The organism is Variovorax sp. 05T418, assembly GCF_056396385.1.
Map to the genome: position 1 here is coordinate 110,127 of NZ_JBFTLJ010000008.1, position 110,641 is coordinate 220,767.

At 69.0% G+C, this 110,641-nt stretch carries 105 protein-coding genes (2 of these 105 only partly in view); 61 read left to right on the top strand and 44 right to left on the bottom strand.

The annotated features are described in order from the left end of the window. Window positions 1–134: the 5' end (the start) of a TerC family protein gene (locus AC1DMS_RS17645; protein ID WP_018903516.1), read on the bottom strand. It extends 616 nt beyond the left edge of the window; the window shows 134 of its 750 coding nt (coding positions 1–134); it begins with the start codon at window positions 132–134; its stop codon lies beyond the left edge, outside the window. Between the two features lie 484 nt (window positions 135–618). Between AC1DMS_RS17645 and AC1DMS_RS17650 the strand changes: the two genes are divergently transcribed. Together AC1DMS_RS17650 and AC1DMS_RS17655 are read left to right on the top strand one after the other, a co-directional pair. Next, the gene (locus tag AC1DMS_RS17650) at window positions 619–1,083 is read left to right on the top strand and encodes a DUF3717 domain-containing protein (protein WP_062363969.1); all 465 of its coding nucleotides are present in this window, start codon (window positions 619–621) and stop codon (window positions 1,081–1,083) included. 13 nt (window positions 1,084–1,096) lie between these two features. Continuing rightward, complete coding sequence (locus AC1DMS_RS17655; RefSeq protein WP_015867910.1) at window positions 1,097–1,402, top strand: putative signal transducing protein; 306 nt, start codon at window positions 1,097–1,099, stop codon at window positions 1,400–1,402. 2 nt (window positions 1,403–1,404) lie between these two features. Here AC1DMS_RS17655 and AC1DMS_RS17660 read toward each other — a convergent pair whose 3' ends face one another. The 4 genes from AC1DMS_RS17660 to purB form a co-directional block, all read right to left on the bottom strand. Beyond that, entirely contained in the window at window positions 1,405–1,965 is a 561-nt protein-coding gene (locus AC1DMS_RS17660; RefSeq protein ID WP_028254001.1) for a YaeQ family protein, read from the bottom strand. Window positions 1,966–1,999: 34 nt separating this feature from the next. Then, window positions 2,000–4,153: a TonB-dependent receptor family protein gene (locus tag AC1DMS_RS17665; protein WP_478181534.1), complete on the bottom strand. Its 2,154-nt coding sequence runs from the start codon at window positions 4,151–4,153 to the stop codon at window positions 2,000–2,002. A 66-nt stretch (window positions 4,154–4,219) separates the two neighbouring features. Continuing rightward, complete coding sequence (locus tag AC1DMS_RS17670; protein ID WP_478181535.1) at window positions 4,220–5,362, bottom strand: PepSY-associated TM helix domain-containing protein; 1,143 nt, start codon at window positions 5,360–5,362, stop codon at window positions 4,220–4,222. A gap of 135 nt (window positions 5,363–5,497) precedes the next feature. Continuing rightward, complete coding sequence (gene purB, locus AC1DMS_RS17675; RefSeq protein ID WP_307593315.1) at window positions 5,498–6,877, bottom strand: adenylosuccinate lyase; 1,380 nt, start codon at window positions 6,875–6,877, stop codon at window positions 5,498–5,500. Between the two features lie 121 nt (window positions 6,878–6,998). Here purB and AC1DMS_RS17680 point away from each other — a divergent pair, with 121 nt between their 5' ends. Beyond that, the gene (locus AC1DMS_RS17680) at window positions 6,999–7,610 is read left to right on the top strand and encodes a glutathione S-transferase N-terminal domain-containing protein (protein ID WP_015867905.1); all 612 of its coding nucleotides are present in this window, start codon (window positions 6,999–7,001) and stop codon (window positions 7,608–7,610) included. A 289-nt stretch (window positions 7,611–7,899) separates the two neighbouring features. On the opposite strand, the gene AC1DMS_RS17685 is transcribed toward AC1DMS_RS17680, so the two are convergent. Continuing rightward, complete coding sequence (locus AC1DMS_RS17685) at window positions 7,900–8,517, bottom strand: glutathione peroxidase (protein ID WP_155736565.1); 618 nt, start codon at window positions 8,515–8,517, stop codon at window positions 7,900–7,902. A 130-nt stretch (window positions 8,518–8,647) separates the two neighbouring features. Between AC1DMS_RS17685 and AC1DMS_RS17690 the strand changes: the two genes are divergently transcribed. The 3 genes from AC1DMS_RS17690 (at window position 8,648) to AC1DMS_RS17700 (ending at window position 10,983) form a co-directional block, all read left to right on the top strand. After that, on the top strand, window positions 8,648–9,505 hold the full coding sequence (locus AC1DMS_RS17690) for a ferritin family protein (protein ID WP_015867903.1): 858 nt from the start codon (window positions 8,648–8,650) through the stop codon (window positions 9,503–9,505). Window positions 9,506–9,545: 40 nt separating this feature from the next. Then, a complete protein-coding gene (locus tag AC1DMS_RS17695) occupies window positions 9,546–10,427 on the top strand; it encodes an RNA polymerase sigma-70 factor (RefSeq protein ID WP_018903522.1) in 882 nt (293 codons plus the stop codon). Window positions 10,428–10,518: 91 nt separating this feature from the next. Next, window positions 10,519–10,983 carry a carboxymuconolactone decarboxylase family protein gene (locus AC1DMS_RS17700; protein ID WP_307593317.1) on the top strand — a complete coding sequence of 155 codons (465 nt, stop codon included), beginning with the start codon at window positions 10,519–10,521 and terminating at the stop codon, window positions 10,981–10,983. A gap of 9 nt (window positions 10,984–10,992) precedes the next feature. On the opposite strand, the gene AC1DMS_RS17705 is transcribed toward AC1DMS_RS17700, so the two are convergent. Both AC1DMS_RS17705 and glnE read right to left on the bottom strand, forming a co-directional pair. Beyond that, the gene (locus AC1DMS_RS17705) at window positions 10,993–12,162 is read right to left on the bottom strand and encodes a septal ring lytic transglycosylase RlpA family protein (RefSeq protein ID WP_478181536.1); all 1,170 of its coding nucleotides are present in this window, start codon (window positions 12,160–12,162) and stop codon (window positions 10,993–10,995) included. Then, window positions 12,155–14,950, bottom strand: coding sequence for a bifunctional [glutamate--ammonia ligase]-adenylyl-L-tyrosine phosphorylase/[glutamate--ammonia-ligase] adenylyltransferase (glnE, locus tag AC1DMS_RS17710; protein WP_478181537.1), 2,796 nt, complete (start codon window positions 14,948–14,950; stop codon window positions 12,155–12,157). The genes AC1DMS_RS17705 and glnE overlap by 8 nt, the downstream gene beginning before the upstream one ends. Before the next feature lie 25 nt (window positions 14,951–14,975). Between glnE and AC1DMS_RS17715 the strand changes: the two genes are divergently transcribed. Genes AC1DMS_RS17715 through AC1DMS_RS17730 form a run of 4 tightly spaced genes read left to right on the top strand, consistent with a single transcriptional unit; the run spans window position 14,976 to window position 22,714 of the window. After that, window positions 14,976–19,160, top strand: coding sequence for a YhdP family protein (locus tag AC1DMS_RS17715; protein WP_478181538.1), 4,185 nt, complete (start codon window positions 14,976–14,978; stop codon window positions 19,158–19,160). Between the two features lie 16 nt (window positions 19,161–19,176). Continuing rightward, window positions 19,177–19,992: a carbon-nitrogen hydrolase family protein gene (locus tag AC1DMS_RS17720; protein WP_015867897.1), complete on the top strand. Its 816-nt coding sequence runs from the start codon at window positions 19,177–19,179 to the stop codon at window positions 19,990–19,992. After that, window positions 19,993–22,044 (top strand): two-component system sensor histidine kinase NtrB, encoded by a 2,052-nt coding sequence (locus AC1DMS_RS17725; RefSeq protein ID WP_478181539.1) that lies wholly within the window; start codon window positions 19,993–19,995, stop codon window positions 22,042–22,044. Window positions 22,045–22,087: 43 nt separating this feature from the next. Then, window positions 22,088–22,714, top strand: a complete 627-nt coding sequence (locus tag AC1DMS_RS17730; protein WP_015867895.1) for a response regulator transcription factor — start codon at window positions 22,088–22,090, stop codon at window positions 22,712–22,714. A 4-nt stretch (window positions 22,715–22,718) separates the two neighbouring features. On the opposite strand, the gene AC1DMS_RS17735 is transcribed toward AC1DMS_RS17730, so the two are convergent. From AC1DMS_RS17735 to AC1DMS_RS17745, 3 genes are all read right to left on the bottom strand, one after another. Further along, on the bottom strand, window positions 22,719–23,282 hold the full coding sequence (locus tag AC1DMS_RS17735) for an OmpA family protein (RefSeq protein WP_018903529.1): 564 nt from the start codon (window positions 23,280–23,282) through the stop codon (window positions 22,719–22,721). Window positions 23,283–23,380: 98 nt separating this feature from the next. Beyond that, the gene (locus AC1DMS_RS17740) at window positions 23,381–24,040 is read right to left on the bottom strand and encodes a YiaD family glycine zipper/OmpA-like lipoprotein (RefSeq protein ID WP_015867893.1); all 660 of its coding nucleotides are present in this window, start codon (window positions 24,038–24,040) and stop codon (window positions 23,381–23,383) included. Window positions 24,041–24,237: 197 nt separating this feature from the next. Then, window positions 24,238–24,402 (bottom strand): hypothetical protein, encoded by a 165-nt coding sequence (locus tag AC1DMS_RS17745; RefSeq protein WP_278879239.1) that lies wholly within the window; start codon window positions 24,400–24,402, stop codon window positions 24,238–24,240. On the opposite strand from AC1DMS_RS17745, the gene mltA reads away from it, so the two are divergent. Further along, window positions 24,401–25,549 carry a murein transglycosylase A gene (gene mltA, locus AC1DMS_RS17750; protein ID WP_015867891.1) on the top strand — a complete coding sequence of 383 codons (1,149 nt, stop codon included), beginning with the start codon at window positions 24,401–24,403 and terminating at the stop codon, window positions 25,547–25,549. The genes AC1DMS_RS17745 and mltA overlap by 2 nt on opposite strands. Window positions 25,550–25,658: 109 nt before the next feature. Next, entirely contained in the window at window positions 25,659–27,920 is a 2,262-nt protein-coding gene (locus AC1DMS_RS17755; protein WP_478181540.1) for a PhoX family protein, read from the top strand. Between the two features lie 24 nt (window positions 27,921–27,944). On the opposite strand, the gene AC1DMS_RS17760 is transcribed toward AC1DMS_RS17755, so the two are convergent. Beyond that, window positions 27,945–28,409 carry an Lrp/AsnC family transcriptional regulator gene (locus tag AC1DMS_RS17760; RefSeq protein ID WP_015867889.1) on the bottom strand — a complete coding sequence of 155 codons (465 nt, stop codon included), beginning with the start codon at window positions 28,407–28,409 and terminating at the stop codon, window positions 27,945–27,947. Window positions 28,410–28,514: 105 nt separating this feature from the next. Here AC1DMS_RS17760 and mdeB point away from each other — a divergent pair, with 105 nt between their 5' ends. From mdeB to AC1DMS_RS17810, 10 genes are all read left to right on the top strand, one after another. Beyond that, a complete protein-coding gene (gene mdeB / locus AC1DMS_RS17765) occupies window positions 28,515–31,181 on the top strand; it encodes an alpha-ketoglutarate dehydrogenase (protein WP_478181541.1) in 2,667 nt (888 codons plus the stop codon). 67 nt (window positions 31,182–31,248) lie between these two features. Further along, window positions 31,249–32,025 (top strand): FadR/GntR family transcriptional regulator, encoded by a 777-nt coding sequence (locus AC1DMS_RS17770; RefSeq protein WP_436301040.1) that lies wholly within the window; start codon window positions 31,249–31,251, stop codon window positions 32,023–32,025. 175 nt (window positions 32,026–32,200) lie between these two features. Further along, on the top strand, window positions 32,201–33,523 hold the full coding sequence (locus tag AC1DMS_RS17775; RefSeq protein ID WP_307593331.1) for an MFS transporter: 1,323 nt from the start codon (window positions 32,201–32,203) through the stop codon (window positions 33,521–33,523). A 16-nt stretch (window positions 33,524–33,539) separates the two neighbouring features. Further along, window positions 33,540–34,463 (top strand): L-threonate dehydrogenase, encoded by a 924-nt coding sequence (gene ltnD / locus AC1DMS_RS17780; protein ID WP_436301826.1) that lies wholly within the window; start codon window positions 33,540–33,542, stop codon window positions 34,461–34,463. A 21-nt stretch (window positions 34,464–34,484) separates the two neighbouring features. Beyond that, on the top strand, window positions 34,485–35,507 hold the full coding sequence (denD, locus tag AC1DMS_RS17785) for a D-erythronate dehydrogenase (protein ID WP_478181542.1): 1,023 nt from the start codon (window positions 34,485–34,487) through the stop codon (window positions 35,505–35,507). A gap of 3 nt (window positions 35,508–35,510) precedes the next feature. Next, window positions 35,511–36,779: a 3-oxo-tetronate kinase gene (gene otnK / locus AC1DMS_RS17790; RefSeq protein ID WP_478181543.1), complete on the top strand. Its 1,269-nt coding sequence runs from the start codon at window positions 35,511–35,513 to the stop codon at window positions 36,777–36,779. 336 nt (window positions 36,780–37,115) lie between these two features. Next, entirely contained in the window at window positions 37,116–37,784 is a 669-nt protein-coding gene (locus AC1DMS_RS17795; RefSeq protein WP_015867882.1) for a class II aldolase/adducin family protein, read from the top strand. Between the two features lie 25 nt (window positions 37,785–37,809). Continuing rightward, window positions 37,810–38,628, top strand: a complete 819-nt coding sequence (gene otnI / locus AC1DMS_RS17800) for a 2-oxo-tetronate isomerase (protein ID WP_478084440.1) — start codon at window positions 37,810–37,812, stop codon at window positions 38,626–38,628. After that, on the top strand, window positions 38,625–39,824 hold the full coding sequence (locus tag AC1DMS_RS17805; RefSeq protein ID WP_478080905.1) for an amidohydrolase family protein: 1,200 nt from the start codon (window positions 38,625–38,627) through the stop codon (window positions 39,822–39,824). The genes otnI and AC1DMS_RS17805 overlap by 4 nt, the downstream gene beginning before the upstream one ends. Then, complete coding sequence (locus AC1DMS_RS17810; RefSeq protein WP_015867879.1) at window positions 39,821–40,288, top strand: RidA family protein; 468 nt, start codon at window positions 39,821–39,823, stop codon at window positions 40,286–40,288. The genes AC1DMS_RS17805 and AC1DMS_RS17810 overlap by 4 nt, the downstream gene beginning before the upstream one ends. Here the strand turns inward: AC1DMS_RS17810 and AC1DMS_RS17815 are convergent. The 8 genes from AC1DMS_RS17815 to AC1DMS_RS17850 all read right to left on the bottom strand — a co-directional run bounded on the left by AC1DMS_RS17815 (window position 40,281) and on the right by AC1DMS_RS17850 (window position 47,775). Further along, a complete protein-coding gene (locus tag AC1DMS_RS17815; RefSeq protein WP_018905243.1) occupies window positions 40,281–40,943 on the bottom strand; it encodes a TetR family transcriptional regulator C-terminal domain-containing protein in 663 nt (220 codons plus the stop codon). The two genes, AC1DMS_RS17810 and AC1DMS_RS17815, sit on opposite strands and share 8 nt — an antisense overlap. Next, on the bottom strand, window positions 40,940–41,917 hold the full coding sequence (locus AC1DMS_RS17820) for a PDR/VanB family oxidoreductase (RefSeq protein WP_478080907.1): 978 nt from the start codon (window positions 41,915–41,917) through the stop codon (window positions 40,940–40,942). The genes AC1DMS_RS17815 and AC1DMS_RS17820 overlap by 4 nt, the downstream gene beginning before the upstream one ends. Before the next feature lie 25 nt (window positions 41,918–41,942). After that, window positions 41,943–42,533 carry an NAD(P)H-dependent oxidoreductase gene (locus tag AC1DMS_RS17825; RefSeq protein ID WP_015867876.1) on the bottom strand — a complete coding sequence of 197 codons (591 nt, stop codon included), beginning with the start codon at window positions 42,531–42,533 and terminating at the stop codon, window positions 41,943–41,945. Window positions 42,534–42,678: 145 nt separating this feature from the next. Beyond that, window positions 42,679–43,707 carry an ABC transporter substrate-binding protein gene (locus AC1DMS_RS17830; protein ID WP_015867875.1) on the bottom strand — a complete coding sequence of 343 codons (1,029 nt, stop codon included), beginning with the start codon at window positions 43,705–43,707 and terminating at the stop codon, window positions 42,679–42,681. Window positions 43,708–43,908: 201 nt separating this feature from the next. Then, complete coding sequence (locus tag AC1DMS_RS17835; protein WP_478080908.1) at window positions 43,909–45,273, bottom strand: FAD-binding oxidoreductase; 1,365 nt, start codon at window positions 45,271–45,273, stop codon at window positions 43,909–43,911. 4 nt (window positions 45,274–45,277) lie between these two features. Next, window positions 45,278–46,162, bottom strand: coding sequence for an ABC transporter permease (locus AC1DMS_RS17840; RefSeq protein ID WP_015867873.1), 885 nt, complete (start codon window positions 46,160–46,162; stop codon window positions 45,278–45,280). Then, window positions 46,140–46,940, bottom strand: a complete 801-nt coding sequence (locus AC1DMS_RS17845; protein WP_478080909.1) for an ABC transporter ATP-binding protein — start codon at window positions 46,938–46,940, stop codon at window positions 46,140–46,142. Before AC1DMS_RS17845 ends, AC1DMS_RS17840 begins: the two co-directional genes overlap by 23 nt. Before the next feature lie 13 nt (window positions 46,941–46,953). Beyond that, on the bottom strand, window positions 46,954–47,775 hold the full coding sequence (locus AC1DMS_RS17850; RefSeq protein WP_018905237.1) for a creatininase family protein: 822 nt from the start codon (window positions 47,773–47,775) through the stop codon (window positions 46,954–46,956). Between the two features lie 196 nt (window positions 47,776–47,971). On the opposite strand from AC1DMS_RS17850, the gene AC1DMS_RS17855 reads away from it, so the two are divergent. Genes AC1DMS_RS17855 through AC1DMS_RS17880 form a run of 6 tightly spaced genes read left to right on the top strand, consistent with a single transcriptional unit; the run spans window position 47,972 to window position 53,137 of the window. Continuing rightward, on the top strand, window positions 47,972–48,487 hold the full coding sequence (locus tag AC1DMS_RS17855) for a DUF1269 domain-containing protein (protein ID WP_478080910.1): 516 nt from the start codon (window positions 47,972–47,974) through the stop codon (window positions 48,485–48,487). 46 nt (window positions 48,488–48,533) lie between these two features. Further along, window positions 48,534–49,694: a cytochrome c oxidase subunit II gene (locus AC1DMS_RS17860; protein ID WP_478181544.1), complete on the top strand. Its 1,161-nt coding sequence runs from the start codon at window positions 48,534–48,536 to the stop codon at window positions 49,692–49,694. Then, window positions 49,691–51,463: a cytochrome c oxidase subunit I gene (gene ctaD, locus AC1DMS_RS17865; protein ID WP_478181545.1), complete on the top strand. Its 1,773-nt coding sequence runs from the start codon at window positions 49,691–49,693 to the stop codon at window positions 51,461–51,463. The genes AC1DMS_RS17860 and ctaD overlap by 4 nt, the downstream gene beginning before the upstream one ends. Next, window positions 51,460–52,089, top strand: a complete 630-nt coding sequence (locus tag AC1DMS_RS17870) for a cytochrome c oxidase subunit 3 family protein (protein WP_478181546.1) — start codon at window positions 51,460–51,462, stop codon at window positions 52,087–52,089. Before ctaD ends, AC1DMS_RS17870 begins: the two co-directional genes overlap by 4 nt. Window positions 52,090–52,100: 11 nt before the next feature. After that, window positions 52,101–52,805 carry a heme-copper oxidase subunit III family protein gene (locus AC1DMS_RS17875; RefSeq protein WP_015867866.1) on the top strand — a complete coding sequence of 235 codons (705 nt, stop codon included), beginning with the start codon at window positions 52,101–52,103 and terminating at the stop codon, window positions 52,803–52,805. Between the two features lie 17 nt (window positions 52,806–52,822). Further along, window positions 52,823–53,137, top strand: coding sequence for a cytochrome C oxidase subunit IV family protein (locus tag AC1DMS_RS17880; RefSeq protein WP_478181547.1), 315 nt, complete (start codon window positions 52,823–52,825; stop codon window positions 53,135–53,137). A 16-nt stretch (window positions 53,138–53,153) separates the two neighbouring features. On the opposite strand, the gene AC1DMS_RS17885 is transcribed toward AC1DMS_RS17880, so the two are convergent. The 4 genes from AC1DMS_RS17885 to AC1DMS_RS17900 all read right to left on the bottom strand — a co-directional run bounded on the left by AC1DMS_RS17885 (window position 53,154) and on the right by AC1DMS_RS17900 (window position 56,900). Beyond that, on the bottom strand, window positions 53,154–54,782 hold the full coding sequence (locus AC1DMS_RS17885) for an MFS transporter (protein ID WP_369663780.1): 1,629 nt from the start codon (window positions 54,780–54,782) through the stop codon (window positions 53,154–53,156). Between the two features lie 15 nt (window positions 54,783–54,797). Then, window positions 54,798–55,568 (bottom strand): amino acid ABC transporter permease, encoded by a 771-nt coding sequence (locus AC1DMS_RS17890; RefSeq protein ID WP_015867863.1) that lies wholly within the window; start codon window positions 55,566–55,568, stop codon window positions 54,798–54,800. A gap of 32 nt (window positions 55,569–55,600) precedes the next feature. Then, window positions 55,601–56,359, bottom strand: a complete 759-nt coding sequence (locus AC1DMS_RS17895; RefSeq protein ID WP_015867862.1) for a basic amino acid ABC transporter substrate-binding protein — start codon at window positions 56,357–56,359, stop codon at window positions 55,601–55,603. A gap of 64 nt (window positions 56,360–56,423) precedes the next feature. After that, entirely contained in the window at window positions 56,424–56,900 is a 477-nt protein-coding gene (locus AC1DMS_RS17900) for an Lrp/AsnC family transcriptional regulator (protein ID WP_278878677.1), read from the bottom strand. A 179-nt stretch (window positions 56,901–57,079) separates the two neighbouring features. Between AC1DMS_RS17900 and AC1DMS_RS17905 the strand changes: the two genes are divergently transcribed. From AC1DMS_RS17905 to AC1DMS_RS17925, 5 genes are all read left to right on the top strand, one after another. After that, window positions 57,080–60,688: an indolepyruvate ferredoxin oxidoreductase family protein gene (locus AC1DMS_RS17905; RefSeq protein WP_478181548.1), complete on the top strand. Its 3,609-nt coding sequence runs from the start codon at window positions 57,080–57,082 to the stop codon at window positions 60,686–60,688. A 272-nt stretch (window positions 60,689–60,960) separates the two neighbouring features. Next, window positions 60,961–61,296 carry a preprotein translocase subunit YajC gene (yajC, locus tag AC1DMS_RS17910; RefSeq protein WP_018905224.1) on the top strand — a complete coding sequence of 112 codons (336 nt, stop codon included), beginning with the start codon at window positions 60,961–60,963 and terminating at the stop codon, window positions 61,294–61,296. A gap of 101 nt (window positions 61,297–61,397) precedes the next feature. Then, window positions 61,398–63,281 carry a protein translocase subunit SecD gene (gene secD, locus AC1DMS_RS17915; protein WP_015867858.1) on the top strand — a complete coding sequence of 628 codons (1,884 nt, stop codon included), beginning with the start codon at window positions 61,398–61,400 and terminating at the stop codon, window positions 63,279–63,281. 18 nt (window positions 63,282–63,299) lie between these two features. Further along, window positions 63,300–64,259 carry a protein translocase subunit SecF gene (gene secF, locus AC1DMS_RS17920; RefSeq protein WP_015867857.1) on the top strand — a complete coding sequence of 320 codons (960 nt, stop codon included), beginning with the start codon at window positions 63,300–63,302 and terminating at the stop codon, window positions 64,257–64,259. Between the two features lie 140 nt (window positions 64,260–64,399). After that, window positions 64,400–66,817 carry a DUF1631 family protein gene (locus AC1DMS_RS17925; protein ID WP_478181549.1) on the top strand — a complete coding sequence of 806 codons (2,418 nt, stop codon included), beginning with the start codon at window positions 64,400–64,402 and terminating at the stop codon, window positions 66,815–66,817. Between the two features lie 4 nt (window positions 66,818–66,821). Here the strand turns inward: AC1DMS_RS17925 and AC1DMS_RS17930 are convergent, their stop codons facing one another. From AC1DMS_RS17930 to AC1DMS_RS17940, 3 genes are all read right to left on the bottom strand, one after another. After that, window positions 66,822–67,340: a Smg family protein gene (locus tag AC1DMS_RS17930; RefSeq protein ID WP_018905222.1), complete on the bottom strand. Its 519-nt coding sequence runs from the start codon at window positions 67,338–67,340 to the stop codon at window positions 66,822–66,824. Window positions 67,341–67,441: 101 nt separating this feature from the next. After that, window positions 67,442–68,596: a DNA-processing protein DprA gene (dprA, locus tag AC1DMS_RS17935; protein WP_062364040.1), complete on the bottom strand. Its 1,155-nt coding sequence runs from the start codon at window positions 68,594–68,596 to the stop codon at window positions 67,442–67,444. A 33-nt stretch (window positions 68,597–68,629) separates the two neighbouring features. Further along, on the bottom strand, window positions 68,630–69,847 hold the full coding sequence (locus AC1DMS_RS17940) for a LysM peptidoglycan-binding domain-containing protein (protein WP_478181550.1): 1,218 nt from the start codon (window positions 69,845–69,847) through the stop codon (window positions 68,630–68,632). Window positions 69,848–70,007: 160 nt separating this feature from the next. On the opposite strand from AC1DMS_RS17940, the gene def reads away from it, so the two are divergent. From def to AC1DMS_RS17965, 5 genes are read left to right on the top strand one after another with little or no spacing between them, the layout of a single operon-like run. Further along, window positions 70,008–70,529, top strand: coding sequence for a peptide deformylase (gene def, locus AC1DMS_RS17945; RefSeq protein WP_015867852.1), 522 nt, complete (start codon window positions 70,008–70,010; stop codon window positions 70,527–70,529). After that, window positions 70,526–71,026 (top strand): hypothetical protein, encoded by a 501-nt coding sequence (locus tag AC1DMS_RS17950; RefSeq protein ID WP_478181551.1) that lies wholly within the window; start codon window positions 70,526–70,528, stop codon window positions 71,024–71,026. The genes def and AC1DMS_RS17950 overlap by 4 nt, the downstream gene beginning before the upstream one ends. Continuing rightward, on the top strand, window positions 71,023–71,979 hold the full coding sequence (gene fmt, locus AC1DMS_RS17955) for a methionyl-tRNA formyltransferase (protein ID WP_436289823.1): 957 nt from the start codon (window positions 71,023–71,025) through the stop codon (window positions 71,977–71,979). The genes AC1DMS_RS17950 and fmt overlap by 4 nt, the downstream gene beginning before the upstream one ends. Then, window positions 71,979–72,719 carry an AzlC family ABC transporter permease gene (locus AC1DMS_RS17960; RefSeq protein WP_018905217.1) on the top strand — a complete coding sequence of 247 codons (741 nt, stop codon included), beginning with the start codon at window positions 71,979–71,981 and terminating at the stop codon, window positions 72,717–72,719. Before fmt ends, AC1DMS_RS17960 begins: the two co-directional genes overlap by 1 nt. Further along, complete coding sequence (locus AC1DMS_RS17965) at window positions 72,716–73,051, top strand: AzlD domain-containing protein (protein ID WP_015867848.1); 336 nt, start codon at window positions 72,716–72,718, stop codon at window positions 73,049–73,051. The genes AC1DMS_RS17960 and AC1DMS_RS17965 overlap by 4 nt, the downstream gene beginning before the upstream one ends. A gap of 13 nt (window positions 73,052–73,064) precedes the next feature. On the opposite strand, the gene AC1DMS_RS17970 is transcribed toward AC1DMS_RS17965, so the two are convergent. From AC1DMS_RS17970 to AC1DMS_RS17995, 6 genes are read right to left on the bottom strand one after another with little or no spacing between them, the layout of a single operon-like run. Next, on the bottom strand, window positions 73,065–74,039 hold the full coding sequence (locus AC1DMS_RS17970) for a Bug family tripartite tricarboxylate transporter substrate binding protein (protein ID WP_478181552.1): 975 nt from the start codon (window positions 74,037–74,039) through the stop codon (window positions 73,065–73,067). A gap of 40 nt (window positions 74,040–74,079) precedes the next feature. Then, entirely contained in the window at window positions 74,080–75,063 is a 984-nt protein-coding gene (locus AC1DMS_RS17975; RefSeq protein WP_478181553.1) for an MBL fold metallo-hydrolase, read from the bottom strand. Beyond that, window positions 75,060–75,266, bottom strand: coding sequence for a DUF2783 domain-containing protein (locus AC1DMS_RS17980; protein ID WP_307593460.1), 207 nt, complete (start codon window positions 75,264–75,266; stop codon window positions 75,060–75,062). Before AC1DMS_RS17980 ends, AC1DMS_RS17975 begins: the two co-directional genes overlap by 4 nt. Next, window positions 75,263–76,915 (bottom strand): FAD-dependent oxidoreductase, encoded by a 1,653-nt coding sequence (locus tag AC1DMS_RS17985; protein WP_478181554.1) that lies wholly within the window; start codon window positions 76,913–76,915, stop codon window positions 75,263–75,265. Before AC1DMS_RS17985 ends, AC1DMS_RS17980 begins: the two co-directional genes overlap by 4 nt. 7 nt (window positions 76,916–76,922) lie before the next feature. Beyond that, window positions 76,923–78,044 (bottom strand): alpha/beta hydrolase family protein, encoded by a 1,122-nt coding sequence (locus tag AC1DMS_RS17990; protein WP_478181555.1) that lies wholly within the window; start codon window positions 78,042–78,044, stop codon window positions 76,923–76,925. Then, window positions 78,037–78,585 (bottom strand): VOC family protein, encoded by a 549-nt coding sequence (locus AC1DMS_RS17995; RefSeq protein WP_478181556.1) that lies wholly within the window; start codon window positions 78,583–78,585, stop codon window positions 78,037–78,039. Before AC1DMS_RS17995 ends, AC1DMS_RS17990 begins: the two co-directional genes overlap by 8 nt. An 89-nt stretch (window positions 78,586–78,674) precedes the next feature. On the opposite strand from AC1DMS_RS17995, the gene AC1DMS_RS18000 reads away from it, so the two are divergent. The 3 genes from AC1DMS_RS18000 to pyk all read left to right on the top strand — a co-directional run bounded on the left by AC1DMS_RS18000 (window position 78,675) and on the right by pyk (window position 82,404). Then, on the top strand, window positions 78,675–79,583 hold the full coding sequence (locus AC1DMS_RS18000) for a LysR family transcriptional regulator (protein WP_015867841.1): 909 nt from the start codon (window positions 78,675–78,677) through the stop codon (window positions 79,581–79,583). Window positions 79,584–79,677: 94 nt separating this feature from the next. Continuing rightward, a complete protein-coding gene (locus AC1DMS_RS18005; RefSeq protein WP_436301802.1) occupies window positions 79,678–80,871 on the top strand; it encodes a phosphoglycerate kinase in 1,194 nt (397 codons plus the stop codon). A gap of 84 nt (window positions 80,872–80,955) precedes the next feature. After that, a complete protein-coding gene (gene pyk, locus AC1DMS_RS18010; RefSeq protein ID WP_062364063.1) occupies window positions 80,956–82,404 on the top strand; it encodes a pyruvate kinase in 1,449 nt (482 codons plus the stop codon). 6 nt (window positions 82,405–82,410) lie between these two features. Here the strand turns inward: pyk and AC1DMS_RS18015 are convergent, their stop codons facing one another. Then, entirely contained in the window at window positions 82,411–83,427 is a 1,017-nt protein-coding gene (locus AC1DMS_RS18015) for a 1-aminocyclopropane-1-carboxylate deaminase (protein WP_418146245.1), read from the bottom strand. A gap of 136 nt (window positions 83,428–83,563) precedes the next feature. Here AC1DMS_RS18015 and AC1DMS_RS18020 point away from each other — a divergent pair, with 136 nt between their 5' ends. The 3 genes from AC1DMS_RS18020 to AC1DMS_RS18030 all read left to right on the top strand — a co-directional run bounded on the left by AC1DMS_RS18020 (window position 83,564) and on the right by AC1DMS_RS18030 (window position 86,262). Next, window positions 83,564–84,073, top strand: a complete 510-nt coding sequence (locus AC1DMS_RS18020; protein ID WP_436037435.1) for an Lrp/AsnC family transcriptional regulator — start codon at window positions 83,564–83,566, stop codon at window positions 84,071–84,073. Window positions 84,074–84,185: 112 nt separating this feature from the next. Further along, window positions 84,186–85,250: a class II fructose-bisphosphate aldolase gene (gene fba / locus AC1DMS_RS18025; RefSeq protein WP_015867836.1), complete on the top strand. Its 1,065-nt coding sequence runs from the start codon at window positions 84,186–84,188 to the stop codon at window positions 85,248–85,250. 106 nt (window positions 85,251–85,356) lie between these two features. Beyond that, entirely contained in the window at window positions 85,357–86,262 is a 906-nt protein-coding gene (locus tag AC1DMS_RS18030; protein WP_015867835.1) for a phosphoribosylaminoimidazolesuccinocarboxamide synthase, read from the top strand. A gap of 25 nt (window positions 86,263–86,287) precedes the next feature. On the opposite strand, the gene AC1DMS_RS18035 is transcribed toward AC1DMS_RS18030, so the two are convergent. Beyond that, entirely contained in the window at window positions 86,288–86,740 is a 453-nt protein-coding gene (locus tag AC1DMS_RS18035) for an META domain-containing protein (protein ID WP_015867834.1), read from the bottom strand. 115 nt (window positions 86,741–86,855) lie between these two features. Beyond that, the gene (locus tag AC1DMS_RS18040) at window positions 86,856–87,776 is read right to left on the bottom strand and encodes a tetratricopeptide repeat protein (RefSeq protein ID WP_478181557.1); all 921 of its coding nucleotides are present in this window, start codon (window positions 87,774–87,776) and stop codon (window positions 86,856–86,858) included. A gap of 36 nt (window positions 87,777–87,812) precedes the next feature. On the opposite strand from AC1DMS_RS18040, the gene purE reads away from it, so the two are divergent. The 3 genes from purE to AC1DMS_RS18055 are packed head-to-tail and all read left to right on the top strand — an operon-like array spanning window position 87,813 to window position 90,552. Continuing rightward, window positions 87,813–88,361, top strand: a complete 549-nt coding sequence (gene purE / locus AC1DMS_RS18045) for a 5-(carboxyamino)imidazole ribonucleotide mutase (RefSeq protein ID WP_478080585.1) — start codon at window positions 87,813–87,815, stop codon at window positions 88,359–88,361. Next, window positions 88,358–89,554, top strand: coding sequence for a 5-(carboxyamino)imidazole ribonucleotide synthase (locus tag AC1DMS_RS18050; RefSeq protein WP_015867831.1), 1,197 nt, complete (start codon window positions 88,358–88,360; stop codon window positions 89,552–89,554). The genes purE and AC1DMS_RS18050 overlap by 4 nt, the downstream gene beginning before the upstream one ends. Next, window positions 89,551–90,552 (top strand): L-threonylcarbamoyladenylate synthase, encoded by a 1,002-nt coding sequence (locus tag AC1DMS_RS18055; RefSeq protein ID WP_018905203.1) that lies wholly within the window; start codon window positions 89,551–89,553, stop codon window positions 90,550–90,552. The genes AC1DMS_RS18050 and AC1DMS_RS18055 overlap by 4 nt, the downstream gene beginning before the upstream one ends. 16 nt (window positions 90,553–90,568) lie before the next feature. Here AC1DMS_RS18055 and AC1DMS_RS18060 read toward each other — a convergent pair whose 3' ends face one another. The 3 genes from AC1DMS_RS18060 to AC1DMS_RS18070 all read right to left on the bottom strand — a co-directional run bounded on the left by AC1DMS_RS18060 (window position 90,569) and on the right by AC1DMS_RS18070 (window position 94,316). After that, a complete protein-coding gene (locus AC1DMS_RS18060) occupies window positions 90,569–92,155 on the bottom strand; it encodes an alpha/beta hydrolase family protein (protein WP_478129179.1) in 1,587 nt (528 codons plus the stop codon). A 128-nt stretch (window positions 92,156–92,283) separates the two neighbouring features. Next, window positions 92,284–93,717 (bottom strand): D-alanyl-D-alanine carboxypeptidase/D-alanyl-D-alanine endopeptidase, encoded by a 1,434-nt coding sequence (gene dacB, locus AC1DMS_RS18065; RefSeq protein WP_478181558.1) that lies wholly within the window; start codon window positions 93,715–93,717, stop codon window positions 92,284–92,286. Between the two features lie 8 nt (window positions 93,718–93,725). Then, window positions 93,726–94,316 carry an NUDIX hydrolase gene (locus AC1DMS_RS18070; protein WP_412512029.1) on the bottom strand — a complete coding sequence of 197 codons (591 nt, stop codon included), beginning with the start codon at window positions 94,314–94,316 and terminating at the stop codon, window positions 93,726–93,728. Between the two features lie 79 nt (window positions 94,317–94,395). On the opposite strand from AC1DMS_RS18070, the gene AC1DMS_RS18075 reads away from it, so the two are divergent. The 6 genes from AC1DMS_RS18075 to pyrF all read left to right on the top strand — a co-directional run bounded on the left by AC1DMS_RS18075 (window position 94,396) and on the right by pyrF (window position 99,221). After that, window positions 94,396–95,160 carry a DeoR/GlpR family DNA-binding transcription regulator gene (locus AC1DMS_RS18075; RefSeq protein ID WP_018905199.1) on the top strand — a complete coding sequence of 255 codons (765 nt, stop codon included), beginning with the start codon at window positions 94,396–94,398 and terminating at the stop codon, window positions 95,158–95,160. 76 nt (window positions 95,161–95,236) lie between these two features. Next, window positions 95,237–96,253 (top strand): DMT family transporter, encoded by a 1,017-nt coding sequence (locus AC1DMS_RS18080; protein WP_436301010.1) that lies wholly within the window; start codon window positions 95,237–95,239, stop codon window positions 96,251–96,253. Then, on the top strand, window positions 96,246–96,965 hold the full coding sequence (tsaB, locus tag AC1DMS_RS18085; protein WP_478181559.1) for a tRNA (adenosine(37)-N6)-threonylcarbamoyltransferase complex dimerization subunit type 1 TsaB: 720 nt from the start codon (window positions 96,246–96,248) through the stop codon (window positions 96,963–96,965). Before AC1DMS_RS18080 ends, tsaB begins: the two co-directional genes overlap by 8 nt. Before the next feature lie 61 nt (window positions 96,966–97,026). Then, window positions 97,027–97,569 carry a ribosomal protein S18-alanine N-acetyltransferase gene (gene rimI / locus AC1DMS_RS18090; RefSeq protein ID WP_015867823.1) on the top strand — a complete coding sequence of 181 codons (543 nt, stop codon included), beginning with the start codon at window positions 97,027–97,029 and terminating at the stop codon, window positions 97,567–97,569. Beyond that, window positions 97,566–98,363: a uracil-DNA glycosylase family protein gene (locus AC1DMS_RS18095; protein WP_478181560.1), complete on the top strand. Its 798-nt coding sequence runs from the start codon at window positions 97,566–97,568 to the stop codon at window positions 98,361–98,363. Before rimI ends, AC1DMS_RS18095 begins: the two co-directional genes overlap by 4 nt. Before the next feature lie 33 nt (window positions 98,364–98,396). After that, window positions 98,397–99,221 carry an orotidine-5'-phosphate decarboxylase gene (pyrF, locus tag AC1DMS_RS18100; RefSeq protein ID WP_018905195.1) on the top strand — a complete coding sequence of 275 codons (825 nt, stop codon included), beginning with the start codon at window positions 98,397–98,399 and terminating at the stop codon, window positions 99,219–99,221. Between the two features lie 3 nt (window positions 99,222–99,224). On the opposite strand, the gene AC1DMS_RS18105 is transcribed toward pyrF, so the two are convergent. Further along, the gene (locus tag AC1DMS_RS18105; protein ID WP_015867820.1) at window positions 99,225–99,959 is read right to left on the bottom strand and encodes a helix-turn-helix domain-containing protein; all 735 of its coding nucleotides are present in this window, start codon (window positions 99,957–99,959) and stop codon (window positions 99,225–99,227) included. A 138-nt stretch (window positions 99,960–100,097) separates the two neighbouring features. Here AC1DMS_RS18105 and AC1DMS_RS18110 point away from each other — a divergent pair, with 138 nt between their 5' ends. The 7 genes from AC1DMS_RS18110 to AC1DMS_RS18140 all read left to right on the top strand — a co-directional run bounded on the left by AC1DMS_RS18110 (window position 100,098) and on the right by AC1DMS_RS18140 (window position 106,470). Continuing rightward, complete coding sequence (locus AC1DMS_RS18110; protein WP_436301006.1) at window positions 100,098–100,958, top strand: hypothetical protein; 861 nt, start codon at window positions 100,098–100,100, stop codon at window positions 100,956–100,958. 14 nt (window positions 100,959–100,972) lie between these two features. Then, window positions 100,973–102,931 (top strand): MFS transporter, encoded by a 1,959-nt coding sequence (locus AC1DMS_RS18115; RefSeq protein WP_478181561.1) that lies wholly within the window; start codon window positions 100,973–100,975, stop codon window positions 102,929–102,931. A gap of 126 nt (window positions 102,932–103,057) precedes the next feature. Then, on the top strand, window positions 103,058–103,564 hold the full coding sequence (locus AC1DMS_RS18120; RefSeq protein WP_478181562.1) for a YiaA/YiaB family inner membrane protein: 507 nt from the start codon (window positions 103,058–103,060) through the stop codon (window positions 103,562–103,564). 41 nt (window positions 103,565–103,605) lie between these two features. Next, on the top strand, window positions 103,606–104,064 hold the full coding sequence (locus tag AC1DMS_RS18125) for a hypothetical protein (RefSeq protein ID WP_155736567.1): 459 nt from the start codon (window positions 103,606–103,608) through the stop codon (window positions 104,062–104,064). Then, window positions 104,061–104,858, top strand: a complete 798-nt coding sequence (locus AC1DMS_RS18130) for a DUF2145 domain-containing protein (protein WP_478181563.1) — start codon at window positions 104,061–104,063, stop codon at window positions 104,856–104,858. Before AC1DMS_RS18125 ends, AC1DMS_RS18130 begins: the two co-directional genes overlap by 4 nt. Before the next feature lie 30 nt (window positions 104,859–104,888). Continuing rightward, window positions 104,889–106,001, top strand: a complete 1,113-nt coding sequence (locus AC1DMS_RS18135; RefSeq protein WP_478181564.1) for a serine endopeptidase — start codon at window positions 104,889–104,891, stop codon at window positions 105,999–106,001. 91 nt (window positions 106,002–106,092) lie between these two features. Then, the gene (locus AC1DMS_RS18140; RefSeq protein WP_015867813.1) at window positions 106,093–106,470 is read left to right on the top strand and encodes a DUF3597 domain-containing protein; all 378 of its coding nucleotides are present in this window, start codon (window positions 106,093–106,095) and stop codon (window positions 106,468–106,470) included. 133 nt (window positions 106,471–106,603) lie between these two features. On the opposite strand, the gene AC1DMS_RS18145 is transcribed toward AC1DMS_RS18140, so the two are convergent. Beyond that, window positions 106,604–107,389, bottom strand: a complete 786-nt coding sequence (locus tag AC1DMS_RS18145; protein ID WP_278877104.1) for an SDR family NAD(P)-dependent oxidoreductase — start codon at window positions 107,387–107,389, stop codon at window positions 106,604–106,606. Between the two features lie 137 nt (window positions 107,390–107,526). Between AC1DMS_RS18145 and AC1DMS_RS18150 the strand changes: the two genes are divergently transcribed. Continuing rightward, window positions 107,527–107,895 (top strand): hypothetical protein, encoded by a 369-nt coding sequence (locus AC1DMS_RS18150; RefSeq protein ID WP_478181565.1) that lies wholly within the window; start codon window positions 107,527–107,529, stop codon window positions 107,893–107,895. A gap of 9 nt (window positions 107,896–107,904) precedes the next feature. Here AC1DMS_RS18150 and tgt read toward each other — a convergent pair whose 3' ends face one another. The 3 genes in view from tgt to queA are tightly spaced (each overlapping or abutting the next) and all read right to left on the bottom strand, a layout consistent with a single transcriptional unit that may run on beyond the window. Then, the gene (gene tgt, locus AC1DMS_RS18155; RefSeq protein WP_478181566.1) at window positions 107,905–109,104 is read right to left on the bottom strand and encodes a tRNA guanosine(34) transglycosylase Tgt; all 1,200 of its coding nucleotides are present in this window, start codon (window positions 109,102–109,104) and stop codon (window positions 107,905–107,907) included. Then, window positions 109,101–110,351: a PQQ-dependent sugar dehydrogenase gene (locus tag AC1DMS_RS18160; protein WP_478181567.1), complete on the bottom strand. Its 1,251-nt coding sequence runs from the start codon at window positions 110,349–110,351 to the stop codon at window positions 109,101–109,103. The genes tgt and AC1DMS_RS18160 overlap by 4 nt, the downstream gene beginning before the upstream one ends. Then, window positions 110,348–110,641 carry the 3' portion of a tRNA preQ1(34) S-adenosylmethionine ribosyltransferase-isomerase QueA gene (queA, locus tag AC1DMS_RS18165; protein WP_478181568.1) on the bottom strand. It continues 753 nt past the right edge of the window, so 294 of the gene's 1,047 nt are visible here — the last part of the coding sequence; its start codon lies beyond the right edge, outside the window; its stop codon occupies window positions 110,348–110,350. The genes AC1DMS_RS18160 and queA overlap by 4 nt, the downstream gene beginning before the upstream one ends.

The window sequence follows — 110,641 nt, forward strand, 5'->3', positions numbered from 1 at the left end:
TTGGTGCGTTGCGCGGGCGGCAGCTTGCGGCAGGCCAGGGCAATGACGACGGCGTTGTCGCCGCCGAGCAGGATGTCGATCATGATGATCTGACCGACCGCGACCCAGAATTCCGGGGTCATGAACTGTTCCATAGGTTCCTCTTGTCTTCGCGCGGCCCGTCCATCCTGGGCTGGATGGCGGCGGTCCGGCGCATGCGTTGCATTTCGATCCATCCCGTGCGGGTAGGCCGAAGCGATGGCGAAGACCGGGCGATGACCGGGGATTCAGGAACGCTTCGACCAAACCTGCGCAGGTTCAAATCGAAGGTCTTGCTCGACAGCGCGCGCCCTGAGGCACGTGTTGTCCAACAGGCCGGAAGTGTTGTGCTTCGTATTGACGACCTGTCGATGCCGCCGTGGTGCACGGCGGCTGGGAGCTACTCCCCTTCGTGGGGAGAATTAGAGCATTGCAAACCCCGTTCTGGCAACCTCGAAATTACCGAGCTTCAAAAGGAATGCTCTCGAAAGCCTTGTGGCTAATGGCTTTGTCGCTATGTGTTTGGTAGCACATATAACCTTCGACTGACGCGGGACATTGCCGGACTATGATCGCCGGCTCGCTGTTTTTTCTCTCTTCATGGCCGCCATTCACATCACCGACATCGAGGCCGCCATCAACCATTGGCGGGAGAAGAGCCCCTCGCCCGACGGCATCACGCTGGCGCCCGAGTTGCGCGCGCTGGCCGAGGTCTACGCGCTCATGGTGTTCCACCACGAGGACGAGGTCGACGAGGTCGGCTTCCCTGAAAAAGCCTGGGCCGCCTGGCTCGACTGGTACCACAGCACGCCCGACACCCCCTGCATTGCCATCTGCTCCACCAGCCAGGGCGACGACCAGTGCAAGGGCTGCGGGCGCAGCTTCGACGAGGTGCAGCACTGGCCCGCCATGACGCCGGCCGAAAAGCGCGTGACCTGGCGCCGCATCACCATGGAAGACTCGGCCTGGCGCTTCAACAAGTACGCCGAGCGGGCACGCGAGGCCGAGCCGCCGCAGTGGCCGGGCGATCCCGCCGAGCCCCTCGGCCCCGACGACACGCCCTGAAAGAGGCCGCCCCATGCGCCGCCTTGCCCAGGCTCCGAACCTCGCGATTGCCGCGCTGTGGGTGCATGCGCTGCGGGAGGAGGGCGTGGAGGCGACGGTGCAGCGCGAATACCTGGGCGCCGTCATGGGCCAGCTGCCGCCCGACCAGTGCCTGCCCGAGATCTGGATCGACGACGAAACCCAGTTCGAGCGCGCGCAGCAGGTGCTGCATGCGGCCCAGCACCGGCCGCAGCGCAACTGGCAGTGCGCCTGCGGCGAGCGCATCGAAGGCGGCTTCGAGCAGTGCTGGCACTGCGGCGCGATGATGCCGGTGGCCTGAGGCTACTTCCAGCGCAGCAGTTCGACGTCGATGCTGTGGGTGCCGTCGCCCAGCGTCAGCGTGTTCTCCTGGATCGTCGCCTGCAGCTGCATGCTGCGCTGCGCGAGCGCGGCCAGCGCTTGCGAGGCCTCGGTCGGCACCCGGTAGACCTGCAGGTTCTGCGGGCGCGTGAGCTTGTTCTCGATGCCGCGCCACCAGATCTCGGCGGCGTGGTTGAAGCAGTAGACGATCACCTCGTCCGCCTTGCCGCAGGCCTTGATGACGGGCTTGTCCTCGGGCTGGCCGACCTCGATCCACAGCTTGGTCTCGCCCGTGAAGTCGCGCAGCCAGACATCGGGCTCGTCCACGTTCGACAGGCCCGCGCCGAAGGCCAGCGTGCCGTCGCCGTTGCACACGTCCTGCAGCTTGTGCGCGTTGAGCGCGAGCGCGACGAGCCGGATCATCATCCGCTCGTCGGTCTCGCTCGGGTGGCGCGCCAGGGTCAGCGCATGGTCGGCGTAGTAGCCGTGGTCGATGTCGGCCACCGCGAGGGCGGCCTTGAAGATGGTGGATTTGAGGGCCATGGGTGCGCGAGTGTATGCGCCCCCACGGGCCGCGTCAGAACGCCACCGAGGCCTGCAGGTACACCGTGCGCGGCTGGCCCACGTACTTGCCGCCGTTGTTGTCGACCGAGCGGTTGTAGTAGCGGCGGTCGAACAGGTTCTTGATGCCGACGGCGAGCTTCAGGTTGCTCATCGAGGGGCCGAAGTCGTACGCCGCGCGCAGGTTCATGGTGGCGTAGCCCGGAATGTTGCCGAGCCGGCCGTTCGGGTCTTCCAGCGTGATGTACTGCGCGCCGTCGTCTGGCGAGCCCGGCGAGCGCTGCTTCGACTGCGCGTACACGTCGGCATTGAAGGTCCAGGGCCCGCGCTCGTAGCGCGCGCCGAGCGTGGCCACCTGGCGCGAGTAGAAGGGCAGGTCGCGGCCGGCAAAGGCCCCGGCCTTGGCAATCGCCTGCGTGTAGGTGTAGGTGGCCGACACCGACAGGCCCTTGAGCGAATCGCTCAGGCTGCCGAGCTGGTAGCGCAGCGCCGACTCCAGGCCGCGGTGCCGCGTGGCGCCCAGGTCGGTCCACTGGCCGACGTCGCCGGTGATGGAGCGGGCCAGCAGCAGTTCCTTGTCGAAGTTGATGTTGAACAGCGTGAGCTCGCCGCTCCAGGCCTCGCCCTTGTAGTGCGTGCCGATCTCGTACGTCTTGGCCTTCTCGGGGTGCAGGCCGCTGGTGGACTGTGCGAGCTGCGCATACTGCTGCGGCCCGAACGACACGCCGGCGTTCGCGAACACCGACCAGCGCTCGTTCATGCGGTAGAGCACCGACAGCGTCGGCAGCACTTCGTTGGAGTCGATCTTCGGATAGTTCGCGCCGGTGACCCGGCCGTTGGCCAGCGTGAAGACGTCGTTGTGCGAGCGGATCGATTCGTAGCGCACGCCGGGCGTGACCGTCCAGTTGCCGAAATCGATGCGGTCGTCGATGTAGACCGCATGGGCGGTGGTGCCGCCCTTGCTCGACTGGTAGGCCGGCTGGGCGAGCGCGTAGGCGTCGAAGCCCGGGCGCGGCTGGTAGTAGCCGCTGCGCGTCGCCACCTCGGAGGCCTCTTCCTTGAGGTAGCGCGCGCCGACGCTGATCTCCTGCACCACGCTGCCCGAGTCGATCAGGCGCGAGTAGCGGGGCTCGAAGGCGTAGGTCTTGTAGTTGCGCGGCGCGGAGGTCAGGCGCCGCCGGCCCGTGTTGGCGCCGGTGCCTTCCTGCTCGAGGTAGCTGCTGCGGTAGGAGTCCGTGTAGTAGCTCAGCATCTCGAACTTGTTCACGCCGTCGTCGTGCGTGTACTTGACCGAGCCGTCGGTACGGCGTCCCGTGAATTCGTCGAACGGGCGGTCCGACTGGAACGGGTCGGCCGCGAACTGCGCGGTGGTCAGCCCGCCCGGCATGCGGCCCTTGCCCTCGAAGTGATGCAGCGTCACCGCGATGTCGTCGGTCTTCGACAGGCGGTAGGCGCCCTTGAGCATCAGGTCGTCGATGCTGGTGTGGTCGTTGCTCCGGCGAAAGCCGTCGCCGTGCGTGCCCGAATACAGCAGCGCCAGGCCCAGGCCGTTCTCGTTGGTGCCGCCGATGAACAGGCTGGGCGAAGTCTTGGTGCCGCCGCCATGGCCCGCGCCTTCCACGCCCACGCTCACTTCGCCCGCGAACTGCTTGGGAATCGAGCGCGTCACGAAGTTGATGATGCCGCCCACGTTCTGCGGGCCGTAGCGCACCGAGCCCGCGCCGCGCACCACGTCGACCGCTTCCAGGCTGCCGAGCGACAACGGTGCCAGCGACAGCTGCGGCTGGCCGTAGGGCGCATAGGCCAGCGGCACGCCGTCCAGCAGGATGGTCGAGCGCGGCGACAGCCGCGAGGTGAGGCCGCGCACGCCCACGTTGAGCGAGATGTCGCTGCCGCCCGTGCCGTTGCTCTCCTGCACCTGCACGCCGGGAACCTGGCGCAGCGCCTCGCGCACGCTGGTGGCGCCGCTTTCCTGGATCTGCGTGCGCTCGATGATGCTGCGCGCGCCCGGGTGCTCGAGCACCTTGGTCTCGCTGGGCGTGCCGAGCCAGTCGCCGGTGACGGTCACCGCCTCCAGCGATTTCGCGCCGGATGCGGCACCGGCTGGCTCGGCTTCGGCCGCCAGGCTCTGGAAGTGATGGGGAACAGCGCCATGACCAGTGCGGCGCACTTCTTTTGCTTGAACAAGGCTTCTCCTCGGATACCAATAGAAATCGAAAGCTGCGGGGCGTCCGGCTCAGGACGTGGTGCGGTTGCCGGCCGAAAGCGCGATGCCGCGGGCCGCGGCCGCCGCGCGCCGGCGCCGCCACCAGAGCCAGATCCCGCTCAGGCCCAGCCCGCCAAGCGCCAGCCCGAGCAGCATGGTGACCGCCTGGTGCACCGGCCCGCCCAGCACGCCGGTGTGCAGCGGATAGATCACCACCACCGCGCCGTTGCCGGCGTCCAGGTCCTGCCAGCGGCGCACCGCCAGCACCTCGCCGGTCAGCGGATGCAGCCAGACGGAGCTGATGCCGTTCGGATGCGGATCGTCGGCCAGCCGGAAGCGCACGCGCATCGGGCGGTTCGGCCTGGCCGGCACCTGCACATAGCCGATCGGCTGGCCTGGGAACACGCTCTGCGCGCGGGCCACCAGTTCGTCGAGCGGGAGCCGCGGACCTGTTGCGGGCCCCTTGGGAACCACGGGCGGCTTGACCACCTCCTGGCCCATGGCGGCGGAAATGAAGCCGCCGAGCGGCCGCCAGGCCATGTAGGCGCCCGTGGAGACAGACACCGCGATCAGCAGCCCGAGCACCGCGCCGCCGGTGCGGTGCAGGTCGAACAGCCCGCGCAGCAGGCCGCGGTTCAGCGAGATGCGCAGCGACGGCGGCCAGCGCGCGGGCCACCAGAGCACCAGGCCGGTGACCAGCAGGAAAAGATAGGCCAGCGCCACGAAGGCCAGGATGCCCTTGCCCGTGTCTTCCAGCAGCAGGCTGCTGTGCAGCTCGAAGAGCAGGTTGTAGGCGCCTTCGTGCGAGCCGCGTCGGCCTTGCTCCGCGCCGGTCGCGGGGTCGAGGTAGAGCGTGCCGTCCCAGGGCCCGCGCACGTACACCCAGAGCGTTTCGCCGGGGCTGCGCGGCGGGCGCAGCGTGAAGGTGGTGTCGGGGCCGAACTCGGCCACGAGGCGCTGGCGCAGCGGTTCGAGCGGCAGCGCGGGCGTCCCCGTTCCCGCATCGGCCGCGCTGCGCGCGACGAAGAGCGCGGGATGCGCTTCGCGGTCGATCGGCAAGGCCACCACCAGCACGGCGCCAAGCAGGGCCGTGAGGGCCAGGACCGGACCGAGCGAAAGGCCGATCCAGCGGTGAATCTTGAGCCAGAGGCGTCTCAGGGATGCGCGCAGCATGGACAACAGGGGCGTCGAAAAAGCCCCGCCTGGTTGTTGGCTGGCGCGCCGCCGAGGGCGCGTTGGCTGAAAAGGGGGCGTGGCACGAAGAAAACAGCCGCCCTCGGGCGGCTGCTGCATCGGCGTGCGGGGAGGCTAGATTCTACTGGCGAGCTCCGCCGCCTTGCCCACGTAGCTCGCGGGCGTCATGGCCAGCAGGCGTTCCTTTTCCGCTTCGGGAATGTCGAGCGAGCGGATCAGGCCGTGCAGCGCCTCGGCCGTCACGGTTTTGCCGCGCGTCACTTCCTTGAGCTGCTCGTAGGCGCCCTGCACGCCGAAGCGGCGCATCACGGTCTGGATCGGCTCGGCCAGCACTTCCCACGAGGCGTCGAGGTCTTCGGCCAGCGCTTCCTGGTTGAGCTCCAGCTTGCCCAGGCCCGTGGCCAGGCTCGCGTAGGCCAGCGTGGCATAGCCGAAGGCCACGCCGATGTTGCGCAGCACCGTGCTGTCGGTCAGGTCGCGCTGCCAGCGGCTGATCGGCAGCTTCTCGCTCAGGTGGCGCAGCACCGCGTTGGCCAGGCCCAGGTTGCCTTCGGCATTCTCGAAGTCGATCGGGTTGACCTTGTGCGGCATGGTCGAGGAGCCGATCTCGCCCTTCTTGAGCCGCTGCTTGAAGTAGCCCAGGCTCACGTAGCCCCAGATGTCGCGCGAGAAGTCGATCAGGATGGTGTTGGCGCGCGCCACCGCGTCGAACAGCTCGGCCATGTAGTCGTGCGGCTCGATCTGGATGCTGTAGGGCTGGAAGCTCAGGCCCAGGCCGAGCGGCGCCGGCGTTTCGATGACCTTGCGGCTGAACGCCTCCCAGTCGAAATCGGGCCAGGCCGCCAGGTGGGCGTTGTAGTTGCCCACGGCGCCGTTCATCTTGCCGAGCAGCTGCACGGAAGCGATCTGCGCGCGCGCCTTCGAGAGCCGTACCGCCACGTTGGCGATTTCCTTGCCCACGGTGGTGGGGCTCGCGGTCTGGCCGTGCGTGCGCGACAGCATCGAGACGCCGGCGAACTGGTGCGCCATTTCGCGCAGCTTGGCAATCAGCCCGTCGATGGCCGGCAGCATGACCTTTTCGCGCGCGGCCTGGATCTGCAGCGCATGGCTGGTGTTGTTGATGTCTTCGCTGGTGCAGGCAAAGTGCACGAATTCGGCGGCGGCCAGCAACTCGGGGCGGGCTTCGAACTTGGACTTGATCCAGTATTCGACCGCCTTCACGTCGTGGTTGGTGGTCTTCTCGATGTCCTTGATGGCCAGCGCGTCGGCCTCGGAGAAGTGCGAAACCAGACCCAGCAGGTACTTGCGGGCGCCGCCCGTGAGCGGCTTGAATTCGGCAAAGCCGCAGTCCGACAGCGCGATGAACCACGCCACTTCGACCTGCACGCGCCGGTGCATGTAGCCCTGTTCGCTCATCAGCGGGCGCAAGGCCGCGAGTTTGGCCGCATAGCGGCCATCAAGTGGGGAGAGGGCGGAAACGGTGGAGAAGCTCATTCCCCGAATTTTAGGTGGCTTGGCGCCGATGCACGTTTGCCACGGATCGGGGCCCGCTCTTTGGCCCTTCCCCTAAAATGACCATGAACAAACGTCATCAATGCAAGGGGAGAGAGCTTTCATGAAACTGATCGGATCGGCCGCCAGCCCTTATGTGCGCAAGGTGCGCGTGGTGCTGGCTGAAAAGCGTCTCGACTACCAGTTCGTGATCGAGGACGTCTGGGCGGCCGACACCACCATCGCGCACTCCAACCCCCTCGGGAAGGTGCCTTGCCTCATCATGGAAGGCGGCGACGCGATGTTCGATTCGCGCGTGATCGTCGAATACCTCGACACCCTGTCCCCCGTGGGCAAGCTGATCCCCCAGCAAGGCCGCGAGCGCGCCGAGGTCAAGACCTGGGAAGCGCTGGCCGACGGCGTCATGGACGCCGGCGTGCTCTGGCGCCTGGAAGCCACCTGGTCCGGCCGCAGCGACGGCGAGCGCAGCGCCGCCTGGATCGAGCGCCAGCGCGCCAAGGTCGAAGGCGGGATCGCCGCCATGGCCAAGGGGCTGGCCGACAAGCCCTTTTGCAGCGGCATCCACCTGAGCCTGTCGGACATCGCCGTCGGCTGCGCGCTGGGCTGGCTGGGGCTGCGCTTTCCCGAGATCGACTGGCGCAGCCAGCACACCAATCTGGCCAAGCTGTACGACAAGCTGATGCTGCGGCCCAGCTTCATCGACACCCAACCATGAAAAAAGGCGCCTCTGGCGCCTTTTTCGTTTCAGGGCGCCGGCATCCGCCGCGCCCCGCCCGTTGCGGGAAATACAAAAATGCTGCGAGGCGCCCCGACGCGAAGGAGGGAGGGAGGGAGGAGGAGAAGAATCGCCTCGGGATTTCGACCAGACTGGACGCCTGGAAGACCTCGCAACATGAAAACTGGAAGGCATGTGCTGCCCTCGTTCGTTATGAGCACAGTGTGCCAGCCCGGTTCCCCCTCCAGTGGTAAACGTTTGTGACCGTTAGTTCACGGTGGCAAGGCCCTCAGCCGCCCGCCGCGAGTTGGCTCTCGATGACCTTGACGAAGGCGCTCTCGTCAGGCGCCGTCATGCTGGACCAGGCCTGCACCACCTTGCCGTCGCGCCCGATCAGGTATTTGTAGAAATTCCACTTCGGCGTGGTGCCCGAGGCCAGCGCCAGCTGCTTGAACAGCGGGTTGGCATTGGCGCCGCGCACCGACGACTTCGCGAACATCGGAAATTTCACGCCGAAGGTGCTTTCGCAGAAATCGGCAATTTCCTTGTTCGAGCCCGATTCCTGTGCGAAATCGTTGGACGGGAAGCCCAGCACCACCAGCCCGCGCGCGCGGTATTTGCTGTCCAGTGCCTCCAGCCCCTTGTATTGCGGGGTAAAGCCGCAGAAGCTCGCGGTGTTCACCACCAGCACCACCTTGCCCGCGTACTGGCACAGCGATTGGGGTTTTTCGTCCTGCAGCCGCGGGAAGGTGTGCTGCAGGGTGGACGGGCAGGCCGCAGCGGCGGTGCCGTCGGCCGGGGCGGATGGGGCGGCTGTGGGGCTGGGAGACGAGCTGGGAGAGGGGGCCTGTGCGACCGCTGTGCCAGCGGCAAGAAGGCATGCGGCCAGGGCGGCAGGGATTCGCATAAGGGGGCTCCTGAAGACAAAAAAGTGTGCATTTCGCGCCATAAGACCGCGCTTATGCACACATCATCGCGCGTCTGTCATGGGTGCGCCAAACGAGCCGACTAAAATCGACGGCCTTAGAAAGACTTTGATGCTTTATCCGGAACTCTTCAGACAACTCGAATCTGTCCGCTGGGACATGGACAAGGACATTCCCTGGCAGTCGTTCGATGCTTCGCTGCTGTCCGAAGAGCAGGCGCAGACCATCAAGATGAACGCCATCACCGAGTGGGCGGCACTGCCGGCCACCGAGATGTTCCTGCGCGACAACCGCCACGATAGCGATTTTTCGGCTTTCATGTCGATCTGGTTCTTCGAGGAGCAGAAGCACTCGCTGGTGCTCATGGAGTACCTCAAGCGCTTCAGCCCCCAGCATGCGCCCACCGAGCAGGAGCTGCACGAAGTGCGCTTCGACTTCGACCCGGCCCCGCCGCTCGAAACCCTGATGCTGCATTTCTGCGGCGAAATCCGCCTCAACCACTGGTACCGCCGTGCCGCCCAGTGGCACACCGAGCCGGTCATCAAGCACATCTACACCACGCTGAGCCAGGACGAGGCCCGCCACGGCGGCGCCTACCTGCGCTACATGAAGCGCGCCATGGAAAAGTTCGGCGACGAGGCGCGCGCCGCCTTCACCAAGGTCGGCGTGCTGATGGCCAGCGCGCGGCGCACCGCCCAGGCGCTGCACCCGACCAACCTGCACGTCAACAAGGCGCTGTTCCCCAACGACACCATCCAGAGCCGCATGCCCGATCCCGACTGGCTCGAGCATTGGCTGGACAAGCAGATCAAGTTCGACGCGGTCTGGGAAAGCAAGGTCGGCGAGCGCATCCTGCACAACCTGAGCCTCCTGATGAACCGCAGCTTCAAGACGGTGCAGGAGCTCAACCGCTACCGCAAGGAACTGGCCGCCACACTCGGCCCCAGGCCCGAGTACCAGGGCGCATAAGCGCCTGTCACAAACCCGGTGGGTCGCCCGTCTTGTGAGCATGGACGATCCCACCCTCGCCTTCAACAGCCACCGCAGCCGCCTGCAGGGCATCGCCTACCGCATGCTCGGCTCCGTCGCGGAAGCCGAAGAGGTGGTGCAGGACGCCTGGCTGCGCTGGCACGAGGCCGACAAGGCCGCCCTCGGTAGCGCCGAAGCCTGGCTGGTCACCGTCGTCACCCGTCTTTCGATCGACCGGCTGCGCGCGGCCAAGGTGCAGCGCGAGCACTACATCGGCGCCTGGATGCCCGAGCCCACGCTGACCGGCGGGCCGGACACCCCGGAGCAGCTGCTCGAACGCGCCGACAACATCTCCGTCGCCTTCCTGGCCGTGCTCGAGCGCCTGGCGCCCGAGGCGCGCGCCGCCTTCCTGCTGCGCGAAGTGTTCGATGCCGACTACGACGAGGTGGCCCGCACCCTCGGCAAGAGCGAAGCCGCCTGCCGGCAGCTGGTGCACCGCGCCAAGGCGCAGGTGCAGGAGGCGCGCCCGCGCTTCCAGGTGCCGCGCGAAACCCACCAGCGCCTGCTGCGCGCCTTTGCCGATGCGGCCGCACGCGGCAGCCTGCAGGAGCTGAAGGCGCTGATGGCGGAAGACGTGGAGCTCATCGGCGACGGCGGCGGCAAGGTGCAGAGCTTCAGCAAGGTCCTGCGCGGCAGCCAGCGGCTCGCGCAGCTGTACTTCGCGCTCTGGCGCCGCATGGGCGCCGCGGTGCGCATGGAACTGGTGGAGCTCAACGGCGAGCCGGGGCTGTTGCGCTTTCTGGATGGTGAGCTCGAATCGGCCCAGACCTTCGAGATCGAGGACGAGCGCATCGTGCGCGTGCGCGTGCAGCGCAATCCCGACAAGCTCGCGCGCATCGCGCAGCTCTATTCGCTGAAATAGTTTTCCGGCGGCGTGTCACAGGGCCGATGGCTGGCCCGTCTTCAACAGGTAGCAAGCAGATTTTTCATCTCAACCACCTGGAGTACGCGCCATGAGCACCACCACCCCTCGCCTCGCCTGGTTCAAGATCGCCCCCAAGGCCTTCCAGGCCATGATCGCCGTCAACGGCGCCATCGAATCGTCCAGCCTCGGCAAGGTGCTGATCGACCTCGTCTTTGCCCGCGTCTCGCAGATCAACGGCTGCGCCTACTGCCTCGACATGCACGTGCGCGACCTGCGCCAGCAGGGCGAGGACTGGCAGCGCATCAACAGCCTGGCCACCTGGCGCGAAGTGAGCTTCTTCAGCGAGCGCGAACGCGCGGCGCTGGACTGGGCCGAAACGCTGACGCGCCTGCCGGGCCACCACGAAGCCCGCGACGCCGAGTTCGAAGCGCTCCAGGCGCATTTCAGCGAACTCGAGATCGTCGAACTCTCGATCGCGATTGCGCAGATCAACGCGTGGAACCGCATGGGTGTGGGCATGCGCCTGCCGGTGGCGGCCAAGGCGATGCCCTGAGGCCTTGAATCAGCGGCGCTCGACCACCATCGGCGCGATGCGCAGGCTCTCGCGCAGCTGCGTGACGGCCTCGCCGGCTTCGCTGCGCGAGGCGAAGGGCCCGGCCTGCAGGCGGTGCGTGCCGGCTTCGCTGAACACGCGCAGCTGCGGCGCCAGCGTGGGCAGTCCGCGCGCGGCCTGGCTGCGCAGGCTCTCGGCGCCATCGCGCTCGCGGAAGGCGCCGAGTTGCACCCAGAAGCCCGCGGCCGCGGCCGCGGGCGAGGAGGAGGGCGCAGAGTCCTGCGATGCGGCGGCCCGCGGCGCCGGCGGTGGCGCGGTGAGCGGCGCCATCGGCGGCAGGTCGCTGACCATGATCGGCTGGCGCGGCGATGCGGCCTCCGGCTCGGGCGCCGGTGCGGCCTGCGCGACCCGGTCGTCGGGCGCCGTGGATGCCATGGGCGTTTGCGGCGCGACCGGCGTCGCCGAGGCCGGTGCTGCAGCGTTCATCGCCACCGGCGCCACCCAGGCCGAGGGCACGGCCACCGGCGCGGCCGCCACGCGCTGGGGCTGCGGCGGCGCCTGCGAGGCCGAGGCATAGGCCGTCCCCGCATCGCGCCGCCATGCGCCCGTGCGGATGTCCTCGTTCGTGATGCGCTCGATCTCCACCGGCGCCACGCCGCGCAGCAGGTCGAGCTTGAGCGCCGCCGTGTAGCTCAGGTCGATGATGCGGCCGTCGACAAAAGGCCCGCGGTCGTTCACCCGCACGATCACCTCGCGCCCGTTGGCCGGGTTGCGCACCCGCACGTAGCTGGGCAGCGGCAGCGTCTTGTGCGCGGCCGTCATGGCGTACATGTCGTAGGGCTCGCCGCTGGCGGTCGAGGCGCTGTGGAACTTGCGGCCGTACCACGAGGCAATGCCCGATTCGCGGAACGGCCGGTCGTCGGTGATCGGCTGGTAGGCCCGGCCCAGCACCGTGTAGGGCTTGCTGGTGCCGCCGCTGCCGCGGATGGCTTCGATGCGGGGCTCGGCGTCGGGCACGCGGTCCAGGTCGGACGGGATGTTGCTGCCCGGGCCGTCGCGGCCGCTCAGTGCGCCGCCGCCGCTGCGCGTGCCGCTCGCGCAGCCCGCAAGGAGGACGGCGACGGCCACCGCGCAGGCCGCCAGCGCGGGGGTGGAAAAGGAGAGTGCGCGCTCAGCCAAATACCGCCTTCCATAGCGCCAGCATGGCGTCGCGCTCGGCGGCCAGTGCGGGCGGGGTGACCTGGGTCGGTTCTTCGTTGAGGCGCGCGCGGTGCTGCACGCGGCGCAGTTCGCGGTACGCCGCGGCGGCGTTGCGGCCAACGCCGGCGGGCAGCAGGCCGGCCTCTTCAGCGCGCAGCAGCAGCGCGATGTTGCCGACGTTGGGAACCAGCTCCGGATGCTCGCCCGAGGCCGACAGCACCAGGAACTGCACCGCGAACTCGGCATCGACCATGCCGCCGGGGCTGTGCTTGACGTCGAAGCGATCGGCCTTCACCGGCCGCGCGCCGCGCAGCTTGTTGCGCATGGCGATGATCTCGGCCTTGAGCGCCTCGCGGTCGCGCGGCGCCACCAGCACGGCCTCGCGCACCTGGTCGAAGCGCGTGCCGAGCTCGGTGCTGCCGAGCACGAAGCGCGCACGGGTCATGGCCTGGTGCTCCCAGGTCCATGCCGTATTGCTGCCGCGTCCGAGCTGGTAGCGCTCGTAGGCTTCGAAACTCGTGGTCAGCAGGCCCGAATTGCCGTTCGGCCGCAGGGCGGTGTCGATCTCGAACAGGTCGCCTTCGCGCGTCTTCACAGTGAGCCAGTTGATCAGCTTGCGCACGTAGGCTGCATAGACCTCTCCCGCGCGCTCGTCGTCGTCCTCGTAGACGAACACGATGTCGAGGTCGCTGCCGTAGCCCAGTTCCTTTCCTCCGAGCTTGCCGTAGCCGATGATGGCGAACTGCGGCAGCTCGCGGTGCCTGTTGCGCACGTGCGGCCAGCACCAATGGGCGGTCACGCGCAGCGTGATGTCGGCCAGCGCGCTCAGGTCGTCGGCCACCTGTTCCACCGTGAGCCGCCCGTCCACGTCGCGCGCCAGCGTGCGGAACACCTCGGCGTGGTGGGCGTGGCGCAGCAGGTTCAGCAGGCGCTCCTCGTCGGCTTCGCCGGTGCGGCTGAGCGAGGCGTGGCGCGCCTCGAGCTCGCGCTCGAACTCGGCCGCCATGAAACGGCCCGAGAGCATTTCGTCGCTCGCGAGCTCGTCGATCACGCCCGGATGCTGCATCAGGTAGCGCGCCGGCCACTTCGCGGCGCCCAGCAGCCGCAGCAGCCGTTCCTGCACCGCGGGCCGCTCGACCAGCAGCGCCAGGTAGCTCTCGCGCCGCAGGAGCGGCTCGATCCAGTCGGCCCAGCGCAGCGCGGCATCGACATGGCGCGGCGTCTGGCCGGGGCCGTCGCCGTCGGGCTCCTTCAGCCACTGCCCGGTGCGCTGCACCAGCTGGCGCAGCCGTGCGCGCGTTTCCTCGCGCAGCGCCAGCACGCGGGGCTGCTCGCACCAGTTGCGGATGCGGTCGGCAAAGGCCGGCGGCAGGTCGCCGAGCAGGTCGGCCAGGTCGGCGGGGGCGGCAGCCTTCTTGCCGTTGCACTTGCCGTTGCAGGGCTTCTCGCCGCCGAGCAGCTTGTCGAACTCCTGCGCCACGAATTCGCGGTGCGTGTCGAGCTGCTCGAGGAAGGGGCAGCAGCCGGCGTAGCCCATGGTCTGCGCGATCCAGCGCAGGTCGTCGTCGGCCACCGGCAGCACGTGGGTCTGCTGGTCGTCCAGGTACTGGATGCGGTGCTCCACGCGGCGCAGGAATTCGTAGGCCGCAGCCAGCGTGTCGGCGGTTTCCTGCGGCATCAGGCCGGCGCGCGCGAGCCGCTGCAGGGCGTCGAGCGTGGGGCGGGTGCGCAGCTCAGGGAACTGGCCGCCGCGCACCACCTGCAGCAGCTGCACGGTGAATTCGATCTCGCGGATGCCGCCGCGCGAGAGCTTGACGTCGTTGGCGCGCTCGGGCCGCCCCGCGCTGCGCCGGGCCGACTGCTCGCGGATCTGCCGGTGCAGCGTGCGCAGCGAATCGAACACGCTGTAGTCCAGGTAGCGGCGGAACACGAAGGGCAGCACGGTGGCGCGCAGGCCCTGCGCAAGGCCGTCCGCAACGATGTCGCGCGGCGCGACCACCCGGCTCTTCATCCAGGCAAAGCGCTCCCACTCGCGGCCCTGCACCTGGAAATATTCCTCGAGCGCATCGAGCGACACCACGCTGGGCCCGGAGTTGCCGTTCGGCCGCAGCGCAAGGTCGACGCGGAACACGAAGCCGTGCTCGGTGACGTCGCCCACCAGCGCATAGATGCGCTTCACGGCGCGCGAGAAATACTCCTGGTTGGAGAGGCGGCCGCGGCCGTCGGCATCGCCGCGGGTTTCGCCGTCCAGGTCGTACAGGTAGATCAGGTCGATGTCGCTCGACACATTGAGCTCGCGCGCGCCGAGCTTGCCCATGCCCACCACCCAGAGCTGCGCGCGCTGGCCTTCGGGGCCGAGCGGCGCGCCGTGCACCGCGTCGAGTTCCTGGCAGGCGTCGCGGCAGGCGACGTCGAGCGCGAATTCCGCGAGCTCGGTCACGGCGGTGGTCACCACGGCCAGCGGCGCGTTGGCGTCGCAATCGAGGGTGACCAGGCGTTCCATCACGAGCTGCCGCACAATGCGCAGCGCATCGCCGACGCCGTCCCCGCGTTCGCGCAGTGCCTCGTAGGCCTTCGACATCGACTCGCGCCGCGGCGCGCCAGGGGAAAGCAATGCAAGCTCGGCCGCATACCTGCGGCGCAGGCGCTGGACGAAGCGCGAATAGGAAGAGAACGCGACCTCGGTCGCTTCTGTCGATGGCGTGGCTGGCAACTGGTTCACACTGGTGTTGGTTTCCGTGGAACCCCTCTGAATGCTGGCGGTCATAATTCCGGACACAGCGCGATCCTCAATGAACGACACGGCGTCTTCCCCTTCACGTCTGCTCAAGATCACCGCTGCGACGGCGCGCTGGCTGCTGGGTTTACTGATCGCTGCATGGCTTCTGCTGGCACTGTCAGTGGTTGTCCTACACGCGTGGATTGTGCCGCGAATCGGCGATTACCGTGGCGCGCTCGAGGCACAAGCCAGCAAGGCCATCGGGGTACCCGTGCGCATCGGGTCGATCACGGCGCGTTCCGATAGTCTCTTTCCCGCCTTCGAATTGCGCGACGTGGTCCTGCACGACGCCCAGAAGCGGGAAGCCCTGCGCCTCGTGCGGGTGGTGGCCAGCGTGTCGCCGCGCTCGCTGTGGCGCCTCAATTTCGAGCAGCTCTACATCGAGGGGCCACAGCTCGACGTGCGCCGCGACGTGCTCGGCAAGCTGCACGTGGCGGGCCTGCACATGGACACCGACACCACCGGAGAGACCCGCGCCGCCGACTGGTTTTTCGCCCAGCGCGAGCTGGTGGTCGAAGGCGGCACCGTGCGCTGGACCGACGAGCAGCGCCAGGCCGAGCCCCTGCTGTTGACCGACGTGCGCTTCGTGGCGCGCAACACGGCCCGGCGCCACGGCCTCAGGCTCGACGCCACGCCGCCGGTCGGCTGGGGCGAGCGCTTCACGCTGCGCGGGCAGTTCCGCCAGCCGCTGCTGTCGGTGCGCTCGGGCCGCTGGCAGACCTGGGACGGCCAGGTCTATGCCGACCTGCCCTACATGGATGTCACGCGCCTGGGCCGCTATGTCTCCCTCGACGCCCGCATCCGCGAAGGCAGCGGCGCGCTGCGCCTGTGGGCCGACGTGAAGCGGGGGCAGATCGTGGGCGGCGCGGCCGACCTCGGGCTCGACCGCATCGACGCCTCGCTGGGCCGGGGCCTGCAGCCGCTGGTGCTGCGTGCAGTGACCGGGCGGCTGGCCGGCCAGCTGGACGAGGAAAAGCTCGAGTTCTCGACCGCCGCCCTGCAGTTCGACACCGCCGACGGCATGCGCTGGCCCGGCGGCAACCTGTGGCTGCAGCACTCGCCCGCGCGCGGCCGCACGCCGGAGCAGGGTGCCTTGCGCGCCGACCGGCTCGACCTGGCCGCGCTGGCCCTCATTGCCGACCGGCTGCCGCTCGGCGATGCGACGCACCGCGTGCTCGATGCCTATGCGCCGCGCGGGCTGGTCGAGCGCATCGACCTGAACTGGCAAGGCTCGCTGGGCGCCCCTGAGCGCTACCAGGCCAAGGGGCGGGTCAGCGGCCTGCGCGTCGCCTSGCAGGCCACAGCCGCGCCTGAAGCCACCCCCGTCCCGCCGCCCACGGCGGCCCGGCCCGGCGGCGCCGCGCCGGCCGCCCCGCGGCCGCATGCCGGCTCGCCGGGCCTGAGCGGCGCCACCGTCGAGTTCGATGCCAGCCAGGCCGGCGGCAGCGCCGCACTGTCGATGGCGCAGGGCACGCTCGAATTCCCGGGCGTGTTCGAGGAGCCGGTCATTCCCATCGACCGGCTTGCGGCCCAGCTGCAGTGGAAGCTCGACAAGGGCCATGCGCAATTGCAGGTTTCCAAGCTGCGCTTCGCCAATGCCGATGCCGACGGCGAAGCCGAAGCCAGCTGGCGCACCAGCGATCCCGCCGTGTCCCGCGGGCAGTCGCTCTACCCCGGCGTGCTCGACCTGCAGGGCAAGCTGACCCGCGCCGACGGCACGCGCGTGTTCCGCTACCTGCCGCTCGAGATCCCCCAGCACACGCGCGACTACGTGCGCGATGCGGTCACCAAGGGCACCGCCAGCAGCGTCGACTTCCGCGTGCGCGGCGACCTGCACGACATGCCGTTCATGGACCCGAAGCAGGGCGAGTTCCGCATCGCGGCCAAGGTGGCCGACGTCAACTACGCCTATGTGCCGCCGGCCTCGGCGATTGCCGCGTCGACGGCATCCAAGGCGCCGGCCTCCGCGGCCCGCAGCGGCGCGCCGGCGCCCGTGTGGCCCGCGCTCACCGGGCTCTCGGGCGAGCTGGTGTTCGAGCGCGCGGGCATGCTGGTGCGCAATGCGCGCGGCCGGCTGGCCGGTGCCACCGGCATCGAGGTGAGCAAGGCCGAGGCGCAGATTGCCGACATGTCGCACCATGCCGCGCTGCTGCGCGTCGATGCGCAGGCCAAGGGGCCGCTCGCCGAACTGCTGCGCGTGGGCGCGCCGCTGGCCGGGGAAACTGGCGAGGTGCTGTCCCGCGTGCGCGCCACCGGCACGGCCGACTACCGCCTGCACCTCGAACTGCCGCTGGCCGCACTCGAGGCGGCCAAGGTCCAGGCCAGCATCGCGCTCACCGACAACGAGCTGCAGCTGGTGCCCGAGGCGCCGTCCTTCGCCCATGCGAAGGGCGTCGTCGGCTTCACCGAAACGGGGTTTTCGCTGGCCGGCGTCAGCGCCAGGCTGCTCGGCGGCGAGGTCCGGGTCGAAGGCCGCGGCCGCTTTGCCGGGCCCGGCCGCGAGGTGGCATTGAAGGCGCAGGGCACCGCCACGGCCGAGGGCCTGCGCGCGGCGCGCGAGGCCGAGTGGCTCGCGCGCATCGCGGCCAAGGCGAGCGGCAGCACGCCCTATGCGGCCACCTTCTCGATGCGCGACGGCGCGCCGGAGTTCTTGCTCACCAGCACGCTGCAGGGCCTGGCGCTGCAGCTGCCCGCACCGCTCGTGAAGGCGGCGGACGAACAGATGCCGCTGCGCATCGAGAAGAAGGTGCTGCAGCGCGAGACCCGCGCGGGCGCCGCCGTTGCCATGCAGGACCAGCTCTCGATGGAGCTCGGCCGCATCGGCGCCGCCCAGTATGTGCGCGACATCTCCGGCGCCGAGGCGCGCGTGCTGCGCGGCAGCATCGGCATCGGCCTTGCGGCGGGCGAGGCCGCTCCGGTGCCCGACAAGGGCGTGCTGGCCAACGTCAACGTCGCGAAGCTCGACATGCCCGCATGGCAGGCGCTGGTCGGCGACACCGCAAGCAGCGCGCCCGAAGCGGCGGGCGGTGCCGAGCGGCCCGAAGACGCGGCCACGGGCTACCTGCCCACGCGCATCGCGGTGCGGGCGCAGGAGCTCGGCATCGCGGGGCGCACGCTGCACAACGTGGTGCTCGGCGGCACGCGCGACGGCGCGCTCTGGCGCGCCAACATCGACGCCACCGAACTCAGCGGCTACGCCGAATACCGCCACACCCAGGCCGGGCGGCTCTATGCGCGGCTCGCGCGGCTCAAGATCGCGCCCACCGAAGCCAGGCAGGTCGAAACCCTGCTCGACGAGCAGCCGGGCACGCTGCCCGCGCTCGACATCGTCATCGACGACTTCGAGCTGCTGGGCAAGCGCCTGGGCCGCGCCGAGATCGACGCCGTCAACCGCGGCGGCGCGGGCCGCGAATGGCTGCTCAACAAGTTGAGCTTCACCATGCCCGAGGCCAGTTTCTCGGCCAAGGGCACCTGGGCCGCCGCGCCGGGCGGCACCCCCGGGCGCGCAGAGCAGCGCCGCACGGCCATGACCTTCAAGCTGGACATCGCCGATGCCGGCGACCTGCTCACGCGCTTCGGCATGTCCGGTGTGCTGCGGCGCGGCAGCGGGCGGCTCGAAGGCGACGTCAACTGGCGCGGCTCGCCGTTCTCGCTCGACTATCCGAGCCTGGGCGGGCAGCTCCAGGTCAATGTCGAATCGGGCCAGTTCCTCAAGGCCGACCCGGGGCTGGCCAAGCTGCTCGGCGTGCTGAGCCTGCAGGCGCTGCCGCGCCGGCTCACGCTGGATTTCCGCGATGTCTTCAGCCAGGGCTTCGCCTTCGACTTCATCCGCGGCGACGCAAAAATACACAACGGCATCGCGAGCACCAACAACCTGCAGATGAAGGGCGTCAACGCGGGCGCGCTGATGGACGGCTCGGCCGACATCGTGCGCGAAACGCAGGACCTGCGCGTGGTGGTGGTGCCCGAGATCAACGCCGGCACCGCCGCGCTGGTGGCCACCGCGATCAACCCCGCGATCGGCCTGGGCACCTTCCTCGCGCAGTGGGTGCTGAGCAAGCCGCTCGCGGCCGCGGCCACGCAGGAGTTCCATATCCAAGGCACCTGGGCCGACCCCAAAATAGCCAAGGTGCCACGATCCATCCTGCCGAACGTGCCCGGCGCTGCCGCGGTGCCGCCCGGCGGTCAGGGCAAGTGAAAACGGAGACCACGCCATGAAAGTCGCAGCCATCCAGATGGTGTCGGCCATCGCCCGCGAAGCCAACCTCGCGCGCGCCCACGGCCTGCTCGCGCAAGCCGCCGCGGCCGGCGCCGAGCTGGCGGTGCTGCCCGAGTATTTCTGCATGATGGGCGCGCGCGATACCGACAAGCTCGGCCTGCGCGAGACCGCCGGCGCGGGCACCGTGCAGGGCTTTCTGGCCGATGCGGCGCGCGAGTTCGGGCTCTGGATCGTGGGCGGCACGCTGCCCATCGAAAGCGGCGACGCCGAGCACGTGTTCAACAGCTCGCTGTGCTATTCGCCCGACGGCCAGTGCGTGGCGCGCTACGACAAGATCCATCTCTTTTTCTTCGACAACGGCAGCGAGCACTACGACGAGCGCCGCGTCATCGCGCCGGGCGCCGAGCCCGTGATGTTCGAGCTGCCCTCGCGCGACGGCCACCGCTGGCGCGTGGGCATGAGCGTGTGCTACGACCTGCGCTTTCCCGAGCTGTACCGCGCGCTCGCCAAGCGCGGTGCCGAGCTGCTGCTGGTGCCCAGCGCCTTCACCCGCACCACGGGCGCCGCGCACTGGGAGGTGCTGCTGCGCGCGCGGGCCATCGAGAACCTGGCCTGGGTGGTGGCGCCCGCGCAGGGCGGCACGCACGAGAACGGCCGCCACACCTGGGGCCAGTCGATGGTGGTCGATCCCTGGGGCACGGTGGTGGCGCAGCAGGCGAGCGAAGAAGGCGTGGTGCTGTTCGACCTGGACGCCGGGCAGATCGAGCGCGTGCGCGCGCAGCTGCCCGTGCTCTCGCACTGCGTGCTCTAGATGCAGGAGGCCGCCCTGACTGTCGCACCGCCGCGATGGGCACTGTCGGCGTTCGCGCGGCTGCGCTCGCTGTGGCAGCGCTGGTTCCTCTGGCTGATCCTGGCCGTGCTGGTGTCGGCGCTGCTGGTCACCGTGGTGTGGCTCGCGGGCCGGCACGAGGTCGAGCAGGTGCAGGCCACGCTCGACCGCGACACCGCCGATGCGGTTTCGGACCTGCGCATCGGCCTGCAGCGCAACGCCCAGAGCCTGCGCGCCACCCAGGCCCCGGGCCTGGACCGCACGCATTGGCCCGAAGCCGCGGCCTCGCTGCTGCGCGAGCACCGCGAATGGCTCCGGCTCGAATGGCGCGACGCCGCGCTGCGGCCGCTCGAAGCGGTGAACACGCCCTACCGCATGCGGCTGATCGCCGAGGACAGCCGCGGCGCCGACCAGTCGGACGTGGGGCTCGCCTGCGCGGCCGCGCGCAAGCTGGGCGCGCCGGCCTATTCGCCGAGCCACTACGTGCCGATCCTCGGCGGGGGCGGCGTCGAGGTGATGGAACTGTGCGTGCCGATCGATGCGGGCGGCTTCCTGGTGGCGAGCTACTCGCTGCGCGACACGCTGATCGAACTGGTCGGCCCCACGCTCACGCGCGGCCAGGAAGTGGCCTTCACCGAGGCCGACGGCACGCGCCTGGTGGCGCTCGGCACCTCGCGCCGCACCGGGACGCGCGTCTTCACCTCGCAGCAGCTGATCGACCTGCCCGGCGCCGCGCTGATGCTGCGCGTGGACGGTTGGCGCGCCGCGCCCGATCTTTTTCCGAACGTGCTGACGGCGCTGGTCACGGCGATTTCGATCGCGCTGGTGTCGGTGCTGGTGCTGCTTGCGCGCGACACGCGCCGCCGGCTGCGCGCCGAGCGCGACCTGGCCGATGCGCTGGCCTTCCGCAAGGCGATGGAAGACTCGGTCATCACCGGCCTGCGCGCGCGCGACCTGCATGGGCGCATCACCTACGTGAACCCCGCGTTCTGCGAAATGGTCGGCTTCAGCCCCGAAGAGCTGATGGCCGGCAGTGGCGAAGACATCGAGGCGCCCTACTGGCCCACCGAGCTGGCGCACGAATACCAGCAGCGGCAGGCCCGCCGGCTGGCCGGCGGCATGCCGCCGCGCGAGGGCTTCGAGTCGGTCTTCATGCGCAAGGACGGCACGCGCTTTCCGGTGCTCATCTTCGAGGCCCCGCTGATCAACGCGCACCGCGTGCAGACCGGCTGGATGAGCGCCTTCATCGACATCAGCGAGCAGCGCCGCATCGAGGAGCTCTCGCGCGCCAGCCAGGAACGGCTGCAGGCCAGCGCGCGGCTTGCCACGGTGGGCGAGATGGCCTCGCTGCTGAGCCACGAGCTCACGCAGCCGCTGGCCGCCATTGCCAGCTATGCGACCGGCTCGCTCAACATGCTCGGGCCGCACGCCAAGGGCGAGCAGGCCGAGGTGGCCATGGCGGTGCGGCGCATTGCCGAGCAGGCCGACCGCGCCGGCCAGGTGATCCGCAGCGTGCACGACTTCGTGCGCCGCCGCGACCGCACGCGCGAGGCGGTGGCGCCGCAGGCGCTGATCGATGCGGTGCTGCCGCTGGTGCGGCTGCAGGCGCGCAAGCTCGGCGTGAGCATCGAGGTGGTGCTCGAAGACCGCCTGCCCGCGGCCGTGTGCGACCGCACGCTGGTCGAGCAGGTGCTGCTGAACCTCGCGCGCAATGCCATGCAGGCCATGGACACGCCGGAACACCGGGGCGAGCGCGTGCTGCGGCTGCGCGTCTCGCGCGTCGTCGCGGTCGGCGGCCCGGGCGCGGAGGACGCCCGCCGCTGGCTGGAGTTTGCCGTGGCCGACCTGGGCTGCGGCATCAGCGAAGAGGTGGCGGGCCGCCTCTTCACGCCTTTCTTCACCACGCGGGCCGACGGCATGGGCCTGGGACTGAGCCTGTGCCGCACCGTGGTGGAGCAGCATGGCGGGGTGCTGGTGTTCGAGCCCAACCGGCCCCGGGGCACCGTGTTCCGGTTTACCCTGCCGAGTACATGATCAACCCCCGCGCTTTTGTGCCCGTTTCTGGAATCGACATGACATGCAACCGCTGATCGACGGCCTGATCTTCATCGTGGACGACGACGCCAGCGTGCGCGAGGCGCTGGCCTGGCTGCTGCGCTCGCGCCGCCTCGAAAGCGAGCACTTCGCGAGCGCCGAGGCCTTCGAGCTGCGCCTGGCCGAAGGCCCGCTGCCCGACCAGCCGCTGTGCCTGCTGCTGGACGTGCGCATGCCCGGCACCAGCGGCCTGGTGCTGTTCGACCGGCTCGCCGAGCGCGGCCTGCTGGACGCCATGCCGGTGATCTTCCTGACCGGCCATGCCGACGTGCCCACGGCCGTGGATGCGGTGAAGCGCGGCGCCTTCGACTTCTGCGAGAAGCCGTTCTCCGACAACGCCCTGGTCGACCGCATCGAGCAGGCGCTGGGCGCTTCGCTGCGGGCGCTGGAGGTGCGGCGCGTGCGGCGCAGCCTGGCCGGCCGCGTCGCCGAACTGACCGAGCGCGAGCGCGACGTGATGCGGCTCGTGGTCGAGGGCCTGCCGAACAAGCTGATCGCCGATCAGCTGGCCATCAGCGTGCGCACGGTGGAGGTCCACCGCGCACGCGTGTTCGACAAGATGGAAGTGAAATCGGCGGTCGAGCTGGCCAACCGCCTGCGGGATCTCTAGAAGATCAGACCTTTTCCGCGACGAAGATCTCGACGCGGCGGTTCTGGGCCCGGCCGGCCGGCGTGCCGTTGTCGGCGATCGGCTCGCGCGAGCCGCGGCCGTCGGTGGTGATGGCCGTGGTCGAGACGCCGCGGCTCACCAGGTGGTTGCGCACGCTGTCGGCGCGGCTCACCGAGAGGCGCTCGTTGCCTTCCTCGCTGCCGGTGTTGTCGGTATGGCCCACCACGCGCACGCTGGCCGCGGCCGCGCTGCGCAGGCCTTCGGCCACCTTGTCGAGCACCTGGGCCAGGTTGCGCTTGACGTTGGCGCGGCCCACGTCGAACGACAGTTCATTGGGAACCACGAGATGCAGCTGGTTGTCCGCGGTCTGCTCGATCACCACGCCCGTGCCCTTGGTGGAACTTTCCAGCTCGGTCTTGAGCGCCGCCAGGCGCGCGGTCCAGCTGTTGGCCGGTGCAGCCGCCTGGGCGGCCGGCGCGGCGGCCGATCCCGGCGCGGGCGATTGCGAGGCGCACCCCGCAACGAACAATGCGGCCGCAGCCGCACCCGAAACAACAAGCTTCCTCATGAGTTTTTCCCTCTTTGTGAACATGAAACGATGACGATGGGCGCCGGCCGCTCCCGCACGGCCGGCTTTGTTTTTATTTACTGCATCAGCCGATCCGGTCAGCCCCGCGGCGCGCGCTCGCCCACGTAGATCTCGACGCGGCGGTTCTGCGCCCGGCCGGCATCGCTGTTGTTGTTGGCGATCGGTTCGTGCGAGCCGCGGCCTTCGATGCGGAAGGCGGCGGCGCTCACGCCGCGCGCCACCAGGTAGTCGCGCGTGCTGGCGGCGCGGTCGACCGACAGCGGGTTGTTGATGGCGTCCGAACCGGTGTTGTCGGTGTGGCCGATGATGCGCACCTCGGCGTTCGGGTTGTTGCGCAGGCCGCTCGCGAACTGGTCGAGCACCGGAGCGAAGTTGGACTTGATGTTGGAGCGGCCCACGTCGAAGGAGACGTCGCTCGGGATCTGCAGCTTGAGCTCGTTGTTCGGGGTTTGGGTCACGGCCACGCCGGTGCCCTGGGTGGCGGCTTCCATCTGGCGCTTCTGGTTTTCCATGCGCTGCGACCACAGGTAGCCGCCGAGCGCGCCGGCTGCGGCGCCGACCACGGCACCCGTGCCGATGGCGCCGCGGTTGCCGCCGGTGGCGGAGCCGATGGCGGCGCCGCCGAGCGCGCCGATGCCGGCGCCGATGCCGGTGTTGCGCTGGGTGTCGGTCATGCCGCCGGCGCAGCCGGACAGGACGAGGGCGGCAGCGGTGGTGGCGAGTACAAACTTTTTCATGGCAATCCCTTTCAAGGTTGAATCAGGCGGGCCACAGCTTAGCCTCGGCGAGCATGCGATGGTACGGCCTTCCCAACTTGCAGGAAAGAGGAAAACTTTCTGCAAAGGCCCGTGTTTGCTGCGATGATTGCTACTAAAGTAATAGCTATTGGGCTGTTCTCCGACATTCCGCTGCGGTCCCGGGCTACGCAAGGAATTCACGCTTCGGGCGGGAGATTCTTCTTTTCGTTGGCTCCCTTGCCATCGGCGGCGTCGTCGTCGTCGTGCAGCTCGCCTTTTTTTCGACCGGAAAACATGGTCCACCAGACGATCAAGATGAACACGAGCCCGGCCCCGAGAGCTTCAAGCAAAATCAAACCCATGAGAAATGGACTCCAGTGGCTGGTTGGGCTCGCGATCGTAGCAACGCTGGCCGGCTGCTCGGTCGCCCCGCGTGCGCCCGACACCCCGGCCCGGCCGGCCGCCACGCCGCCGCGCGAGCTCGGACCGCTGACCGGTTCGCTCGCGCATCCCAAGAGCCGGTGGGTGCCAGTCGGCTGGTCGGAGCTGCCGGGTTTCGGCGACGACCCGCTGCACGAAGCCTGGATTGCGCTCCTGGCCAACTGCGCGCGGCCCAACGCCGCCTTTGCGCCGCTGTGCCGCGAGGTGCGCCAGCTGGCCATCGCCACGCCCGAGGAGCAGCGCCAGTGGATGACCGAGCGGCTGCAGCCCTACCGCGTCGAGTCGCTCGCGGGCTCGAGCGAAGGCAAGCTCACGAGCTACTACGAGCCGGTGTACGAGGCCTCGCGCGTGCCCACCGCCGCCTTCAACATTCCGATCTACCAGGCGCCCGACGGCCTGGTGCCGCGGCGGCCCTGGTACACCCGCCAGGAAATCGAAACCCTGCCCGAAGCCCAGGCCGCGCTGCGCGGCCGCGAGATCGCCTGGATGGCCGACCCGATCGACGCGCTGATGCTGCACATCCAGGGCTCGGGGCGCCTTCGCATCACCGAGGCCAACGGCGTGCAGCGCACCGTGCGCGTGGCGTACTCGGCCACCAACGAGCAGCCGTACAAGAGCGTGCAGCAATGGCTGATCGGCCAGGGGGTGACCAAGATCGGCAAGTGGCCCGACGACACCAAGGCCTGGGCCGCGCAGAACCCGCAGCGCGTGACGCAGCTCCTGTGGAGCAATCCGCGCTACGTGTTCTTCCGCGAGGAGACCATGAGCGAGCTCGATGCGGCCTTCGGCCCGCGCGGGGCCCAGGGCGTGCCGCTGACGGCCGGGCGCTCCATCGCGGTCGACCGCGACAGCATCCCGTACGGCACGCCGGTCTGGCTCGCGTCGAGCGGGCCGGCGGCGCAGCTGCAGAAGCTGGTGGTGGCGCAGGACACCGGCAGCGCCATCGTCGGCGCGGTGCGCGCGGACTACTTTGCCGGCACCGGCGCCGACGCCGGGCGCCTGGCCGCCAGCATGAACCAGCCGCTGCGCCTGTGGGCGCTGTGGCCGCGGCAGACGCCGGCGCCCTGAGCGCCAAGCAGATGCGCCTGACCGCGGGCTGAGCGTTTCACGCGGGTGTCATGCGAATTGCCTAACTTCGCGGGTTGATTTCCTTTTCAACCCACGAAAGCGATTGCGCATGACCGCAAACACCCGTACCGACGCCAACGGCATCGATCTTGACGACGTTGGCACCAATCCCACTGCGAACCCCTCCTTCACCGACCTGATCGCCTCGCGCCTCCGCCGTCGCCATCTGTTCGGCCTGGGCGTCGGCACCGCCGGCACCGCGCTGCTGCAGGCGTGCGGCGGCGGTGGCGGCGGCGGCACGGCTTTCCCGATCATTCCGCCCGCACCGGCACCCGCTCCCGCGCCGGCGCCTGCACCGACCCCCGCGCCGGCGCCCACGCCGATGAAGCTCGGCTTCAATGCCGTGGCCAAGGGCCTGGCCGACGTGGTCACCGTGCCCGCCGGCTACACCGCCAGCGTGCTCTATCGCCTGGGCGACCCCATCGCCGCGGGCGTGGCCGCCTACAAGAACGACGGCACCGACGATCCGGCCACCTATGACCGGCGCGCCGGCGACCACCACGACGGCATGACCTTCTTCGGCATGAACGCGTCGAACAAGTGGGACGCCGCCAGCGCCGCGCGCGGCCTGCTCGTGATGAACCACGAAGCCATCACGCCGCTGTTCCTGCACCCCGCCGGCCAGACCATCAGCGGCACCGGCAATGCGGCGGTGCGCACCTCCGCCGACGAAGTGCTGCGCGAGTTCTACCTGCACGGCGTGAGCGTGATCGAGATCAACAGGAGCGGCAGCGCCTGGAGCTACAAGCAGGACTCGAGCTTCAACCGCCGCGTCCACACGCTGACCGAAATGGCGTTCTCGGGCCCGGCCGCCAAGACCGACTACCTGAAGACCAAGTACTCGACCGACGGCAGCAAGACCCGCGGCACGCTCAACAACTGCGCCAACGGCACCACGCCCTGGGGCACCTACCTGACCTGCGAAGAAAACTGGGCCGGCTATTTCCGCCGCATCAAGGCCACCGACGACCCCAGCCGCACGGCGAAGGAAATCGCCGCGTTCACCCGCTACGGCGTGGCCAGCACCGGCCGCGAACTCTGGGCCACCGTCACGCCCGACACGGCCGACAACCTCTATGGCCGCTGGAACGCCCAGGTGGTCGGCGCCACCGCCACCGACGACTTCCGCAACGGCGCCAACACCTACGGCTGGGTGGTCGAGATCGATCCCTTCAACCCCTCCAGCACCCCCAAGAAGCGCACCGCGCTCGGCCGCTTCGGCCATGAAGGCGCCTGCCTCGGCCCGGTCGTGGTCGGCAAGCCGCTGGTCTGGTACATGGGCGACGACTCGCGCAACGAGTACATCTACAAGTTCGTCTCGACGAAGAACTGGGATGCGGCCGACGTGGGCGGCGGCACCGCGGCCGGCGACAAGTACATGGACGACGGCCGCCTCTACGTGGCCAAGTTCAACGCCGACGGCACCGGCGCGTGGCTCGAGCTGAAGCTCGGCGTGAACAACATCACCGCGAGCAATCCGGCCTACGCCTTTGCCGATGCCGCCGACGTGGTGGTCAATGTGCGCCTCGCGGCCGACGCCGCCGGCGCCACAAGGATGGACCGCCCCGAGTGGACGGCCGTCAACCCGAAGACCGGCGAGGTCTACGTCACGCTCACCAACACCAACGCCGCATCGCGCCCCATCACCGCCACCGACGGCGCCAACCCGCGCTTCTACAACGACCCCAAGGGCCCCACCGCCACCGCGCAGACCGGCAACCCCAACGGCCACATCGTGCGCTTTGCGGACGAGGGCGGCGACCCCGCCGCGCTGGCCTTCAAGTGGGACGTGTACCTGTTCGGCGCGCGCGCCACCGCCTCGGCCGACATCAACGTGTCGCAACTGAGCGCCGACAACGACTTCTCCAGCCCCGACGGCATGTGGTTCAGCCACGCCACCGCCGGCCTGCTCTGGCTGGAGACCGACGACGGCGCCTACACCGACGTCACCAACTGCATGCTGCTGGCCGCGCTGCCGGGCAAGGTTGGCGACGGCGGCGCCAGGACCATCACCAACGTCGACGGCGCCACCACGCGCACGCAGGACACCTTCGTGGGCAAGGCGCCCGGCGCCGACGGCCTGCGCCGCTTCCTGGTCGGCCCGAAGGATTGCGAGATCACCGGCATTGCCGAGTCGGGCGACGGCCGCGCGCTGTTCGTGAACATCCAGCATCCGGGCGAAACCACCCCCGCGGCGAGCATCGGCGACCCGACCAAGTTCGGCAGCCATTGGCCCGAAGGCGGCAGCGCCCGCCCGCGCTCGGCCACGGTGGTCATCACCAGGGACGACGGCGGCCTGATCGGCCTCTGATCGGCCGCGCGCTGCCGCTGCTTCCTACCGGGGCAGCGGCAGCGCCGTCTTGTAGCGCACCTGCTTGAGCGCAAAGCTCGAGCGGATCTTCTCGATGCCTGGAATCGGCGTGAGCTGTTCCAGGATGAATTTCTCCAGCGCCGCCATGTCGGCCACGGCGATGCGGATCAGGTAGTCGCTGTCGCCCGTCATCAGGTAGCACTCCATCACCTCGTCGTGCTCGGCAATGCGCTGTTCGAAGTCGGCGAGCGACTGCTTGCTCTGCGTCGTCAGGCTGATCGAGATGAACACGTTGAGCCCCAGGCCCAGCGCCTTGGCGCTCGCGAGCGCCACGTAGCGGTCGATCACGCCATTCGCCTCGAGCATCTTCACGCGCGCGAGGCACGGCGAGGGCGACAGGTGCACGCGGCGCGCGAGTTCCACGTTCGACAGCGCGCCGTCGCGCTGCAGTTCGTCGAGGATGCGCAGGTCGATCGTGTCCAGTTGCATGAAATGCCGCCAAATGAAGAATTGCCGGAATTTTATGCTGCGAGGCGCGCATGGGATTGGCTGCACCGGTAGCTAATTTGCCGCATGGCGGCCTAAAGTGCCGACATGAACGCCCCCATTTCCGCCGACCAGATGCGCGCGCTGCTGCCCGACGCGCCGCTCTCGCACGACCCCGACCCCGCCGAGACCGCCGAATGGCGCGAGGCCTTCCTGGCACTGGCCCAGGCGCACGGGCCCCAGCGCGCGCGGCAGATGCTGGCGGAGCTCGCCCGCCTCGCGCGGCAGCAGCGCATCGGCTGGCAGCCCGAGCTGGCGACGCCGTACGTCAACACCATCGCGGTGGAAGACCAGCCGCCGTTCCCGGGCGACCTGGCCGTCGAGGAGCGGCTGGCTTCGCTGATGCGCTGGAACGCGCTCGCGATGGTGGCGCGCGCCAACCAGGCCTATGGCGAGCTCGGCGGCCACATCGCGAGCTATGCGAGCGCGGCCGATCTGTTCGAGACGGGGTTCAACCATTTCTTCCATGCGCGCAAGGATTCGGGCGAAGGCGCGCACCGCGGCGACCTGGTGTTCTTCCAGCCGCACAGCGCACCCGGCGTCTATGCGCGCGCCTACCTCGAAGGCCGCCTGACCGAAGAAGACCTCAAGCACTACCGCCAGGAACTCACCGCCCCCGCCTTCACCGAAGGCCGCGGCGCGCGCGGCCTCAGCAGCTACCCGCATCCCTACCTGATGCCGGACTTCTGGCAGTTCCCGACCGGCTCGATGGGCATCGGCCCGATCAGCTCGATCTACCACGCGCGCTTCATGCGCTACCTCACGCACCGCAACCTCTTGAACTGCGAAGGCCGCAAGGTCTGGGGCGTGTTCGGCGACGGCGAGATGGACGAGCCCGAATCGATGAGCGCCCTCACGCTGGCCGCGCGCGAAAAACTCGACAACCTCGTGTGGGTCGTCAACTGCAACCTGCAGCGCCTGGACGGCCCGGTGCGCGGCAACGGCCGCATCATCGACGAGCTCGAGAAGCTCTTTGCCGGGGCAGGATGGAACGTCATCAAGCTGGTCTGGGGCAGCGACTGGGACGGGCTCTTCGCGCAGGACGTGAGCGGTGCGCTGGCGCGCGTGTTCGCCGAAACCGTCGACGGCCAGATGCAGACCTTCGCGGCCAAGGACGGCCGCTTCAACCGCGACAACTTCTTCGGCCAGAACCCCGAGCTCGCGCGCCTGGCCGAAGGCATGACCGACGAGCAGATCGACCGCCTCAAGCGCGGCGGCCACGACCTCGTGAAGATCCATGCCGCCTATGCCGCCGCGGCCGCGCACAAGGGCCGGCCCACCGTGATCCTCGCCCACACCAAGAAGGGCTACGGCATGGGCAGCGCCGCGCAGGGCAAGATGACCACGCACTCGCACAAGAAGATGGGCGACGTCGACCTCATCGAATTCCGCGACCGCTTCAGCCTGCCGCTGACCGATGCGCAAGCCATTGCGATGGACTTCTACCGCCCGCCCGAAGACAGCGCCGAGATGAAGTACCTGCGCAGCCACCGCGAAGCGCTCGGCGGCGCCATGCCGCGCCGCGAGACGGCCTGCGAGGTGGTGCCCAAGCCTGAGATCGCGAGCTACGCCCAGTTTGCGACGGCGGCCGCCGGCAAGGAAATGAGCACCACCATGGCCTTCGTGCGCATGCTGGGCAACCTGCTCAAGGACAAGGCGCTGGGCCCGCGCATCGTGCCCATCGTGGCCGACGAGGCGCGCACCTTCGGCATGGCCAACCTGTTCAAGCAGGTCGGCATCTATTCGAGCGTGGGCCAGCGCTATGCACCCGAGGACATCGGCTCGGTGCTGAGCTACCGCGAAGCCACCGACGGCCAGATCCTCGAGGAAGGCATCAGCGAAGCCGGCGCCATCGCAAGCTGGACCGCAGCCGCCACCAGCTACAGCGTGCACGGCCTCGCGATGCTGCCCTTCTACATCTACTACTCGATGTTCGGCTTCCAGCGCGTGGGCGATGCGATCTGGGCCGCGGCCGACCAGCGCGCGCGCGGCTTCCTGCTGGGCGCCACCTCGGGCCGCACCACGCTCGGCGGCGAAGGCCTGCAGCACCAGGACGGCACGAGCCACCTCGTGGCCGCGACCATTCCCAACTGCAAGGCCTACGACCCGGCCTTTGCGGGCGAGATGGCGGTGATCGTCGACGCGGGCATCCGCGAGATGATGGTCAAGCAGAAGGACGTGTTCTATTACGTCACGCTCATGAACGAGAACTACGCGCAGCCCGATGTGCCGCAAGGCGCGGAGGCCGGCATCCTGCGCGGCTGCTATCGCTTCGGCGTGTATGCGCCAACCTCGGGCAAGGCGAAGAAGAAGGTCACGCTGATGGGCTCGGGCGCGATCCTCACCGAGGTGGTCAAGGCCGCGCAGCGGCTGGCCGATGAAGGCATCGAGGCCGAGGTGTTCAGCGTCACGAGCTGGAGCGAGCTCGCGCGCGACGGCGTGGCTTGCGAGCAGCGCGCGATTGCGGGTGAGAAGGAAGCGGGCGTGCCGTTCGTCGCGCAGCAGCTCGGCGCCGGCAAGGCGCCGATCATCGCCGCCACCGACTACGTGCGCGCCGTGCCCGAGAGCGTGCGCGCCTTCCTGCCCGAAGGCCGCCGCTACCTCACGCTCGGCACCGACGGGTTCGGCCGCAGCGACACGCGCGCGGCGCTGCGCAGCTTCTTCGGGGTGGACGCGGCGAGCATCGCGAACGCGGCACGCCACGCGCTCGGCTGAGTCCCGCGGGCGGCGCCTCGTCGTTCGGGCCTGCGTTAGAGTCGCAGGCCCCCTCCCTTTCGCGCCCATGACCGCCCGCTTCCAATCCATCGCTCCCGGTGCCCGCCTCGCCGACCAGGTGGCCGACGCCTTGGCCGCCGAAGTGCGCAGCGGTCGCCTGTCCGAGGGCGACCGCCTGCCGACCGAGAGCGCGCTGGCCGAGCAGTTCGGCGTGAGCCGCACGGTGGTGCGCGAGGCGGTGTCGCGGCTCAAGTCGCTGGGGCTGCTCGATTCGCGCCAGGGCAGCGGCGTGTACGTGCGCGCCGCGGGCGTGGAGCCGCTGCGCTTCGAGATGCCGCACGTGGCCTCGCGCGAAGCGGTGATCCAGATGGTCGAGCTGCGCCGCGCGCTCGAGGCCGAGGTGGCCGCGCTCGCGGCCGAGCGCCGCACGCCCGACGACGTGCAGCGCATCCGCGACGCCATCGACGCGCTGCATGCGGCCGTGGCCGCGGGCGGCAACGGCGCCGAGGAAGACGTGCGCTTTCACCGCGCCATTGCCGAGGCCGCGCGCAATCCGTTCCTGGTCGGCACGCTGCAGTACCTGCGGCAGTTCCTGCACGGCGCCACGCGCGTCACACGCGCCAACGAGGCGCGCCGCGCCGACTTCGCGCGCGAGGTGGCGCAGGAGCATGCGCGCATCGTCGAGGCCATCGAGGCCGGCGATGCGCTGCGGGCGCGCGAGGCGGCCAAGTCCCACATGGACAACGCGATCCGCCGCATCGAGCAGGCCGACCCCGCCTTCTGGCAGCAGGAGGGCGCGCAGCTCGCGCGGCCGCTGGTCGAAGGCTGGCCGCTCGGCAGCTGAGCGGCCGCGACACACAAGCTCACCAAAAAGGCGCTGCGGACGAGGGCGCCTGCGGGTTTACCCGAGGCAAAGCTCCGAGGTCAAATTTGTATGATGACCTGACAAATAAGGCGACGGCCGCGCGAGCCAGCGGCGGCAAGGCCTCTTTCTCATCCAAAGCGGGACAAACCTTCTCATGACTTCCTCCACCCTACCGGTCGGCGCACTGCCCGTGCCCGCCGACGCCGCGCTCGAGAAGCGCACCTATGCCAAGGTGTTCTGGCGCCTGGTTCCCTTTTTGATGCTGTGCTACGTGGTCGCCTACCTCGACCGCGTGAACGTGGGCTTTGCCAAGCTGCAGATGGGGCAGGACCTGGGCTTCAGCGAAACGGTGTTCGGCCTGGGCGCGGGCATCTTCTTCCTCGGCTACTTCCTGTTCGAGGTGCCGAGCAACCTGCTGCTCAACCGGGTGGGCGCGCGCATCTGGATCGCGCGGATCATGATCACCTGGGGCGTGCTGTCGGCCTGCTTCGTGTTCGTGGAAACGCCGAGCAGCTTCTACATCCTGCGCTTTCTGCTCGGCGTGGCGGAGGCGGGCTTCTATCCCGGCGTGATCCTCTACCTCACGCACTGGTATCCGGCGCACCGGCGCGCGCGCGTCATCGCGGTGTTCATGTCGGCCATTCCGGTCGCGGGCATCTTCGGCAATCCGCTGTCGGGCTGGATCATGGACGCCTTCCACGGCGTGTCGTCGATGCACGGCTGGCAGTGGATGTTCATCATCGAGGCCGTTCCGGCCGTGCTCGTCGGCGTGATGGTGCTGCTCTACCTGGACAACGGCATCCAGCATGCACGCTGGCTCTCGCCCGAGGAAAAGAGCCTGCTGCAGCGCGAGGTCGAGCGCGACCAGGCGCATGGCGCCAAGGGCCCGCACTCGGTGGCCGCCATGTTCCGCGACATGCGCGTGTGGTGGATGGCGCTCATCTACTTCGCCTTCGTGATGGGCCAGTACGCGCTGACCTTCTGGCTGCCCACGCTGGTCAAGGCCACGGGCGTGAAGGGCAACCTGCACATCGGCCTCTTGAGTGCCATTCCGTTCATCTGCGCGATCGTCGCGATGAACCTCTTCGGCCGCAGCGCCGACCGCCGGCAGGAGCGCCGCTGGCACCTGATCGTGCCGGCGCTGATGGGCGCGGTGGGCTTCACGGTGGCGGCGTCGTACACGCAGAACACGGTCGTGTCGCTGGCCTTCCTCTCGCTCGCGGCGGCCGGCGTGCTGACCTGCGCGCCGCTCTTCTGGTCGCTGCCCACCGCCTTCCTCTCGGGCACGGCGGCGGCGGCCGGTATTGCGGCCATCAATTCGGTGGGTAATCTTGCGGGGTTCGCGAGCCCCTACCTCATCGGCTACCTGAAGGACCTGACGGGCAGCACGCAGATCGGCATGTACGTGCTGGCCGGTGCGCTGGTGCTCGGGGCCATCGGCGTGTGGCTCACGCCCAAGCAACTCGTCAACAGATGATCGAAAGAACCCTCACATGACTTCCAACATCCCAACACCCGCCGTCGGCGTCGTGGGCCTCGGCGCCATGGGCAGCGGCATGGCGCAGTCGCTGCGCCGCGCGGGCTACGAGCCGCACGTGTTCGACGTGCGGCTGGACGTGGCCCACGCCTTTGCGCGCGACGGCGGCGTGGCCTGCGACACGCTGGCCGCGCTCGGCGCGCAGTGCGACATCGTGGTTTCCGTGGTGGTCAATGCGGCGCAGACCGAATCGGTGTTGTTCGGCGATGGCACCACGCCCGGCTGCGCGGCGTCGATGAAGCCTGGCAGCCTGTTCGTGATGTGCTCCACCGTCGACCCGAACTGGTCGGTCGCGCTCGAGGCGCGCCTGGCCGCAAAGGGCATCCTGTACCTCGACGCGCCGATCTCCGGCGGCGCCGCCAAGGCCGCGAGCGGCCAGATGACGATGATGACCGCGGGCACGCCCGCGGCTTACGAAAAGGCCGGCGCCGTGCTCGACGCGATGGCGGCCAAGGTTTATCGTCTGGGCGACCGCGCAGGGGCGGGCAGCAAGGTCAAGGTCATCAACCAGCTGCTGGCCGGGGTGCACATTGCCGCGGCGGCCGAGGCCATGGCGCTGGGCCTGCGCGAAGGCGTGGACCCGGCCGCGCTGTACGAGGTCATCACGCACAGCGCGGGCAACAGCTGGATGTTCGAGAACCGCATGGCGCACGTGCTGGCGGGCGACTACACGCCGCTGTCGGCCGTCGACATCTTCGTGAAGGACCTGGGCCTGGTGCTCGACGTGGCGCGTGCCAGCAAGTTTCCGCTGCCGCTCTCGTCCACCGCGCACCAGATGTTCATGCAGGCCTCCACCGCGGGCTTCGCGCGCGAGGACGACAGCGCGGTCATCAAGATTTTCCCCGGCATCGAACTGCCGGCTGCCGACAAGAAAGCCTGAAGTCAAAGGAAGACAAGCACCATGAACATTCTCATCACCGGAGGCTGCGGTTTCGTCGGCGCGCGGCTCGCGCGCACGCTGCTCGCGGGCGGCCCGCTGGCACTGGCGGGCGGCGCGGCCCGGCCCGTCTCGCGCATCACGCTGGCCGACCGCGTGGCGCCGCCCGCCGACCTCGCGGCCGACGCGCGCGTGCAGTTCGTGCAGGGCGACCTGTACGAGCAGGCCACCAGCGGCGCGCTGCCGCTGGCCGACACGCACGCCGTGTTCCACCTGGCCGCGGCCGTGAGCGGCGAATGCGAGGCCGACTTCGACCTGGGCATGCGCAGCAACCTGGACACCACGCGCGCGCTGCTCGACGCCTGCCGCCGCGCGGGCCATGCGCCGGTGTTCGTGTTCTCCAGCTCGGTCGCGGTGTTCGGCGATTCGCCCGAGCAGCGGCTGCCCGCGGTGATCGAGGACACCACCTTGCCGACGCCGCAGAACAGCTACGGCATCCAGAAGTTCATCGGCGAGCAACTGGTGGCCGACTTCACGCGCAAGGGTTTCGTGCAGGGCCGCAACGTGCGGCTCATGACGGTCTCGGTGCGGCCGGGCCGGCCCAACGGCGCGGCCTCCAGCTTCCTGAGCGGCATGCTGCGCGAGCCGCTGGCGGGCGAACGCGCGCGCTGCCCCGTGGCACCTGAGACAGCGGTCGCGCTCGCGTCGCCCGGCAACACCGTCGCGGGCATCGTGCGCGCAGCCACGGCCAGCGCCGCCGAATGGGGCGCACGCACCGCCGTCAACCTGCCCGCGCTGACCACCACCGTGCGCGAGATGGCCGATGCGCTCGAACGCATCGCCGGCAAGGAAGCCACCGGGCTGATCGACTGGGAGCCCGACGCGGCCATCGCGAAGATCGTGACCAGCTGGCCCAGCCGCATCCACGCCGCGCGCGCCGAGGCGCTGGGCCTCGCGGCCGACGCGAGCTTCGACGCCATCCTGCGCGACTACGTGCGCGAGAACCCGCAGGCGGTGAAGCTGCCTGTCGTCGCCACCAAGGATTGAGCCATGGCCAAGTTGCTGCTCGGCTGCATCGCCGACGACTTCACCGGCGCGACCGACCTCGCCAACAACCTCGTGCGCGCCGGCATGCGCGTGGTGCAGGCGATCGGCGTGCCGGCCACGCCGCTCGATGCGGAAGTCGATGCGGTGGTGGTCGCGCTCAAGTCGCGCACCATCGCATCGGCCGAGGCCATCGCGCAATCGCTCGATGCGCTGCGCTGGCTGCAGGCGCAGGGCGCACAGCAGATCTACTTCAAGTACTGCTCCACCTTCGACAGCACGCCGCAAGGCAACATCGGCCCGGTGACCGAGGCGCTGATGGAAGCGCTGAAGTGCGACTTCACCATCGCCACGCCCGCCTTCCCCGACAACAAGCGCACCGTGTTCAAGGGCTACCTGTTCGCCGGCGAGGTGCTGCTCAATGAGAGCGGCATGCAGAACCATCCGCTCACGCCCATGACCGACCCGAACCTGGTTCGCGTTCTGCAGGCGCAGTGCACGCGCAAGGTCGGGCTGATCGACCACACGGTGGTGGCGCGGGGCGCGGCGGCCGTCACGGAGCGCATCGAGCAACTCCGAGGCGAGGGCGTGTCGATCGCCATCGTCGATGCGGTGTCGAACGACGACCTGCTGCGCCTGGGCCCGGCGCTCGCGAAGAAGCCGCTGGTCACGGCGGGTTCGGGCGTGGCCATCGGGCTGCCGGCCAACTTCGGCCTTGCGCCGTCGTCGCAGGCCAGTGCGCTGCCGGCGGCCGGCGGACTGCGCGCCGTGGTGTCGGGCAGCTGCTCGCTGGCCACCAACCGGCAGGTGCTCGACTTCATCCAGCGCGGCGGCGCGGCGCTGGCCGTGGATCCGCTGCGCATTGCCGCGGACGTGGATGTCGCGGCCGAGGCATTGGCCTGGGCCGCGCCGCTGGTCGAGAAGCAGCCGGTGCTGGTCTATTCCACGGCCGAGGCCGGCGCCGTGAAATCGGTGCAGGGCAAGCTCGGTGTCGAGGAGGCCGGCGCAATGGTCGAGCGCACCATTGCCGCGATTGCGCGCGGCCTGGTCGAGCGGGGTGTGCGCCAGCTGGTGGTGGCGGGCGGCGAAACCTCCGGTGCCTGCGTTCAGGCACTGGGCATCGCGCAGATGCAGATCGGCCCGCAGATCGATCCGGGGGTGCCGTGGTGCCATGCGCGCACGGATGTCGAAGGCTTGCCGGTGCACATTGCGCTGAAGTCCGGGAACTTCGGGGGGGACGATTTTTTCACCAAGGCCTTTACAGTGCTTGGATGATGTTCATGCTCGGTGTCTTTTCAGGGCGCGCTCCCGCCGACGGGGTACCTTGCTCCGCGAATGTCCCCCGCCCTTCGGGCTCCTCCTTTATTTCGCTGCGCAAGGCACCCCATCAGCGGGAGCGTTGCAAAGAGCGGTGGTTGATCAGCGGTACACCATGAGCGTGCCCAGGTGCACAGAGCATCGGGTGCTCCCCGCAGCGAAATCAAGGAGGAGGCCGCAGGCCGGGGGACATTCGCGGAGGGGAGTACCCGGTGATCTGTGCACACGCCCCGGACAACAGCACCCTGAACAAGACCGCCCGAACACAGCCAAACTCGCGCAGTTAAAAAAGACATGAAAGAAACCCAAGCCCGAGAAGAAATCTGCCGAGTCGGCCGCAGCCTGTTCGAACGCGGCTACGTGCATGCCACCGCGGGCAACATCAGCGTGCGGCTGGACGATGGTTTTCTGATCACGCCGACCGATGCCTGCCTGGGTTTTCTCGACCCCGCGCGTCTTGCCAAACTCGACGCGCAAGGCCAGCAGACCGGCGGCGACCGCGCCAGTAAGACCATCGCGCTGCACACGCGCATCTACGCCGCCGCCCGCAAGTTCGATGCAGGCACGGCCTGCGTGATCCACACGCACAGCACGCACTGCGTTGCGCTCACGCTGGCGAACACGCCGGGCGACGAGCTGCTGCCCGCGCTCACGCCGTACTTCGTCATGAAGGTCGGCCACGTGCCGCTCATTCCGTACCACCGCCCCGGCGCGCCCGAGGCGGCCGAACTCGTGGCGCAGGCCATCGAGCGCCATGGCGCGGCCGGCACGCCGATTCGCGCCGTGATGCTCGAACGCCTCGGCCCCAACGTGTGGCACGAGAGCCCGGCCGCTGCCATGGCCGTGCTCGAGGAACTCGAGGAAACCGCCAAGCTCCAGCTGCTTGCCGGCCCCGCCAGGCCCGAGCCGCTCGGCAATGAACAGATCGATGAACTGCGCCGCATCTTCGGTGCGCGCTGGTAGCCGCCAGTAGTAGTAAAAACACGCCATGCCCCAATTCGCCGCCAACCTCTCGATGCTCTATCCGGAGCTCAACTTCCTCGACCGCTTCGAAGCCGCCGCGAAAGACGGCTTCAAGGCCGTCGAATATCTTTTTCCCTATGCCTTCGCAAAGGAAGAGCTCGCCGCGCGGCTCCAGCACAACGGCCTGCAGCAGGTGCTCTTCAACGCCCCTCCGGGCGACTGGGACCGCGGCGAGCGCGGCCTGGCCTGCCTGCCGGGCCGCGACGCCGAATTCCGCGAAGGCATGGCCAGCGCCATCGACTACGCCGTGGCGCTCGGCTGCCCGCGCATCCACGTCATGGCGGGCCTGGTGCCCGAAGGCCTGGAGCGCGAGGCCGTGCAGCCCGTGTACGTCGACAACCTGCGCTGGGCCGCGGCCGAGGCGGCCAAGGCCGGGCGCGACGTGCTGATCGAGCCCATCAACACGCGCGACATCCCGCGCTTCTTCCTCAACCGGCAGGACCATGCGCACGAGATCGTCGACATGGTGGGCGCGACCAACCTCAAGGTGCAGATGGACCTGTACCACTGCCAGATCGTCGAGGGTGACGTGGCCATGAAGATCCGCAAGTACCTGCCCACCGGGCGCGTGGGCCACATCCAGATTGCCGGCGTGCCCGAGCGCCACGAGCCCGACATCGGCGAGCAGAACTACCCCTACCTGTTCGACCTGATCGACGAGGTGTCGGCGCAGTCCGGCTGGCAGGGCTGGGTCGGCTGCGAGTACCGGCCCCGGCGCGGCTCGGAACCCGGCGGCACCTCGGCGGGGCTCGGCTGGCTGCGAGCGCTGCAACAGCGCGCATGAAACTCGAGTCGCTGCGCATTCCGTCGCGGCTGCGCGGCTTTGCCGCGGGCGATGCCCAGGTCTTCGACGTCACGCTGGCCGGCGACAGGGTGCAGGCCGTCGCGCCGAGCGCATCGCAGTCGCAGGCGCGCGGCACCTTGCTGAGCGCGCTCGTCGAGGCGCATGCGCACATCGACAAGAACTACACCGTGCAGGAAGTCGGCGCGGCCGAGGGCAACCTGTTCGCGGCCATCGACCGCATGGCGAAGCACCGCGCGGGCTGGAGCGGCCAAACGCTGCGCCCGCGCATGGAGCGCGCGCTGCACGAGGCCTGGCAGTCGGGCACGCGCGCGCTGCGCACCCACATCGACTGGGTGGAGGGCGAGCCGCCCGCCGCGCTGGCGGTGTTCGAGGCGCTGCGCGAAGAGTGGCGCGGCCGCATCGAGCTGCAGTTCGTCTCTCTCACGCCGCTCGACCTGTTCGCGGACCTCGCGGCCGGCGAGCGCATTGCGCGCGAGGTGAAGCGCGCGGGCGGCGTGCTGGGCGCCTTCGTGTATCGCAACGAAGGCCTGGTGCACAAGCTGGGCCGCGTGTTCGACCTCGCGCAGGACCACGGCCTGGGCCTCGACTTCCATGTCGACGAGGGTCTCGACGCCGACGCGAGCGGCCTGCGCAGCATTGCGCAGCTGATGCGCGCGCGCGACTTCCGGCGCGGTGTGGTCTGCGGCCACTGCTGCTCGCTGGCGATGCAGGACGATGCCGTTGCCAACGAGACGCTGGCGCTGTGCGCGGGCGCCGGCATCCACATCGTCGCGCTGCCGACCACCAACCTCTACCTTCAGGGCGCCTGGGACCGCACGCCCGTGCCGCGCGGCATCACGCGCATCCGCGAGGCGGCGGCACGGGGCTTGCGTGCGAGCCTGGCTACGGACAACGTGCAGGACGCCTTCTATCCCTATGGCAGCTACGACCTTCTCGAAACCTTCGGCCTCGGTGTGCAGATGGCGCACCTCGCGCCCGCGGACGAATGGCTCGACGCGATCACCGTCAGCCCCGCGAAGGCGCTCGGCCTGGCATGGGACGGCCGCATTGCGCCGGGCTGCCCCGCGGACCTGGTGCTGCTCGCGGCCACCGGCGAGCATGAGCTGGTCGGCCCGCGCGGGCGCCGGCGCACCGTGATCCGTGGCGGTCAAGAAATTCTGGAGCAGACACGATGAGCATGGGCAAGCCAATGGCCAACTACGCCGCCGCCAAGCGCGTGGGCGATTTCGTCTTCATGAGCGGCGTGGTTGCGGTCGACCCGGCCACGCGCCGCGCCGTGGCCGGCTACGAGGCCCTGCCCGAGGAAGGCCGCACGGCCCTGCAGGGCCTGGGCTATGCCACGGGCCAGATGTCGGTCGACATCTTCGAGGCGCCCATCGTGGCGCAGAGCTGGTTCGTGCTCGAGCGCATCCGCCAGATCGCGGCCGAGCATGGCGGCACCATGGAAGACGTGGTGAAGCTGGTGCAGTACTTCCGCCAGCTGCCGCACTACGCCTTCTACAACCGCGTGCGCGGCCTGTTCTATCCGGGCGAGCCGCCGGTCAGCACGGTGGTCGAGGTGTCGCGCTTCCTGCCGGGCGACGAGGTGCTGGTGGAAGTGGAAGCCACCATGTACCTGCCGCAGCACCGCCCTACCTGACGCCCGCGCCTTTCAGCAGGAATTCGGTCACCTGCTCGATCAGGTAGCGCCGGTCCTTGTCGTCGCCTTGCTGCGCCACATTGCGGAAGTAGGCCGCCTGCGTGGCGTGGTCGGCATAGAACTGCGTCACCGCCCAGATGTGGAACAGCACCAGCATCGGGTCGGCCTTGTCCATCAGGCCCTGGTTCATCCAGTTCTGGATCACGGCGGCGGCCTGGTCGGTGCGCTGCTTGCTCGTGTCCATCATGGCGTTGAGCACCGGCGCGCCGCGCATCATCTCGGCCGTGAAGATGCGCGAGCGCAGCGGGTGCTCGAACGAGAACACCATCTTGCGGCGGATCAGGTCGCCCAGCACCTTGCGCGGGCCGAAGGCCTCGTCGGCAAAGCCGAACACCACGATCCAGTCGTTGAGGATGTCCTGCAGGATCTGCCGGTAGAGCGCTTCCTTGCTTTCGATGTAGTAGTGCAGCTGCGCCTTCGAAAGCCCGGCCTTGTCGGCAATGGCCTGGGTCGATGCGCCGGCCAGGCCCTCGCTTGCGAACACCTCGATGGCGGCCCGGTTGATGAGGCCGAGCACCTGCGTGTACTTGCGCGAGCGGCCGCGCGTGGCGGGCGCCTCGCTGTCGCTTTCTCTTTCCTCTTCTCCGATGCTCACAGCTGCAGCACCAGTTCCCGGCCCTTGGCGCGCGAGCAGCACAGGGCCACCTTGTGGCGCCGCTCGCTGCCCGTGAGACAGAAGTCGCGGTGCTCCGCGCCTTCGCCATCGCCCTCGACCACGCAGGTGCCGCACAGGCCCTGCTGGCACGACACCGGAATGTCGATGCCCACTTCGTGCAGCGCATCGACGGCGGTCTGGTCGGCCGCCACCGGCACGCTGATGCCGCGCTGCGCGAGCTTCAGCGTGAAGGGCAGGCCGGTGCTCGCGTTCGCATCGGTGGGGGCGGCGAAGTATTCGGCGTGCAGCGTGTCCTCGGGCCAGTGCGCCGCGGCCTCGCGCACCGCCTTCATGAAGCCGCCGGGGCCGCAGACATACAGGTGCGTGTTGGGTGCGCGCTCGGCCAGCAGTGCGCGCAGGTCGATGCGCTGGCTGGCGCCGCCCTGGTCGAGGTGCAGGCGCAGGTGCGGCGCCAGCGCGGACGAATGCAGCGCATCGGCAAAGGCCAGGTGCTCCTCGCTGCGCGCGAACACGCAGAGCGTGAACGAGGCACCGCGCGCCGCGAGCGCCTGCGCCATGGCCAGCAGCGGCGTCATGCCGATGCCGCCGGCCATCAGCAGATGGTGCCCGGCCTCTTCGCGCAGCGCAAAGGTGTTGCGCGGCACGCTGATCGCGAGCAGGTCGCCTTCGCGCACGCGCTCGTGCATCGAGGCCGAGCCGCCGCGGCTTTGGGCCTCGCGCTTGACGCCGATCACGTAGGACGCCGCGGCGTGCGACGGCGCGTTCGAAAGAGACCACCGCGCCAGCGAGTACTGGCGCGAGAAGCCGCCGGGCATGTGCACGTCGATGTGCGCGCCGGCCTCGTAGCCCGGCAGCGTGCGGCCCCACGGATGGGCCAGCTCGAAGGCCAGGATTTCCGGCGTCTCGCGCGAGATGCGTTCGACGCGGACGGTGAGCGTGCGTTCGAGGCTCATGGTGGGGTCTGTCTCCTCTGTCCTGCTAGATGCTCTGCAGCTTGCGCGCAACGCGTTCGATGAAATGGCTGCGGTCGCGCGCGGTGACGGCGTTCATGTCGTGCAGCTGCAGCCACGTGACCTTGCAGCGCCATGCGAACAGCGCCCGCAGCGCGCGCGTGAAGAGCCGCCGGCCCGGGTCGCCGATGAGCATCACGAACCAGCGCGGCGAGCCGCCCGTGGTCACCACCGTCAGCCGCCGGATGTGCCGCATGCCCGACCTCGCGAGCTGTCCCTTGCGCTCTGCCGGCAGGAAGGCCACGCCCGGCAGCCACACGCGCTCGAGCCAGCCCTTGAGCATCGACGGCGGCCCATGGAACCAGGTGGGATAGACGAACACCAGGTGCTCTGCCCACAGCAGCGCTTCGACGTGCGGTTTGACGCGTTCGCGGATCAGTTCGGGGTTGTCGAGGTAGGCGATGCGCTCTTCGCGCGTCAGCGTGGGCTCGAAGCCTTCGGCGTAGAGGTCGATGGCCTTGACGGGGTGCCGCGGCTCGAGGGCCTCGAGCGCGGTGCGGTAGAGCGCGTGGTTGAAGCTGTCAGGGTTCGGATGGCAGTGGACGACGAGCGTTTTCATGAGGAGGGCCGGTTCGCCGGTTCGGCGAGACGGGGTCAGAGCCCAGGGAATGAAGAGCCGCGCAGTGCCTTATGGCAACCCAGGCGCCGGCATCTGACCCCGGCGCAAGCCCCGCGCGGCCCACGGGAGAAAAAAATCGGCGCGCCTACTTTCCAGCGAGCTTCTTGCGGATGTCGAGACCGACGCCCTTGTTGACGAACTGCGTGGTCACGACCTTCGAGAGGTCGACTTCGCCCGGCTTGTAGAGGCCGGCCTTCACCATCTTGTCGTAGAAGTCCTTCACGCGGGCCTCGTCCATTGCGCCGATGCCCTTGGCGAGCGATTCGCCGCTGTCGACGATGCCCATCTTCTTCATGAGCTCGATGGAGCCTTGGGACGCGGCGACGGGCGAGTCGGGGTTGATCTTGGCGATCATCTCGTTGGCGGCCTTGTTGTCGCCGTAGAGGTAGTTGTTCCAGCCGATGATCGAGGCCTCGACGAACTTGCGCACGGTCTCGGGCTTGGTCTTGACGAGGTCGGCCCGCGTTTCGATGGTGGTCGAGTAGGTCGAGAAGCCGTTGTCGGCCAGCAGCTGCACCACCGGGTCGAAGCCGGCCTGGGCCTTGATGGAAAGCGGCTCGGAGATGGCGTAGCCCTGCTGGATGGATTTCTTGTCCGCGAGGAACGGGCCCACGTTGAATGTGTAGGGCTTGAGCTGCGAATCCTTGAAGCCGTGTTCCGACTTCATCCACTGCCAGAAGCTGAACTGGCCGTCCTTGCCGATGAAGGCCACGGGCGCCTTGGCCATGTCCTTGAAGGTGTCGAAGCCCTGTCCCGGATGCGCGAACATGGCCTGCGGGTCTTTCTGGAAGAAGGCCGCGACCACGACGGTGGGCACGCCGTTCTTCACGTTGTCGAAGGACTGCAGCAGGTTGCCGGTCATGAGGAAGTCGATCTTGCCGGCCGGCAGCATGGGCCGGTTGTTGACCATGGGTCCGCCCTGCTGGATGTCGACGTCGAGGCCGTACTTCTTGTAGGTGCCGTCCACCAGCGCCTGGTAGAAGCCGCCGTGGCCGGCCTGCGCCTTCCAGTTGGTGGCGAACACCACTTTTTCCTGCGCCTGTGCGGCGAAGGCAGCAGCCGCGAGGGCGAGGGCTAGGGCAAGCGGACGGATGGTCAGAGCGGGAACGTGCATGGCAGTGGACTCCTGGTGTGAATTCGACGGGATATTTTCATGTCAGCTTGCCATTGTTCGATGGCAAGCGCTGTTGTTCGGGGCGCGTGCACAGGCCACCGGGTACTCCCCTCCGCGAATGTCCCCCGTCGGCGGGAGCGCGCCCTGAACAGCAAGCAGCCCTCGAAGCCAACCAAACGGATAACAAGACAACGCTTCATTTCAACGCTCGACAGCCATCTCGGAAGTCCAGCCGCGCGTCTTGCCGGGGTTCATGAGCCCCATCGGATCGCTGCGCTTCTTGAACTCGATCTGCTGCGTGTCGATGGTCTTCATGCCGCCGTCCTCGATGGTCACGACATGCGGATTGAAGATCTTGCAGCCGCCCTGCGACTCGATCTCGCGGATCACCTCGTACTGGTGGGCTTCGCCCTTCCAGCGCACCAGCAGGATGCCGAAGGTGCCGCATTCGCCGCCGGCGCGCGCGAAGTCCTGGTGCTGCAGCACCTCGTCGCCGAAGATTTGCAGATGGCGCTCGACCACCGCCGGGTCGAAGGGCTGGGCGTAGGCCACCTGCAGGTAGGTCCAGCCGCGGTCGGCCTTGAGCGCCTGCAGCGTCGTGTGGTTGAACGCGCATTCATAGGCGGGCGGAAGGCCCTCGGCGAGCAGCTCGGGCTCGGTGCCGGCAACCGAGAGGGTGCCGCCATGCGCGGCGGCCAGTACGCGGAATTCTTCCATCGACTCCGGCGAGACCATGGTGAAGGCCGCATGCCGGTCAGAAGGAAAGCGGTCGCGCATCGCCGTGTAGTAGGGCGAGAAGCGCGCTTCGACCGTGGAGAGCAAAAAGATGTCGAGCGTCGGCGCCTGCGCCGCAATGCCGAAATCGAGCGCGCCGCGGTACGTCTCGAACAGCACCGTGCAGTGCACCCACTCGACCGCCGGACTCAGCGCCACTTCCACGTCGAGGATCACGCCATTGGTGCCGTAGGCGTGGTGCACCTGCTGGATCTCGTCGCCGTGCAGCTCGATGATGCGCGGCTCGCGCTCCACCGTCATCACGCGCGCGCGCAGCAGGTTGCCGGGGTCGCGCAGGATGCCGTGGCGGAACGAGCCGATGCCGCCGAAGCCGCCCGCGATGAAGCCGCCGATGGTGGCCACGTGCCAGGTCGAGGGCCACATGCGCAGCGCCTGGCCGGTTTCGCGCGCCGCAAGGTCGATGTCGTGCATGCGCGCGCCGGCCTCCACGCGGATGCGGCCCTCCTGGATGTCGAGCACGCGGCACATCTGCGTCACGTCGAGCACGATGCCGCCTTCGAGCGGCACGCACTGGCCGTAGTTGCCGGTGCCGCCGGCGCGCACGGTGAGCGGCAGCTTCCACTTGGCGGCTACGGCGGCCGCCTGGCGCACGTCGTCCTCGGTGCTGACCTTGACGACGAGATCGGCCACGCAGCCCGCGAGCTGCGCGCTGAGGATGGGGCTGTACCAGTAGAAGTCCTTGGACAGCTGCTTGCGCTGGGCCGGCGCGGTGATCAGGTTGAGCCCGCGCAGATCGGCGCGCACGGCCTCCCAGTCGGTGGCGGCGTGCATGGCCCTAGCGTTCACGGCGCATCTCGCTTTCATGCCAGTGGCCGAGCACGAGACGCGACAGTGCCGCGAACACGATGAAGATCACGATGCCGAGCAGGGACACCAGCAGCAGCGCCGCGAACATCATCGGGATCTCGGTGCGGAAGCTCGATTCGAGGATGCGCGAAGCCAGCCCCGTCTCCTTGCCCGCGGTGCCGGCCGTGAACTCCGCCACCACCGCACCGATCAGGCTCAGGCCGCCCGCGATCTTCAGGCCCGCCATGAAGTAGGGCAGCGCGCTCGGCGCGAGCAGGTAGCGGAAGGTCTGCCACGGCGAGGCCTTGTAGAGCTGGAACAGGTCGCGCAGGTTGCTGTCGGCGCTTTTCAGGCCGATGACGGTGTTCGACAGGATCGGGAAGAAGGCCACGATCCACGCGCACAGCAGGAGCGCCGCGGTGGTGCTCGACACGTAGATCAGTATCAGCGGCGCGATCGCGATGATCGGCGTCACCTGCAGGATCACGGCGATCGGGAACAGGCCGATCTCCACCCACTTGAAGAGCGCGAAGGCAATGGCCAGCAGCACGCCGCCCACGATGGCCGCGCCGAGCGCGAGCAGCGTGAGCTTCACCGTGAACCACAGCGCGCTGGAGAGCGAGCCCCAGTTGTCGAACAGCGTGCGAAGAATGAGCGAAGGCGCGGGCAGGATGTAGTGCGGGATGTTGTTGGCGCGCACCATCCATTCCCAGGCCAGCAGCAGCGCAATGACGATGCCCGCGGGCACCGCGATGCGCAGCATCGACTCGCGCCGGCGCAAGCCGTCTTCGTGTGCGCGCAGCGCGGCCTCGGAGGGCGCCGTGTCCGCGTCCGCGAGCGCGGCGGGCTCATCAGTGATCGATGTCGACGCCATGCAGGGCTCCATGCAGGGATTGCGACACGGCGGTGCAGTGCGCGTTGTAGCGGCTCGAGGTGCGGAATTCCTCGCCGCGCGGATAGGGCTCGTCGATGCGGATCTCGTCGATCACGCGGCCCGGGCGCGCGGCCATCACCACGATGCGGTTCGAGAGGTACACCGACTCATACACGCTGTGGGTGACGAACACCACCGAGAAACGGTGCTCGCGCCAGATCGCGAGCAGGTCGTTGTTGAGCTTGATGCGCGTCATCTCGTCGAGCGCGGCAAAGGGCTCGTCCATCAGCAAGAGGCGCGGATGCGTGACCAGCGCGCGCGCGATCGACACGCGCATCTTCATGCCGCCCGAAAGCTCGCGCGGGTACACGCCCGCAAAGCGCGAGAGGCCGACCATCTCGAGCGCCTGCTGCACCACCGGCGCGGCCGCATCGCGGCTCTGGCCCGCGAGCTTGAGCGGCAGCCAGACGTTGTCGAACACCTTGGCCCAGGGCATGAGCGTGGGCTCCTGGAACACGAAGCCCAGGTCGCGGTCGCTCTGCGTCTTGCCGGTGTTGGCGCCGGACCACTGCATCTCGCCCGAGCTGAGCCGGGTCAGGCCGGCGATCAGCCTGAGCGCGGTGCTCTTGCCGCAGCCCGAGGGGCCGAGAAAGCTGATGAAGTCGTGCTCGCCGATGTCCAGCGTCATGCCCTGCAGCGCGAGCGTGCCGTTGGCAAAGCGCTTGCTGACATGACGCAGGCTGACCAGCGGCGAAGAAGAGGTCGCGAGGCTTTCCATGGTGGGTGCGAGCCTAGCGCCAGGCAGGTTCGTTGGCGAGGCGCGACAGCGGGAAGCGGTCCACCTCCTGCAGCAGCTCCACGAAGCGCCGCCCCACGTGGTCGAGCACCGCGGCGCCCTTCTCGGCGGTGGCGCGCGTGGCGTCGCCGGCCGCGCCCGCGGGGTTGATGTCGTGCATCTGCCAGCCGAGCTTGCCGCTGGGCGTGATCGAGAGGAATTGGTTCTCGGCGGCGAGGTCTTCGGTCATCGAGCGGAAGTTGCGGAACTGGTCGGGACGCACGTCGTTCGGCGCGAGGTGCAGCATGACCGAGCTTTCCAGGTCGCCGGCATGGATGCCGTGCTTGCCCTCGTGCGCGGTGAAGAGCCCCTCGGGCAGGCCCAGCGTGTACCAGTTGGCGGCCACGACCATCATGCCGTGTTCCTCGCGCAGGTCGCGCGCCACGATGTCCATCACGCTCATCTGCCCGCCGTGGCTGTTGTAGAGCACCAGCTTGCGCACGCCGGCCTTCGCCACGCAGGCGCCGATGTCCTTCCACAGCGCGATCAGCGTGGTGGCCGAGACGGTGAGCGTGCCCGGGTAGCGCGAATGCTCGTTGCTCTTGCCGTAGGCCACGGTGGGCAGGAAGAGCACCGGCAGGTCGCCCGGCAGGTGCGGGAGCGTGGCGCGGACCATGCCGTCGATGGTGGCGGTGTCGGTCGACATCGGCAGGTGGGGGCCGTGCTGCTCGGTCGCGCCCACCGGCAGCACGGCGATCAGCCGTTCGCGGTCCAGGCGGGAGAACTCTTCGCTGGTCAGGTCGGACCAGAAGCGGCTGCGCAGGGGGTGCGGGTTCATCGTGGCGTACCTCGTGATGGCGGGCAACAGGGGCGGGATGATGAGTTAAATTATCCAATCGGTCAAAAAAAGATGGCTCGGCAATAACCCCCATGCCGCTGCCGCGTGAAATGCGGCGGCCACTTGATGGCGGCCTTCCATGGGCATATAAGTCATCCATGGTTCCTTGACTCGTCGCAAGACGAAAGGGGGCGCTATGAAGAGGCGCATCTACTGGCTGATGCCGGACCTGGCGAGCGCCAGGCGGGCAATGGACGATCTGGTGTGGGCACGCGTCGACGCCGCGCACATTCATTTCGCCGGACCGGAAGGCATGGACATGGCCGGGCTCCATGCGGCCAACGTGTGGCAGACCTCGGACCTCGTCCACGCAGCCAAGACCGGGTGGGTGGTCGGCAGTGCCTGCGGCATCGTCGTCGGCCTCGTGGCCGCGCTGCTGTTCCCGATTTTCGGCGACGGCCCCGAATGGGAAGTGGCGGTGCTGGTGGCCCTGCTGGGCGGCGTGGTCGGCGCCTGGTCGGCCAGCATGATCGGCATTTCGATCCCGAGCCCCAGGCTGCAACGTTTCGAGGGCGCCATCGCGCAGGGGCAGATCCTGCTGATGGTGGACCTGCCGCGTTCGCGCGTGCGGGACATCGAGGCGCTGCTGCGCTCCGCGCATCCCGAAGCCCGGTTCGAGGGCGAAGAGCCGCAAGTCCCGGCCTTTCCCTGAAGCGCGCGCATGAGCCCGGAAACCATGCCGAGCCGCAGGAGCGCACATGACCATGGCCGTCGCCCTGCTGCTCATCGTGCTCGGCTCGGTGCTGTTCCACGTCTTCAATCCGTGGTGGACGACGCCCCTTGCGTCGAACTGGCAGCCGATGGACGACACCCTGTCCATCACGCTGCTGATCACGGGGATCTTCTTCATTGCCATCAACGTGTTCGTCGCCTACATGCTGGTGCGCTTTCGCCACCGCGAGGGACGCCGCGCGGCGCATGAGCCCGAGAACAGGAAGCTCGAGCGCTGGCTGATCGGCGGCACCACCGTTGGCATCATGGCGCTGCTGGCGCCCGGCCTCGTGGTGTACGCGAACTATGTCAGGGAGCCCCGCGACGCCCTCGTGCTCGAGGTGCTGGGCCAGCAATGGCAATGGCGCTTCCGCTTCCCGGGCGAGGACGGCAAGCTGGGCGCGACCGATGCGCGCTTTGTCAGCGCCACCAATCCGTTCGGCATCGACCCCGCCGACCGCGCCGGCCAGGACGACCTCCTGATCGCCGGCAACGAGGTGCACCTGCCGCTCGGCAAGCCGGTGCTGGTGCTGATGCGTTCGAACGACGTGCTGCACGACTTCTTCGTGCCGAACTTCCGCGCGCGGATGAACATGGTGCCGGGACAGGTCAGCCGCTTCTGGTTCACGCCGGCCGTCGCGGGCCGCTACGAAGCGCTGTGCGCGCAGCTGTGCGGCGTGGGCCATCCCAACATGCGCGGCTACGTGGTGGTGGAAGACCCGGCGGCCTACCAGGCCTGGCACGCGGCGCTGCCGACCTTCGCCAAGTCGCAGGCCAAGGCGCCCGAGCCCCCGGCCGGCGCCGCGGCGGCCGGCGGCGATGCACGCGTCCAGCAGGGGCGCGCGCTGGCGGACAGCAAGGGCTGCGTGGCCTGCCACACGGTCGACGGCAGCGCGCGCGTGGGGCCGACCTGGAAGGGCCTGCACGGCAAGACCGAAACCATGGCGGACGGCAGCACCGCGCTGGTCGACGAAGCCTATCTGCGCAGCTTCATCCGCGATCCGCAGGCCCGCCAGGTGAAGGGCTTCCCGCCGGTCATGCCGAAGATCGAGTTGAGCGATGAAGAACTGGCCGCGCTGGTGGCCTATATCCAGAGTCTGGGCAGCCCGCCGGCGCAGGCTGCCGCCGAACAGAAGGCTGCGCGATGAACTCGTCCCACGCCGACGGCGGCGACCACCCCGCGCCGCAGAGCTTCCTGGCCCGCTACGTCTGGAGCCAGGACCACAAGGTGATCGCCGTGCAGTACGCCTGCACCGCCATCGCAGTGGGCGTGGTGGGCGTGGTGCTGTCCAACCTGATGCGGCTGCAGCTCGGCTTTCCGGGCCAGTTCGAGTTCATCAACGCCGAGCGCTACTACCAGTTCGTGACCATGCACGGGATGATCATGGTGATCTACCTGCTCACGGCGCTGTTCCTCGGCGGCTTCGGCAACTACCTGATCCCGCTGATGGTGGGCGCGCGGGACATGGTGTTTCCCTACCTCAACATGCTGAGCTTCTGGGTCTACCTGCTGTCGGTGGCGGTGCTGATGGCGAGCTTCTTCGTCGCGGGCGGACCCACCGGCGCGGGCTGGACGCTGTATCCGCCGCAGTCGATCCTGCCCGGCACGCCGGGCCATGCGGGCGGCATCGTGCTGATGCTGGTGTCGCTGCTCATCTTCATCGTGGCAACGACGATGGGCGGCCTCAACTACGTGACCACCGTGCTGCAGGCGCGCTGCGAAGGCATGACGCTGCTGCGCATGCCGCTCACGGTGTGGGGCATCTTCGTGGCCACCATCCTCGCGCTGCTCGGTTTTCCGGCGCTGTTCGTGAGCGGCGTGATGCTGCTGCTCGACCGGACGCTGGGCACCAGCTTCTTCATGCCGGCGCTGGTGTCGATGGGCCAGGTGACCGGCTACAAGGGCGGCAGCCCGCTGCTGTTCCAGCACCTGTTCTGGTTCTTCGGCCATCCCGAGGTCTACATCGTCGCGCTGCCGGCCTTCGGCATCGTCTCGGACCTGATCAGCGTGCACGCGCGCAAGTGCATCTTCGGCTACCGCATGATGGTGTGGGCCATCGTGGCCATCGGCGCGCTCAGCGTGGTGGTGTGGGCGCACCACATGTTCGTGAGCGGCATGAACCCGTACTTCGGCTTCTTCTTCGCGACCACCACGCTGATCATCGCGGTGCCCACCGCGATCAAGGTCTACAACTGGATCCTGACGCTGTGGCGCGGCGACATCCACCTGACGGTGCCGATGCTGTTCGCGCTGGCCTTCCTGTGCACTTTCCTCATCGGCGGGCTCACGGGCCTGTTCCTCGGCAACGTGAGCGTGGACATTCCGCTGTCGGGCACGTACTTCGTGGTGGCGCACTTCCACATGGTGATGGGCGTGGCGCCGCTCCTGGTGGTGTTCGGCGGCATCTACCACTGGTTCCCCAAGGTCACCGGCCGCATGCTCGACGACCGGCTCGGCCGGCTGCATTTCTGGATCACCTTCCTCGGCACCTACCTGATCTATTTTCCGATGCACTACCTGGGCGTGCTGGGCATGCCGCGGCGCTACTACAACTTCGACGGCTATGCGTTCATTCCGCCCTCGGCGTTCAGCCTGAACACCTTCATCACCGTGGTTGCGCTGATCGTCGGCGTGGCGCAGTTGCTGTTCATTGCCAATCTTGCCTGGAGCGCGTGGCGCGGCCGGCCGGCCGACGCCAATCCATGGCGCGCCGCCTCGCTCGAATGGCAGACGCCCGCCACGCCGCCGGGCCACGGCAACTGGGGACCGCGGCTGCCGGTGGTCTACCGGTGGGCCTATGCCTATGGGGAGCCGGATGCGGCGGAGGATTTCATCGCGCAGAACGCGCCGCCGGAAGCCGGGCCCGGGGAGCCCGAGCCGGAGGGCCAGAGCGAGGTCCGGGGAGCACCGGCATGATTTCAGGAGCCGCTTTGGGCATCCGCGGTGCCGGCCGCGGCCCTGGCCGCGCCCGCGATCCGCATGCGAGCGCGGCCGGCATCGGCCTGTGGGTCTTCATGGGCGTGGCCACCGCGCTGTTCTCCCTCTTCATCGTGGCCTATGTGATGCGCATGAGCGGCGGCGATGCGATGACCATCGCGCTGCCGTGGCAGCTCTGGCTCAGCACGGCGCTGCTGGTGGCGGGCAGCGTGGCGCTGCAACGCGCCAGCGGCGCACCACGCGGTCCCGGCCCGATGCGGGCGCGTCGCCTGCTGCTGGCGGGGGGTCTCTTCGCATTCGGCTTCCTGGCCGTGCAGCTGTGGGCCTGGCAGGCGCTGCTGAGCGCGCAGGTGATGCCGGCCGGCAATCCGGCGGGCAGCTTCTTCTACCTGCTGACGGCCATGCACGGGCTCCACCTGATGGGTGGGCTGGTCGGCTGGGCCTGGACGGCGCACGCTGCCTGGCCCGATCCGGCCCGCTCCGCCTGGCGCATCGCGCTGTGCGCGCGCTACTGGCACTTCATGCTGGCGGTGTGGCTGGTGCTGTTCGCGCTGCTGGGCTGGGTGACGCCGGAGGTGGCGCGCTTCATCTGCGGCACATCCTGAGGAGGCGTCCCATGAACCACACCGCAACCGCCGCTGCTGCGCCGCTGAACCCGCAGGCCATCGCCGCCACCGGCTGGCGCGGGCTGGTCGCCGACTGGTCCTCCGATCGCCAGGCGTTCCACGTCTCGTGGGGCAAGGCGATGATGTGGATCTTCCTGCTCAGCGACACCTTCGTCTTCAGCTGCTTCCTGACCGGCTACATGACGGTGCGCGCCTCGACCACCGTGCCGTGGCCCAACCCGAGCGAGGTATTCGCGCTCCATGTGGGGGGCGCCGACATCCCGCTGCTGCTGATCGCGATCATGACCTTCGTGCTCATCAGCAGCAGCGGCACGATGGCGATGGCCGTCAATTTCGCCTACCGCCGCGACCGCGTGAACGCCGCCACGCTGATGCTCGTGACCGCGACCTGCGGCGAAATCTTCGTCGGCATGCAGGCCTTCGAGTGGTCCAAGCTGATCCTCGAGGAGGGCGTGCGGCCCTGGGGCAACCCGATGGGCGCGGCGCAGTTCGGCTCGGCCTTCTTCATGATCACGGGCTTCCATGGACTGCACGTGTCGGCCGGCGTGGTCTTCCTGTTCACCGTGGCCTTCAAGCTGATGCGCGGCGACTACGACAAGTCCGGCAACTACCAGATCGTCGAGATTGCCGGCCTGTACTGGCACTTCGTGGACCTGGTGTGGGTGTTCATCTTTGCGCTGTTCTATCTCTGGTGAGAAGGAGGAAGAAGACCATGAACCCCGTCACCGGCCAGCAGCATCCGATCAGCCTCTATCTCAAGATCTGGGGGCTGCTGTTCGTGCTCAGCACGATGTCCTACCTGGTCGACTATTTCCATTTCCAGGGCTACCTGCGCTGGACGCTGATCATCACCTTCATGCTGCTGAAGGCGGGGCTGATCGTCGCGGTCTTCATGCACATGGCCTGGGAGCGGCTGTCGCTGGTCTATGCCATCCTGGTGCCGCCGCTGTGCCTGCTGGTGCTGGTCGGCCTGATGGCGGCGGAGGCCGACCACACCTTCCTGACGCGGCTGTTGTTCTTCCACTGAAGGCGCTGCAGGCCGCTCAGCGCTTCACCACGTAGCGCGTCACCACCGGCGGCGATTCGCCGATGTGGAAGGCCAGCCGCCGCTCGCGCAGCGCCATGTCGGCGGCCGTGGCGCGGTTGAAGCGGCGCAGGTGGTCGGTCCAGCTTTCGTCCACGATCTCTTCCAGGTAGCGGCCCGGCTCCGCGATGTCGTGCAGCAGTTCCCAGCCGATGGCGCCCTGGCCCAGGCGCGCGCGCCGGGTCTGGTGCATCACCAGGTGGAAGGCGGCCGCGCGCGCGGGGTCGATCATGTATTCGATGGTGATGACCACGCGGCCGTTTTCTTCCGGCGTTTCCGCCGGCGGGCCCGCGGCCCAGCCGGCCCGCGCCGGGCTCATGTCGGCTTCCTCGCCCGAGACGTCGGTGACCCAGCGCAGCGCCGCCAGCATCAGCAGGGTGCCGCTCACGGCGGCGACCTCGAGGCTGGAGCGCAGGTCGGTGACGGTGGCCACCTGGCCCCAGAGCGCCGCGCCGATCGCGCTCGCGCCCATGATCGCCATCTGGTAGGTCGACATGCCGCGCGCGCGCACCCAGTCGGGCAGCGCGAGCTGCGCCGAGACCGAGAGCGAGTTGGCCACCGTGATCCACGCCATGCCGCCGAAGAACATCGCGGGCACCGCCACCCAGGCGTTGGGTGCGAAGGCCATCACCGCGGTGGCGAGCGACTGCAGCACCGTGCCGCGCAGCACCAGCTGGTCGCGCCCGAGCGCCTGGCGCAGCCGCGGCAGGAACAGCACCGCGATGATCGCGCCCGCGCCCATGGCCGCGAGCAGCAGCGTGAAGGTGGCCGCGCCGCCGCCCTTGAGGTTGCGTGCCAAGAGCGGCAGCAGCGCGAGCAGCGCGGTGGAGTGGAAGAAGAAGATCGTGATGCGCGAGAGCACCGCGCGCATGCGCTGCGATTGCCAGACGAACTGCACGCCCACGCGCATCGCGCTGATGAGCTTCTCGCGGCCCAGCGGATTGGGCGTGTGCTCGCGCCGCCAGCGCAGCACCACGAAGCCCGAGGCCACCGACAGCACCGCGTTGAGCGCAAACACCCAGACGCTGCCCGCGCTGGCGATCAGCATGCCGGCCGTGAGCGGGCCGATGATGCGCGAGGCGTTCATCGCAATGCCGTTCAGGCCCAGCGCCGCCGGCAATTGCGGCCGCGGCACCAGCTCGGGCACGATGGCCGAGAACACCGGCCAGCGCAGCGCCAGCCCGATGCCGTTGGCAAAGGTGAGCGCCAGCAAGAGCGGCGCGGTCATCAGGTCCATGGCAATGGCCGCGCACAGCACGATGGCCGTGCCCGCCAGCCAGAACTGCGTGGCCACCAGCCAGCGCCGGCGGTCCAGGATGTCGGCCAGCGCGCCGCTGGGCAGGCCCAGCAGGAACACCGGCAGGGTGGAGGCCGACTGCACCAGCGCCACCCAGATCGGCGAGGTGGTCAGCGAGGTCATCATCCATGCCGCCGCCACGTCGTTCATCCACATGCAGATGTTGGCGATGAGCCAGGTGCTCCACAGCATGCGGAACACGGGCAGCTTGAGCGGCTCGAGCGCCGCGAACTTCGGCGGCTGCGGCCGGGCGGGGGGAATGGGTGTTTCTTCGGGCGAAATCGGCGGCATGTCGCCCGATTGTGCCTATCCCCTGTCGCTGCGCGCCAGGCGGTGTTCGAGCCGCCGCAGCATCGTCGTGAGCACGAGCGTCATCACCCAGTACACCACCGAGATCGCGAGGTACGGCTCCCAGTAGCGCGCATAGGCACCGGCCACCGTGCGCGCCGCATAGGCCAGCTCGGCCAGGCCGATGGCCGAGACCAGCGAGGTGTCTTTCAGCAGCGCGATCGCGTTGTTGCCGAGAGGCGGCAGCATGCGCCTGAAGGCCTGCGGCAGCACCACGTAGCGCATGACCTGCAGCGGCGTGAAGCCGATCGAGCGGCCGGCATCGAACTGCCCGCGCGAGATCGACTGGATGCCGGCGCGGAACACCTCCGAGATGTAGGCCGCCGAATTGAGCGTGAGCGCCACCACGCCGGAGATCAGCGCGCCGTGCTCCTGCTTGAGCTCGCGCGCCAGGTCGCCGCTGATCAGGAGGCCGGTCGCCGGATGGATGAACACCGGCATCACCGCAAAGTGGATCAGCAGGATCTGCACGAACAAAGGCGTGCCGCGGAAGAAGCTCACGTACACCGTGGCCGGCCAGCGCAGGAAGAAGCGCGCGACCCAGCTCCAGGGCGCATGGCGCGGCCGGGCGAGCCGCGCGAGCGCCAGGCACAGGCCCCAGCTCGAACCCAGCAGCACGCAGACCACCGTCATGCGCAGCGTCATCCAGGCGCCCTGCCAGAACAGGTCCCTGTATTCGACCAGGATGTCCCAGCGGAACCATCCGAACAAGAGGATCGGCTGCTCCATCTAGGGCTTTCGCGCGGTCGTGCAGTGTGCGCTCATCGGGCGTTCGGGTCCTTGTTGAACCACTTCTTGTAGATGGCGGCGTAGCTGCCGTCCGCGCGGATCGCGGCCAGGCCGGCCGTGAGCTTGTCGAGCAGCGCCTTGTCGCCCTTCTTCACGACGATGCCGAAGCCTTCCTCGGGGAAGGACTTGTCGTCGAGCGTCTTGAGCTCGGGGTTCTGCGCCACGCGGTAGGCGATCACGCCGTTGTCGCCCATGGCGGCATCGACGCCGCCGCCGGCCAGCTCGGAAATGATGAGCGGCGTGCTCTCGAAGCGGCGGATGTTGGGGCTGGTCTTGCCGAACTCGCGCGAGGCGATGTCGTCGGCCGTGGAGGCGCTCACCACGGCAATCTTCTTGCCCGCCAGGTCCTTCAGCGAGGCCACCGTGCTGCCCTTGGGCAGCGCGATCAGCTGGCGCGCCGCGAAGTAGGGCGGCGTGAAGTCGTAGCTCTGCTTGCGCTTCTCGTTGATGGTGACGCCCGAGATCACGAGGTCGACATCGCCGTTGTTGAGCGCGCCGAAGATGCCGGTGAACGGCGTGTTGACCACCTTGATCTTCAGGCCCTGCTGCCTGGCAATGGCGTTGATGATGTCGATGTCGAAGCCGACGATCTGCTTGTCCTTGTTCTCGAAGGCGAAGGGCGCGTAGGTGGCGCTGGAGGCCACGATGAGTTCGCGGTTCTGGGCCTGGGCGCCGAAGGCGAGCGTGGCGGCGGCAAGGCCGAGCGCCAGGGCGCGGCGGATGGAGTTCATGCGGGGACCTCTTCCTCTTTGTTCCGCCGGACGGCGGGATGTGTCTGTGGGGTGGGCGGGAATTCTAGGGCGCCAGGTGCCCGAGCGGCCATGCGCTGCTGGCCTTCACCTCGCCCAGCGAGAAGCTGGTGTGCAGGTCCTTCACATTCGGCAGGTTCATGAGGTGCTGGCGCGCGAAGGCCGAGAAGCTGTCCAGGTCCTGCGCCACCACCTGCAGCTCGAAGGTGCCGGTGCCGCTGATGTAGTGGCAGGCCACCACCTCGGGCAGCTTGCGGATCGCGTCCTCCAGTTTCAGCGTTGCATCGTTGGTGACGCGCTCGGTGTCCACGCGCACGAAAGCGAGCACGCCCAGCCCTATCTTGTGGCGGTCGATCTCGGCGTGGTAGCCCTTGATGAAGCCGGCCTCCTCCAGCGCGCGCACGCGGCGCCAGCAGGGCGCGGCCGAGAGCCCCACGCGCTGCGCAAGCTCGGCGTTGGTGAGGCGGCCGTCGGCCTGCAGTTCTTGCAGGATTGCGAGGTCGAACTTATCAATGCTTTCCATGGATGGCGATATTAAGCAAGATTCTTCCTGGAAGCCGGTTTTTTGGGGCACAGAACGCAAACACCTGTCGCGCACCCCGGCATACACTTTGCGTGATCATGGGCTCGCGCCCTACCCGGGCACAGACCCACACCCATCAGCCAGGCCCAAAAGGCCCTGCCACACGGAGACAGACAAACATGAACGCACCGCTGCCCGAGCACATTCGCCGCGCGCTGGAAACCGTCACGCTCGACGACAAATACAGCCTCGACTACGGCCGTGCCTTCATGAGCGGGGTGCAGGCGCTGGTCAAGCTGCCGATGCTGCAGCGCCTGCGCGACAAGCAGGCCGGCAAGAACACCGCGGGCTTCATCAGCGGCTACCGCGGCTCCCCGCTCGGCGGCTACGACCAGGCGCTATGGAAGGCCAGCAAGTTCCTGAAGGAACAGAACATCGTCTTCCAGCCCGGCGTGAACGAAGAGCTCGCCGCCACCGCGCTCTGGGGCACCCAGCAGCTGGGCTTCTCGCCCGCGGGCACCAACCGGTTCGACGGCGTCTTCGGCATCTGGTATGGCAAGGGCCCGGGCGTGGACCGCTGCTCCGACGTCTTCAAGCACGCCAACATGGCAGGCACCACCGAGTGGGGCGGCGTGATCGCGGTCGCGGGCGACGACCACATCTCCAAGAGCAGCACGGCCGCGCACCAGAGCGACCACATCTTCAAGGCCTGCGGCACGCCGGTGTTCTTTCCGGCCAACGTGCAGGAAATTCTGGACCTGGGCATCCACGCCTTTGCGATGAGCCGCTTCTCGGGCATCTGGTCGGGCATGAAGACGATCCAGGAAATCGTCGAGTCGAGCGCCACGGCCATGATCGACCCGGACCGCGTCGAGATCGTCATCCCCACCGATTTCCAGATGCCGCCCGGTGGCCTGCACATCCGCTGGCCTGACCACGCGCTCGAGCAGGAGGCGCGGCTCATGCACTACAAGTGGTATGCGGCGCTCGCCTACATCCGCGCCAACCGCCTGAACCACAACGTGATCGAGGGCCCGAACGACCGCTTCGGCATCATGGCCAGCGGCAAGGCCTACAACGACACCCGCCAGGCGCTGATCGACCTGGGCCTGGACGACGCCACCTGCCGCCAGCTGGGCATCCGGCTGCACAAGGTGGGCGTGGTGTGGCCGCTGGAGGCGCAGCTCACGCGCGACTTCGCCACCGGCCTGCAGGAGATCCTGGTGGTCGAGGAAAAGCGCCAGGTCATCGAATACCAGCTGAAGGAAGAGCTCTACAACTGGCGCGCCGACGTGCGCCCCACCGTGCTCGGCAAGTTCAACGAGCTCGACGGCGATTTCTCCGGCGGCGAATGGGCCATGCCCAACCCCACCGCCAACACGCTGCTGCGCGCCAATGCCGACCTGAACCCGGCGCTGATCGCCAAGGCGATTGCGCAGCGCCTGAACAAGCTCGGCATCCTGGAGCAGGCCGGCGCCGACATGCGCGCGCGCATCGACGCCCAGATGGCCATCCTCGAAGCCAAGGAGCGCTCGATGGAAGTGCTCAAGGTGGGCGGCGTGCAGGGCGCCGACCGCCAGCCCTGGTTCTGCTCGGGTTGCCCGCACAACACCAGCACCGTGGTGCCCGAGGGCTCGCGCGCGATGGGCGGCATCGGCTGCCACTTCATGGCGACCTGGATGGACCGCTCCACCATCGGCTTCACGCAGATGGGCGGCGAGGGCGTGCCGTGGGTCGGCCAGCAGCCCTTCACCACCGACCAACACATCTTCGCGAACCTGGGCGACGGCACTTACTTCCACAGCGGCCTGCTCGCCATCCGCCAGAGCATCGCCGCGGGCGTGAACATCACCTACAAGATCCTCTACAACGACGCCGTCGCCATGACCGGCGGCCAGCAGGTCGGCGAGCGGCCCGAGGGCCACTCGGTGCTGCAGATCGCCGAGAGCCTGCATGCCGAGGGCGCCAAGAAGGTCGTCATCGTGACCGACGAGCCCGAGAAGTACGAGGGCGTGAACATCCCGGGCGACCATGTGGCGGTCAAGCACCGCGACCTGCTCGACGAGGTCCAGCGCGAATTCCGCGAGATCGCCGGCACCACGGCCATCATCTACGACCAGACCTGCGCCACCGAGAAGCGCCGCCGCCGCAAGCGGGGCACGGCCGTCGATCCGGCCAAGCGCGTGGTCATCAACGAGCTGGTCTGCGAAGGCTGCGGCGACTGCAGCGTGCAGAGCAACTGCCTGTCGGTCGAGCCGCTGGAAACCGAGTTCGGCCGCAAGCGCACCATCAACCAGAGCAGCTGCAACAAGGACATGAGCTGCCTGAAGGGCTTCTGCCCCAGCTTCGTCACGGTCGAGGGCGGGCAGCTCAAGAAGAAGGCCAGGGACAAGGCCGATTCGCCGCTCGCACTCGGCCCGCTGCCCGATCCGGCCGTGCCGGTGCTGGCGCAGGACCAGGTGTGGGGCATCGTGGTGGCCGGCGTCGGCGGCACGGGCGTCATCACCATCGGCCAGCTGCTCGGCATGGCGGCGCACATCGAGGGCAAGGGCATCGTCACGCAGGACGCGGCCGGCCTCGCGCAAAAGGGCGGCGCCACCTGGAGCCATGCGCTGATCGGCCAGTCGCAGGACGCGATCCGCACCACGCGCGTGGGCACCGCCGCGGCCGACCTTATTTTGGCGGCCGATCCGCTGGTGGCCGTCAACGCCGAAACCCTGGCGCGCATGCGCGAGGGGCGCACGCACGTGGCGCTCAACACGCACAGCACGCCCACCGCCGCCTTCGTGCGCAACGCCAACTGGGTGAACCCGCAGGACGACTGCGCCAGCCAGATCGCACGTGCCATCGGCGCCGATGCGCTCGGCACCTTCGACGCCGACGCCGCGGCCACCGCGCTGATGGGCGACAGCCTCTATGCCAACCCGATGCTGCTGGGCTTTGCCTGGCAAAAGGGCTGGATCCCGCTGGCGCTCGAGTCGCTGCTGCGCGCCATCGAGCTCAATGCGGTGGCGGTCGAGAACAACAAGGCCGCCTTCGCCTGGGGCCGCCAGGCGGCCGTCCGTCCGGACGAGCTGCAAAAGCGCCTGCGCCCGGGCCAGGTGATCGAGTTCAAGAAGCGCGAAACCGTCGAAAGCCTGGTGGCGCGCCGGGTCGAATTCCTCGCGGGCTACCAGAACGCGGCCTATGCCGAGGAATACCGGCAGTTCGTGGACAAGGTCCGGCAGGCCGAATCGGCGCTCGGCAAGAGCGCGCTGGCCGAGACGGTGGCGCGCTACCTGTTCAAGCTCATGGCCTACAAGGACGAATACGAGGTGGCGCGGCTGCACACCGACCGCAGCTTCCTCGCCCGCGTCGAGGGCATGTTCGAGGGTGAGGTGGGCAAGGACTTCAAGCTCAACTACCACCTCGCGCCGCCCATCATTGCCAGGAAGAACGCCAAGGGCCAGCTGCAGAAGCAGAAGTTCGGCCCCTGGATGCTCTCCGGCTTCCGGCTGCTGGCCCGGCTCAAGGGCCTGCGCGGCACGGCGTTGGACATCTTCGGCCGCACCGAAGAGCGCAGGACCGAGCGCGCGCTCATCGGCGAGTACCGCGCGAGCATCGAGGAAGTGATTGCTGGCCTTCGCGCCGAGAACCATGCGCTGGCGCTGGAGATCGCGAGCCTGCCCGAGCAGATCCGCGGCTACGGCCATGTGAAGGAGCGCAACCTTGCCGCGGCCCGCAGCCGCTGGAGCGAGCTGCTCGCCAAGTGGCGCAACCCGCAAGAGGCGCAGCGCGCCGCCGCGTGATTTTTCCGGAGGCCGGCCTGGCACGGCCGGCCGCACCGCGCGCTTGCTCCTGAAAAGCTAGCAAAAGACGCGCAGCCGCAGCCCATGGAAAGCCCTGCCCCGCGCGCCGGATAAGCGCGCGGAGCGGGGCATTGCCACGAATACAATGCCCGCTGCTGCGCGCGGCCGACGCCGCCCCAAGCTCTGACTCGCGGCCTTTTCCACGGGGCCGCGGAACCGCGGGCCCGATCCGCGCTTCTGACATTCCTCTCTTCTCTCTGCTGGAGACTCTCTTGTTCATTTCCTCTGCTTTCGCCCAAACCGCACCCGCAGCTTCCGGCGGCGGCGACATGCTGTCCTCGCTGGGCAGCATGCTGCCCCTGGTGCTGATGTTCGTGGTGCTGTATTTCGTGATGATCCGCCCGCAAATGAAGCGCCAGAAGGAAGCGCGCGCCATGATCGAGGCGCTGGCCAAGGGCGACGAAGTGGCCACGGCCGGCGGCGTGCTCGGCAAGATCACCTCGCTCGGCGACCAGTACCTTGGCCTCGAAATCGCCAATGGCGTGGAGATCAAGATCCAGCGCAGCGCTGTGGTCCAGGTCCTGCCCAAGGGCGCCGTCAAGCAGTAAGCCCAGCAATCAACGCGCGGCTCGGCCTTGCGCTTTGCGGCGCATGGCCTCAAGTCACGCCTGTGTCCCATCTTTAATAAGTTTGTGAAAAGCGCCCGCTCATGAACCGTTATCCGGTCTGGAAGTACGCGATCATCGTGATCGTGCTGCTTGTGGGGTTGATCTATTCCCTGCCGAACTTCTTCGGCGAGGCGCCTGCCGTGCAGGTGTCCGCGGCCAAGTCCACCGTCAAGGTCGACGCTGCCACCCAGAGCCGGGTCGAGGAGGCGCTCAAGGCGGCCGGGCTCGCGCCCGACCTGCTCACGCTCGAGGGCGGCTCGCTGCGCGCGCGCTTCGCCACGCCCGACGAGCAGCTCAAGGCGCGCGACACGCTGCAGCGCACGCTGGTGCCCGATCCGGCCGATCCGCCCTACGTGGTGGCGCTGAACCTGGTCTCGCGCTCGCCGGCCTGGCTCACGGCGCTGCATGCGTTCCCGATGTACCTGGGCCTGGACCTGCGCGGCGGCGTCGACTTCCTGCTGCAGGTCGACATGAAGGGCGCCATCGACAAGAAGGCCGAATCCTTCGCGAGCGACCTGCGCACCACCTTCCGCGACAAGGGCATCCGCGGCACCTCGGTGAACCGCAACGGCCAGGCCATCGAGGTTTCCTTCCGCGACGCGGCCGCGCTCGAAGCGGCCAAGCGCCTGATCCAGGATCAGTTCCAGGACCTCGCCACCACCGACAGCCAGGACGGCAGCAACTGGCGCCTGGTGGCCACCATCAAGCCCGAAGCCGCGCGCCGGCTGCAGGACGCGGCGCTCAAGCAGAACATCACCACGCTGCACAACCGGATCAACGAACTCGGCGTGGCCGAGCCCGTGATCCAGCAGCAGGGCCTGGACCGCATCGTGGTGCAGCTGCCCGGCGTGCAGGACACGGCCAAGGCCAAGGACATCCTGGGGCGCACCGCCACGCTCGAGATGCGCCTGGTCGACGAAAGCGCCGAAGGCCGCGCGGCCGAGCTGAGCGGCGGGCCGGTGCCCTTCGGCTCCGAGAAATTCCTCGAGCGCAACGGCCGCCCGGTGATCGTGAAGAAGCAGGTGCTGGTCACCGGCGAGAACCTCACCGACGCGCAGCCCGGCTTCGACCAGCAGAGCAACCAGCCCAAGGTCGACCTGACCATGGACGCCAAGGGCGGCCGCATCATGCGCGACGTGAGCCGCGAGAACTACAAGAAGCGCATGGCCATGCTGATCTTCGAGAAGGGCAAGGGCGAAGTGCTCACGGCCCCGTCGATCAACGGCGAACTCGGCAACCGCTTCCAGATTTCCGGCTCGATGACCGTGGCCGAAGCCGCCGACCTCGCGCTGCTGCTGCGCGCCGGCTCGCTGGCCGCGCCGATGGAGATCATCCAGGAACGCACCATCGGCCCGAGCCTGGGCGCCGACAACATCGAGAAGGGCTTCAAGAGCGTGATGTATGGCTTCCTGGCCATCATGGTGTTCATGTGCGCCTACTACGCGCTGTTCGGCCTGTTCTCGTCGATCGCGCTGGCCGTCAACCTGATGCTGCTGGTGGCCATTCTCTCGATGCTGCAGGCCACGCTCACGCTGCCGGGCATCGCGGCCATGGCGCTGGCCATCGGCGTGGCCATCGACTCCAACGTGCTGATCAACGAGCGCGTGCGCGAGGAGCTGCGCAACGGCGCCTCGCCGCAGGCGGCCATCCACGCCGGCTACGACCGCGCCTGGGGCACGATCCTCGACTCCAACGTGACCACGCTGATCGCGGGCATCGCGCTGCTGGCCTTCGGCTCGGGGCCGGTGCGCGGCTTCGCGGTGGTGCACTGCATCGGCATCGTCACCTCGATGTTCTCCGCCGTGTTCTTCTCGCGCGGCCTCGTGAACTTCTGGTACGGCCAGAAGAAGAAGCTCAAGACGGTGTCGATCGGCACGGTCTGGCGCCCCAAGACCGACGGCACTGCCGTGGCTGAAGGCAAGTAAAGGTCAAGGACAAGCGCCATGGAATTCTTCCGCATCCACAAGACCATCCCGTTCATGCGCCACGCGCTGGTGCTGAACATCGTCTCCTTCGTCACCTTCGCGCTGGCGGTGTTCTTCCTGCTGCACCGCGGGCTGCACCTGTCGGTGGAGTTCACGGGCGGCACCGTGATGGAGGTGGCCTACCAGCAGTCCGCCGACATCGGCAAGGTGCGCGAGGCCATCGGCAAGCTCGGCTACCCCGACGTGCAGGTGCAGAGCTACGGTACCTCGCGCGACGTGCAGATCCGCCTGCCCGCGCAAAAGGGCATGAGCTCCGACCAGCAGAGCGCGCAGGTCATGCAGGCGCTCAAGTCGGTCGATCCCTCGGCCACGCAGCGCGGCATCGAGGTGGTCGGCCCGCAGGTCGGCGAGGAGCTCACCACCAACGGGCTCAAGGCGCTCGGCATGGTGGTGGTGGGCATCATGATCTACCTGGCGATCCGCTTCGAATGGAAGTTTGCGCTTGCCACCGTGCTCGCCAACCTGCACGACGTGGTCATCATCCTGGGCTTCTTCGCCTTCTTCCAGTGGGAGTTCTCGCTCGCGGTGCTGGCGGCGGTGCTGGCGGTGCTGGGCTACTCGGTCAACGAATCGGTCGTGATCTTCGACCGGGTGCGCGAGAACTTCCGGCGCTACCGCAAGATGAACACCGTCGAGATCATCGACAACGCGATCACCTCGACCATCAGCCGCACCATCATTACGCACGGCTCGACGCAGCTGGTGGTGCTCTCGATGTTCTTCTTCGGCGGCCCGACGCTGCACTACTTTGCGCTGGCGCTGACCATCGGCATCTGCTTTGGCATCTACTCGTCCTGCTTCGTGGCGGCGGCCATTGCCATGTGGCTGGGCATCAAGCGCGAAGACCTGATCAAGGGCGGCCCGGCCAAGCGCGACGGCGGCTCCGAGGACGACCCGAACGCCGGCGCCGTGGTCTGATTGCGCCGGATCAACGGGACGCGCCGCGCAAAGCCCGCCGCCATGCCGCAGGTGATGCACACTTGTGCGGTGGCGCTTGCCGATGCAAGCTCTCGGCTTTCGCCGAAAAATAGAGTCCCGTTGGCCTTCCTGATCCTTCAATGAGCACCGCGCGGTCCGCTTCCTCCCTGCAGCTCGCACGCGAGACGCGCGAGCGCTTCGTTCGCGCCACCGAGGGCGTCATCGTCCCGCTGGCGCAGGCGATACGGGACCGCCTGACGCAGCAGGCCTCGGAAATCGGCAGTGCGCGCGCCATGCAGGAGAGCCGCGACGACTTCGTGGCGTTCCAGGGCCAGGCCTCGCAATGGGTGTCGCTCGCGCAGGCGGGCTGGCGCAAGTCGGTGGACGCGCCAGCAGGTGCGGTGCCCGCCGCGCCGGCCGCGAAGCTGCGGCTCGAACTCATCGGCGACGATGCCATGGAGAGCAGCATCCTGTCGTCGCGCCTGGCGCAGCTGATCCACGACAAGGCCAGCTTCGAACTCAGCGACCTGCGGCTGCGCATCCAGTTCCTGGAAGGCACCGCAGAACTCGACGCCCACGACGTGCTCAGGCCCGAAACCCTGGCCCGGCTGCTGGTGGACCAGTGGCTGGCGGCCGGCCTGAGCCGCGCGCTCTGGGCCCGCGTGCAGGACACCGTGCAGCAGCAGCTGGTCGGCGTGGTCGTCAAGGCCTACGAAGACGCCAATGCCTTCCTGGTTTCGCAGGGCGTGATGCCCGAAATCGATCTCAAGAGCTTCGTGCGCCGCACCGGCAGCAGCAGCACCACCGGCGGCGGCGCCACCGGGCCGGCCACGATGCCGGCCTCGCCCCATGCCGGCGGCACCATGCGGCCCGCAGGGGCCGTGCAGCGCCAGGGCGGTGCCGATACATCCCCGCAGGCACGGGGGGCGTTCGCGCCGTCCGCGCCGGCCTTCACCACGGGCGGCTCGCCGCTGCTGGCCGCGCGCCAGCGTGCGCAGACGGCGCTGCTGAGCCTCAAGCGCTTTGTCGCCGCGCGCATCGGCGCGGAAACGCCGGCCTCGCCTTCGGCTTCGATGACGACCACGGGAATGGACGGCCATGCGGCCGTCGCGGGGTCCGGCGCGACCGGTGCGGCTGCCCCGCGTGCCGTCTCCCAGACCTTCGCCGGCATGATCGCCGAGGCCGAAGCCGCCTACCGGGCCGCCGCCACGCAGTACATGCAGGGCTCGGTGCCGGGCGCCGCGGAGCAGGCCACCCTCATCCAGCAGGCCTCGGTCGACCTTCGGCGGCGCAGCGCGGAACTCAAGAAAAAGGCGCCCACCACCGCCGACAAGGCCACGGTCGAGATCGTCGCGCTCATGTTCCAGGCCATCCTTGCCGAGGAGCGCATTCCCTTCTCGGCGCGCGTGTGGTTTGCGCGCCTGCAGATGCCGGTGCTGCGCGTGGCCATTGCCGAGCCCGAGTTCTTCGGCACGCTGCAGCACCCGGCGCGCATGCTGATCGACCGCATGGGCTCCTGCGTGATGGGCTTCGATGCCGCGGCCATCTCGGGCAGTGCGCTCGAGGGCGAGATCCGCCGCGTGGTGCAGGTGATCGAGCAGTATCCCGAAACCGGCCAGCGCGTCTTCAAGCTGGTGTTCGACGAGTTCGTGGCCTTCCTGAACCGCTATCTCACGCAAAGCGACGCCACCCAGCGCGTCATGAGCGTGGCGCAGCAGGTCGAGCAGAAGGAAACGATGGCGATCCAGTACACCATCGAGCTGCGCAAGATGCTCAACGACATGCCGGTGCGCGAGGAGATCCGCGAGTTCCTCTTCAAGGTCTGGGCCGAGGTGCTGGCGATTGCCGCGCTGCGCTACGGCGCCCAGGGCGAGCAGACGGTGATGCTCAAGCGCGTGGCCTCCGAGCTGGTGTGGGCGGCGAGCGCCAAGCCCAACCGCGCCGACCGCGCCCGCGTGATCCAGGACCTGCCGCAGCTGCTGCAGCGCCTGCGCCTGGGCATGAACCTGCTGGGCATCATCGACGAGCCGCAGGAAGCCCACATCAAGGCCATCGGCGCCACCTTGTCCGACGCCTTCCTGTCGAAGACCGAGGCCATTCCCGCGGCCAAGATCGAGGCCATGGCCGAGCGCCTCGCGCACCTGGAAGATTTCGTCACCGACGACGGCGGCGCCTCCAGCCTGCCGCTCGATGCGACCAGCATCGAACTGCTGCTGGGCGTGGATGCGGCCTCGATCGAGGTCGTGGCCGACACCGTGGGCGGCGTACCGGCCGAAGACATGCTCGCGTGGGCCCACGAGCTGGAGGTGGGCAACTGGTTCATGCTCGACCACAACGACCGCGTGAGCCAGGTGCAGTTCGTCTGGCGCAGCGACCGCAAGCAGCTGCACCTGTTCGCCTCGGCCGACGGCCGCAGCTTCCTGATCCAGGTCGGCCGGCTGGCCAACTACCTGCAGGCCGGCCTGCTGGTGCCCGCCGAGGAAGAAACGCTCACGGTGCGCGCCACGCGCGAGGCGCTGGCCAAGCTCGATGCCAATCCGGAGCGCCTGCTGAACTAGCCGGCTAGTGCGCGACGCGGCCTTCGCGGCTTTCGCAGAGTTCGTCGAGCACCAGCGCGTCGGGCTCGATGCCGGTGCTCCAGTGCACCATTAGCACGATGATCTTGAGCTCGTCGAGCGCGACCGGATCGCCCGGCGCCGCCATGGCGCGCTCGATGACGATCTCGCGCAGGCCGCAGGACAGCACGTTCGACGATTCGAGAAAGCGGATGAAGCCCAGGCAGTCGGCGCCCAGGTGCTCCTGCTCGGCCTGCGAGTAGACCCGCATGGCGTTGTCCGACTGGGGCAGGGCCGCTTCGGGCGCGCCGCGCAACGTGACCGTGGCCACAGTGTCGTCGCCGGGACTTCGTTCGAGCTGCAGGCCCTGGGTGGCAAGGCTCAGGCCGTCGAGCCAGTGCAGCGCATCGCGGATTTCTTCGGGCTCGAAGCCGTGGGCGCTGAGCTTGCGGCCCAATTGCTGGGGTTCGGGGCAGGCATCGCCGCGCCAATAGTTTTCGTAGACAAACACGAGCACTTCGAACATGGGCCCAATATAGCCGAGGAAACGATGGCTCGCCCCCAGGGCTTCATGCACTTCGTGTCACTTCGCGGTGTTTCACGAAGAAGCGGGCGCGGGCCCGGGCGTCAGCCGATGGCCGCTCTCTGGAACAGGCCGCCGGGCAGCCGCGCGACGTGGCCGTCGAGCTCGAGTTCGAGCAGCCTGGCCTGCAGCGCGGCGGCGCTCCAGCCGGTGCGCGCGCCCAGGGCGTCCAGGCTCACGGGATCGAAACCGAGCGCGTCCAGCAAGGGCTCTTCGCGCGCGGCGGACACGGCGCCGGCATCGCCGTTCACGGCCGCCGGTGCCGCCGCGCTGCCCGCGTGCAGAAAAGACGGCAGCTCCTCGAGGATGTCGTTGACCGATTCGACCAGCTTCGCGCCCTGGCGGATCAGCGCATGGCAGCCGCGCGACTGCGGCGAATGGATCGAGCCCGGAATGGCGAACACTTCCTTGCCCTGCTCCGAGGTGAGCCGCGCGGTGATCAGCGAGCCCGAGGCGAGCGCGGCCTCGACCACCAGCGTGCCGCGCGCCAGGCCGGCGATGAGGCGGTTGCGCTTGGGAAAGTTCTGCGTGAGCGGCGGCGTGCCGAGCGGCAGCTCGCTCACGATCAGGCCCTGCAGCGTGATGCGGTGCGCGAGGTCGCGGTGCCGCGCCGGATAGACGCGGTCCAGGCCGGTGCCCACCACGGCCACCGTGGCCAGCCGCGGCATGTCGCCGGCCGCATCGAGCGCGCCCTGGTGCGCGGCGCCATCGACGCCGAGCGCGAGGCCCGACACCACCGGCAGGCCCGCGTCGCCCAGCGCGCGCGCAAAGGCGCGGGCGTTGGCGGCGCCCTGCGGCGTGGGGTTGCGGCTGCCGACCACCGCAATGCTGTGGCCGAGCTGGGTCAGGTCGAAGTCCGCGGCGCCGAGCACGTAGAGCATCAGCGGCGGGTCGGCCATCTCGAGCAGCGAGGCGGGGTAGGCGGCATCGCCCAGCGTGACCAGGCGGCGCGCGGCACCGTCATCGTGGCCGGGCTGCAGCCACTGCCAGGTCTGGTCGACTTGGGCCTGCAGGCCCGGCGGCGGCTGGTGCAGCGCGTCGGCCTGCGCCGCCGACACCACCTGCCGCAGCGCCTCGCCGGTCTGCGCAAAGACTTTCTCGGGCAGGCCGAAAGCCGCCAGCAGCCGGCGCGCGGCGCCATCGCCGATGCCCGGCGTCAGTGAAAGCCGCAGCCAGCCTGCGAGTTCTGCTCGGTCCAAATGAAGCGGAGAAAGAAGAAAGCGGAAAAAGTGTCAGGGATTGACGAGGAAGTCGCCCGCCTTCGGAGTGTCGGTGATCTCGAGCACCAGTGCGTACGAAACCTTTTCGAAGGGCCGGAACACCATCAAGAGGCCGATGCGTTCGTTCGGCAGCTTGATGGTTTCCTTGCGCGCGCCGGTGCGGTCGAGAATGGTCTCGCCGTTCTTCAGGATGGCCAGCACGTGGCCGCTGTCGATGCCGTCGCGGGTGCCCTTGTTGATGGCCACCACCTGGTTCTGCGCCGCGAACTGCACCGCGTTGCCATAGACCGAGATGATGCGGCCCTCGACCTGCGAGGAGGGCGCGCGCGGCACATAGCTCAGCAGCTGGCGCGGCGGCTCGGGCAGCAGGCGGTCGCCGGCGCGGATTTCCTCGCGCGCCGCGATGATGTCGACGCTGGCCGGCACCACGGTGATGACGTCCTTGTCGTCGGTGGTCTCGACGGTGGTCGATTCGCCGCGCTGGAGCTGCGCCTTGCCCAGGTACTGCGCCTCGTAGCCGAGGATTTCACCGGTTCCCGGGTCCTTGAGAGGCGTGGCGCTGCGGAACACGCGGAAATTCTTCAGCGGGCCTGGCGTTTCGAGCAGCGGCGCCTCGGCATTGCCGCGCGCATAGGCGCGGTCGCCGCGCGACAGCAGGACGCGGCTGTCGTTGCCGGCAACGATGCGCGGCGCGGCCTGCAGCGTGTCGGCATCGACCACGATCGGCTCGCTCAGGAAGGGCTCGATGATGCTCGGGTTGAGCGTAGGCAGGGCCATGCCGGCCAGCGAGTCGAAGCGCGTGCGCGGCGACAGCTTGATGGTGCCGCCATCGGCGCTGCCGCCCGCGCCGCGGCGCATGGTCAGGCGCGCGCGGCCGCCGGTCTTGTCCAGGTAGAGGACCTGGCCGGGGTAGATGCGGTGCGGGTTCGCGATCTCGCTGATGTTCATGCCCCACAGTTCCGGCCAGCGCCAGGGACGCAGCAGGTACAGGCGCGAGATGGCCCAGAGCGTGTCGCCGGGCTTGACCGTGTATTCGTCAGGCGCGTTGGGCGCCAGTTCGCTCAGCGGAACGCCGGTCTGGGCGGTTTGCTGGGCGGTGGCGCGCTGCTGCGGCGTGACGGGGTAGTTCTGTGCCCAGGCCGCCGTCGTGCCGCCGGTGATCACCGCAAGGGCAGCCAACGTGGCGAGAAGATGCGGGCGCTGGCGGACAGTGATTCGGAGCTTTTTCATGTCTGGATGGGTGAGCGCGCCGCGTATCGGCGCACATACGAATCTCACAATTTGCTACGAATTCTGCGCCCGAAGCCCTTGGGAGGGCAACGTTTTCAGGCGATCCGGAGTCGCCGCGTCGCGGAATTGGCGAAAATAGCCACAACTTTCCCCCTGTTTCATGGCCAAACGAATCATTCTGAGTTACCCGGACAAGCGCCTGCACACGGTTGCCAAGCCCGTGCAGGGCGTCGACGCGCGCATCAAGGCCCTGGTGGCCGACATGCTCGAGACCATGTACGACGCCAGCGGCATCGGCCTGGCCGCGACCCAGGTCGACGTGCACGAGCGGCTGGTGGTCATCGACGTGTCCGAGGAGCGCAACGAGCCGCTGGTGCTCATCAACCCCGAAATTATCTGGGCAAGCGACGAAAAGGTGTTGAACGAGGAGGGCTGCCTCTCGGTGCCGGGCATCTACGACGGCGTCATGCGTTCCACCTCGGTCAAGGTCCAGGCGCTGGACGAGAACGGCGAGCTGCGCACCATCGAGGCCGAAGGCCTCCTGGCCGTGTGCATCCAGCACGAGCTCGACCACCTGCTGGGCAAGGTGTTCGTCGAATACCTGTCGCCGCTCAAGCGCAACCGCATCAAGAGCAAGCTGCTCAAGCAGCAGCGCGAAGAGGCCAAAGAGGGCCGGGCGTGACAGCTTCCCTGCGGCCCTGGGCGCTCGGCCTTGCCGCAGCAGGGCTCGTGCTCGCGGGCTGCGCCAGCGAACCCACGCGCATCGCCCCCGGCACCACCGCCGCCGAAACCCTGCAGCGCCTGGGTGCGCCCACGGGCCGCTATCCGCTCAACGGCGGCGGCGAGCGCCTGCAGTATTCGCGCATGCCGGCGGGCTTCGAGGTGGTCGACATCGACGTCGACGCCTCCGGCAAGGTCGTCTCCGTGACCCAGGTGCTCAGCGAGGCGCGCTTCGGCCACGACATCAAGGTCGGCCAGTGGCGCCAGAACGACGTGCTCGCCTTCTACGGCCGGCCCTATGAAACCAGCCGCGTCAGCTCCTTCGACGGCGTGGTCTGGACCTGGCGCTACAAGGCCGTGAACGAGCGCCGCATGCTCTATATCTACATCGACCCCACCGGCGTGGTCCGCCGCTATCACACGGGGGACGACCTCGAACTCGATCGGATCCGCGATTGACCCCGCTGAAAGTCGTTTTTGCGGGCACGCCCGAGTTCGCGCGCGCCGCGCTCGAAGCCATTGCCGCCGCCGGCCATGAGATCGCGCTGGTGCTGAGCCAGCCCGACCGGCCCGCGGGCCGCGGCATGAAGCTGCAGGCCTCGCCCGTCAAGCAATGCGCCGTTGCCCACGGCTGGCCGGTGGCGCAGCCGCGCAGCCTGCGGCTGGACGGCAAGTACCCGCAAGACGCCGCGGCCGCGCGCGAGGCCCTGCTGGCGGCCCGGCCCGACGTGATGGTGGTGGCGGCCTACGGCCTCATCCTGCCGCAATGGGTGCTCGACCTGCCGGTGCACGGATGCCTCAACATCCACGCCAGCCTGCTGCCGCGCTGGCGCGGCGCGGCGCCGATCCACCGCGCCATCGAGGCCGGCGACGCGCAGACCGGCATCACCATCATGCAGATGGACGCCGGCCTGGACACCGGCGACATGCTGCTGCGCGAAGCCGTCGACATCGGCAGCGACACCACCGCGCGGCTGCACGACCGGCTGGCCGAACTGGGCGGCCGCCTGATCGTCCAGGCGCTGGCCGACATCGGCCACCTTGTACGCACGCCGCAGCCGGCCGAAGGCGTCACCTACGCCAGCAAGGTCGAGAAGCACGAAGCCCAGATCGACTGGAACCAGCCGGCCGACGCGATCGTGCGGCGCATCCGGGCCTTCGACCCGTTCCCGGGCGCCAACAGTGCGCTCGACGGCGAGACCATCAAGCTCTGGGCCGCGCATGCGGCGCCGCCGGCCGAGGTCTCGGCCGCGCCGGGCACCCTGCTGGCCGTGAGCGACGCCGGCGTGGCGGTGGCGGCGGCCGGCTCGGTGGTGATGGCCACCGAACTGCAGCGGCCCGGCGGCAAGCGGCTGGCCGTGGCCGACTTCCTGCGCGGCTTCGACCTGAAGCCCGGGCAGCGGTTCGGCTGATGTTCCTTTCCGCAGCCATTCGCCGCCGCCCCGAATTCCGCGCCGGCATCCGCGACATGTCCTCGGCCGCGCTGGGCATCGGCGCCTGGGGCCTCATGACCGGCGTGGCCATGGTCAAGTCGGACATGAGCGTGCTGGAGTCGGTGGCCATGACGCTGCTGGTCTACGCCGGCAGCTCCCAGCTCGCGGCCATTCCGCTGCTGTTCGCGGGCGCGCCGGCCTGGGTGATCCTGGCCACGGGCTTTTGCGTCAACCTGCGCTTCGTGGTCTTCAGCCTGCACCTGCGGCCCTACCTCATGCACATGCCGCGCTGGCGCCGCATGACGCACGGCTACCTCACGGCCGACCTGAGCTATGCGCTCTTCACCCGGCAGTACGCCGCGCCGCCGGCCACCGCTGCCGAGCAGCAGTCGCAGGAGGCCTACCTCACGGGCAACTACTTCGTGACCTGGTGCTCCTGGATGGGCATGAGCCTTCTGGGCATTGCGCTGGCCAACTTCATTCCGCAGGGCTGGGGCCTGGGCTTTGCCGGCGTGCTGAGCCTGGTGGCAATCGTCTGCTCGATGGCCACCACCCGGCTGCGCGTGCTGGCCGCGCTGGTCGCGAGCGCCACCGCGGTGGCCGCCTATGCCCTGCCGCTCAAGCTCAACATCGTGGTGGCCATCGGCGCCGCGGTGCTGCTGTGCTTCTGGCTCGAGAAGCGGTTCGGGCTCGACCCCGACGCAGAGGACGACAAGTGAGGGGCACCGACCTGTGGACGATGGGCGTGATCGTCGGGCTGGCCGCGGTCACGGTGCTCACGCGCTGCTTCTTCTTCATCCTCGACCGGCCCTGGGGCCTGCCCGAGTGGGCGCACCGTGCGCTGCACTACGCACCGGCCGCCGCGCTGGCCGGCGTGATCGCGCCCGAGATCGTGATGACCCAGGGCCACCTGATCACCACGCTGCACGACGCCCGCCTGTATGCGGCCGTGGTCGGCGCCGCTTACTACTACTGGCGGCGCGGCGTGCTCGGCACGATGCTCGCGGGCATGGCGGTGTACCTGCCGCTGCACCTGGGCCTGGGCTGGTAGGCCGCGCTTCCCTTCAGTCCAGCTTCACGCCGGCGGCCTGGATGATCCTGCCCCAGCGCTCGCTCTCGGCCCGCGAGAGCTTGTAGAAATCCTGCGGCGTGCCCGGCAGCGCCTCGAAGCCGAACTTCGAGAACAGCTCCACCACCTTCGGTGCCTTCATCGCCTTGTGCAGCTCGTTGTTGATGCGCGCCACCGCCTCGGGCGGCATGCCGGCCGGGCCGATCAGGCCGTGGAAGGCGTAGGCGTTGACGTCGCTGAAGCCAGCCTCGACGAAGGTGGGCACCTCGGGCAGTGCGCTCGCGCGCTGCGGCAGCGCAATCGCCAGCACCCGCACCTTGCCCGCCTTGATGATCGGCAGGCCCGAGGCCAGGTCGAGCATCATCGTGGGCACCTGGCCGCCCATCACGTCGGTCATGGCGGGCGCGGCGCCCTTGTAGGGCACGTGCGTGATCGTGAGGCCCGCCTTCTGCTTGAAGAGCTCCATCGCCATGTGGTGCGGCGAGCCGTTGCCGGGCGAGGCATAGCTCACCTTCTCCGGGTTGGCCTTCACGTAGCGCACGAATTCCGCCACGTTCTTCGCAGGAAAGTCCGGGTGCACCACCAGCGCCACCGGAAAGCGGCCAATGGCGCCGATGTAGGTGAAGTCGCTCGCGGGCTTGTAGGGCAGCTTGGCGAACATGTGTTCGTTGAAGAGCAGCGCCGCGTTCTCGGCCTGCATGATGGTGTAGCCGTCGGGCCTGGCCTGCATCAGCACCGAGACGCCGATGTTGGTCGATGCGCCGGGCCGGTTGTCGATGACGAGCGGCTGCCCGAGCGAAGGCTGCATCGCCTCGGCCAGCGAGCGCGCGAGGTTGTCGGTGCCGCCGCCGGCCACGTAGGGCACGATCCATTTGACGGGCTGGCTCGGGTAGGCGGCAGGCTGCTGCGCCGATGCGAAAGGGCTGGCCAGCGCGAGGGCCGCGGCCATGAGGGGAATTAGTCGCTTCATTGTTTCTTGTCTCCGTTGCTTGTCTTGGAATCTGTTCAGCTCATTCGCCGCGCAGCGTCTGCCACAGTTCGCGGTCGCGCTCCGCGGTCCACACCACGGGGTGTTCGATGCCGCGCAGTTCGTCGTAGGCGCGCGAGACGTCGAAGGGCAGCACGTGCTGGAACACGGGCCAGCTGCCGAAACGCGGCGTCATGGCCGCTTCGGCGCGTGCGAAGCAGCCCTTGAGCGTTTCGCCCGCGGCCATGCCGGCCTTCACGCTGTCGAGCAAGGCCTGGAGAAAAGCCTGGGTGAGTCCGATGGCCTCGGCGCATTCGGCCTCGCCCCGCAGCACGGCGCCGCGGCCCGGCACCAGCACGCGCGGCTCCAGGGCCCGCACCGCATCGAGCGTGTCGGCCCAGTCGCCGATGTAGGCGTCGCCGGCGTAGACGCCGCAGTGGTTCTCGACCACGTCGCCCGAGAACAGCACGCCGCAGTCGGGCAGCCACGCGACCGTGTCGCCGCTCGAATGGCCGCGGCCCAGCGCCATCAGGCGCAGCTCGCGGCCTTGGCCGCGGCCGGGGCCGGGGCCGAGCCACAGGCTCATCTCGCGCTCGAAGCTCTGCGTCGGGAAGGTCAGGCCCGGGATCTCTTCCACGCCCGCGAAGAGGCGCGGGAAGCGGCCGACCTCGGAATCGAAATCGGCCTGGCCGCGCGTGCGGATCCAGTCGAGCGTGCCGTTGCTCGCGATGATGGCCTCGACCTCGTCGAAGGCGCTCGCGCCCATCACGCGCACCGCGTGGTAGTGCGTGAGCACGATGGTCTTGATCGGCTTGTCGGTCACCGTGCGGATGGCCGCGAGAAAGTCGCGCGCCATGCGCGGCGTGGGACGCGTGTCGATCAGCACCACCTGGTCGTCGCCGACGACGAAGCCGCAGTTGGGATCGAAGTCGCTGATGTAGCCGTACACGTCGCGCGCGAGTTCGCGCAGCTGCGGCTTCTGCTCGCGCGTGTCGGAGGCCGAGGCGAAGGAGACGTGGGCGGTCATGGGGTTTCCGGAGTTGTCGTGGGGTCTTCGGCCGCGGCGTGGATGCAGGCGAGCAGCACGGCTTGGTCGCCGCACTGGTTGGCCAGCAGCAGCACGAGGCGGGCGTTGAGGTCGGCGCTCTGCGCTTCGCCCAGGCCCTCGTGCGCGGCGAGCAGCGCGGCGTAGAAGCCGTCAGGGTCGGGGATGCGGGGCTCGGTGATCATGGGGCGTGGTGGTCGAGGGCGAGGGCCGTGCGCAGCGCGGTGGCGATGGCATCGGGCGTGGCCTGCGGCAGCGTCGCGGCGCGGTAGGCATCGGGACGCACGAGCACGAAGCTGCCCGCGTCGCGCAGGCCGAGGTGGCGCACGAGCGTCTCGTCGGCCTGCAGCGCCGGCAGCCCGCTGTCGCCGCCGATCGCGAGCAGGCGCAGCGGCAGCGCCGCCGTGGCATCCATGGCCGTCCTGGCTTCGGCGCGTGTCGGCGCGAGCCACAGGCCCAGGCACTGCGTGCCCTCGGCCAGCAGCTGCATCAGCGTGGTCTCGCGGCCATCGGCCCAGCGCAGCGGCAGGTTCTGCACCGTGCGCGCGCCTTCCGGCAACTGCGGCGCGGGTGGATAGTCGTTGGCAACCGACATGCGGCCGGTGTTGACCAGCGCACGCGCGAACGGATGGCGCGCGGCCAGCGCCACCACCGCGCGCCGCAGCGTGTGCTCGGCCGGCGAGCGCGGCGCAAGAAAGCGCGCCGAGCGGCTCGTGACTTTCAGGTTCTCCTTCGCGGCCGGCTGCCGTTCGGCGTCGTAGCTGTCGAGCAGCGCATCGTTCGCTTGGCCTTGCACGACCAGCGCCAGCTTCCAGCCGAGGTTCGCCGCATCCTGGATGCCGCTGTTGCCACCGCGCGCGCCGAAGGGGCTCACCACGTGCGCGGCATCGCCGATGAAGAACACGCGGCCGTGGCGGAAGCTGTCCAGCAGGTGGTCGCGGTAGCCGTACGGGCCGATCCAGACGAACTCGAACTCCACGCCCGGCCCGAGCTGCTCGCGCAGCCGCGCGCCCGCCACTTCGGGCCGGCTGATGTGGGCGGTGTCGCAGTCCTCGGGCATCTGGTAGTCGATGCGCCACACGCCATCGGCCATCAGGTGCTGCCAGACGCCGCGGCCCTCGTTGAAGGGCGCGTCGACCCAGGTCCAGCGCTCGGTGGGCAGCGGCTTCTTGAAGCGCACGTCGCTGATGCACCAGCGGTCGGTGCTGCGCGAGGCATGCGCGTCGATGCCGAGCTGCGTGCGGATCGGGCTGTTGGCGCCGGTCGCGTCGATCAGGCGGTCGGCCTCGATGGTGTAGTTGCCGGCGGGCGTTTCGATGTCGATGCGCACGCCATCGCTCAATGGCTCGATATGCGTCACGCGGCTCTTCCAGCGCACGTCGGTGAGCCCGAGTTCGAGGATGCGCTCGACCAGGAACCACTCGATGTAGAACTGCTGCAGGTTGATGAAGGGTGGCTGCCTCGAGACGCTCTCCGCCTGCAGGTTGAAGCTGTAGACCTCCTGCTCGCCCGAGAAGGTGCGCCCGAGCGACCAGGTGATGCCCTTGGCCGCGATGCGCTCGTAGATGCCCAGGCGCTCGAAGATCTCGAGGCTCTTCTGCGCATAGCAGATGCCGCGCGAGGACGCGCCGCGCACGCCGACGGTGTCGTCCTCGTCGAGCAGCACCGCGCGCACGCCGCGCTGCGCAAGATCGCAGGCCAGCGTGAGCCCCGAGGGCCCCGCGCCGACGATCACGATCGGGTGGCGAACGGTTTGGGTGCTGCCCAGCTCGGGCGGCGGCACGAAGGGCCAGGCCGGCAGTTCGTAGGCCGGCGCAAATGCAAAGCTTTCCATGTCTCTTCTACAGCGCGTGGGCGAATTCGGCGATGGCGTCGGCCGCCTGCGGGATCAACTCGGGCTGGCCCGCGAGGTAGTGGTTGCCGCCCACGATGTCGACATTGCGGATGCGCGCGCCGCCCGCGGCCATCCACGCATCGCGCGTGCTCGGGAAGGTCGACTGGTCGCCGGTGTAGGTCAGCAGCAGCGTCGGCACCGCGGTGCGCGCGAGATTCGTCGGCCCGTCGGCCTGCGAGCGCGAAGACCATTGCGAGAGGAAGGCCGTGAGCGAGGTGGTGCGGCCCATCGCATTGGCCGAGTAGTTGACCTGGCGCGCATCGCCCCACACGCTGCCGGGCAGGCGGTCGTTGGCATCGAGCGACAGATCCATGCAGCGCGGATCGGCATGCGTGCGGTAGACGATGAAGGTCTGGTCGCGCGGTGCGCCCGGGGTGCCGCGCAGCAGCGCGAGGCGGTCGACGCACCACTGCTCGATGCGGCCGAGCCGCGCCTGCTGCGCCGCGCTGAAGCGCGCGAGAAAGCCGCGGTCGTAGGGCAGGCGGTGGCGCGGGTCGTACATGTCGAGTTCGGGGTCCACCGAGAGCGGGTCGTGCTCGTCGGTGACCGAGGGGTCGATCCAGTCGCGCATCAGCCGCGTGCGGCCCAGGTGCGCGGCGCACAGCGCAATGCCGTCCACGGGCGGCAGGTCGCTGGGATGCAGGTGCGTGGGGTCGCCGTCGGGCAGGTGGGTGGCGGTGAGCTTCTCGGCCTGCGCCTGGTAGAAGGCCGAGAGCGCCGCGCCGCCGGAGTTGCCGACCAGGAACACCTTCTCGTAGCCGGCCGCGCGCAGGTACTGCACGCCGGCGCCCAGGTCCTGAATGGCGCGCTCCATCAGCAGCACCGTGTCGTTGCCTACATAGCGCGAGTTCAGCCCCATGCAGCAGATGCCGCGCTCGGCCAGCGGGCCGATCAGGTAGTGGCCCATGAAGTTGCTGGTCGGGTGCATCACGATGGCCGCGATTCTTTTCGGGCCCGGCGGCGCGCGGAAGGCGCCGTAGATGCGTGGGCGCAGCATCTGCAGGCCCGACTGGCTCTCCATGGCCGCGCCGGGCTTCACGTCGATGACGGCGAGTTGCAGCTCAGGCATTTGGCGAACCCTTCGTTGCGCGCAGCCCGGCCTTGCGCTCGGTCCACGCATCGAGGTCTGCGCGGGCGCGCAGCGCATGCGCCTCCATCTCGGCCTGCGGCACCGTCGGCGTGGTGAGCTCGACGCGAAGGCCGTTGGGATCGAAGAAGTAGATCGATTCGATGATGTGGTGGTCGGTCACGCCCAGCACCTCGACGCCGGCGCCCTCGAGCCGTGCCTTGGCGGCGAGCAGGTCGGCCACGGAATCGACCCGCAGCGCGATGTGGTTGACCCACGCCGGCGTGTTGGGCGAGGGCAGCGCGGCAACGTCATCGCCCAGGTCGAAGAAGGCGATGTACGAACCGTCGCGCATGCGAAAGAAGATGTGCACGTAGGGGCAGTACTCGCCCGTGCTCGGTACGTGGTCGCTCTTGATGACGTGCGCAAGCGGCAGGCCCAGCAGGTCTTCGTAGAAGCGGCGGGTTTCCTCGCTGTCGCGGCAGCGCCAGGCGAAATGGTGCAGCCCGCGAACTGGCGGGGCCGCGGGGGCGGTCGTCGGCATGGCTTTGTGGTCTCCGGTGAGCCGCGATTGGGCAATGCCGCGTCTTATGATGCAATCGAAATTAATTCATCGATTGATGAAATAAGCATATGAATCTGACCCTGCGCCAATTGCGCGCCTTCGCGGCCGTGGCCGAGACCGGCAGCTTCACCGCGGCCGCGCAGCAGCTGCACCTCACGCAGTCGGCGCTCAGCGTGCTGGTGCGCGAGCTCGAGCGCGAGATGGGCGTGCAGCTGCTCGACCGCCACACGCGGCGCGTGCAGTTGTCCGAGGCCGGGCGCGAGTTCCTGCCCTCGGTGCACCGGCTGCTGGGCGACCTCGCGGGCGCGGTGGCCGGCGTCACGGATTTGCGTGACAAGAAGAAAGGGCTGTTGCGGCTTGCAGCGCCGCAGCTCATGGCCTGCACGCTGATGCCGCGCGTGATCGCGCTCTACCGCGAGGCGTTCCCCGACGTCGATGTGCGCCTGGCCGACACGCTGCCCGAGCACCTGCTGGCCGGCGTGACGGCCGGTGACGTGGAGCTTGCGGTGGGGCAGGACGTGGCGGTCGACGGCGCCGTCGAGCGCCGCACCCTCTTTCGCGACCGGCACTGGCTGATCTGCCCGCCCGGCCACGCCTTTGCGAAGCGCCGCAAGGTGCGCTGGCATGAACTCGGCCCCTACACCTTCATCGCGCCCACGCGCGACTTCCGCCAGCGCGTGCTGCCCGAGCTGGCGCCGGCCGAGCGCGAGCTCATGCTGCGCCCGGGCACCCAGGAGGTGTCGTACATGACCACCGCGCTCGGCATGGTGGCCTCGGGGCTCGGGCTCACGGTGTGCCCGACCTATTCGGCGCCGCTGGTGCGCGCCCACGGCCTGCAGATGGTGCGGCTCGAATCGCCCGACTTCCACCGCGAGGTCTGCATCTACAGCGCGGCACGGCGCACCCTGTCGCCGGCTGCCGCGAGCTTTGTCGAGATCCTCGAGCGCCATGCCCGGACGCAGCCCAAGGCCGGATGAAAAGCATCGGCGGGCCGCACGAGGCGCATAGAGCGGCGCCGGGGCCAAACCTACAATGGAAGGCGACCTGTCTTCCACCACCTCCTCCAGATCCATGAACGTCATTCGATTCACCGACCTCTGCGCGCAGGGCAAGGCCGCCGGCCAGCGCGTCTTCATCCGTGCCGACCTCAACGTGCCGCAGGACGATGCCGGCCACATCACCGAAGACACGCGCATCCGCGCCTCGGTGCCCTGCATCCAGCTGGCGCTCGACGCCGGCGCCGCCGTGATGGTGACCTCGCACCTGGGCCGCCCGACCGAAGGCGAATTCAAGCCCGAGGACTCGCTCGCCCCCGTCGCCAAGCGCCTGGGCGAGCTGCTCGGCCGCGAAGTGCCGCTGGTCGCCAACTGGGTCGACGGCGTCGACGTGAAGCCCGGCCAGGTCGTGCTGCTCGAGAACTGCCGCGTCAACAAGGGCGAGAAGAAGAACGACGAAGGCCTGGCCCGCAAGCTTGCCGCGCTCACCGACATCTACGTGAACGACGCCTTCGGCACCGCCCACCGCGCCGAAGCCACCACCTACGGCATTGCGCAGTTCGCCAAGGTGGCGGCGGCCGGCCCGCTGCTCGCGGCCGAGATCGACGCCATCACCAAGGCGCTGGCCCAGCCCAAGCGGCCGCTGGTGGCCATCGTGGCCGGCTCCAAGGTCAGCACCAAGCTCACCATCTTGAAGAGCCTGTCGGCCAACGTCGACCAGCTGATCGTCGGCGGCGGCATTGCCAACACCTTCATGCTGGCGGCCGGCCTTTCGATCGGCAAGTCGCTGGCCGAGCCCGACCTGGTCGACCAGGCCAAGGCGGTGATCGAGGCCATGCGCGCGCGCGGCGCCGACGTGCCGATCCCGGTGGACGTGGTCACGGCCAAGACCTTCGCGGCCGATGCGCCCGCCACCGTCAAGGACGCAGACTCCGTGGCCGACGACGACCTGATCCTGGACATCGGCCCCAAGACCGCCGCGATCCTGGCCGCACAATTGCGCAAGGCCGGCACCATCGTCTGGAACGGCCCGGTGGGCGTGTTCGAGTTCGACGCCTTCGCGGGCGGCACCAAGGCCATCGCCCAGGCCATTGCCGAGAGCAGCGCCTTCTCGATTGCCGGCGGCGGCGACACGCTCGCGGCCATTGCCAAGTACGGCATCGAGAAGCAGGTCGGCTACATCTCGACCGGCGGCGGCGCCTTCCTCGAAGTGCTCGAGGGCAAGACGCTTCCCGCTTTCGAAATCCTTGCCAAGCGTGCCGCGGGCTGATTTTTCGCGCCCGCGCCGCGGTGCCCGCTTCCTGTTGTCGCACAAAGTGTATACAGTAGCGGATACAAAATGGAGATAAGCTCAATGATCACGGATCGCCTTCCCCGCCACGCCACCAAGATCGTCGCCACGCTCGGCCCGGCGTCCAACACGCCCGAGCTGCTGGAGCAGATGATCCTGAACAAGGTCAGCGTGGTGCGGCTCAATTTCAGCCATGGCACCGCGCAGGACCACATCGACCGCGCCGCCATGGTGCGCGAGGCCGCACGCAAGACGGGCCGCGAGGTGGCGATCATGGCCGACCTGCAGGGCCCCAAGATCCGCGTCGGCAAGTTCGCGCAGGGCAAGGTCTGGCTCGAGCCGGGCGCCAAGTTCGTGCTCGACGCCTCGCGCACCGAGCCCGGCGACGCCGAGGCGGTCGGCCTCGACTACAAGGACCTGCCGCGCGACGTGCGCCCCGGCGACCGGCTGCTGCTGAACGACGGCCTCATCGTGCTCACGGTCGACGCCGTGCGCGGCGAGGCGGTGCACACCACCGTCAAGCTCGGCGGCGAGCTCTCGAACAACAAGGGCATCAACAAGCAGGGCGGCGGCCTCACGGCGCCGGCGCTCACCGCCAAGGACATGGAAGACATCAAGACCGCGATGAGCTTCCAGGCCGACTACGTGGCCGTGAGCTTTCCCAAGAACGCCACCGACATGGAAATGGCGCGCCAGCTGTGCAACGTGGCCGCGGCCGAGTACGGCCACAAGCCGGGCCTCATCGCCAAGATCGAGCGCGCCGAGGCCATTCCCAAGCTGGAAGAGATCCTGCGCGCGAGCGACGGCATCATGGTGGCGCGCGGCGACCTCGCCGTCGAGGTGGGCAATGCCGCCGTGCCGGCGCTGCAGAAAAAAATGATCCGCATGGCGCGCGACATGGACAAGGTGGTGATCACCGCGACCCAGATGATGGAGTCGATGATCACCAACCCCGTGCCGACGCGCGCCGAGGTGAGCGACGTGGCCAACGCCGTGCTCGACGGCACCGACGCCGTGATGCTCTCGGCCGAAACCGCCTCGGGCCGCTACCCGCTCGAGACCGTGCAGGAGATGAGCCGCATCTGCGAAGCTGCCGAGGCGGCCGAGGACAAGACGCTGGACGCCGACTTCAGCGGCAAGACCTACAGCCGCATCGACCAGTCGATTGCCATGGGCGCGCTGTTCACGGCGCACCACCTGGGCGCCAAGGCCATCGTGGCGCTCACCGAATCGGGCTCCACGCCGCTGTGGATGAGCCGCCACCGCGCGCACATCCCGATGTACGCACTGACCTCGCGCCTGGCCACGCAGCGCCGCATGGCGCTCTACCGCAACGTGCGCCCGCTGCTGATGGATTCGGAGAGCGACCGCGACACCGCGCTCGAGCAGGCCGAAGCCCACCTGAAGAAACGCGGCATCGTGCAGACCGGCGACGTCTACGCCATCACCTGCGGCGAGCCGATGGGTGCCCCGGGCGGCACCAACATGCTGAAAATCTGCCGCGCGAGCTGAGCCCGCTCAGCCGTTGCGGAACAGGAAGCTGTAGGCGTTCAGCGCCGGCACACCGCCCAGGTGCGCATACAGCACCTTCGAGCCGGCCGGGAATTCGCCCAGGCGCACCTTCTCGATCATCCCGTGCATCGACTTGCCCTCGTACACGGGGTCGGTCAGCATGCCTTCCAGGCGCGCGCAGAGGCGGATCGATTCCAGCGTGCCTTCGTTGGGCAGGCCGTATTCTGGTCCGCCGAAGCGGCGGTCGAGCACCACGTCCTTGTCGGTGATGTCGCGGCCCAGCTCGACCAGCTCGGCCGTGCCCTTGGCAATGCGCACGATCTGCGCGAAGGTCTGCTCGGGCTTGGCCGAGGCGTCGATGCCGATCACGCGGTCGGCCCGGCCGTCGGCCGCAAAGCCCACCACCATGCCGGCCTGCGTGCTGCCCGTGACCGAGCAGGTCACGATGTAGTCGAACTTGAAGCCCAGCTCGGCCTCCTGCTGCCGTACTTCCTCGGCAAAGCCGACGAAGCCCAGGCCGCCGCGCGGATGCTCCGAGCAGCCGGCCGGAATCGGAAAGGGCTTGCCGCCGGCCTTGCGCACGTCGTCCATGGCCTCTTCCCAGCTCTTGCGGATGCCGATGTCGAAGCCCGCGCTGTCCAGCCGCACGTCGGCGCCCATGATGCGGGACATCTCGATGTTGCCGACGCGGTCGTACACCGCATCGGAATAGTTGACCCAGTTCTCCTGCACCAGCACGCACTTCAGGCCCAGGTGCGCGGCCACCGCCGCCACCTGGCGCGTCTGGTTCGACTGGATGCCGCCGATCGACACCAGCGTGTCGTAGCCGCCCTCGAGCGCCTCGGGAATCAGGTATTCGAGCTTGCGCGTCTTGTTGCCGCCGAAGGCCAGGCCGCTGTTGCAGTCCTCGCGCTTGGCGTAGAGCTCGACCTCGCCGCCCAGGTGGGCGCTCAGGCGCTTGAGCGGATGGATCGGCGTGGGGCCGAAGGTGAGCGCGTGGCGCGGGAATTTCTTCAGGTTCATCGGTGCTGCTCCAGGAAAGGGATGCCATCGATCGTAGGAAGAAGCCGCCGAAACGTGCTTGCAAACTTTGGTGGAATTGCGGCGCAAAAAAAGACAAGATCGGGAGATCAGATCTTTTTGATTTGCCAATATCCCAATGAGCACAACAAAATTGCGTACCACGCCGGCGCAGGCGGCCGAAGCGGCAGCGGAGCTCGACCGCACCGATCGCGCGATCCTGCGCGCCCTGCAGCGCGATGCCTCGGTGTCCAACGTGGCGCTGGCCGCCAAGGTCAACCTGAGCGCGCCGGCCTGCCTGCGCCGCGTGGAGCGGCTCAAGGCCGCGGGGCTCATCAAGGGCATCGTGGCGCTGCTCGACGCCCAGGCGCTGGAGCTCGGCATGCTGGTGATGATCGGCGTGGTGCTCGACCGATCCACGCCCGATTCCTTCGCCGATTTCGAGAAGGCCGCGCAAAAGGTCTCGGGCTGCCTCGAATGCCACGTGGTCACGGGCGAGTTCGACTACTTCATGCTCGTGCGAACGCGCGACAACGACAGCTTCAACCGCCTGCATGCCGAGCAGCTGCTGTACCTGCCGGGCGTGCGGCAGATCCGGACCTTCGTGGTGCTCAAGCAGGTGCTGTCGACCACACAGCTGCCCATCTAGGAGCGCCCGCGCCGCGTGTCAGTGCCGTCCCACAAGGGGGCTCGATAGAATTGGGGCAGTTTTCTCTCGACTTTCCGCCTTCTTTTTCCCCTATTTCCGCGAGGTATTTCCCATGGCACTCGTCTCGATGCGCGAACTGCTGGACCACGCAGCCGCCAACGGCTACGGCATTCCGGCCTTCAACGTCAACAACCTCGAACAGGTCCAGGCCGTGATGGAGGCCGCCAAGGAAACCGGCGCGCCCGTCATCCTGCAGGCCAGCGCCGGTGCCCGCAAATACGCCGGCGAAGCCTTCATCAAGCACCTGATCCAGGCCGCGATCGAGCAATACCCGAACATCCCGCTGGTCATGCACCAGGACCACGGCCAGAACCCGGATGTCTGCAAGGGCGCCATCGACCTGGGCTTCAGTTCGGTGATGATGGACGGCTCGCTCGAGGCCGACGGCAAGACCATTGCCAGCTACGACTACAACGTGGACGTCACCAAGAAGGTGTCGGACATGGCCCACCGCCTGGGCGTGACCGTCGAAGGCGAGCTCGGCTGCCTGGGCTCGCTCGAGACCATGAAGGGCGACAAGGAAGACGGCCACGGCACCGACGACACCATGACGCGCGAGCAGCTGCTGACCGATCCCGAGCAGGCCGCCGACTTCGTCAAGCGCACCCAGATCGACGCGCTGGCCATCGCCATCGGCACCAGCCACGGCGCCTACAAGTTCACGCGCGAGCCCACCGGCGACATCCTGGCGATCGACCGCATCAAGGAAATCCACCGCCGCATTCCCAACACCCACCTGGTGATGCACGGCTCGTCGAGCGTGCCGCAGGAGCTGCTGGCCATCATTCGCCAGTACGGCGGCAACATGAAGGAAACCTACGGCGTGCCCGTGAAGGAAATCCAGGAAGCCATCAAGCACGGCGTGCGCAAGATCAACATCGACACCGACATCCGCCTGGCCATGACCGGCGCGGTGCGCAAGTTCCTGGCCGAGAACCCCGAGAAGTTCGACGCCCGCGAATGGCTCAAGCCCGCGCGCGAAGCCGCCAGGCTGATTTGCAAGCAGCGCTACATCGAGTTCGGCTGCGAAGGCCAGGGCGCCAAGATCAAGGGCGAGACGCTGCAGGTGGTCGCCGCCAAGTACGCCAAGGGCGAGCTCGCGCAAGAAGTGGTCTGAAGACAAACTTTTTCCGCGAATCGCAGGCCACCGTTCGCGGTGGCTTTTTTCTGCGCGCACAATCCGTTTTCCCTCGTCACCCGTTTCCGCACAGCAGCACCGTTCCATGACCACCGTCCACACCTCTTCCATCCAGAGCCTGCCCCTGCTTGCGCGCGGCAAGGTGCGAGACAACTACGCCGTCGGCGAAGACCGCATCCTGATGGTCGCGAGCGACCGGCTCAGCGCCTTCGACGTGATCATGGGCGAGCCGATCCCGGGCAAGGGCGAGATCCTCACGCAGATGGCGCTGTGGTGGTTCGACCGCCTCGGCCAGCTGTGCCCCAACCACCTGACGGGCGAAGCGCCCGAGAGCGTGGTCACGCCCGAAGAAGTGCCGCAGGTCACCGGCCGCTCGATGCTGGTCAAGCGCCTGACGCCGATCCCGGTCGAGGCCGTGGTGCGCGGCTACCTGGCCGGCAGCGGCTGGAAGGAATACCAGGAAAGCCGTTCGGTCTGCGGCGTGCCGCTGCCCGAAGGGCTCACCAACGCGAGCAAGCTGCCGCGCCCGATCTTCACGCCCGCCGCCAAGGCCGCGGCCGGCGAGCACGACGAGAACATCAGCTACGACCGCGTGGTCGAGATCGTCGGCCCCAAGCTGGCGCAGCAGATCCGCGAGACCAGCCTGGAGATCTACGAAACCGCCGCGCAGATCGCGCTGGGCAAGGGAATGATCATTGCCGACACCAAGTTCGAGTTCGGCCTGGACGAAGCCGGCACGCTGGTGCTGATGGACGAAGTGCTCACGCCCGACAGCTCGCGCTACTGGCCGGTCGAGGGCTACCAGGCCGCGCTGGCCGCGGGCGCCAATCCGCCGAGCTACGACAAGCAGTTCGTGCGCGACTGGCTCGAAGCCACCAAGATCAACGGCAAGCCCTGGGACAAGACCCCGCCGGCGCCGCGCCTGCCGGCCGAGGTCATCGAAAAGACCGCGGCCAAGTACCGCGAAGCGCTGGAGCGCCTCACGGGCTGAGGAAAAAGGAAAACGGCTGGCCGCTTCAGCGGCTCGCCGAATTCAGCATGGCCACGGTCCGCCCGCTCGCGTCGAGCAGCGCCAGGCGTCCCGGGCCGGCCAGGCGATAAGTTGCGGTGGTCTGCAGCGCCGATATGAATTGCGCCTCGTTGGCGCCGCGCACCGGGTCCGCGCAGGCCATGCGGGTCGAAGCCAACTGGCCGATGCGCAGCGTGATGCCGCTGCGCGTGAACGACCCCGACACGCGGTTGCAGCCGCCGGTTCCGCTGACGCGACCGCTGCTGCGGTCGAACTGGATCTGCGCTTCGCCGCCGGACGCCACGGGCTCGTCGCCCAGTTGCACCAGGCGCCAGACCGGCCCCTCGATCGGCTCGTCGAGGCTGATGCCGCTGCCGCAGCCGGCCAGGGCGGCGGCCATCAGTGCGGACGCGAAAACGGAAAGCGCGATGCGGGCGCGGTGGCGGGCGGGAAAGCGCATGGCCGGGGTGTCCTTCTTCTCAATTGCAACAAGTTGAATCGCCGCCATCGTATGCGAGGCCGCCCCGGCTCGCCAAGATGCGTGCGCCTGCCGCAATCGGCCGCGCTTGCCCGGCTCAGCTCAGCACGACGCTGCTGAGCCGGCGGCGGTAGGTGGCCACCACCGGATCGTCCGGCGGAATCTGGCCGTCCGCCACCTTCACCTTGGGCGGCTCGATCAGGTCGAGGATCGCGATGTAGGTCTTGCGCGCGAGCTCCTCGTTCCAGGCCTTGTCGCGCATCAGGATCTCGAGCAGCTCGTCCATGGCGTCGGTCCAGCGCTGCCCGGCCATCAGCAGGCGGGCGCGGCCGAAGCGGGCGTCGAAGTCGCGCTTGCCGGCGGCGATCTTCGCGTCGAACTCGGCGATGGCGGGCGCGGCACCCGAGGCCGGCGCCGCAAAATCGATGGCGTCCATCCAGCGCTGCAGCGAATCGAAGCGGCGCACCAGCGTGGTCCTGGCGATCACCGGCGCGAACGCCACCTTGGCATCGTCGATGCGGCCCATCTGCAGCAGCAGCTTGATGTAGTCGAAGCGCGCATCGTCATTGGCCGGGTCGGTGGCCACCGCATGCTGCAGGCGCTCGAGGGCGCCCTCGGTGTCGCCTTCGGCCAGCGCTTCCTGGGCCGCGGCCTCCTGGGAGGCGGCTTCGACCTGCTCGGCCGCGGGCACGTGCTTGTCGAGGAATTCGCGGATCTTGTCGGCGGGAATGGCGCCGACGAAGCCGTCCACCGGCTGGCCGTCCTTGAACATCACGCAGAAAGGGATGCTGCGCACGCCGAACATTTCGGAGAGCTGCGACGAGATCTGGGGCACCTTGTCGGCGTCCAGCTTGGCCAGCGTGAAGCGCCCGGCGTACTCGGTTTCGAGCTTTTCGAGCACCGGGCCGAGCTGCTTGCACGGTCCGCACCATTCGGCCCAGATGTCGAGCAGCACCGGCGTGGCGACCGAGCCTTCGATCAGTTCAGCCTGAAAATTTTCGAGAGTGATGTCGATCATCGGGAACAACTGGGGGTGAAACGTAAAATTGGAACCATGAACGAAACCATTCAGGTCGGTGTAGTGATGGGCTCGAACTCCGATTGGGAGACGATGCGCAACGCGGTCGAGATTCTCCAGCAATTCGGGATCCAGCACGAAGCGAAGGTGGTCTCGGCCCACCGGATGCCCGATGCGCTCTTCGCCTATGCCGAAAGCGCCGCCGGGCGCGGGCTGGCCGCGATCATCGCGGGCGCGGGCGGCGCCGCCCACCTGCCGGGCATGCTGGCCGCCAAGACCACGGTGCCGGTGCTCGGCGTGCCGGTGGCCAGCCGCCACCTGCAGGGCGTCGACTCGCTCTACAGCATCGTGCAGATGCCCAAGGGCGTGCCGGTGGCCACCTTTGCCATCGGCAACGCCGGGGCCGCCAATGCGGCGCTGTTCGCGGTGGCGATGCTGGCGGTGAACGACCCGGCGCTGCGGGCCCGGCTCGATGCCTTCCGCGCCGCGCAGACCGCCGCGGCCGAGGCCATGGCGCTGCCGCCGCCGGCGGCCGATGCCGCCGCCGTGTCGCCGTTCTCGCCGCAGGGCGGGGGTGCGCTGTGAACCACAACGGCAACGGCCTTCCCATTCTTCCGGGCGCCACGCTCGGCGTGCTCGGCGGCGGCCAGCTGGGCCGCATGTTCGCCCACGCCGCCCAGCGCATGGGCTATTTCACGGCCGTGCTCGACCCTGACGCCGACAGCCCCGCCGGCCGCGTGAGCCACCACCACATCCACACCGACTACGCCGACGTCGACGGCCTCGCGCGGCTCGCGGGCCTGGCCGATGCGGTCACCACCGAGTTCGAGAACGTGCCGGCGCCCTCGCTGGAGAAGCTGTCGGTGGCCCGGCCCGTGGCCCCCGACGCGGGCGCCATCGCCATCGCGCAGGACCGCATCGCCGAAAAGGCCCATTTCACGCGCTGCGGCGTGGCCTGCGCACCCTATGCGGTCATCGAGACCGCGGCCCAGCTCGCCGCGGTGGAAGATGCGCTGCTGCCCGGCATCCTCAAGACCGCGCGCCTGGGCTACGACGGCAAGGGCCAGCAGCGCGTGTCCACGCGCGCCGAACTGGTCGACGCCTGGCAGGCCGCGGGCTGCGTGCCCTGCGTGCTCGAAAAGCTGCTGCCGCTCGAATTCGAATGCTCGGTGATCGTCGCGCGCGGCCGCGACGGGCAGCTGGTGCACTTTCCGCCCCAGCGCAACCTGCATCGGGACGGCATCCTGGCCGTGACCGAGGTGCATGCGCAGAACATGCCCAAGACCGTGGCCCAGGCGGCCATCAACTCGGCCAGGAGCATTGCGACCGGGTTGGACTACGTGGGCGTGCTGTGCGTGGAGTTCTTCGCGCTGGCCGACGGCTCGCTGGTGGTGAACGAAATGGCGCCCCGGCCGCACAACAGCGGCCACTACACCATGGAAGCCTGCGACGTATCGCAGTTCGAGCTGCAGGTGCGCACCCTCGCGGGCCTGCCGCTGGCCGCGCCGCGCCAGCACAGCCCGGCGATCATGCTGAACCTGCTGGGCGACCTGTGGTTCACCGCGGGCGGCGACAAGCCGGTGGCGCCGCGCTGGAGCGACGTGCTCGCGCTGCCCGGCGTGCACCTGCACCTCTACGGCAAGATCGAGCCGCGCCGCGGCCGCAAGATGGGCCACCTGACGCTCACCGGCGCCACGCTCGAAAACGTGCGCGCCGCGGCCTCCCAGGCCGCCACCGTGCTCGGCCTGCCGGCGCTGTCGGCGGCCGACTTCGCATGATCCTCGACGGCCAATCTCCGCAAGCCATTGCCGAGGCCGTGCGTGTGCTGCGCGCGGGCGGGCTGGTCGCGTTCCCGACCGAAACCGTCTACGGCCTGGGCGCCGATGCCACCAGCGACATGGCGGTGGCCGGCATCTTCAAGGCCAAGGGGCGGCCGGCCGACCATCCGCTGATCGTCCACGTGGCGGCCGGCATCAAGGGCACCGAGGCGCTGTCGCGCTTTGCGCAGCCGCTGCCGCCCTTCGCCCAGAAGCTGGTGCAGGCCTTCTGGCCCGGCCCGCTGACGCTGATCGTCACGCGCCAGCCCGGCGTGGCGGCCGCGGCCGCCGGCGGGCAGGACACCATCGGCCTGCGCTGCCCCTCGCATCCGGTCGCGCAGGCCCTGCTCGAGGCCTGCGCCGAGCAGGGCGTGCCGGGCCTCGCGGGCCCGAGCGCCAACCGCTTCGGCCGCGTGAGCCCCACCACCGCGCAGCACGTGCATGACGAGTTCGGCGATGCGCTGACGGTGATCGACGGCGGCGCTTGCGAGGTCGGCATCGAGTCGACCATCGTCGACTGCAGCCGCGGCGCGCCCGTGCTGCTGCGCCCGGGCCTGATCACGCGCGCGCAGATCGAGGCCGCCGCGGGCGAGCGCCTGAGCAACCGCGAGGTGCTCGAGACGCCCGATCCGCGCGCCTCCGGCACGCTCGAGGCGCACTACGCGCCGAACGCCAAGCTGCGGCTGATGGATGCCAAGGCCATCCAGGCCGGCCTCGATGTGCTCGGCCCGGGCGCAGCCCACATCGCGGTATGGACGCGCGCCGAGGTGCGCAGCCACTCGCAGCGCGTGTTGCAGCGGCGCATGCCGGACGACGCGGCGGCCAGCGCGCACCAGCTGTTCGCGGTGCTGCGCGAGTTCGATGCCGAGGGCGTCAAGCTGATCTGGGTCGAGACGCCGCCCGACACGCCCGAATGGGAAGGCGTGCGCGACCGCCTGCATCGCGCGTCCATGGGCTGACCCCCGGTCTTCGCTGCTAGCCGCCGGCGGCCAGTACGCCCTGGAAGAAGCCGCGCGCCGAAGCCAGGCAGAACGGCGGCACCAGGCTGCCGTGGTAGGCCAGGGTGACGGCCTGCCGCTTGTCGGCGTCGCTGCCCGGGGTGTTCTGCGCGAGGGTGCTCTTGGCCTGCGCGAAGCCGGCGCGCGCGGCGGAGTACGAGTCGGTGGTGCCGGAATCCTCCAGGTCGACCACTGTCAGCGCGGCGGCAGGCATGCCGCGGGCGCGGAAGTAGCCGGCGGTGGCGCGGGTGCTCAGGAAGTTCACGGTCGGATCGTTGGCGCCGCCGCACATGAGCACCGGCCGCGTCGGCAGCCAGGTGCGCAGGTCGTTGGCGCGCGCCGCCTTGCGAAAGCCCACGGCCGGCCTGCAATCGAGCGGCGAGGTGGTGCTCAGCGAGGCCGCCGTGGCGGGCAGCGCATTGCCGGGGCAGGGGTTCGCCTGGATGTCGCCGGCCGCCTGCGTCAGGTAGCTCTGGCGGATGAGGTTGTTGGCGCCGTAGAAGATCGACAGCTCCGGGCTCACCGGGCCCGGCGTCGCACCCGCGGGGAAGAGCGCGAGCTGCGGCAGCTTGCCGTTGGCATACAGCGTGGTGATGGGCGTGAGGCTCGGCAGCAGGGTGTCGATGCCGGTGGCGTACTGCGACTCGTAGATGTCGCTGGTGCTGCCGTAGACATCGCCGAACTGCTGCTGCCAGCTGGCCGAGAGCAGCGGCACGAAGAGCGTGCTGCCGAGCGCCGGCCAGCCCATGAAGGTGTAGTCCGCCAGCAGCCCGATGGCCGAAGGCGCGGAGAGCGGCGCCGACGCCGTCACCGCCCGGCCCGTGACCTGCATCTCGCGGTGTGCTGCCAGCGCCACGTAGCCGCCCTGCGAGTAGCCGGTGATCAGCAGCGAGCCCGCGTCGGTGGCGTCGATGCCCGTGAAAGTCTTGCGCGCCGCGGTGAGCGCGTCCACCATGTCCTTGCCCTGCTGGTCGCCGTCGAGGTACGGGTGGTAGGCCAGCGTCGACTTGTCGTAGCCCGCATAGTTGGGCGCCACCACGATGTAGCCCTGCGCCGCGAACATGGCGGCGATCGTCAGGCCCTCGCCGGCGGCCGGCTGGGTGGAGTCGGTCCATTTGGCGAGGTTGTAGTTGCGCGCGGCCGTGGTGCCGTGCGCATAGAGCACCACGGGATGCGGCCCGTTGCAGGCCACGTCGGTACCGGCGGGCAGCATGATCGCGGCGGTGGCGTTGGTGGCCTCGTTCTTGCCGCCGATGGTGCGGTATTCGAGGTAGCGCACCGCGACCCCGCACCGGGGCGTGCCCGCCACCTGCAGCAGGGCCTTGCCCTGGTCGGTCGCCTGGAGGTTGGTGCGGAGCTGGTCGGCCGAGAGCTTGGCGGTCTGCTCGGGCGGATCCGTGACGACCGAGCCGCGGCCGGTGTCGCCGGTTGGCGGTGGAAAGCCGATGCCGATGCCGCCGCCCCCTCCACCACCACCGCCGCAGGCCGCCAGCAGCAGCGTGGCGCCGGCCAGAGCCGCAACCTTGTGCAGCGGAGTGGGGAGTTGTCGTTGCGGCTTTTTCAAGGCGTGGCTCCTGATGTTGTCGAATCGAACGGGCGTCCGATTCTGTGCAGCGCCACGGCCGCGCGCAAGCGGCGCGTCTACCTAGAGAAGTTTTCAGTACACGGCCGCTGCCAAGCGGCCGAAGGCCCTCAGTTGTCCTGCGACGCCCAGTCGACCAGCGCGTCGAACGCGGCGCGCGCAGCCCCGGCGTTCTCGCCGTTGGCAATCGCCACCAGCACATAGCGGCGGCCGCTTGCGCCGTGCACATAGCCGGCCACGCCGGCCGCATCGCGCAGCGAGCCGGTCTTCAGGTGGGCCGCGCCGCCCGAGCGCAGCGTGCGCTTCCTGAGCGTGCCGTCCACCCCCATGGCGGGCAGCGAGGACACCAGCTCCGGCATCAGCGGCGAGCGCCAGGCCACCTGCAGCATGCGGCCGAGCGCCGCGGCGCTGATGCGCTCGTCGCGCGACAGGCCCGAGCCGTTGTCGAACACCGGCGGCGCCTCGCCGGTGCCGATGCGCTCGCGCCACCACTGGCCCAGCGCGCTGCGCGAGGCCTCGAAGCTGCCGCGGTTCTTCTGCGTGAGGCCGAGCGTGAGGAACAGCTGCTGCGCCATCACGTTGTTGCTGTACTTGTTGATGTCGCGCACCACCTCCGAAAGCGGCGGCGAGCCGAACTCGAACGCCGGCCTGAGCCCGGCCGGCACGCGGCCGTCGCGCATCTGGCCGCCGACCCGGCCGCCCATCTCGGCCCACATGCCGCCGATGGCGCGCAGGCCGTAGGTGCGCGGATCGGCATAGGCCACGGCCCAGCTCTTCTCGCCGCAGGCGGCCGGCAGGGCGCCCAGGAAGCGGATGCGGTTCGGGTCGCTGAAGTCGGGCTTGATCGCCGCGCGCCAGTCACCGCATTCGCCGGGCGCGAGCGCCACCGTGGGCTGCATCGACACGCTGGCGAGCGGCGGCTCGTAGCTCACGCGCGCCTGCTGGCCGCCGCGCTCGGGCGTGAAGACCATGTTGACCGACTTGAAGTTGACCAGCAGCGCCTCGGGCGAGGCGTTGTAGGGCCGCAGCGGCTCGCCGTCGAAGGCGGCGGGGTCGTTCTCGATCGCGGCGTCGAAGGCGCTGCGGTCCAGCACGATGTCGCCGCTCACGGTGGTGATGCCCAGGCCCTGCACGCGCCGCAGCAGCAGCCAGGCGCGCTCCAGCACCAGCTTGGGATCGCCCTGGCCCTTGATGTAGAGGTTGCCGTTGAGCACGCCGTTGCTCACCGTGCCGTCGGCATAGACCGGCGTGCTCCAGCTGTAGGCCGGCCCGAGCAGGTCGAGCGCGGCGTAGGTGGTGACCAGCTTCATGATCGACGCCGGGTTCACCGGCACCTGTGTGCGCCAGGCCAGGCGCGGCGGGCGCAGGCCGTCGGCATCGGCCACCAGCATCGTCACCGAATCACGCGGCACCTTGGCGCGCGCGAGGGCGGCCTCCACTTCGCCTGGAAAGACCTGCTGTGCAAGGGCGCCCGGAATGGACAGGGCGGCGAAGGAAAGCGCGCAGGCGGTGCGCAGGAAGAAGGAGAGACGACGGAGACGCATCGTGCCGATTATCTCGGCGGAAAAACATGCAGTTGCGCGTGATACAGCAGCATCACGGTCTTGGCGTCGGCAATGCGCCCGTCGGCCACCATGGCCAGCGCCTCGTCGATGCCGAGCTCGAGCACCTCGATGTCCTCGCCCTCCTCGGCCAGGCCGCCGCCGTCGCCGATGCGCATCGACGGCTCGTACTCGGCGATGAAGAAGTGCAGCTTCTCGGTCACCGAACCCGGGCTCATGAAGGCTTCGAAGACCTTCTGCACCGCGCCCAACCGATAGCCCAGTTCTTCTTCCACCTCGGCACGGACGCGTTCCTCGGGTGCCGCGTTGTCGAGCAGGCCGGCGGCCGCCTCGATCAGCAGGTCGCCGTGGCCGTTGACGAAGGCCGGGTAGCGGAACTGCCGCGTCAGCAGCACCGTGCGCTGCGCCAGGTTGCAGGGCAGCAGCGTGGCGCCGTTGCCGCGGTCGTAGGTCTCGCGGTGCATGCGCTGCCACTGGCCGTCGTTGCGCCGCCAGTCGAAGGCGGTGGTCTTGAGCGTGTACCAGTTGTCGGAAAGCAGGGTGACTTCGTGCACCCGGACGCGGTCGTGGAGGGTCGTCATGGGGTGCAGCATATGCGCAAGTTCGTGCAGAAACAAGAAAATTCGTGCAATCCACGGTCCTGCCCGCTACCATCGCCCGATGCTCACCCGCCAGCGCAAGCAACACATCCTTTCGGTCCTGCAGCGCGACGGCAACGTCGTGGCCAAGTCGCTCAGCGAGGAGCTGGCGCTGTCGGAAGACACCATCCGCCGCGACCTGCGCGAACTGGCCGCCGAGGGGCTGCTGCAGCGCGTGCACGGCGGCGCGCTGCCGGTCGCCAGGGCCGAAGCCGATTTCGCGGGCCGGCTGCAGCTCGCAACCGCGGAGAAGGTGGCGATCGGCCGCGCCGCGGCACGGCTGGTGCGGCCGGGGCAGGTGGTCTTCATCGACGGCGGCACCACGGCCGTGCAGATGGCGCGGCACCTGCCGGCCAGCCTGCGCGCTACCGTGGTCACGCACAGCCCGTCGGTGGCGGTCGAGTTGGCGGGCCATGCCGGCATCGAGGTGGTGCTGATCGGCGGGCGCCTGTTCAGGCATTCGATGGTGGCGGTGGGCGCCGCGGCCATGGACGCCATCTCGCGCGTCCACGCCGACACCTGCTTCCTGGGCGTGACCGGCGTGCATGCCGAGGCGGGCCTGACCACCGGCGACGTCGAGGAGGCCGCGATCAAGCGCGCGCTCATGGCCGCCGCGGCCGAGACGGTGGTGCTGGCCTCGTCGGAAAAGATCGGTGCGGCCTCGGCCTGGGTCATCCACCCCGTGTCGGCCGCGACCAGCCTGCTGGTGTCGCCGGAAGCGCCCGCCGCCGCGCTGGCACCGCTGCGCAAGGCCGGGCTCGCCATCCTGCGCAGCGACGGCGGCTGAGCGCGCCGGTCCGCCGCCGATTCGATCCATTCGCCCCTGGCCGGCGCGGCCGCGGCCTGCCCTGGATAATCGGGGGATGCCCGCCCTGCCCCGTTTCTCGCCCCGCACGATCGGCATCGGCGCGGCCGTGGTCACCGTGCTGGTCTGGACCGCCTTCATCGTGATCGCGCGGGCCTCGGCCGCACGCTCGCTCACCCCGCTCGATCTGGCGCTGGCGCGCATCTGCGGCGCGAGCCTGGTGCTGGTGCCCTGGGGCGCCTGGATGGTCATGAAGGGCCAGCGGCAAAAGGACGGCAGCGCGTCGTCGCTGTTCGGGCTTTCGCCGCTGTCGCTGCGCCTCACGGCCGGCGCCGGCATCTTCGGCGGCGTGGCCTATGCCCTGCTGGCCTACAGCGGCTTCTTCTTCGCGCCCGCGGGCCATGCCTCGGTGCTGATGCCCGGCAGCCTGCCGCTGTGGACCACGCTGCTGGCCGCGCTGGTGCTGCGCGACCGCATCACGCCGGGCCGCGCCTTCGGCCTCGCGCTGATCGTGGCCGGCGACCTGGTCGTCGGCGGGCGCAGCCTGCTGCATGCCTTCGAGGGCGGCGAGGTCTGGAAGGGCGACCTGCTCTTCATGGCCGCGGCCTTCTGCTGGGCCTGCTACAGCGTGGTGGCGCGCCGCCACGGGCTGGACGCCGTGCGCGCGACCATCGCCATCACCGTGTTCGCGCTGCTGGCCTATGTTCCGGTCTACGGCCTGCTGGTGGCGGGTGGCGCGGTCGTGAGCCGCATCGGCACCGCGCCCTGGGGCGAGGTGGCGTTCCAGATGCTGTTCCAGGGCGTCGGCTCGGTCGTCATCTCGGGCATCACCTTCACGAAGATGATCCAGTACTTCGGGCCGGTGCGCAGCACCATGATCACGGCCCTGGTGCCCGGCCTCTCGGCCTTCGGCGCGGTGATCTGGCTCGACGAGCCGCTGTACTGGAACCTGATCGCCGGCCTGCTGCTGGTCACGGCCGGCATCCTGTTCGGCGTGCAGAAAACATCGGCCGGCGGGCGCGCGGCTGCGCGGCCCGCCATGCCGGCCACCGCCACGGGATGCCGCGATGCCTAGGCTCCTGGCTTTCGACACCAGCACCGAGCACCTGTCGGTGGCGGTGCGCCACGGCGAGCGCCTGTTCACGCACAGCGGGGCCGGCGGCGCACAGGCGTCGAGCACGCTGATCCCGCTCATCCTGCAACTGCTGGCCGAGGCCGGGCTCGAACTGGCCGCGCTCGACGCCATCGCCTTCGGCCGCGGGCCGGGCTCCTTCACGGGCCTGCGCACCGCCTGCTCGGTGGCGCAGGGCCTGGCCTTCGGCGCCGGCGTGCCGCTGCTGCCGGTCGACACGCTGCTGGCCGTGGCCGAGGAGGCGCGCCATGCCTTCGGCGCACGCCAGGTGGTGGCGGTGCTCGACGCGCGCATGGACCAGCTCTATGCCGCGCGCTACGACTTCGATGGCGGCGGGGCGCTGGGCGGCGCGGACAGCGAGCCGCTGCTGCTCGCGCCCGAGGCGCTCGAAGTGCCCGCCGGCTGGTCCCTTGCCGGCAACGCCTTTGCCGCCTACGGCCCGCGCCTGGCCCCGGCCGCGGCGCGCCACGAGGTGCTGCCGACGGCCACTGCGATGCTCCGTCTGGCGCCCACGCTGCTGGCCGCGGGGCGCACGGTGGACGCGGCACATGCCTGGCCGCTCTATGTTCGCGATAAAGTGGCGCAAACCACCGATGAGCGCGCCGCCATCAAGGCGGCCGCGCTGGCGGGTCCACCTGTTGCCAACCAGTCATGAGCGCCGCGCCGGGCCGCCCCAAGCAAGCTCGCGCCGCAGTGCGAAGCACGAAGGTCATTGAATGAGCGCCGTCCTCCAGCCCGTCGAAGCCCGCCTCGAGCCGCTCACCGTCGAGCGGCTCGATGCCGTCTGCGCGGTCGAGCAGACGGCCTACAGCCATCCGTGGACGCGGGCCAACTTCATCGATTCGATGGCGGTCGGCTACCACTGCCAGTGCCTGCTGGCCCCGGTTTCGCGGCCCGACCTGGGCACGCCGCTCACCAGCCTGGGCGAGACGCTGATCGGCTACTTCGTCGCCATGAAGGGCGTGGACGAAGTGCACCTGCTCAACATCACCGTGGCGCCGGCCTTCCAACGCCAGGGCTGGGCACCGCTGATGCTCGAGGCGCTGACCGGCTGGTCGCGCGCGCAGGGGGCGCAGTGGCTCTGGCTCGAGGTGCGCCAGAGCAACCGGCGCGCGCTCGACATCTACATGCGCCAGGGTTTCCGCAGCGTCGGCGTGCGCAAGGGCTACTACCCGGCGCATGAGGGCAAGCGCGAGGACGCGGTCGTCATGAGCCTGCGATTGAACGAATCAGGCTCTGCCTGGGGAGCCTTGCGATGAACGCGGTACAGACACTGAAGCTCGACGCCCGCCGGCGCGCGATGCTCGACGAGATGGGCGTGAAGGTCTGGTGGCCGATGCCTGAAGCTGCCGAAGCGGCGCCCGCGGCCCTGGAAGCGGCTGCGGTGGCCGCGCCGCCGCCCGCCGTCCGCGAGCGCGCGCCCTCCGTGGCCGAGGCGCCGGCGGCCCCGGCCGCAAGGCCTGTTGCAGCCGCACCGGCCCCGGCGGCGCGCCCCACCGCGCCCGCACTGCTCGCGCAGGGCGCCGCCGTGCTGGTCGACGCGCCGCGCCGCCTTTATGCCGAGGCCTCGGCCGAGGCCGCCGCCGAAGCGGCGCAAGGCGGCTGGCTGGTGGTGGCCGACATGCCGCCCGAAGCCGACGGCCGCCACGGCGAGCCTTTTGCGGGCGATGCCGGCAAGCTGCTCGACAACATGCTGCGCGCGCTCCAGCTGCACGACGGCAAAACGCCGGTGCACCTGATGCGCACGCACCGCGGCGTGGGCGCCGGCCAGCCCGGCAGCCCGCGTCCGATGGACGAGGCGTTCGCGGAACATGCCGCCGCGCTGGCGCCGAGCCTGGTGCTCGCCATGGGCCCGCTGGCCGCCCAGAGCCTGATGCAGAGCGCCGATCCGCTCGGCAAGCTGCGTGGCCGCGCGGTGCCGCTGCCCTCGGCCAGCGGCGTGCCGGTGGTGGCCACCTACCATCCGGCCTACCTGCTGCGCAACCCGGCCGACAAGGCCCGCGCCTGGGCCGATCTATGCCTGGCGGCCGAGCAGCAAACACCGTCGAATTAGGGGCCGGCGGCCGGGTCCTTAAAATCGGACCCCATGACTTTCCTCGACAAGCTGGCCACCGCACAGCAAACAAACGGTTCGTTGCTCTGCGTGGGGCTCGATCCGGAGCCAGCCAAGTTCCCGGGGCAGCTCAAGGGCGACGCCAGCCGCATCTATGACTTCTGCGCGCGCATCGTCGACGCGACGGCCGGCCTGGTCATCGCCTTCAAGCCGCAGATCGCCTATTTCGCGGCCCACCGCGCCGAAGCCCAGCTCGAACAACTGATGGAGCACATGCGCCGCAACGCGCCCGGCGTGCCCGTGATCCTGGACGCCAAGCGCGGCGACATCGGTTCCACGGCCGAGCAGTACGCCATCGAGGCCTTCGAGCGCTACGGCGCCGACGCCGTGACCCTGTCGCCCTTCATGGGCTTCGACTCGGTGGCGCCCTACCTCAAGCACCAGGGCAAGGGCGCTTTCCTGCTCTGCCGCACCAGCAACCCCGGCGGCTCCGACCTGCAGGGCCAGCGCCTGGCGGACATCGAGGGCCAGCCCTTCCTCTACGAGCACGTCGCCCGGCTGGCGCAGGGCCCGTGGAACCTCAACGGCCAGCTCGGCCTCGTGGTGGGCGCGACCTATCCGGCCGAGATCGAGCGCGTGCGCGAACTCGCACCGACGGTACCGCTGCTGATCCCCGGCGTCGGCGCCCAGGGCGGCGATGCGGTGGCCACGGTGCGCGCGGGCTGGCGCCCCGATGCGCCGATCATCGTGAACTCGTCGCGCGCCATCATCTACGCCTCCTCGGGCGACGACTTTGCCGAGGCGGCCCAAAAGGCCGCACGCACCACGCGCGACGCGCTGGAAGCCGCGAAGCCCTGATCGTCAGGCGCGGCGCAGGCGCGTGAAGGCCTCGAACTCCCAGTTCCGCATGCCCAGCAGCAGCGTGTAGCCCTCGCGGTCCTTCGCGGCCAGCTTCTGGTCGGTCTGGTGCTGCTGCGCAAAGTCCTGCGCCACGCGCTGCAGGCGTTCGAGGAAGGCTGGCGCGAGCGAGCGGCTGATCTGCCCGTGCACCAGCAGCAGGCCCTCGGCCGGGCCGTCGAAGCCGCCCGCGTAGTAGTCGAGCACCACGTTCTCGCGGAAGAACTCCATCACCGGGCCGTGCGGCCGCCAGCGGAAGGTCTTGGCCAGCTTCAGCCGGTAGCGGTTCAGCGGGCGCAGCTCGATGATGCCGATGCGGTCCAGTTGCGCCAGGCAGCCGATGCACTCGGCCTCGCTGATCCGGTAGGCCGCCACGATCTGCTCCAGCGTCCACTGGCTCAGCACGCTGATGGCCACCAGCAGCAGCTTCTTGTCCTTGACCACCGCCTTTTCCTGCTCGTGCGTGAGTTCCTTCAGGAGCGGCTGGGCGTCGGCCACGCGGCGTGCCAGCTCGGCGAAGTCGATCTTGAGCGCGCGGCAGATCGCGTCGACCCGCGACAGCGGCATGTCGCTCTTGGCCAGCATGCGCTTCACGCTGGATTCGGCCATGTCGAGCGAGCGCGCCAGGTCGGCGTAGGTCATGCGGGCGCTCTTGAGTTCGTTCTTGAGGGCTTGGACGAGGTCGACGGTGGTGCTCATGAGGGTGGCGTTGCGGAAGAAGGTATTAGAAAAAGATACCGAAAGGTGTGAATTAGTGCCTCGTATCGATTCTCGATGCCTGTGGAGCGACTGGCAACTAAATTCCGCGGCTCCTGCCATCCACCACCGAGGACCGCCATGCCTTTGCCCACCCTCAGCCGCCGCGAACGCGGACTGCTCTTCACCTTCGCGCTGCTCGCGCTGGTGGCCCTGTTCGGCCCGGCATTGCCGGCGGCCGAGGTGGCCATCGCCTCGGTGTTCGCCGACGACCGCAGCTGGCACGGCCTGCCCAACGCGATGGACGTGCTGAGCAACCTGCCCTTCCTGCTGATCGGCTTCTGGGGCCTGTACCGGCTCAACCGGATCGACCGCGCCCACCAGGAGGCGTTGGCGCAGTTCCCGCTGGCGCCGCCGGCCAACGATCCGCCGGACAACACGCTCGACTGCGCCTGGCTTTTCTTCGCGGGGCTGGTTGCCACTGCCGCGGGATCGGCCTTCTTCCACCTGATGCCCGACGGCGCCCGGCTCGCGGCCGACCGCGCCGGCATGGCGGTGGCTTTTGCGGGGCTGATCGGCATCGCGGTCTGCGAGCGCGTGAGCCAGCGCGCCGGCTGGCCGGCCGCCTGGTTCGTGCTGATGGCCGGGCTGCTGTCGGCCGAGGTGTTCCAGGAAAGCGGCAACGTGCTGCCCTGGGCGATCGTGCAGTTCGGCGGCATGGCGCTGGTGCTCACGCTCGCGCTGGCCACGCCGATGCGCGGCGCGGTCGGGCTCAAGCTGGGCTGGGTGATCTGCTTCTATGCGCTGGCCAAGGTCTTCGAACTGGCGGACCACGCGATCTACGAGGCGACGCAGCAGGTGGTTTCGGGCCACACCCTCAAGCACCTGACCGCATCGCTGGCGGGCCTGCCGGTGCTGGCGGCGCTGCGCAAGCTCGACATGAACTGGCGCGCGACCCTGCTGCGGCACAATCCCGACGCAGCCGCCGCCCTGACGGCATGAGGAGAATTCTTCGAATGACAACCCCCGCCGCTGCTGCCACTGCCGCCACCGCGCCCCACGAGGCGAACGCCCACGCCAACCAGTTCGCGCTTCTCAGGCAGCGGCGCTTCGCGCCCTTCTTCTGGACCCAGTTCGCGGGCGCGGCCAACGACAACCTCTTCAAGTTCGCCTTCACCGTGATGGTGACCTACCAGCTCCAGCTGAGCTGGATGCCGCCGGCCATGGCGGGGCTGGCCATCGGCGCGCTGTTCATACTGCCGTTCCTGCTGTTCTCGGCCACGGCGGGGCAGCTCACCGACAAGTTCGACAAGACGAAGATGATCCGCTTCGTCAAGAACCTCGAGATCGCGATCATGCTGCTCGCGGCCTGGGGCTTCGTGCGCGCCGATGCGGTGGTGCTGCTGGGCTGCGTGTTCCTCATGGGCCTGCATTCCACGCTGTTCGGGCCGGTCAAGTTCGCCTACCTGCCGCAGGTGCTCGACGCGCGCGAGCTCACGGGCGGCAACGGCATGGTCGAGATGGGCACCTTCGTCGCCATCCTGCTCGGCCAGGTGGCGGGCGGGCTGCTGGTGGCGCTGCCGCAGGTCGGCCACGCCACAGTGGCAGTGGCCTGCGTGCTGCTGGCACTGGTCGGGCGCGGCGTGGCGCAGGCCATTCCGCGGGCGCCGGCCACCGACCCGGGCCTGGTGATCAACTGGAACCCGTTCAGCGAGACCTGGCGCAACCTCAAGCTCGCGCACGGCAACATCGTGGTGTTCCGCTCGCTCCTGGGCATCTCGTGGATGTGGTTCTTCGGCGCGGTGTTCCTGAGCCAGTTCCCCAGCTTCGCGAAGGAAGTGCTGCACGGCGACGAGCAGGTGGCCTCGCTGCTGCTGGTGGTGTTCTCGGTGGGCATCGGCGCGGGCTCGCTGCTGTGCGAGACGCTGAGCCGGCGGCAGGTGGAGATCGGCCTGGTGCCGCTGGGCGCCATTGGCATGAGCGTGTTCGCCATCGACCTGTACTTTGCGTCGCGCGCGCTGCCGCCGTCCGCCGGCATGGGGCTGGGCGCCTTCATGGGCCAGGCCGCGCACTGGCGCGTGATGGCCGACCTGGCGCTGCTGTCGCTCTTCGCGGGGCTCTACAGCGTGCCGATGTACGCGCTGATCCAGCTGCGCAGCCAGCCCACGCACCGCGCACGCATCATCGCGGCCAACAACATCCTCAATGCGCTGTTCATGATCGGCAGCTCGGTGATTGCGGGCGCCTTGCTCGGCGCCGGCTTCACGATTCCGCAGATCTTCCTGTTCACGGGCATTGCCAACGCGCTGGTGGCGTTCTACATCTTCATGCTGGTGCCGGAATACCTGCTGCGCTTCATCGCGTGGATGCTGTCGCACTTCGTCTACCGCTTCGAGATCAAGGGCGACGAGCACATTCCCACCGAAGGCGCCGCGGTGCTGGTGTGCAACCACGTGAGCTTCATCGACGCGATATTGCTGATGGCCGCGAGCCCGCGCCCGATCCGCTTCATCATGGACCACCGGATCTTCAAGGTGCCGGTGCTCGGCTGGCTGTTCAAGCTGGCCAAGGCGATTCCGATCGCGCCGCAGAAGGAAGACCCGGCGGCCTACGAAGCGGCCTTTGCCAGGGTGCTGGGCGTGCTGCGCGAAGGCGACCTGCTGGCCATCTTTCCCGAGGGCGCGATCACGCGCGACGGCCAGCTGCAGCCCTTCAAGGGCGGCGTGATGAAGATCATCGAAAGCGCGCGCGCCGAAGGCATCGAGCCGCCGGTGATCCCGATGGCGCTGACCAACCTCTGGGGCTCGTACTTCAGCCGCATCGAGCTGCGCGGCGGCGAGAACGTGGCCATGGCCAAGCCCTTCCGCCGCGGCTTCTTCAGCCGCGTGGGGCTCAACGTCGGCCATGCCGTGCCGCCGCTCGAGGTGCGGCCCGAGGCGCTGCAGCAGCGCGTGAGCGGACTGCTGGCCGCCTGAGGCGCCAGAAAAGTATCTTTTCGAGATACCAGTAGCGGCTCAAACCGGAACTGGTCGAAGCATTCGAGCCCCGCGGTGCGGGAGCGAACCATCATTCGCTCACCTTCACTACGCCGCGAGGCACGCATGCAAACCTTCCCTTCCACCACCGTTTCGATCCAGCGCGACACGCGGGCCTGGCAGTTCCAGGTCTGGGCTTCGTTCGCGGCCGCCGTGTTCCTGTGCGCCACCGGCCTGAGCTGGCTGCCGGGCGAGGCGCTGGACCGGGCGTTCATGGTGATGGGCTATGTGTTCTGCCTGAGCACCGCCTTCATGCTGGCCAAGTTCGTGCGCGACAGCCAGCAGGCAGGCGCCGGTGGCACAGCTGCGAGCCGCGACGTGCCGATGTGGCGCCTGGTGGTCTGGGGCAGCTTCTTCACCGCGATGGGCCTGACCGGCTGGGGCCTGGTCCGCATGGAGATCAACGACGCCTACAAGGCCTTCCTCGGTGTGAGCTGGCTGTTCCTGATCAGCTCGGCCTTCACGCTGGCCAAGACCCTGCGCGACCGCCACGAAGCCGACCTGATCGACGCGCGCCTGCAGGGCCGCCGCGCCGCCCGCCAGGAAGCCGCTGCCGCCGGCTCGGCCGAATGAGCGCCGCCTTCTTCTTCATCATCCATCCACGAAAGACCGTCATGAAAAAATCCGTTGCTGCGCTTCTGGTTGCCGCCTGCACCGCTTTCGCGGGCGCCGCGCTGCCCTTCCATGCCCAGGCGCAGAGCGAGGCTTCGGCCGCGCTCTCGCTGCTGCCGGTGGCCTCGGTCGTGGGCGCCGCCTCCGCGGTGGGCGCTTCCGCGACGGCCGTGGTTGCGCTGCCCGCCGCACTCTCGGTGGGCGGCTCGATGCTCACGGTGGTGGCGGTCGAGGCCTCGGCCGATGGCACCGTCTATCTGCTGGAGCGTGCCTCGGACGGCGCGCGTGCCAGCGTCAAGGTGATGGGACGCGCGGCCAACGGCGTGTCGGCGGCGGTGGGCACGGGCGTCCTGGTCAGCGTGATCGGCAGCGGCGTCGTGCTGTCGGCCGCGGGCGAGGTGCTGGCCTTCGTGCCCAATGCCATCGGCCGCGCGCTGCTGCACAACGAGAGGCTGTCGTGAAGCGCGCGGTCTTTCCTGCGCTCCTGCTCGCGCTCGCTGTGGCGCTGCCGCTGCAGGCGCAGGCCGGCCGCTCCTGCGAGCAGGCCAGGCCGACCGCCGAACTGATCGTCAAGGGCATGCAGATGGCGGAGCGCACCTCGCAGCAGCTCGATGCCAGCGGCGCGCGTGTCGTGCTGCTGGCGCGCGCCGGGCAGGACCTGGGCAAGTACGGCCTGCGCTATTCGCACCTGGGCATCGCCTACAAGAGCGACGAGGGTCCGTGGCGCGTGGTGCACAAGCTCAACCAGTGCGGCAGCGCCGTGGCCGCGGTCTACCGGCAGGGGCTTGGCGAGTTCTTCCTCGACGACCTGTGGCGCTACGAAGCCGCCTGGGTCGTGCCCACGCCCGCCGTGCAGGCGCAGCTGCTGGCCGCGCTCCGCGAGTCGCCTGCGCGCATCGTGCGGCTGAACATCGCGCCCTACAGCATCGTGAGCTACGCCTGGGGGCAGAAGTACCAGCAGTCGAACCAGTGGGCCATCGAGACGCTGGCCGCGGCGATGGAGCCCGCCACCATCAACAGCCGCGCACAGGCGCAGGCATGGATGCAGTTCAAGGGCTACGAGCCGACCACGCTCAGGCTCGGCCCGCTCACGCGGCTGGGTGGCCGCGTGGGCTCGGCCAACGTGGCTTTCGACGACCATCCGAACGAGAAGCGGTTCTCGGACCGCATCGAGACCGTGACGGTCGACTCGGTGTTCGCATGGATGCCCCGCGCGGGGCTCGGCGCGGCGCCGGTGGCGTTCAAGCTGCCATAAGAAATCTCTCTCTCCTACCGAAAGAATGAAATGAGCAAGTCACTGCGTCTGTCCGAAAAATGGTTTCGCCGCGGGCTCTGGCTCGTGGCGCTGGCGTTCGCGAGCTTTTTGATCGGGCTCGGCGGCGCCGTCGTGGACGACCTGCCGCGGGTCGAGCGGGCGCTCGAGCTCGACGACTTCATCGACCGCCCCGCGGCCGAGCCGCTGCGCAGCACCATCAAGGTGTCGGAGGCGGCCGAGCTGCAGGCGACGCGGCAGCTGGAGCAGGTCCGCCTGCAGCAGAGCGCCGCGCGGCAGGCCAGCGCCAACGCGCGCGAGACCTTCGGCAACTGGATCGCCACGCGGCGCGCCACCGCGCAGCCCGACCAGGACACGGAGCTGATCGCACGCACCAAGCAGCTCGATGCCTTCAAGCAGAAGGAGGACGAGGTCCAGCGCCTGGTGAATGCGCAGCAGCAGGCCGTGCTCGACGCGCGCCAGGCCGAGCAGCGCGCCCGGGAGGCGCTGTCGCTGCTGGAGCGCGATGCGCGGGAAAAGCTCAACGCCGAGTACCGCCGCGTCGAACTGCGCGTGTTCGCCTACCGCCTGGCGCTCACGCTGCCGCTGCTGGTCGTGGCCGGCTGGCTGTTCGCAAAGAAGCGCAAAAGCACCTACTGGCCCTTTGTCTGGGGCTTCATCTTCTTTGCGCTGTTCGCCTTCTTCGTCGAGCTGGTGCCGTACCTGCCAAGCTACGGCGGCTATGTGCGCTACGTGGTGGGCATTGTGGTCACAGTGCTCGTGGGGCGCTATGCGATCGTGGCGCTCAACGCCTACCTCGCGCGCCAGAAGCTCGCCGAGCAGCAGCCCGACCAGGTGCGCCGCGAGGAGCTCAGCTACGACGTCGCGCTCGCGCGGCTCGGCAAGGGCGTGTGCCCCGGCTGCGAGCGCCCGGTGGACCTGAAGAACGGCGAGATCGACTTCTGCCCGCACTGCGGCATCGGCCTGTTCGACCACTGCGGCCAGTGCGAAACGCGCAAGAGCGCGTTCTCGAAGTTCTGCCATGCCTGCGGGACCTCCGCGGCCGCAATGCAGGCGCCGCACACACCTGTGACCGGCACTGCGCAATCGGTCACGCTGGGCGCGCCGGTTCAGCCGGCCACGTAGCGAAAGCGCCGCACGGTCGTGCTACAACCCCGGGCTGCGTCACGCAACGCCGTGCCGCGGGTTTTCCCATTCACATTGACGGAGCACACCCATGAGCATTTTCGGCAAGATTTTTTCCAAGATTTTTCCGTCGGCCAACGCCGCTGAAGTCGTCGCCGCACCGCCGGCGGCTGCACCCGGCGCGCCGGCCGCTGTTGCACCGCCGCCTGCGATCCCACTGGGCGACGTGCCCGCCGTCCTGGACGCGATGCCTGGTGCCGCCGGCCTGAACTGGCGCACCTCGATCGTCGACCTGCTCAAATTGCTGGGCCTGGACAGCAGCCTCGCCGCGCGCAAGGAACTGGCCAGCGAAATTCTCTACAGCAACGGCGAACCGGGTTCGGCCGAATGGAACATCGGCCTGCACAAGCAGGTGATGACTCGCATCGCCGCCAATGGCGGCACGCTGCCAGCCGAACTGCGCGACTAAATAAAGGCGGCTTCTGCCGAAAAAGGAATTTCCAGGAACACCGCGGAACCGGCTTCGCCGGGCCGCTGGTGTTGCCCCCGGTAGGGGGTTGGCGTAGCGACACGAAGTGCGCGAAGACTGGGGGCGAGCCTATTTATGTCCAGCCGGCATCCACCACGTAGTCCTGCGCGGTGCACATCTTCGAATCGTCGGCCGCCAGGAACAGCGCCATCGCGGCGATGTCTTCCGCCATCACGCGCCCCGGCAGGCATTGCGCCGCATCGATCTCCGCGGCCGACTCGGGCTTGACCCACAGCTTGATCTGCCGCTCGGTCATCACCCAGCCCGGCACGATCGAATTGACGCGGATGTTCTCTTTGCCCAGGTCGCGCGCCAGCGAGCGCGTGAGGCCGCGCGCGGCCGCCTTGCAGGCCTGGTAGACCGGGTAGCCGCGGCCCTTGATCATCCAGCTGATCGAGCCGAAGTTGATGATCGAGCCGCCGCCCAGCGCGCGCATGTCGTCGGCCACGGCCTGCGCGGCAAAGAACTGGTGCTTGAAGTTGACGGCCACGAGGCGGTCGAAGTCTTCGCTCGTGACCTCGGCCATCTCGTGGCGCCGGTCGTTGGCGGCATTGTTGAGCAGCACGCCGATCGGGCCGAATTGCGCGCGCACCGCGGCAATGGTGGCCGCGAGCGCCGCCGTGTCGGTCACGTCGCATTCGCGGAACAGCGCGGGCGTGTCGCCCTGCAGTTGCGCCGCGAGCGCGGTGCCGGCGGCCGTGTCGAGGTCGCAGAAGCCGACCTTCGCGCCCTGCGCATGGAAGGCCCGCACCAGCGCCTCGCCGATGCCGCTCGCACCGCCGGAGATGAAGACGGTGCGGCCGGCCAGCGAGGGATAGCGGGCGGTGTAGGACGAAAGTGGTGAGGCGTCGGTGGTCATGTGAGTGCAGCAACGGCGATGGACACGGGCGGCAAGCGTACCGGATGGGCGTGCCCCTGCCGCGCGAGGGGCCGCCGGCCGGCGTATGGCTTACGGCGAATGGCCGGCGCGGCCGTGCGTGGCTACGCTCCTTCTCCATGACGACGAACACGCTTTTCCGCCGCACCCTTCTTGGGTTGGCGCTTCTTCCCGCCGCGCTGGCGGTGCGCCCGGTGCGCGCCCAGGCGGCGGCCTCCATGCAGCTCTTCAAGGTGGTCTCGCCGCGCGACGAGGTGATCGTGGGCGCCGATGCGGCGCAGCTGGGCCCGGGTTCCAACCCGGCCGTGGAGCGGCTGGCGGCTCAGCTCGCGGCCAAGGGCCAGCTCACGCTGTGGCAGTACGCCTCGCACAAGGACGCGGGCGGCGCGCTGGTGCAGGCGCCGCTCAAACAGATCGTGGTGTTCAGGAACGAGCTGCTGCGCATCGAGCCCTACGCCACGCCGCTCGCCATACAGCCGCCGAAGTAGCCCTGCGCCTCAGATGCCGCGCGCGCGCTCCGACTTGAAGCGCGCGCGGAATTCCGTGAAGGTGCCCGCCTCGAGCGATTCGCGGACCTCGCGCATCAGGTTCAGGTAGTAGTGCAGGTTGTGGATGGTGGCGAGCATCGGCCCGAGCATCTCGGCGCAGCGGTCGAGGTGGTGCAGGTAGGCACGGCTGAAGCCCTCGCGCCCGCCGTCGTTCCAGCTCACGCCCGAGGTGCCCGCGCAGGCATGGCAGGTGCAGCTCGGGTCGATGGGCTGCGGATCGCTCTTGTGGCGCGCATTGCGCATCTTCAAGTCGCCGAAGCGCGTGAACAGCGTGCCGTTGCGCGCATTGCGGGTCGGCATCACGCAGTCGAACATGTCGACGCCGTCGGCCACGCCCTGCACCAGGTCTTCGGGCGTGCCCACGCCCATCAGGTAGCGCGGCTTGTTCGTGGGCAGCCGGTGCGGCGTGTGGCCCATGATGTGCAGCATCTCTTCCTTGGGCTCGCCCACGCTCACGCCGCCGATGGCGTAGCCCGGAAAGTCCATCTCCACCAGCGCCGCGAGCGATTCCTCGCGCAGGTTCTCGAACATGCCGCCCTGCACGATGCCGAACAGCGCGTTCGGATTCTGGAGCCGCGCGAACTCGTGCTGGCAGCGCTTGGCCCAGCGCAGGCTCAGCTCCATCGAGATGCGCGCCTCGGCCTCGGTCGTGATGTGGCCCTTGGTGTCGTAGGGCGTGCACTCGTCGAACTGCATCACGATGTCGCTGTTGAGGATAGTCTGGATCTGCATCGAGACCTCGGGCGTGAGGAACAGCTTGTCGCCGTTGACGGGCGAGGCGAACTTCACGCCTTCCTCGCTGATCTTGCGCATCGCGCCCAGCGACCAGACCTGGAAGCCGCCCGAGTCGGTGAGGATGGGCTTGTTCCATTTCTCGAACGAATGCAGCCCGCCGAAGCTGGCCATCACGTCGAGGCCGGGGCGCATCCACAGGTGGAAGGTGTTGCCCAGGATGATCTGCGCGCCCATCTCCTCGAGGCTGCGCGGCATCACGCCCTTGACGGTGCCGTAGGTGCCCACGGGCATGAAGATCGGCGTCTGCACCACGCCATGGTTGAGCGTGAGCGTGCCGCGGCGCGCGTGGCTCGCGGGATCGGTCTTGAGGAGCTCGAACTTCAGGCGCGGCAGGGAGGACGTGGTGGCGGTCATTTCTGGGGGGCGGCGCCGGTGTCCGGCAGCAGCATCAGGATGGTACGGTTGAAGTCTTCGACGGCGAGCAGGCGGCCCTGCCGGTCGACGGTGATGCCGGTGGGGCGGCCCATCGGCCGCACGCCGGCCTTGGGGCTCCAGCCGGCGAGCCATTCGATCGGCTTGCCCGACGGCAGGCCGCGCGCATCGAGCTTGTAGCCCACCACGCGGTGGCCGGGCGGCTGGTGGCCGCGCCAGGCGACCAGCAGCTGGCCCGCGAAGCGGCTGCCCGCGGGCCCGGTGATCATCTGCAGTGGCGCGGCGTGCGCGGGCCAGAGCATCAGCGGCGCCTCTGTGGCCTTGCAACCCGGCCGGTTCTCGTAGCCGCGCGCGGGCTGGCGGTTGCCCACGCAATAGGGCCAGCCGTAGTCGCGCCCGGCCTGCAGCCGGTTCAGCTCTTCGGGCGGCTGGCCCACGTCTTCGTAGTCGATGGAGTTCTCGCCCTGCAGCACGGTGCCCTTGGCGGGGCCGTCCGGCAGCACGGTCAAGGCGACCGAGTTGCGCAGGCCGGTGGCAAAAGGCTTGAAGCTCTGCAGCTTGTGGTCCGGCCCGGCGAGCACGGCCTCGTACACCGCGGCGCGCGGCTTCGGCCCGGCCAGGTCGGGGCAGGGCAGCGGGTATTGCTTCGACGAGGCATCGCGGCAGGCATCGGAGTCGGAGCCGACGTTGACGTAGAGCCGCCCGTCCGGGCCGAAGGCCAGTTCCTTGAGCGGATGCGTGCCGTCGCCCGGCAGGCCGTCGATCACCGTTTCGCGCTGCAGCGCGCCGCCGGGCGAAGGGATGGGTGTGCGCCAGATCGTGCCCGACTCGCCGATGTAGATCCTGCCGTCGGGTCCGGCGGCAAGGCCGAGCGGCCGGTCGAGCTGCTCGGCCAGCACGCTGAAGCGCGCGCGCCGCGGCGCCGGGCCCTCGGTGGGCAGCACCATCTCGAGCAGGCGGCCGCGGCGCGGCTCCCATGAGCCCATGTCGACGACCCAGTAGCGGCCCGGCGCCACCTCGAGGATGCGCCGGGGCGCACGCAGGCCCTGGGCCTCGTCGGCCAGCAGCGCGACGCAGGTGCCCGCGGGGCTGCCGATGTCCAGCCGCGCATAGCCGCCGCACAGGCCCTGCGGCGTGTAGCCGCGTGCTTGGACGGCCACGGGCAGCAGCAGCGCGCATCCGAATGCGATCGCGGCCAGCGAGGAGCGGATGGTGTTGAGGGGTTTCATGCGGGAGCAGCGCGCGCCAGCAGCATGGCGTCGCCGTAGCTGAAGAAGCGGTAGTGCTGCGCGATGGCGTGGGCATAGAGCGCCATCACGTGTTCATAGCCTGCAAAGGCCGAGACCAGCATCATCAGCGTGCTCTTGGGCAAGTGGAAGTTGGTGACCAGCAGGTCGACATGCTCGAACACGAAGCCCGGCGTGATGAAGATGCGCGTGTCGCCCGTGGCCTCGCCGCTCTTGGCCCACGATTCGAGCGTGCGCACGGTGGTGGTGCCGACCGCGACCACGCGGCCGCC

Coding starts and splice junctions, on each gene's coding strand:
- AC1DMS_RS17650 (WP_062363969.1), top strand. CDS start 619: ATGGCCGCCATTCACATCACCGACATCGAGGCCGCCATCAACCATTGG.
- AC1DMS_RS17655 (WP_015867910.1), top strand. CDS start 1,097: ATGCGCCGCCTTGCCCAGGCTCCGAACCTCGCGATTGCCGCGCTGTGG.
- AC1DMS_RS17660 (WP_028254001.1), bottom strand. CDS start 1,965: ATGGCCCTCAAATCCACCATCTTCAAGGCCGCCCTCGCGGTGGCCGAC.
- AC1DMS_RS17670 (WP_478181535.1), bottom strand. CDS start 5,362: ATGCTGCGCGCATCCCTGAGACGCCTCTGGCTCAAGATTCACCGCTGG.
- purB (WP_307593315.1), bottom strand. CDS start 6,877: ATGAGCTTCTCCACCGTTTCCGCCCTCTCCCCACTTGATGGCCGCTAT.
- AC1DMS_RS17680 (WP_015867905.1), top strand. CDS start 6,999: ATGAAACTGATCGGATCGGCCGCCAGCCCTTATGTGCGCAAGGTGCGC.
- AC1DMS_RS17685 (WP_155736565.1), bottom strand. CDS start 8,517: ATGCGAATCCCTGCCGCCCTGGCCGCATGCCTTCTTGCCGCTGGCACA.
- AC1DMS_RS17690 (WP_015867903.1), top strand. CDS start 8,648: ATGCTTTATCCGGAACTCTTCAGACAACTCGAATCTGTCCGCTGGGAC.
- AC1DMS_RS17695 (WP_018903522.1), top strand. CDS start 9,546: ATGGACGATCCCACCCTCGCCTTCAACAGCCACCGCAGCCGCCTGCAG.
- AC1DMS_RS17700 (WP_307593317.1), top strand. CDS start 10,519: ATGAGCACCACCACCCCTCGCCTCGCCTGGTTCAAGATCGCCCCCAAG.
- glnE (WP_478181537.1), bottom strand. CDS start 14,950: ATGACCGCCAGCATTCAGAGGGGTTCCACGGAAACCAACACCAGTGTG.
- AC1DMS_RS17720 (WP_015867897.1), top strand. CDS start 19,177: ATGAAAGTCGCAGCCATCCAGATGGTGTCGGCCATCGCCCGCGAAGCC.
- AC1DMS_RS17725 (WP_478181539.1), top strand. CDS start 19,993: ATGCAGGAGGCCGCCCTGACTGTCGCACCGCCGCGATGGGCACTGTCG.
- AC1DMS_RS17730 (WP_015867895.1), top strand. CDS start 22,088: ATGCAACCGCTGATCGACGGCCTGATCTTCATCGTGGACGACGACGCC.
- AC1DMS_RS17735 (WP_018903529.1), bottom strand. CDS start 23,282: ATGAGGAAGCTTGTTGTTTCGGGTGCGGCTGCGGCCGCATTGTTCGTT.
- AC1DMS_RS17740 (WP_015867893.1), bottom strand. CDS start 24,040: ATGAAAAAGTTTGTACTCGCCACCACCGCTGCCGCCCTCGTCCTGTCC.
- mltA (WP_015867891.1), top strand. CDS start 24,401: ATGAGAAATGGACTCCAGTGGCTGGTTGGGCTCGCGATCGTAGCAACG.
- AC1DMS_RS17745 (WP_278879239.1), bottom strand. CDS start 24,402: ATGGGTTTGATTTTGCTTGAAGCTCTCGGGGCCGGGCTCGTGTTCATC.
- AC1DMS_RS17755 (WP_478181540.1), top strand. CDS start 25,659: ATGACCGCAAACACCCGTACCGACGCCAACGGCATCGATCTTGACGAC.
- AC1DMS_RS17760 (WP_015867889.1), bottom strand. CDS start 28,409: ATGCAACTGGACACGATCGACCTGCGCATCCTCGACGAACTGCAGCGC.
- mdeB (WP_478181541.1), top strand. CDS start 28,515: ATGAACGCCCCCATTTCCGCCGACCAGATGCGCGCGCTGCTGCCCGAC.
- AC1DMS_RS17770 (WP_436301040.1), top strand. CDS start 31,249: ATGACCGCCCGCTTCCAATCCATCGCTCCCGGTGCCCGCCTCGCCGAC.
- AC1DMS_RS17775 (WP_307593331.1), top strand. CDS start 32,201: ATGACTTCCTCCACCCTACCGGTCGGCGCACTGCCCGTGCCCGCCGAC.
- ltnD (WP_436301826.1), top strand. CDS start 33,540: ATGACTTCCAACATCCCAACACCCGCCGTCGGCGTCGTGGGCCTCGGC.
- denD (WP_478181542.1), top strand. CDS start 34,485: ATGAACATTCTCATCACCGGAGGCTGCGGTTTCGTCGGCGCGCGGCTC.
- otnK (WP_478181543.1), top strand. CDS start 35,511: ATGGCCAAGTTGCTGCTCGGCTGCATCGCCGACGACTTCACCGGCGCG.
- AC1DMS_RS17795 (WP_015867882.1), top strand. CDS start 37,116: ATGAAAGAAACCCAAGCCCGAGAAGAAATCTGCCGAGTCGGCCGCAGC.
- otnI (WP_478084440.1), top strand. CDS start 37,810: ATGCCCCAATTCGCCGCCAACCTCTCGATGCTCTATCCGGAGCTCAAC.
- AC1DMS_RS17805 (WP_478080905.1), top strand. CDS start 38,625: ATGAAACTCGAGTCGCTGCGCATTCCGTCGCGGCTGCGCGGCTTTGCC.
- AC1DMS_RS17810 (WP_015867879.1), top strand. CDS start 39,821: ATGAGCATGGGCAAGCCAATGGCCAACTACGCCGCCGCCAAGCGCGTG.
- AC1DMS_RS17820 (WP_478080907.1), bottom strand. CDS start 41,917: ATGAGCCTCGAACGCACGCTCACCGTCCGCGTCGAACGCATCTCGCGC.
- AC1DMS_RS17825 (WP_015867876.1), bottom strand. CDS start 42,533: ATGAAAACGCTCGTCGTCCACTGCCATCCGAACCCTGACAGCTTCAAC.
- AC1DMS_RS17830 (WP_015867875.1), bottom strand. CDS start 43,707: ATGCACGTTCCCGCTCTGACCATCCGTCCGCTTGCCCTAGCCCTCGCC.
- AC1DMS_RS17835 (WP_478080908.1), bottom strand. CDS start 45,273: ATGCACGCCGCCACCGACTGGGAGGCCGTGCGCGCCGATCTGCGCGGG.
- AC1DMS_RS17840 (WP_015867873.1), bottom strand. CDS start 46,162: ATGGCGTCGACATCGATCACTGATGAGCCCGCCGCGCTCGCGGACGCG.
- AC1DMS_RS17845 (WP_478080909.1), bottom strand. CDS start 46,940: ATGGAAAGCCTCGCGACCTCTTCTTCGCCGCTGGTCAGCCTGCGTCAT.
- AC1DMS_RS17850 (WP_018905237.1), bottom strand. CDS start 47,775: ATGAACCCGCACCCCCTGCGCAGCCGCTTCTGGTCCGACCTGACCAGC.
- AC1DMS_RS17855 (WP_478080910.1), top strand. CDS start 47,972: ATGAAGAGGCGCATCTACTGGCTGATGCCGGACCTGGCGAGCGCCAGG.
- AC1DMS_RS17860 (WP_478181544.1), top strand. CDS start 48,534: ATGACCATGGCCGTCGCCCTGCTGCTCATCGTGCTCGGCTCGGTGCTG.
- ctaD (WP_478181545.1), top strand. CDS start 49,691: ATGAACTCGTCCCACGCCGACGGCGGCGACCACCCCGCGCCGCAGAGC.
- AC1DMS_RS17870 (WP_478181546.1), top strand. CDS start 51,460: ATGATTTCAGGAGCCGCTTTGGGCATCCGCGGTGCCGGCCGCGGCCCT.
- AC1DMS_RS17875 (WP_015867866.1), top strand. CDS start 52,101: ATGAACCACACCGCAACCGCCGCTGCTGCGCCGCTGAACCCGCAGGCC.
- AC1DMS_RS17880 (WP_478181547.1), top strand. CDS start 52,823: ATGAACCCCGTCACCGGCCAGCAGCATCCGATCAGCCTCTATCTCAAG.
- AC1DMS_RS17885 (WP_369663780.1), bottom strand. CDS start 54,782: ATGCCGCCGATTTCGCCCGAAGAAACACCCATTCCCCCCGCCCGGCCG.
- AC1DMS_RS17890 (WP_015867863.1), bottom strand. CDS start 55,568: ATGGAGCAGCCGATCCTCTTGTTCGGATGGTTCCGCTGGGACATCCTG.
- AC1DMS_RS17895 (WP_015867862.1), bottom strand. CDS start 56,359: ATGAACTCCATCCGCCGCGCCCTGGCGCTCGGCCTTGCCGCCGCCACG.
- AC1DMS_RS17900 (WP_278878677.1), bottom strand. CDS start 56,900: ATGGAAAGCATTGATAAGTTCGACCTCGCAATCCTGCAAGAACTGCAG.
- AC1DMS_RS17905 (WP_478181548.1), top strand. CDS start 57,080: ATGAACGCACCGCTGCCCGAGCACATTCGCCGCGCGCTGGAAACCGTC.
- secD (WP_015867858.1), top strand. CDS start 61,398: ATGAACCGTTATCCGGTCTGGAAGTACGCGATCATCGTGATCGTGCTG.
- secF (WP_015867857.1), top strand. CDS start 63,300: ATGGAATTCTTCCGCATCCACAAGACCATCCCGTTCATGCGCCACGCG.
- AC1DMS_RS17925 (WP_478181549.1), top strand. CDS start 64,400: ATGAGCACCGCGCGGTCCGCTTCCTCCCTGCAGCTCGCACGCGAGACG.
- AC1DMS_RS17930 (WP_018905222.1), bottom strand. CDS start 67,340: ATGTTCGAAGTGCTCGTGTTTGTCTACGAAAACTATTGGCGCGGCGAT.
- AC1DMS_RS17940 (WP_478181550.1), bottom strand. CDS start 69,847: ATGAAAAAGCTCCGAATCACTGTCCGCCAGCGCCCGCATCTTCTCGCC.
- def (WP_015867852.1), top strand. CDS start 70,008: ATGGCCAAACGAATCATTCTGAGTTACCCGGACAAGCGCCTGCACACG.
- AC1DMS_RS17960 (WP_018905217.1), top strand. CDS start 71,979: ATGTTCCTTTCCGCAGCCATTCGCCGCCGCCCCGAATTCCGCGCCGGC.
- AC1DMS_RS17970 (WP_478181552.1), bottom strand. CDS start 74,039: ATGAAGCGACTAATTCCCCTCATGGCCGCGGCCCTCGCGCTGGCCAGC.
- AC1DMS_RS17975 (WP_478181553.1), bottom strand. CDS start 75,063: ATGACCGCCCACGTCTCCTTCGCCTCGGCCTCCGACACGCGCGAGCAG.
- AC1DMS_RS17980 (WP_307593460.1), bottom strand. CDS start 75,266: ATGATCACCGAGCCCCGCATCCCCGACCCTGACGGCTTCTACGCCGCG.
- AC1DMS_RS17985 (WP_478181554.1), bottom strand. CDS start 76,915: ATGGAAAGCTTTGCATTTGCGCCGGCCTACGAACTGCCGGCCTGGCCC.
- AC1DMS_RS17990 (WP_478181555.1), bottom strand. CDS start 78,044: ATGCCTGAGCTGCAACTCGCCGTCATCGACGTGAAGCCCGGCGCGGCC.
- AC1DMS_RS17995 (WP_478181556.1), bottom strand. CDS start 78,585: ATGCCGACGACCGCCCCCGCGGCCCCGCCAGTTCGCGGGCTGCACCAT.
- AC1DMS_RS18000 (WP_015867841.1), top strand. CDS start 78,675: ATGAATCTGACCCTGCGCCAATTGCGCGCCTTCGCGGCCGTGGCCGAG.
- AC1DMS_RS18005 (WP_436301802.1), top strand. CDS start 79,678: ATGAACGTCATTCGATTCACCGACCTCTGCGCGCAGGGCAAGGCCGCC.
- pyk (WP_062364063.1), top strand. CDS start 80,956: ATGATCACGGATCGCCTTCCCCGCCACGCCACCAAGATCGTCGCCACG.
- AC1DMS_RS18015 (WP_418146245.1), bottom strand. CDS start 83,427: ATGAACCTGAAGAAATTCCCGCGCCACGCGCTCACCTTCGGCCCCACG.
- AC1DMS_RS18020 (WP_436037435.1), top strand. CDS start 83,564: ATGAGCACAACAAAATTGCGTACCACGCCGGCGCAGGCGGCCGAAGCG.
- fba (WP_015867836.1), top strand. CDS start 84,186: ATGGCACTCGTCTCGATGCGCGAACTGCTGGACCACGCAGCCGCCAAC.
- AC1DMS_RS18030 (WP_015867835.1), top strand. CDS start 85,357: ATGACCACCGTCCACACCTCTTCCATCCAGAGCCTGCCCCTGCTTGCG.
- AC1DMS_RS18035 (WP_015867834.1), bottom strand. CDS start 86,740: ATGCGCTTTCCCGCCCGCCACCGCGCCCGCATCGCGCTTTCCGTTTTC.
- AC1DMS_RS18040 (WP_478181557.1), bottom strand. CDS start 87,776: ATGATCGACATCACTCTCGAAAATTTTCAGGCTGAACTGATCGAAGGC.
- purE (WP_478080585.1), top strand. CDS start 87,813: ATGAACGAAACCATTCAGGTCGGTGTAGTGATGGGCTCGAACTCCGAT.
- AC1DMS_RS18055 (WP_018905203.1), top strand. CDS start 89,551: ATGATCCTCGACGGCCAATCTCCGCAAGCCATTGCCGAGGCCGTGCGT.
- dacB (WP_478181558.1), bottom strand. CDS start 93,717: ATGCGTCTCCGTCGTCTCTCCTTCTTCCTGCGCACCGCCTGCGCGCTT.
- AC1DMS_RS18070 (WP_412512029.1), bottom strand. CDS start 94,316: ATGACGACCCTCCACGACCGCGTCCGGGTGCACGAAGTCACCCTGCTT.
- AC1DMS_RS18075 (WP_018905199.1), top strand. CDS start 94,396: ATGCTCACCCGCCAGCGCAAGCAACACATCCTTTCGGTCCTGCAGCGC.
- AC1DMS_RS18080 (WP_436301010.1), top strand. CDS start 95,237: ATGCCCGCCCTGCCCCGTTTCTCGCCCCGCACGATCGGCATCGGCGCG.
- tsaB (WP_478181559.1), top strand. CDS start 96,246: ATGCCTAGGCTCCTGGCTTTCGACACCAGCACCGAGCACCTGTCGGTG.
- rimI (WP_015867823.1), top strand. CDS start 97,027: ATGAGCGCCGTCCTCCAGCCCGTCGAAGCCCGCCTCGAGCCGCTCACC.
- AC1DMS_RS18095 (WP_478181560.1), top strand. CDS start 97,566: ATGAACGCGGTACAGACACTGAAGCTCGACGCCCGCCGGCGCGCGATG.
- pyrF (WP_018905195.1), top strand. CDS start 98,397: ATGACTTTCCTCGACAAGCTGGCCACCGCACAGCAAACAAACGGTTCG.
- AC1DMS_RS18105 (WP_015867820.1), bottom strand. CDS start 99,959: ATGAGCACCACCGTCGACCTCGTCCAAGCCCTCAAGAACGAACTCAAG.
- AC1DMS_RS18110 (WP_436301006.1), top strand. CDS start 100,098: ATGCCTTTGCCCACCCTCAGCCGCCGCGAACGCGGACTGCTCTTCACC.
- AC1DMS_RS18115 (WP_478181561.1), top strand. CDS start 100,973: ATGACAACCCCCGCCGCTGCTGCCACTGCCGCCACCGCGCCCCACGAG.
- AC1DMS_RS18120 (WP_478181562.1), top strand. CDS start 103,058: ATGCAAACCTTCCCTTCCACCACCGTTTCGATCCAGCGCGACACGCGG.
- AC1DMS_RS18125 (WP_155736567.1), top strand. CDS start 103,606: ATGAAAAAATCCGTTGCTGCGCTTCTGGTTGCCGCCTGCACCGCTTTC.
- AC1DMS_RS18135 (WP_478181564.1), top strand. CDS start 104,889: ATGAGCAAGTCACTGCGTCTGTCCGAAAAATGGTTTCGCCGCGGGCTC.
- AC1DMS_RS18140 (WP_015867813.1), top strand. CDS start 106,093: ATGAGCATTTTCGGCAAGATTTTTTCCAAGATTTTTCCGTCGGCCAAC.
- AC1DMS_RS18145 (WP_278877104.1), bottom strand. CDS start 107,389: ATGACCACCGACGCCTCACCACTTTCGTCCTACACCGCCCGCTATCCC.
- AC1DMS_RS18150 (WP_478181565.1), top strand. CDS start 107,527: ATGACGACGAACACGCTTTTCCGCCGCACCCTTCTTGGGTTGGCGCTT.
- tgt (WP_478181566.1), bottom strand. CDS start 109,104: ATGACCGCCACCACGTCCTCCCTGCCGCGCCTGAAGTTCGAGCTCCTC.
- AC1DMS_RS18160 (WP_478181567.1), bottom strand. CDS start 110,351: ATGAAACCCCTCAACACCATCCGCTCCTCGCTGGCCGCGATCGCATTC.